Origin of the sequence: Paenibacillus sp. HW567 (assembly GCF_000374185.1) — a bacterium.
Taxonomy (GTDB): domain Bacteria; phylum Bacillota; class Bacilli; order Paenibacillales; family Paenibacillaceae; genus Paenibacillus_AQ.
The window spans coordinates 5991005-6106347 of sequence record NZ_KB910518.1 but is presented as its reverse complement, the minus strand read 5'-3'; the positions used below and the strand labels follow the sequence as shown (position 1 = coordinate 6106347).

At 49.4% G+C, this 115343-nt stretch carries 103 protein-coding genes, 9 tRNA genes, 2 rRNA genes, 2 other RNA genes and 3 riboswitches (1 of these 119 cut by a window edge); of the genes, 87 read left to right on the top strand and 29 right to left on the bottom strand.

Annotation, left to right across the window (positions count from 1 at the left end; genetic code table 11):
* From B212_RS0127140 to B212_RS0127120, 5 genes are all read right to left on the bottom strand, one after another.
* Positions 1–242 carry the beginning of a GNAT family N-acetyltransferase gene (locus B212_RS0127140; RefSeq protein ID WP_019914426.1) on the bottom strand. 244 nt of this gene lie to the left of the window's left edge, so only the first 242 of its 486 coding nucleotides appear in the window; its start codon is at positions 240–242; its stop codon lies off the left edge, out of view.
* 190 nt (positions 243–432) lie between these two features.
* Positions 433–924: a C40 family peptidase gene (locus tag B212_RS0127135; RefSeq protein WP_019914425.1), complete on the bottom strand. Its 492-nt coding sequence runs from the start codon at positions 922–924 to the stop codon at positions 433–435.
* 5 nt (positions 925–929) lie between these two features.
* Positions 930–1072: riboswitch (cyclic di-AMP (ydaO/yuaA leader) on the bottom strand.
* 390 nt (positions 1073–1462) lie between these two features.
* Positions 1463–1891, bottom strand: a complete 429-nt coding sequence (locus B212_RS0127130; protein WP_051128341.1) for a C40 family peptidase — start codon at positions 1889–1891, stop codon at positions 1463–1465.
* 56 nt (positions 1892–1947) lie between these two features.
* A riboswitch (cyclic di-AMP (ydaO/yuaA leader) is annotated at positions 1948–2087 on the bottom strand.
* A 231-nt stretch (positions 2088–2318) separates the two neighbouring features.
* On the bottom strand, positions 2319–3149 hold the full coding sequence (locus B212_RS0127125) for a hypothetical protein (RefSeq protein ID WP_019914423.1): 831 nt from the start codon (positions 3147–3149) through the stop codon (positions 2319–2321).
* Between the two features lie 11 nt (positions 3150–3160).
* The gene (locus tag B212_RS0127120) at positions 3161–5164 is read right to left on the bottom strand and encodes a M1 family metallopeptidase (RefSeq protein WP_019914422.1); all 2004 of its coding nucleotides are present in this window, start codon (positions 5162–5164) and stop codon (positions 3161–3163) included.
* Between the two features lie 153 nt (positions 5165–5317).
* On the opposite strand from B212_RS0127120, the gene B212_RS0127115 reads away from it, so the two are divergent.
* Entirely contained in the window at positions 5318–5821 is a 504-nt protein-coding gene (locus B212_RS0127115; RefSeq protein ID WP_019914421.1) for a YwhD family protein, read from the top strand.
* A 99-nt stretch (positions 5822–5920) separates the two neighbouring features.
* Here the strand turns inward: B212_RS0127115 and B212_RS0127110 are convergent, their stop codons facing one another.
* Together B212_RS0127110 and B212_RS0127105 are read right to left on the bottom strand one after the other, a co-directional pair.
* Positions 5921–6385 carry an AbrB/MazE/SpoVT family DNA-binding domain-containing protein gene (locus B212_RS0127110; RefSeq protein ID WP_019914420.1) on the bottom strand — a complete coding sequence of 155 codons (465 nt, stop codon included), beginning with the start codon at positions 6383–6385 and terminating at the stop codon, positions 5921–5923.
* Between the two features lie 327 nt (positions 6386–6712).
* The gene (locus B212_RS0127105) at positions 6713–8785 is read right to left on the bottom strand and encodes a transglycosylase domain-containing protein (protein ID WP_019914419.1); all 2073 of its coding nucleotides are present in this window, start codon (positions 8783–8785) and stop codon (positions 6713–6715) included.
* A 209-nt stretch (positions 8786–8994) separates the two neighbouring features.
* Between B212_RS0127105 and B212_RS32570 the strand changes: the two genes are divergently transcribed.
* The 3 genes from B212_RS32570 (at position 8995) to B212_RS0127090 (ending at position 11117) form a co-directional block, all read left to right on the top strand.
* On the top strand, positions 8995–10173 hold the full coding sequence (locus tag B212_RS32570; protein ID WP_019914418.1) for a hypothetical protein: 1179 nt from the start codon (positions 8995–8997) through the stop codon (positions 10171–10173).
* A 262-nt stretch (positions 10174–10435) separates the two neighbouring features.
* Positions 10436–10840, top strand: a complete 405-nt coding sequence (locus tag B212_RS32565) for an RNA polymerase sigma factor (protein WP_019914416.1) — start codon at positions 10436–10438, stop codon at positions 10838–10840.
* Between the two features lie 52 nt (positions 10841–10892).
* Entirely contained in the window at positions 10893–11117 is a 225-nt protein-coding gene (locus B212_RS0127090; RefSeq protein WP_019914415.1) for a hypothetical protein, read from the top strand.
* A 518-nt stretch (positions 11118–11635) separates the two neighbouring features.
* On the opposite strand, the gene B212_RS0127085 is transcribed toward B212_RS0127090, so the two are convergent.
* Positions 11636–12046 carry a YjdF family protein gene (locus tag B212_RS0127085; RefSeq protein WP_019914414.1) on the bottom strand — a complete coding sequence of 137 codons (411 nt, stop codon included), beginning with the start codon at positions 12044–12046 and terminating at the stop codon, positions 11636–11638.
* 297 nt (positions 12047–12343) lie between these two features.
* Here B212_RS0127085 and B212_RS0127080 point away from each other — a divergent pair, with 297 nt between their 5' ends.
* From B212_RS0127080 to argS, 5 genes are all read left to right on the top strand, one after another.
* On the top strand, positions 12344–13201 hold the full coding sequence (locus B212_RS0127080; protein ID WP_019914413.1) for a carbon-nitrogen hydrolase family protein: 858 nt from the start codon (positions 12344–12346) through the stop codon (positions 13199–13201).
* A 15-nt stretch (positions 13202–13216) separates the two neighbouring features.
* The gene (locus tag B212_RS0127075) at positions 13217–13885 is read left to right on the top strand and encodes a GNAT family N-acetyltransferase (protein ID WP_019914412.1); all 669 of its coding nucleotides are present in this window, start codon (positions 13217–13219) and stop codon (positions 13883–13885) included.
* A gap of 40 nt (positions 13886–13925) precedes the next feature.
* The gene (locus B212_RS0127070) at positions 13926–14594 is read left to right on the top strand and encodes a hypothetical protein (RefSeq protein WP_019914411.1); all 669 of its coding nucleotides are present in this window, start codon (positions 13926–13928) and stop codon (positions 14592–14594) included.
* A gap of 104 nt (positions 14595–14698) precedes the next feature.
* Positions 14699–15142 (top strand): DUF1934 domain-containing protein, encoded by a 444-nt coding sequence (locus B212_RS0127065; protein WP_019914410.1) that lies wholly within the window; start codon positions 14699–14701, stop codon positions 15140–15142.
* Positions 15139–16824 carry an arginine--tRNA ligase gene (gene argS / locus B212_RS0127060; protein ID WP_019914409.1) on the top strand — a complete coding sequence of 562 codons (1686 nt, stop codon included), beginning with the start codon at positions 15139–15141 and terminating at the stop codon, positions 16822–16824. Before B212_RS0127065 ends, argS begins: the two co-directional genes overlap by 4 nt.
* 134 nt (positions 16825–16958) lie before the next feature.
* Here argS and B212_RS0127055 read toward each other — a convergent pair whose 3' ends face one another.
* Positions 16959–18122: a S8 family peptidase gene (locus tag B212_RS0127055; protein WP_019914408.1), complete on the bottom strand. Its 1164-nt coding sequence runs from the start codon at positions 18120–18122 to the stop codon at positions 16959–16961.
* A gap of 458 nt (positions 18123–18580) precedes the next feature.
* Between B212_RS0127055 and rpoE the strand changes: the two genes are divergently transcribed.
* The 31 genes from rpoE to B212_RS0126905 all read left to right on the top strand — a co-directional run bounded on the left by rpoE (position 18581) and on the right by B212_RS0126905 (position 44882).
* The gene (gene rpoE, locus B212_RS0127050; RefSeq protein ID WP_019914407.1) at positions 18581–19144 is read left to right on the top strand and encodes a DNA-directed RNA polymerase subunit delta; all 564 of its coding nucleotides are present in this window, start codon (positions 18581–18583) and stop codon (positions 19142–19144) included.
* Between the two features lie 271 nt (positions 19145–19415).
* Positions 19416–21023 (top strand): CTP synthase, encoded by a 1608-nt coding sequence (locus B212_RS0127045; RefSeq protein WP_019914406.1) that lies wholly within the window; start codon positions 19416–19418, stop codon positions 21021–21023.
* A gap of 292 nt (positions 21024–21315) precedes the next feature.
* A complete protein-coding gene (locus B212_RS0127040) occupies positions 21316–21702 on the top strand; it encodes a response regulator (protein WP_019914405.1) in 387 nt (128 codons plus the stop codon).
* Between the two features lie 206 nt (positions 21703–21908).
* The gene (fba, locus tag B212_RS0127035; RefSeq protein WP_019914404.1) at positions 21909–22763 is read left to right on the top strand and encodes a class II fructose-1,6-bisphosphate aldolase; all 855 of its coding nucleotides are present in this window, start codon (positions 21909–21911) and stop codon (positions 22761–22763) included.
* A 280-nt stretch (positions 22764–23043) separates the two neighbouring features.
* Complete coding sequence (locus B212_RS0127030) at positions 23044–24297, top strand: UDP-N-acetylglucosamine 1-carboxyvinyltransferase (RefSeq protein WP_019914402.1); 1254 nt, start codon at positions 23044–23046, stop codon at positions 24295–24297.
* 163 nt (positions 24298–24460) lie between these two features.
* Positions 24461–25819 carry a transcription termination factor Rho gene (rho, locus tag B212_RS0127025; protein WP_019914401.1) on the top strand — a complete coding sequence of 453 codons (1359 nt, stop codon included), beginning with the start codon at positions 24461–24463 and terminating at the stop codon, positions 25817–25819.
* 25 nt (positions 25820–25844) lie between these two features.
* Complete coding sequence (locus B212_RS0127020; RefSeq protein WP_019914400.1) at positions 25845–27122, top strand: radical SAM protein; 1278 nt, start codon at positions 25845–25847, stop codon at positions 27120–27122.
* A 117-nt stretch (positions 27123–27239) separates the two neighbouring features.
* Positions 27240–27437, top strand: coding sequence for a 50S ribosomal protein L31 (gene rpmE / locus B212_RS0127015; RefSeq protein WP_028531059.1), 198 nt, complete (start codon positions 27240–27242; stop codon positions 27435–27437).
* Between the two features lie 115 nt (positions 27438–27552).
* Positions 27553–27821, top strand: an RNA gene (gene ffs, locus B212_RS34110) — signal recognition particle sRNA large type.
* A gap of 134 nt (positions 27822–27955) precedes the next feature.
* Positions 27956–29737 carry a DNA polymerase III subunit gamma/tau gene (gene dnaX, locus B212_RS0127010; protein WP_019914398.1) on the top strand — a complete coding sequence of 594 codons (1782 nt, stop codon included), beginning with the start codon at positions 27956–27958 and terminating at the stop codon, positions 29735–29737.
* A gap of 49 nt (positions 29738–29786) precedes the next feature.
* Positions 29787–30098, top strand: coding sequence for a YbaB/EbfC family nucleoid-associated protein (locus tag B212_RS0127005; protein WP_019914397.1), 312 nt, complete (start codon positions 29787–29789; stop codon positions 30096–30098).
* Between the two features lie 36 nt (positions 30099–30134).
* Entirely contained in the window at positions 30135–30734 is a 600-nt protein-coding gene (recR, locus tag B212_RS0127000; protein WP_019914395.1) for a recombination mediator RecR, read from the top strand.
* Between the two features lie 186 nt (positions 30735–30920).
* Positions 30921–31178, top strand: coding sequence for a DUF2508 family protein (locus B212_RS0126995; RefSeq protein ID WP_019914394.1), 258 nt, complete (start codon positions 30921–30923; stop codon positions 31176–31178).
* Between the two features lie 31 nt (positions 31179–31209).
* Positions 31210–31476, top strand: coding sequence for a pro-sigmaK processing inhibitor BofA family protein (locus tag B212_RS0126990; RefSeq protein WP_019914393.1), 267 nt, complete (start codon positions 31210–31212; stop codon positions 31474–31476).
* A gap of 302 nt (positions 31477–31778) precedes the next feature.
* Positions 31779–33329: ribosomal RNA gene (locus tag B212_RS0126985) — 16S ribosomal RNA — on the top strand.
* A 336-nt stretch (positions 33330–33665) separates the two neighbouring features.
* Positions 33666–36591, top strand: a 23S ribosomal RNA gene (locus B212_RS0126980).
* Together the 16S and 23S rRNA genes with 8 tRNA genes alongside form the textbook arrangement of a ribosomal RNA operon.
* Positions 36592–36671: 80 nt before the next feature.
* Positions 36672–36763, top strand: a tRNA-Ser gene (locus B212_RS0126975).
* 31 nt (positions 36764–36794) lie between these two features.
* A tRNA-Met gene (locus tag B212_RS0126970) sits at positions 36795–36871 on the top strand.
* 7 nt (positions 36872–36878) lie between these two features.
* Positions 36879–36954: transfer RNA gene (locus tag B212_RS0126965), tRNA-Val, on the top strand.
* 32 nt (positions 36955–36986) lie between these two features.
* Positions 36987–37062 (top strand) — tRNA-Thr (locus B212_RS0126960).
* 15 nt (positions 37063–37077) lie between these two features.
* Positions 37078–37155: transfer RNA gene (locus tag B212_RS0126955), tRNA-Asp, on the top strand.
* Positions 37156–37294: 139 nt separating this feature from the next.
* Positions 37295–37370, top strand: a tRNA-Phe gene (locus tag B212_RS0126950).
* A gap of 3 nt (positions 37371–37373) precedes the next feature.
* A tRNA-Tyr gene (locus B212_RS0126945) sits at positions 37374–37459 on the top strand.
* A gap of 7 nt (positions 37460–37466) precedes the next feature.
* Positions 37467–37539 (top strand) — tRNA-Lys (locus B212_RS0126940).
* A 297-nt stretch (positions 37540–37836) separates the two neighbouring features.
* The gene (locus B212_RS0126935) at positions 37837–38781 is read left to right on the top strand and encodes a PucR family transcriptional regulator (RefSeq protein ID WP_198015896.1); all 945 of its coding nucleotides are present in this window, start codon (positions 37837–37839) and stop codon (positions 38779–38781) included.
* A gap of 108 nt (positions 38782–38889) precedes the next feature.
* Positions 38890–40011: an ABC transporter ATP-binding protein gene (locus tag B212_RS0126930; RefSeq protein ID WP_019914391.1), complete on the top strand. Its 1122-nt coding sequence runs from the start codon at positions 38890–38892 to the stop codon at positions 40009–40011.
* A 309-nt stretch (positions 40012–40320) separates the two neighbouring features.
* On the top strand, positions 40321–41259 hold the full coding sequence (gene hprK / locus B212_RS0126925; protein WP_028531056.1) for an HPr(Ser) kinase/phosphatase: 939 nt from the start codon (positions 40321–40323) through the stop codon (positions 41257–41259).
* A 12-nt stretch (positions 41260–41271) separates the two neighbouring features.
* Entirely contained in the window at positions 41272–42315 is a 1044-nt protein-coding gene (gene lgt / locus B212_RS0126920; protein ID WP_019914389.1) for a prolipoprotein diacylglyceryl transferase, read from the top strand.
* 8 nt (positions 42316–42323) lie between these two features.
* On the top strand, positions 42324–42977 hold the full coding sequence (gene ppaX, locus B212_RS0126915) for a pyrophosphatase PpaX (protein WP_019914387.1): 654 nt from the start codon (positions 42324–42326) through the stop codon (positions 42975–42977).
* Positions 42974–43486, top strand: a complete 513-nt coding sequence (locus B212_RS0126910) for an acyltransferase (RefSeq protein ID WP_019914385.1) — start codon at positions 42974–42976, stop codon at positions 43484–43486. Before ppaX ends, B212_RS0126910 begins: the two co-directional genes overlap by 4 nt.
* Before the next feature lie 244 nt (positions 43487–43730).
* A complete protein-coding gene (locus tag B212_RS0126905; RefSeq protein WP_019914383.1) occupies positions 43731–44882 on the top strand; it encodes an acyltransferase in 1152 nt (383 codons plus the stop codon).
* Positions 44883–44981: 99 nt separating this feature from the next.
* Here B212_RS0126905 and gntK read toward each other — a convergent pair whose 3' ends face one another.
* On the bottom strand, positions 44982–46511 hold the full coding sequence (gntK, locus tag B212_RS0126900; RefSeq protein WP_036670191.1) for a gluconokinase: 1530 nt from the start codon (positions 46509–46511) through the stop codon (positions 44982–44984).
* A 324-nt stretch (positions 46512–46835) separates the two neighbouring features.
* On the opposite strand from gntK, the gene B212_RS0126895 reads away from it, so the two are divergent.
* The 6 genes from B212_RS0126895 (at position 46836) to hisA (ending at position 52268) form a co-directional block, all read left to right on the top strand.
* The gene (locus tag B212_RS0126895) at positions 46836–48053 is read left to right on the top strand and encodes an ATP phosphoribosyltransferase regulatory subunit (RefSeq protein WP_019914381.1); all 1218 of its coding nucleotides are present in this window, start codon (positions 46836–46838) and stop codon (positions 48051–48053) included.
* A gap of 90 nt (positions 48054–48143) precedes the next feature.
* Positions 48144–48800, top strand: a complete 657-nt coding sequence (hisG, locus tag B212_RS0126890; protein WP_019914380.1) for an ATP phosphoribosyltransferase — start codon at positions 48144–48146, stop codon at positions 48798–48800.
* Between the two features lie 21 nt (positions 48801–48821).
* Positions 48822–50129 carry a histidinol dehydrogenase gene (gene hisD, locus B212_RS0126885; protein WP_019914378.1) on the top strand — a complete coding sequence of 436 codons (1308 nt, stop codon included), beginning with the start codon at positions 48822–48824 and terminating at the stop codon, positions 50127–50129.
* The gene (hisB, locus tag B212_RS0126880; RefSeq protein ID WP_019914377.1) at positions 50119–50730 is read left to right on the top strand and encodes an imidazoleglycerol-phosphate dehydratase HisB; all 612 of its coding nucleotides are present in this window, start codon (positions 50119–50121) and stop codon (positions 50728–50730) included. Before hisD ends, hisB begins: the two co-directional genes overlap by 11 nt.
* A gap of 1 nt (position 50731) precedes the next feature.
* Positions 50732–51340, top strand: a complete 609-nt coding sequence (gene hisH, locus B212_RS0126875) for an imidazole glycerol phosphate synthase subunit HisH (protein WP_019914376.1) — start codon at positions 50732–50734, stop codon at positions 51338–51340.
* 190 nt (positions 51341–51530) lie between these two features.
* Entirely contained in the window at positions 51531–52268 is a 738-nt protein-coding gene (hisA, locus tag B212_RS0126870; protein ID WP_019914375.1) for a 1-(5-phosphoribosyl)-5-[(5-phosphoribosylamino)methylideneamino]imidazole-4-carboxamide isomerase, read from the top strand.
* A 643-nt stretch (positions 52269–52911) separates the two neighbouring features.
* Here the strand turns inward: hisA and B212_RS0126865 are convergent.
* Positions 52912–54357 carry an IS1182 family transposase gene (locus B212_RS0126865; RefSeq protein ID WP_019914374.1) on the bottom strand — a complete coding sequence of 482 codons (1446 nt, stop codon included), beginning with the start codon at positions 54355–54357 and terminating at the stop codon, positions 52912–52914.
* An 860-nt stretch (positions 54358–55217) separates the two neighbouring features.
* Here B212_RS0126865 and hisF point away from each other — a divergent pair.
* The 19 genes from hisF (at position 55218) to ltrA (B212_RS0126770) (ending at position 76735) form a co-directional block, all read left to right on the top strand.
* A complete protein-coding gene (gene hisF / locus B212_RS0126860; protein WP_019914373.1) occupies positions 55218–55976 on the top strand; it encodes an imidazole glycerol phosphate synthase subunit HisF in 759 nt (252 codons plus the stop codon).
* Positions 55973–56683: a bifunctional phosphoribosyl-AMP cyclohydrolase/phosphoribosyl-ATP diphosphatase HisIE gene (hisIE, locus tag B212_RS0126855; RefSeq protein WP_019914372.1), complete on the top strand. Its 711-nt coding sequence runs from the start codon at positions 55973–55975 to the stop codon at positions 56681–56683. Before hisF ends, hisIE begins: the two co-directional genes overlap by 4 nt.
* A 14-nt stretch (positions 56684–56697) precedes the next feature.
* Positions 56698–57525 (top strand): histidinol-phosphatase HisJ, encoded by an 828-nt coding sequence (hisJ, locus tag B212_RS0126850; RefSeq protein WP_019914370.1) that lies wholly within the window; start codon positions 56698–56700, stop codon positions 57523–57525.
* Positions 57526–57549: 24 nt separating this feature from the next.
* Complete coding sequence (locus tag B212_RS0126845) at positions 57550–58500, top strand: ribose-phosphate diphosphokinase (protein WP_019914369.1); 951 nt, start codon at positions 57550–57552, stop codon at positions 58498–58500.
* A gap of 327 nt (positions 58501–58827) precedes the next feature.
* Positions 58828–60561: a tetratricopeptide repeat protein gene (locus B212_RS0126840; protein WP_019914368.1), complete on the top strand. Its 1734-nt coding sequence runs from the start codon at positions 58828–58830 to the stop codon at positions 60559–60561.
* A 97-nt stretch (positions 60562–60658) separates the two neighbouring features.
* The gene (gene trxB / locus B212_RS0126835; protein WP_019914367.1) at positions 60659–61612 is read left to right on the top strand and encodes a thioredoxin-disulfide reductase; all 954 of its coding nucleotides are present in this window, start codon (positions 60659–60661) and stop codon (positions 61610–61612) included.
* 64 nt (positions 61613–61676) lie between these two features.
* A riboswitch (TPP riboswitch) is annotated at positions 61677–61783 on the top strand.
* A gap of 117 nt (positions 61784–61900) precedes the next feature.
* Positions 61901–63580 carry a phosphomethylpyrimidine synthase ThiC gene (gene thiC, locus B212_RS32560; RefSeq protein ID WP_019914366.1) on the top strand — a complete coding sequence of 560 codons (1680 nt, stop codon included), beginning with the start codon at positions 61901–61903 and terminating at the stop codon, positions 63578–63580.
* A gap of 256 nt (positions 63581–63836) precedes the next feature.
* The gene (locus B212_RS0126825) at positions 63837–64064 is read left to right on the top strand and encodes a DUF1858 domain-containing protein (RefSeq protein ID WP_019914365.1); all 228 of its coding nucleotides are present in this window, start codon (positions 63837–63839) and stop codon (positions 64062–64064) included.
* A 39-nt stretch (positions 64065–64103) separates the two neighbouring features.
* The gene (locus B212_RS0126820) at positions 64104–65363 is read left to right on the top strand and encodes a DUF438 domain-containing protein (RefSeq protein WP_019914363.1); all 1260 of its coding nucleotides are present in this window, start codon (positions 64104–64106) and stop codon (positions 65361–65363) included.
* 212 nt (positions 65364–65575) lie between these two features.
* Complete coding sequence (locus B212_RS0126815; RefSeq protein WP_019914362.1) at positions 65576–66526, top strand: ROK family glucokinase; 951 nt, start codon at positions 65576–65578, stop codon at positions 66524–66526.
* Between the two features lie 46 nt (positions 66527–66572).
* On the top strand, positions 66573–67472 hold the full coding sequence (gene rapZ / locus B212_RS0126810; RefSeq protein ID WP_019914361.1) for an RNase adapter RapZ: 900 nt from the start codon (positions 66573–66575) through the stop codon (positions 67470–67472).
* A 56-nt stretch (positions 67473–67528) separates the two neighbouring features.
* The gene (locus B212_RS0126805) at positions 67529–68464 is read left to right on the top strand and encodes a gluconeogenesis factor YvcK family protein (protein ID WP_156830399.1); all 936 of its coding nucleotides are present in this window, start codon (positions 67529–67531) and stop codon (positions 68462–68464) included.
* A gap of 60 nt (positions 68465–68524) precedes the next feature.
* Positions 68525–69454 carry a DNA-binding protein WhiA gene (whiA, locus tag B212_RS0126800; protein ID WP_019914359.1) on the top strand — a complete coding sequence of 310 codons (930 nt, stop codon included), beginning with the start codon at positions 68525–68527 and terminating at the stop codon, positions 69452–69454.
* Positions 69455–69551: 97 nt separating this feature from the next.
* Positions 69552–69821, top strand: a complete 270-nt coding sequence (locus B212_RS0126795) for an HPr family phosphocarrier protein (protein WP_019914358.1) — start codon at positions 69552–69554, stop codon at positions 69819–69821.
* 151 nt (positions 69822–69972) lie between these two features.
* Positions 69973–70728 (top strand): SIMPL domain-containing protein, encoded by a 756-nt coding sequence (locus tag B212_RS0126790; protein ID WP_019914357.1) that lies wholly within the window; start codon positions 69973–69975, stop codon positions 70726–70728.
* A 215-nt stretch (positions 70729–70943) separates the two neighbouring features.
* On the top strand, positions 70944–72044 hold the full coding sequence (locus B212_RS0126785) for a PdaC/SigV domain-containing protein (protein WP_019914356.1): 1101 nt from the start codon (positions 70944–70946) through the stop codon (positions 72042–72044).
* Between the two features lie 103 nt (positions 72045–72147).
* Positions 72148–72786 carry a GDSL-type esterase/lipase family protein gene (locus B212_RS0126780; RefSeq protein ID WP_019914355.1) on the top strand — a complete coding sequence of 213 codons (639 nt, stop codon included), beginning with the start codon at positions 72148–72150 and terminating at the stop codon, positions 72784–72786.
* Between the two features lie 1128 nt (positions 72787–73914).
* On the top strand, positions 73915–75171 hold the full coding sequence (gene ltrA / locus B212_RS0126775) for a group II intron reverse transcriptase/maturase (protein ID WP_019910324.1): 1257 nt from the start codon (positions 73915–73917) through the stop codon (positions 75169–75171).
* A 163-nt stretch (positions 75172–75334) separates the two neighbouring features.
* Positions 75335–76735 carry a group II intron reverse transcriptase/maturase gene (gene ltrA / locus B212_RS0126770; RefSeq protein WP_019914354.1) on the top strand — a complete coding sequence of 467 codons (1401 nt, stop codon included), beginning with the start codon at positions 75335–75337 and terminating at the stop codon, positions 76733–76735.
* 90 nt (positions 76736–76825) lie between these two features.
* On the opposite strand, the gene clpP is transcribed toward ltrA (B212_RS0126770), so the two are convergent.
* Together clpP and B212_RS0126760 are read right to left on the bottom strand one after the other, a co-directional pair.
* Positions 76826–77422, bottom strand: a complete 597-nt coding sequence (gene clpP, locus B212_RS0126765) for an ATP-dependent Clp endopeptidase proteolytic subunit ClpP (protein WP_019914353.1) — start codon at positions 77420–77422, stop codon at positions 76826–76828.
* 160 nt (positions 77423–77582) lie between these two features.
* A tRNA-Arg gene (locus B212_RS0126760) sits at positions 77583–77657 on the bottom strand.
* 267 nt (positions 77658–77924) lie between these two features.
* On the opposite strand from B212_RS0126760, the gene B212_RS0126755 reads away from it, so the two are divergent.
* The 10 genes from B212_RS0126755 (at position 77925) to ssrA (ending at position 89787) form a co-directional block, all read left to right on the top strand.
* Entirely contained in the window at positions 77925–78977 is a 1053-nt protein-coding gene (locus B212_RS0126755) for a sugar-binding transcriptional regulator (RefSeq protein WP_019914352.1), read from the top strand.
* A 116-nt stretch (positions 78978–79093) separates the two neighbouring features.
* On the top strand, positions 79094–80104 hold the full coding sequence (gene gap / locus B212_RS0126750; RefSeq protein ID WP_019914351.1) for a type I glyceraldehyde-3-phosphate dehydrogenase: 1011 nt from the start codon (positions 79094–79096) through the stop codon (positions 80102–80104).
* A gap of 112 nt (positions 80105–80216) precedes the next feature.
* Positions 80217–81398: a phosphoglycerate kinase gene (locus tag B212_RS0126745; protein ID WP_019914350.1), complete on the top strand. Its 1182-nt coding sequence runs from the start codon at positions 80217–80219 to the stop codon at positions 81396–81398.
* A gap of 32 nt (positions 81399–81430) precedes the next feature.
* Positions 81431–82186: a triose-phosphate isomerase gene (gene tpiA, locus B212_RS0126740; RefSeq protein WP_019914349.1), complete on the top strand. Its 756-nt coding sequence runs from the start codon at positions 81431–81433 to the stop codon at positions 82184–82186.
* Position 82187: 1 nt separating this feature from the next.
* Complete coding sequence (gene gpmI, locus B212_RS0126735) at positions 82188–83732, top strand: 2,3-bisphosphoglycerate-independent phosphoglycerate mutase (protein ID WP_019914348.1); 1545 nt, start codon at positions 82188–82190, stop codon at positions 83730–83732.
* A gap of 59 nt (positions 83733–83791) precedes the next feature.
* Positions 83792–85078 (top strand): phosphopyruvate hydratase, encoded by a 1287-nt coding sequence (gene eno / locus B212_RS0126730; RefSeq protein ID WP_019914347.1) that lies wholly within the window; start codon positions 83792–83794, stop codon positions 85076–85078.
* A 197-nt stretch (positions 85079–85275) separates the two neighbouring features.
* A complete protein-coding gene (gene secG, locus B212_RS0126725; RefSeq protein ID WP_019914346.1) occupies positions 85276–85509 on the top strand; it encodes a preprotein translocase subunit SecG in 234 nt (77 codons plus the stop codon).
* Between the two features lie 230 nt (positions 85510–85739).
* Positions 85740–88550, top strand: coding sequence for a ribonuclease R (gene rnr / locus B212_RS0126720; RefSeq protein WP_036670187.1), 2811 nt, complete (start codon positions 85740–85742; stop codon positions 88548–88550).
* Positions 88551–88755: 205 nt separating this feature from the next.
* Positions 88756–89235 carry an SsrA-binding protein SmpB gene (gene smpB, locus B212_RS0126715; RefSeq protein ID WP_019914343.1) on the top strand — a complete coding sequence of 160 codons (480 nt, stop codon included), beginning with the start codon at positions 88756–88758 and terminating at the stop codon, positions 89233–89235.
* Positions 89236–89422: 187 nt separating this feature from the next.
* Positions 89423–89787, top strand: a transfer-messenger RNA (tmRNA) gene (ssrA, locus tag B212_RS34105).
* On the opposite strand, the gene B212_RS34815 is transcribed toward ssrA, so the two are convergent.
* From B212_RS34815 to B212_RS0126665, 9 genes are all read right to left on the bottom strand, one after another.
* Positions 89748–91307, bottom strand: a complete 1560-nt coding sequence (locus B212_RS34815; protein ID WP_019914342.1) for a recombinase family protein — start codon at positions 91305–91307, stop codon at positions 89748–89750. The two genes, ssrA and B212_RS34815, sit on opposite strands and share 40 nt — an antisense overlap.
* Before the next feature lie 328 nt (positions 91308–91635).
* Entirely contained in the window at positions 91636–92097 is a 462-nt protein-coding gene (locus B212_RS0126700; RefSeq protein WP_019914340.1) for a JAB domain-containing protein, read from the bottom strand.
* The gene (locus tag B212_RS0126695) at positions 92090–92467 is read right to left on the bottom strand and encodes a hypothetical protein (RefSeq protein ID WP_019914339.1); all 378 of its coding nucleotides are present in this window, start codon (positions 92465–92467) and stop codon (positions 92090–92092) included. The genes B212_RS0126700 and B212_RS0126695 overlap by 8 nt, the downstream gene beginning before the upstream one ends.
* 115 nt (positions 92468–92582) lie before the next feature.
* Positions 92583–93221: a hypothetical protein gene (locus B212_RS0126690; protein ID WP_156830231.1), complete on the bottom strand. Its 639-nt coding sequence runs from the start codon at positions 93219–93221 to the stop codon at positions 92583–92585.
* A 167-nt stretch (positions 93222–93388) separates the two neighbouring features.
* Entirely contained in the window at positions 93389–95020 is a 1632-nt protein-coding gene (locus B212_RS0126685; RefSeq protein ID WP_019914337.1) for a DUF927 domain-containing protein, read from the bottom strand.
* 81 nt (positions 95021–95101) lie between these two features.
* A complete protein-coding gene (locus tag B212_RS0126680; protein ID WP_156830230.1) occupies positions 95102–95686 on the bottom strand; it encodes a hypothetical protein in 585 nt (194 codons plus the stop codon).
* A gap of 638 nt (positions 95687–96324) precedes the next feature.
* Positions 96325–97347, bottom strand: a complete 1023-nt coding sequence (locus tag B212_RS0126675) for a helix-turn-helix domain-containing protein (protein WP_019914335.1) — start codon at positions 97345–97347, stop codon at positions 96325–96327.
* Between the two features lie 124 nt (positions 97348–97471).
* Entirely contained in the window at positions 97472–98575 is a 1104-nt protein-coding gene (locus B212_RS0126670; RefSeq protein WP_019914334.1) for a copper amine oxidase N-terminal domain-containing protein, read from the bottom strand.
* Between the two features lie 63 nt (positions 98576–98638).
* On the bottom strand, positions 98639–99628 hold the full coding sequence (locus B212_RS0126665) for a TcaA NTF2-like domain-containing protein (RefSeq protein ID WP_019914333.1): 990 nt from the start codon (positions 99626–99628) through the stop codon (positions 98639–98641).
* Positions 99629–100333: 705 nt separating this feature from the next.
* On the opposite strand from B212_RS0126665, the gene B212_RS0126660 reads away from it, so the two are divergent.
* Positions 100334–100696 (top strand): helix-turn-helix domain-containing protein, encoded by a 363-nt coding sequence (locus B212_RS0126660; RefSeq protein WP_019914332.1) that lies wholly within the window; start codon positions 100334–100336, stop codon positions 100694–100696.
* A 44-nt stretch (positions 100697–100740) separates the two neighbouring features.
* On the opposite strand, the gene B212_RS0126655 is transcribed toward B212_RS0126660, so the two are convergent.
* From B212_RS0126655 to B212_RS0126635, 4 genes are all read right to left on the bottom strand, one after another.
* The gene (locus B212_RS0126655; RefSeq protein WP_019914331.1) at positions 100741–101772 is read right to left on the bottom strand and encodes a hypothetical protein; all 1032 of its coding nucleotides are present in this window, start codon (positions 101770–101772) and stop codon (positions 100741–100743) included.
* Between the two features lie 46 nt (positions 101773–101818).
* Positions 101819–102271, bottom strand: coding sequence for a hypothetical protein (locus tag B212_RS0126650; protein ID WP_019914330.1), 453 nt, complete (start codon positions 102269–102271; stop codon positions 101819–101821).
* A 483-nt stretch (positions 102272–102754) separates the two neighbouring features.
* Complete coding sequence (locus B212_RS0126640; RefSeq protein ID WP_019914328.1) at positions 102755–103813, bottom strand: hypothetical protein; 1059 nt, start codon at positions 103811–103813, stop codon at positions 102755–102757.
* 138 nt (positions 103814–103951) lie between these two features.
* Positions 103952–104872, bottom strand: coding sequence for a restriction endonuclease (locus B212_RS0126635; protein WP_019914327.1), 921 nt, complete (start codon positions 104870–104872; stop codon positions 103952–103954).
* 173 nt (positions 104873–105045) lie between these two features.
* On the opposite strand from B212_RS0126635, the gene B212_RS0126630 reads away from it, so the two are divergent.
* Positions 105046–106125 carry a BsuBI/PstI family type II restriction endonuclease gene (locus B212_RS0126630; protein ID WP_019914325.1) on the top strand — a complete coding sequence of 360 codons (1080 nt, stop codon included), beginning with the start codon at positions 105046–105048 and terminating at the stop codon, positions 106123–106125.
* A gap of 62 nt (positions 106126–106187) precedes the next feature.
* Here the strand turns inward: B212_RS0126630 and B212_RS0126625 are convergent, their stop codons facing one another.
* Together B212_RS0126625 and B212_RS32550 are read right to left on the bottom strand one after the other, a co-directional pair.
* A complete protein-coding gene (locus B212_RS0126625; RefSeq protein ID WP_019914324.1) occupies positions 106188–107720 on the bottom strand; it encodes an Eco57I restriction-modification methylase domain-containing protein in 1533 nt (510 codons plus the stop codon).
* A gap of 165 nt (positions 107721–107885) precedes the next feature.
* Positions 107886–108194 (bottom strand): DUF3850 domain-containing protein, encoded by a 309-nt coding sequence (locus B212_RS32550; protein ID WP_019914323.1) that lies wholly within the window; start codon positions 108192–108194, stop codon positions 107886–107888.
* 152 nt (positions 108195–108346) lie between these two features.
* Here B212_RS32550 and B212_RS0126615 point away from each other — a divergent pair, with 152 nt between their 5' ends.
* The 7 genes from B212_RS0126615 to B212_RS0126585 are packed head-to-tail and all read left to right on the top strand — an operon-like array spanning position 108347 to position 113648.
* Positions 108347–108799: a DUF6932 family protein gene (locus B212_RS0126615; protein ID WP_019914321.1), complete on the top strand. Its 453-nt coding sequence runs from the start codon at positions 108347–108349 to the stop codon at positions 108797–108799.
* Positions 108796–110223 carry an XRE family transcriptional regulator gene (locus B212_RS0126610; protein WP_019914320.1) on the top strand — a complete coding sequence of 476 codons (1428 nt, stop codon included), beginning with the start codon at positions 108796–108798 and terminating at the stop codon, positions 110221–110223. The genes B212_RS0126615 and B212_RS0126610 overlap by 4 nt, the downstream gene beginning before the upstream one ends.
* A complete protein-coding gene (locus tag B212_RS0126605) occupies positions 110223–110810 on the top strand; it encodes a DUF4186 family protein (protein WP_019914319.1) in 588 nt (195 codons plus the stop codon). The genes B212_RS0126610 and B212_RS0126605 overlap by 1 nt, the downstream gene beginning before the upstream one ends.
* Entirely contained in the window at positions 110807–111811 is a 1005-nt protein-coding gene (locus tag B212_RS0126600; protein WP_019914318.1) for a radical SAM protein, read from the top strand. The genes B212_RS0126605 and B212_RS0126600 overlap by 4 nt, the downstream gene beginning before the upstream one ends.
* On the top strand, positions 111812–112345 hold the full coding sequence (locus B212_RS0126595) for an AAA family ATPase (protein WP_019914317.1): 534 nt from the start codon (positions 111812–111814) through the stop codon (positions 112343–112345). It begins immediately after the preceding gene.
* A gap of 28 nt (positions 112346–112373) precedes the next feature.
* Positions 112374–112784, top strand: coding sequence for a hypothetical protein (locus tag B212_RS0126590; protein ID WP_019914316.1), 411 nt, complete (start codon positions 112374–112376; stop codon positions 112782–112784).
* 42 nt (positions 112785–112826) lie between these two features.
* Entirely contained in the window at positions 112827–113648 is an 822-nt protein-coding gene (locus B212_RS0126585; protein WP_019914315.1) for a hypothetical protein, read from the top strand.
* A 230-nt stretch (positions 113649–113878) separates the two neighbouring features.
* Here B212_RS0126585 and B212_RS0126580 read toward each other — a convergent pair whose 3' ends face one another.
* A complete protein-coding gene (locus B212_RS0126580) occupies positions 113879–114061 on the bottom strand; it encodes a hypothetical protein (protein ID WP_019914314.1) in 183 nt (60 codons plus the stop codon).
* Positions 114062–114258: 197 nt separating this feature from the next.
* Here B212_RS0126580 and B212_RS0126575 point away from each other — a divergent pair, with 197 nt between their 5' ends.
* Genes B212_RS0126575 through B212_RS0126565 form a run of 3 tightly spaced genes read left to right on the top strand, consistent with a single transcriptional unit; the run spans position 114259 to position 115336 of the window.
* The gene (locus B212_RS0126575; protein WP_156830228.1) at positions 114259–114639 is read left to right on the top strand and encodes a DUF6809 family protein; all 381 of its coding nucleotides are present in this window, start codon (positions 114259–114261) and stop codon (positions 114637–114639) included.
* Between the two features lie 56 nt (positions 114640–114695).
* Complete coding sequence (locus B212_RS0126570) at positions 114696–114953, top strand: hypothetical protein (RefSeq protein WP_019914311.1); 258 nt, start codon at positions 114696–114698, stop codon at positions 114951–114953.
* Positions 114950–115336 (top strand): retropepsin-like aspartic protease, encoded by a 387-nt coding sequence (locus B212_RS0126565; RefSeq protein WP_019914310.1) that lies wholly within the window; start codon positions 114950–114952, stop codon positions 115334–115336. The genes B212_RS0126570 and B212_RS0126565 overlap by 4 nt, the downstream gene beginning before the upstream one ends.
* Positions 115337–115343: the final 7 nt, after the last annotated feature.

Below are 115343 nucleotides of genomic sequence, written 5' to 3'. Positions count from 1 at the left end.
ACTACACCTTCCATAGGGAATAGCTGTGCAAATCCGCAAAGGGAGCCTTGCCCATTTACTATGGACACGTATTGTTCGCTTCGCAGCCGCGGATCACCGAATTCAATGCCCAAAGCCTGCATTTGCTCCCAGGGCATCCATCCGTAGATATTGTACGGGGGATTGTAATTCCATTCGCTGATTTCTGCGGCGTGTGTGACTTCCATAGGCACAACGTGAAAAGTTACCGGGGAACTCATCATAAGGCCACCGACCTCCTTTCAAGTCAACAAAACCTTGTTTATCTAATTATATACAATACAGTCTCTTTTCGATGCACAAACTTTAAGGGGGAGTTAATATATTGAAGGTAAGTATTTAATGTAGACAAAAAAACAAGCCCTCCTCCAAGATTTCGATAAAATCCTGGAGAAGAGCTTGCTTTATGACATTTTATTGTACATCGTCATTGTCTTGGGAATCGGAAGCTACGGCCTGATAAGCATCTGTGCTCATGATTCGTTTGGCGCCAACGTAGCGGTTAACGTAGTAGCTGTCATTCAGAGAACTAACAGTTACGCCGCGTTTGGACGATGCGTGTGCGAATTTGCCGTCACCGACATAAATGCCAACGTGGGATACGCCTCTTCCGTTTGTATTGAAGAATACAAGATCTCCCGGTCTGATATTGTCACGGGAAACGGTTGTGCCCATCTGATATTGGGAGCCGGACTGGTGTGGAAGGTTGATGCCGATCTTATCAAAAACGTACATTGTAAATCCGGAGCAATCAAAACCGTTTGTCGAGATACCGCCGGATACATATTTGGTTCCGATGGCCTTGTCGATAACTTGATCCATTTTGGAGTCCGCGAAAGCGCTTCCTGCTCCGATAGTAAGAACAATGGAAAAGCTCAGTAGTGCTGCTGCTAGCTTCTTCTTCAAAAGTAAATACCCCTTCCAAATGCCTACGAGGTTAGCTTAAGGGTTCGGTTGAAGGTCCCCTATGACCCCTCTGTGAATAGGAGGTCAATTCACCCAAAATCGGTTCCCCCGTTCCCCCAATGATTAGGGAACTCGGCACGACTGTTGATTAGGATTAGCTTACGGATCTATACATGACAAAACTTTTGTAAACTGTTTTGAATAATTACAAAAATGTTACTATCAACTCACTGCGATAATTGTAGCAAAGACGGAAGCAGTTGGCAATCACTAATAACATATTCTCGCATATTTTTTGCGATTTTTATGAGTTTAATTAATTATAAAGGGCTTACAATAACATATTAAGTTAGATTTACGCTAGATTTATTAACATACATAGCAAAAAGGTGATTCAAGGACCCTGGATACGTGTAAAAGGAATAATAAGGAAAGATAAAAGGGAAAAACCCGAAAGCCTGATTACGGCAATAATCAGCTTCCGGGTTCGTATAAGTTACATTTAGTTGTTAGAGGTTGTAATTGCCAGCGGGGGTATTCAATCGTAAGCGACAGCCTGATAAGATGTTGTGCTCATCACGCGTTTGGCGCCAACATAGCGGTTGGCCCAGTAGGCTTGGCTCATCGAAGTTATGGTCACACCGCGTGAACTGGAGGACTGTGCGAATTTTCCGTTGCCGACATAAATCCCGACATGGGAAATCCCACTGCCCAAAGTGTTGAAGAACACCAAGTCGCCCGAACGCAAATTGTCGCGGGAGACGGCAGTTCCGACCTTAAACTGCGCTTTCGATGTGCGGGGCAACGTAAGACCAATGCTTTTGAACACATAAGAGGTGAATCCGGAACAATCGAAGCCGGCAGTGCTGGTGCCTCCGGTTTTATATGTAGTTCCCAGTGTTTTTGTGATCACATTGTCCATTTTGGAATCGGCGAAAGCGCTGCCAGCTCCCAGTGTGAATACCATTGCCAGTCCTAGTACTGCTGCGGTGCATTTTTTCTTAAAATTGTGACTTTTCAAAGATGTACTCCTTCCAAGGCCGGCGAGGTTAGCTTAAGGATTCGGTAGAAGGTTCCCCTATGACCCCTCTAAAGCGAGATCAATTCACCCAAAAAAATGGTTCCCCCACTTCCCGGTGCAGGGAATTTGGCGTATTATGCACCGAACAGTGACAAATCGACAATCTGAAATGCTGTGAAGTCAAAATCAGATGTGACAAACATTTCTGCAAAGATTACAAAATTGTTACTAGTGGTACAGGCATCATTTTACCAGAGGGAATACCAATTTGCAAATAGGTAATATTTTCTGAACGCATAGATACACAAGAAAAGAGTCACGCTCTCCCTGAAGAAGCGGTGACTCTTGTTATTATGCCGGTCCGGCGGTGTAATTATTGTGGAAATGTTTTACTGCACCAGAGATGATATTGAGCGGCGGTCCCCCACATTTTGAACAGAATGGTTGGGAGGGGGGAGAGCTGCTTAAGCAAAAATGCAGGCAGTCCGGGGCTGAATATCGCTGACAATCCGCAAATTAACAGCACCGCCAGTCCTCCCGCACCCATCACCACGGATACGCCTACGGATGGCAGCAGTACTCTCAGGCAAACCAGCAGTGAGGACAAGATGCCTGTACCGGCGGTATAACCGAACAACATGTACAGCAGCAGCTTGCGAATAAAGAAAAGATAAATCAGCCAGGCAAGAATATAGGGAACGAGCTTGAACAGCATTTGATAATCAAGGATGCCATTTAGCAGAAGGCCGTACATTCTGGGGAGCAGCCAGTACAGAGGCAGGACCGAAAGCACCCATTCCGCCACGCTGAACAGCAGGACCGGGAGCCCGTACCTTCTCATACCCGGGAAAAAGAACAGTCCACGCTCCCCTTTGCGTTCCTGGTGCAGCTCATGCAGCAGTCCCGCGCGGATAAAGGGTGATACCAGCAGCCGCACTGCGCTAAGCAGGAGAAGCATCCACAGCCAGCGCCGCACATCAGGATCGTTGCCCAGAGCAAGCTGTCCCTCGATATAATACAGGAGTCTGCCTATTGCGCTGCCGCCCGCATTTTGATCGGGATAACGCAGCAGCACCGAGATGACAGCATCCTTGATGAACTTGTACATGAAATAGCTCCAGAACAGCCGGTAGATAAATAACAGAATCAGAATATAAAATTGCTCCTTCATGCTGTGCCAGCCGCGGGTTATCGCTCTCTTCACTATCCTTCACCTCACCAGACAAGAGTTCCGAGCAGGTTTTCAAGCAGATTAGTTATGCTAAGCGTCCAACGTGAGAGTGTAGCTGGCCGCAGCTCCGACAGTCTAAAGTTATTAAGATGCTTGCTCTCAAGCAGAATGGAATGTGCCGGATCAGTCTCTGCCGAGATAAGCGGTGCTTTGTAGGATAGCTGAATTGTAGTGTTCTTGGCTTCCCCGCTCCAATATTTTTGAACGGTGTATCCGTCCGAGAACATGAACTTTATGGGAACCTCCCCATAATGGCTGCCTTTGTTGCTGACTTCCACCGAAGACTCATAGCGAGGGGGTTCTGTTCCTGTTTTTTTCATGGCAATTGTGATGTTATCTACGGCAAAGTCAGGCGCACCGCCGCTGTAAATATATTGATCGAAGTAGGCTTGCCATGATTTTTTGGTCACCTTTTCTACAATTTTCTGAAAATCGGCGGTGGAAGGATGATGGAAACGGTATTTACGCGCGTAGGCGGACAGAATGCTGTCCATGGTTTTGGTGCCCACCTGCTTCTCCATATCCTTCAGCACCAGCTTGCCCCGGATATACACGTTGCGGGTGTAGGAATCATCTCCGGCATATTTCCAGGTCTCCAGATTAAGCGGCTGGGGCGAGGTCACCAGGCTGGTCTGCAGCGGAAGATTCGAGATTACTCCGTATTCTTGCTCCATCAGCCGGTCTTCCGCATAAGAGGTGAAGCTCTCGTCCAGCCAGGCTTCCTCAAATTCATTGTTCGCTACCATACCGTAAAAGAACTGATGCCCGATTTCATGGATAACCGTACGTTCAAGCTGGGTGCCCGGGTCATCGTCACCTGCAGCGGCAGCGGTGATAAGCGTGGGGTATTCCATCCCTCCGGCCCCATTCCCCCCTCTGGGAGGAACAACGATGCTGAGCGTCGAGTAAGGATAAGGGCCATACCATTTACTGAAGGTGCTCAGAGCAGCCTTGGCGGCCTGGAAATAACGCTCCTTCAGGTCTTTGTGCAACGGGTCCAGATAGAGCTTGATCCTTACACCAGGCACCTCAGCGGTGGAGAAGGCTTCTTCTGAGACCACAAAGTCGGGGGAGGCTGCCCAAGCGAAATCATGGACATCGTCGGCGTAGAACTGGTAGATCTTCCGATCCTGCTTCAGCCTGGGGTTTTTTACCGGAAAGCCTGTTGCGGCAACCGTATAGTTGGAGGGAACGGACAGAGTTACATTATAAATGCCAAAGTCGCTGTAGAACTCAGAGGTGCCGTGATATTGATGCAAATTCCAGCCCTCCTGCTTCACGCCGCGGGTACCGGCAGGCTCGTACACGCTGATTTTGGGGAACCATTGCCCTGCCATTACAAAATTGCCGGATACCCCCATGCGGGCGAATATTTTGGGCAACCGGACGTCAAATTTCAGCTTGAGTGTGACACTTTCTCCGCCGTTAACCGGCTGCGGGAGGTGTACTTTTACCAGCGTTTTGTCATCCACATTGCCGTCATCCGGCTGAACATATTGCAGCCGCTGCATGAGCGAGATGCCCTCTGAGGTCCGCAGGTCGGTTAAGGTCATACTGCCATAGCCGTTTGCGGGCATGGCATCTCCGCGAAGCTTCCCTCCGGACTCCTTCATGAACGTGGTATCTTTAGATGCGAAGGCATTGGGGTACAAGTGAAAGTAAAGGTCTTGTACCGGTTTTTGACCGGGGTGGGTCCAGGTTATCGTCTCAGACGCCTGCAGCAGCCCCGAGTCCGGAATAAGCTGCGCCTCGATATGATACTCTGCTATCCGCTCGCTTAAGGCCTCCGAGACAGGGAGCGGCTTACTTTCGGGGAGAATGGGCTGTAGCGTTTTGGTCTGTGCGGCTGCGGGGGACTTGGCCTCTTTTGGAACAGCGGCTGATACGGCAGGGCTGTGCCCTGAGAGAGCCCAGATTGCGCTGCCCAGCAGGATGAGGGCGGCCAGGGCTGCGAAGATGAGGGTGTACCTTAATGACAGTGGCTTCATACTGTGATTCCTCCCGTGACAAGCATCTACGGGATGTATATGTTTGCATTCGCCGCATTATTAGCTAAAATTAAATTATATAAGATGAACTTGAGTTTGAGCCTGACATTCTCAAATTCACGTTCTATTAGTGAAAGGGAAGGAAGTGCACTTGTGGATAACAACCAACCGGAGGGCAAGAAGCCGATAGCTCTAAATATCGTGAATGCCAAGAGCAAGCATAAAGGCTTCGGCGCAGGCTCCATTGACTTGAATAATGTTTCGCCGGTTATTATTGACGGTGGTGAAGCTGTTATTGATATCGGTGCCATGCATGCCAAGAGCAAGGTAGAGAAAGGAATTAAGTTCAGTGCGAACCGGGAGGATGTTCCGGATGGCAGACAGGTCTGGGTTGTATGGGTAGCGGTGGACCGTACACCGGAAGGACAATCCTATGGAGGAATTACCGCCTGCGAAATGTGGATTGACACTGAGGCCCGGCGCGGCTGGAAAATTCTTGCGGATCATGTGAATAAGCTGGATTCAGCCCTGAAGCGGAGAATCATTCTGGAGGGACTGGGAACCGCAGAGAAAGCTGCGCTGAAGTCGCTGCTGATCGCTCACAATGAAGATTGGTGGAACGGCTCGTCAGAAGAACTGAAGGCGGCTTTGTCTTAAGGAATGAATTTCACACTATGAATTTAAAAACGGCCAAGTTCTCCTGCAAGCTGGAGGGACTGGCCGTTTGGTATGAAGGTAACAGTGTGCCTGACCTGTCTAGGATCTGCTGAGTTTGCGTTTTAGCTGGCTAACCCGGGCCTGGCTGATGCCAAGAACCTCGGCGAGCTCCTTCTGGTTGGCGTAGGGATGCTCCTCGATGGCCTTCTCCAGACGTTGGCTCATTTCTTCTGTCTTTGTCCGCCGGCCTCCACGGCCGGGTTCGGGACGGTCTTCTGCGGCAATCAGCGGCTGCGTGATCTCTTCGTTAGTACGATCCGGGTTGCCAAGCTCCTTCAGACAGTTGTTACAGATGAACTGCTCCTTATAGTAGGTCACGTGATCAAGGCTTCTGCAAAACGTACATTCGGTTGAGGTGTACTTTCTGAGCACAATAATTTCGTCATCCAAAATAAAAAATTCGATAGGATCCCCAATGTCGATATTTCGTGTCATGCGGATTTCTACGGGAACCACAATTCTACCAAGACTGTCTAAACTCCGGATCATGCCTGTATCCTTCATCCCATGTCCCTCATTTACATCTTTATATTTTTTGTGGATATCTATGATTATAGCAGTAATTGTAAGTCAAGAGAACGGGTAAGCGCATTCAAATATTGAGTTTTTTTGTCAAAAAAGGAAAAACATGACGTAATTTAAAACCTCTCCGTTCAGGAAGTCCGAATGGAGAGGTTAATTAGGGTTCTCTTGTCTTTACCCAATATAGGGCCTCCGAAACAGCGGAGGCCCTTTTATGTCAGCCCGGATGACACCTCTGTGTCTGAAACGGCACCTGATTGTGTCCTCATTATTCATAGCAGCGCAAGGAGGCCAGCAGAGCAACCGGGATCAGTTCAGCCACCAGCGCTTGATCTCGCTCCACAGAGAACGGTTCTCCTTGGAGGCAGCGGGTTCGCCGCCAGTGCCTTCCTTGGCAGGTTGGGCAGGGCTGCCCGCACCGTGCTGGTCGCAATATTCGGTAGGCTCTGTTCCGCTAATAAAGGTTTCCAGTTCTTTGTCAGGACAAGCCGCGGTTGCCAGCTTCCCGGACTCCGGGTTGATATAGACGCTAATAACATCATCAGGAATCGGGAAAATTTTTGGCGGAACGTTCTCCAGCGCTTTCTCCGTGAACTGGGCGAAGATGGGCGCAGCGCGGCGTCCATCCGCCGTGGCGATATCCCGGCCCTTGTCATAGCCGACCCAGACGGCTGTTGACAGCTCAGGAGTGAACCCGACCATCCAGCCATCGGTATCGGTAGTGCCGGTCTTGCCGGCCACCGGCCGTTTGATAATTGAAGCTACACGGTTGCCCGTTCCGCCGCTCTCGAAGACCCCTTCCATCAGCCGGGTCAGCACATAGGCCGCCGCCGGTTCTACAACCTTCTCCCCTTGCGTCTCAGGGGCTTCATATAGAAGCCGTCCCTTGGCATCGGTAATTTTCAGGATGGCTGTAACCGGCTGTTTCATGCCGCTGCCGCCAATGACGGCGAAGGCTGAGGCCATCTCCAGCGGACTGACCGGGGAGGTGCCTAAGGCCAGGGAGGGCACACGCTGCAGCGGGCTGCCGATCCCCATCTTGGCTGCCATCTCGGCGACCTTGTCCGCACCTATTTTCATAATCGTGTTCACGGCATAAATGTTGTCGGAGGCGGCAATCGCCTGCCGCATATTAATCTCTCCGAGATACTTGTCGCCGAAATTCCGGGGCTGATAGGTTTTGCGGTCATTATCATAATGGAACAGCGTCGGCTGGCTGTTGAAGACGGACAATCCGGTCATGCTCTTGGAGGACAGCGCCGTCAAGTACATAATGGGCTTGAAGGACGACCCCGGCTGGCGCGTGGTGGCCAGCGCATGGTTGAACTGGTTGTTGCGGTAGTTTTTACCCCCCACCATAGCTTTGATATAGCCTGTGCGGGGATCTATCGAGACGAGAGCGGTCTCCAGCTCACTGCCAGGGTCCATCCCTTTGTTGACGGCATCCTCGGCTGCCTGCTGCATATCGGGGTCCAGAGTTGTATACACGCTCAGTCCGCCCTGGTCCAGCTCATCCGCGCTGATGTGCAGGGAATCAATAACCAGACTGCGCACATAATCGCGGAAATAGGGTGCGGTAACGGTGGCGTTCTTTTCCCCCTGGGGTTTGAAGCTCAGGTTCTCTTGCAGGGCAGCGTTCGACTGTGCCGGCGTAATATCGCCTATTTCCGTCATTGCCGACAGAATGATCTTCTGCCGTTTCTTGGCATTGTCCATATGGGTGTAAGGGGAATAATAGGTCGGCCCCTTGGGGATTCCGGCAAGCATGGCGCTCTCGGCCAGATCCAAATCGGCAGCCGTTTTGCCAAAATACATTTGAGAGGCGGCTTCTATGCCATAGGCTCCGTGACCGTAATAAATTTCATTTAAATACATATTCAGAATGTCGTCCTTGCTGTATTTCATCTCAAGCTGCATCGTATAGAGAGCTTCCTTGGCCTTGCGCGTCCATGTCTTCTCATGGGTCAGATACAGATTGCGCGCAAGCTGCTGGGTTAAGGTGCTGGCCCCCTGGGTGCGGTCTCCCGCCTCCAGATTGGCTAGTACGGCCCGGCCCATGCCCTTCAAATCGAAGCCTGAATGTTCGTAGAATTTCCGGTCCTCTACTGCAAGTGTAGCTTGTATGAGCAGCGGTGAAATTTGCTTGAGGGTTACGGGAGTGCGGCTGCGTCCGTCCGTGGTGAAGGTGGTCAGTACGTTCCCTCTGGAATCGAGCAGCTTGGAGCGGATGGCATCGGCGATTGGGGGAAGGTCTTTCTGGTATAAGTAGCCGAGCAGCGCCCCTGCCCCCAGCACAGCAAGCAGTACCATAGCAGCAAGCAGCCGGAACAGCCGGCGGAGGCGGCGTTTGGGTTGTGGAGATTTAACAGAATCGCGCGGCATGGCATCAGGCTCCCTTTCGTTGTACTTGTCCATTCTCATTATGGGGAAGGAAAAGGGCAGATATTCATGTTAGGCGCATGCGCCGGGCGGGCGGTAACCAAATTGTTTTCTTTTTGTGACCTTATCCGGGTAGATAGAAGGGCAGATGGGGCAGTATAACAGAGTAGTGTCTATAGAAAAGGGTATATATAATCCAGGAGGTGTTCATCATGAATTGGACAAAAAAACTGCACCATCGGACGTTAACGCTCCTGTCAGCCGGGCTTCTGGCGGTTTCCGCCTGGGGAGCGGCAGCGCTGCCTGCCCAAGCAGCGGCGAAGGCAGCGCCATGCGGCACCGGTGATCATGGATTGCTGCAGCAGCTTCAAGCGCAGCACTCTGCAACTGAATCAGCACCGCTTAGCTTTTCTGACATTCAATTTCTAAATGCCGATATAGGCCGTGCCGCCGGCAATGGATTTATGATTGGAACCTCGGATGGCGGCTGCCATTTTCAAGAGATCTATCAAGGGCCGTGGAGCTTCAAGCAGATTGATTTTCCCGATAACGTAAGGGGCTGGGCGCTGGCTTCAGCACAGGATACAGGTCAGAACTCTCTTATTGCCACCACAGACGGCGGCTCGACCTGGAAGCGGCTGCCCGGTACGGTGCCGGCTTTTGAACGGATTGACTTTAAGGATAGTAAGCAAGGCTTCGGGTATAGCCGGACCTCTGCGTACTACACCAAGGATGGCGGGCTTAGCTGGAGCCAGATCCCGACTCCGAAGAATACTCGCGGGGCCGAGTTCACCAGCCGCAGCAGCGGCTGGGCGGTTGTGGTTGCACCGGGAGCCGGATACCAGGTCATGAAAACGACAGACGGAGGGGCCAAATGGCAGCTTTCGCTGAAATCCTCTTTTGCCGAGCCTGAAAGTGGACGGATATATGCAAGCGGCGATCAAGTGTATGCCCTGCTGTACGGGGGAACGGGGATGTCGCAGACCTCCTATTCGCTCTATGCCAGCAGCAATAAAGGCAGAAGCTGGAGCCGCGTCATCGCCCAGGATACCGCAGGCGGCGGCCCTGCGCCGGGCAGCGGTCCGGCGCAGCTCAAGAGCGGTCCGGCCTCCGGCAAACCAGGCAATATGGTGCTGGTCGGAAGCAAAGCTGCCTTCCTGGCAGGCTTCTCTCCCGCAGCAGAAAAGGTAGCGGTTGGCCGCTCCTATAACGCCGGTAAGCAGTGGACCAACCTCCCGTCCATTCCGGGGTATGACAACATCATCTCCTTCACGAGTGTCAAAGAAGGCTGGATGGCCGTTAGAGGACAGAACACCTCCTCCCTATATGCTACGGAGGATGGCGGCTCGACCTGGAAGCTGAAATTTGCTTTTAAGGGAACGGAGCAATAGGCAGCACAATCTTCGATTGAATATTCTTTAGGCAGAAGCGGCTCCATGCAGAGGAGCCGCTTTTTGGCGTGTTGCCATTGGAGTACTCCTCTCTGGAAATAAAAGGCGAACCTGGAGCCTGTATAGAAAGTCTTATTTACATCCGCCATGTATGGAGGGGTGGGCCACGTTTCTTGAGAGGTGAGTATATGGGGGATAAAGAGCTATGTGAGACTTATAAAGAGAGTGTCTATAGAGTCTGCCGCTACCTGCTGCACAATGTGTGTCCGATGCGGAGGACGTCTGCCAGGAGGTTTTTGTTAAGGCGCTGCTTGCTGACCGGTCCGGGGTGAAGAACATGAAGGCCTGGCTTATACGGATTGCCGTTAATGAGAGCAAGTCCCTGCTTAGCAGGAGGGCTAAAGGCCGGGATAAGGAGCGGAGTCTTTTTTTGAGTGAGCGGACGGTGCTAGAGAATCCTGTAGAGACTGCGGCAGAACAGCATGAGCTGTCGCGGCAGTTCGATATTATGTTCGGCCGGCTTCCCTTGAAAATAAGGCAGGTCATGACGCGCGGCCGGGATCTGGCGTTGTATCTGTCCGGCGCAGTGAGGGGGGAGCGTAACCTGATCTTGAACTGGTCCAGGCTGCCTAATCCGGCGAAGGAGAAGCAGCGGGCTTGCCCTTAAGCTGAGTAACGGCAATGTGATAGAGTACACGTATTTTCAGGAAGGGAACGATTTGTATATTCAAACAAAAGCTCCTCAAACCATCCATATTATGTATGGAACAGTGTTAAAGGTAAACGGGCAGCTTGTCCATCCTGATCCCGGCGACTCCTGGTTCTCAGCGGAATACAATCGCCGGACGGGTCATTATACAGGAATACCGGCAAAGGCCGTGATTGAAATTAATCCGGGTTCTTACGGAGTGCTCGATCCTTCCGGAGATGTGTCAAGCTGCTGAATGGCACAGCATCAGGTCTAAATCGGTGGCTTAGGACGGAGCCTCTGTGGTTTGGGGAGAGGGGAATTCGTTGTATCCATCCTCCTGTTCCTTGCGGACCGTAAGGCCCTTATGCTCCCGAAAGGATACATTTGCCCGTTCTAGCGGACCGTAAGGTCCTTATCGCCTCTTCGGCAGATATATTTAGGATGAATGGCCGCCCATAACGGCGCTGGAGTCCGTTCACTTGCGGAAAAAGGACTTTCAGTATAGATAAGAGCGGCTCAGTCCGTAACAAACGGGCAGACTCTTCCGATCAGGAGATGACGCTATTCGCGGGGCCGGATACGCCTGCAGCGCGATCTCTAAGCCATAATTCATTTGGCGGCGAACCATTTGAACTCTAACATTTAGACGCTGATGATTTACTAGTGAGCCACAAGAGAGGCACTTTGAGAAAAAAGTGACCTCCTGTGGGTCCTTTGTGTTTCTTAACCAAGGCAACGGAATAGGAGCGGATACGGTTGTCCTGGCGTTAATTATCGTCCGCGATGCTTGTCCTTCGCTTTCTGCCGGGCGATTTCCCGCTTCTTCAGGGCAAGCTCCTCCCGGGCAGCCTTGTTTCGCCGGACCGACGCTGCCCCGCGTTTTTCCTGCTCCAGCTTGATAGCCTGCTGGCTGAATGTGCTGCCGCCTGAGCCGCGCGATTCTTTGGCCGCTGCGCGCGCCCTGCGCTTGGGATTGCGGATTACCGCGGCCGCCTTGCCTGTGGCAACGCCACAGCTTAACCCTTCGGCGACCTCCAGCAGCCGGAACCGGACAAAATCCATAATCTCCTCCTGTGACGGTTCGCTTCCAAACACATAACGCCCGGCCTTGACTACACCATCTTCCGTTAGCTCAACAATTCCCACCCAAAAAGGCTCTTCGAAAAATACCGTTAACTTCACCGGTATTCCCCCTCTCAATAGTAATTAAGAAACGAGGGACATCCCGAGGGGGAAGGCTACTGACACGGAATACTCAAGAGAACGCGTGACCTCATTCGCACCGCTACTGAACGTTTTCTCCGTGTGTCCGGACTACCGACCGGAGCTGTGTTTTTACGTTTCCCCATTATTTTACCTTAAGTTTCCATAAAAGGGTATATGGCAGTTCCTCCATATGTGAATTTGTGGTCTGTTATGGTAAAATTTTAGGTACTTTATTATTAGAACGCCTATATCACGCTTAGGAGGACTGCTGAAATGGCCTTTCGTGTATCCGCAGTACAATATCATTTGCATACCATCGCCTCCTTCGGGGAGTTTGCCGCCCAGTGCGAGCATTATATAAAAACTGCCGGGGAGTTCGGCACCGATTTTATCCTCTTTCCTGAATTTTTGACGACACAGCTCATGTCTATTGGCAATGAACAGGGCAAAGCGCTCAGCATCGAAGACCTGCCGCAGTTTACAGACCGTTACCGCGAAATGTTCTCCGATTTTGCCAAGAAATATGCCGTGCACATTATCGGCGGGACCCATGTGCTGCGCAGAAACGATAAGCTGTATAATGTAGCGCATCTGTTCTATCCGGACGGCAGGATTGCCGAGCAGGCCAAGCTGCACATTACACCGGCTGAAGTGGAAGGCTGGAACATGGGCGGGGGAGAGGGGCTGGAGGTGTTCCAGACGGACAAAGGGACCATCGCCATGCTGACCTGCTATGATATCGAGTTTCCTGAGATTGTGCGCATGGCCCGGGCCAAGGGAGCGGATGTGATTTTCTGCCCTTCGTGTACGGATGACCGCCACGGCTTCCACCGCGTAAGATACACAAGCCATGCCCGTGCCATTGAAAATCAAATCTACGTTGTGCTGACAGGAACCGTAGGCTCACTGCCAACCGTCGATCTGATGCGGGCCAACTTCGGGCAGGCGGCAGTCATTACACCTAATGATATTCCCTTTCCGCCGCAGGGACTGCTGGCTGAGGGCGAGATCAACGATGATATGATTATTACCGCCGATCTCGATCTGGAGCTGCTGTACCGTGTCCGCGAACGCGGGTCGGTAACCACATGGCGGGACCGCAGAACGGATTTGTATACCGACTGGGCGTAAGGAGGCCGAAGAGGCATGTATTACAAGATATTTTATGCTTTTGACGGAAAAATTCCGGTGCCTGCGGTCATCCGCGGCTATACGGAGGCTGACTTTGCAGAACTGATTACGATTCAGTCTGAGGCATTTCCGCCCCCATATCCTGCTGAATTGTGGTGGAACCGGGAACAGCTAGGCAATCATGTGGCGCTTTTTCCGGAAGGGGCATTATGTGTGGAAGTGAACGGGGAACTGGCCGGGTCGGTAACCGGGCTGAAGATCCATTTTGACCCTGAGGCCCCGGCTTCACATCATACCTGGTCTGAGGTTACGGCGGACGGATATCTCACGACGCACCAGCCGGACGGGAACACGCTGTATATTGCCGATTTGTGCGTTCGTCCCAAGCACCGCAAGCTGGGGCTGGGTAAAGAGCTGGTGCAGTCGCTCTACCACGCTGTGGTGGAGCAGAGGCTGGAGCGGCTGCTGGGTGCGGGCCGAATGCCCGGGTATCACCTCCAAGCCTCCCGCATGACGGCGGAAGAATATCTGGCTGGCGTGACCGCCGGCAAATGGTCCGATCCGGTGATTACCTTCCTCCTGCGCTGCGGACGGACGCCGCTCGGGGTGGTGGCCGGTTATCTGGAAGACGAGGAGTCGGGCAATTACGCTGCGCTGATGGAGTGGCGGAATCCTTTTCTATAAGTAAAGAATTCAATTTCGGAACCGGAGGAGATCCTTGATTATGGAATATAGAAGAATTACCAGTGTCGCTGATCCTTTGTTCAGACAAGTACATAACCTGCTGTCGGAGGTGTTTCCCCCGGAGGAGGTGCTGGAATTCAGTCTGTGGAAGGAGCCGCTGGAAGATCCGGGCATCCGCGTATTTGCCGCTGTGCATGAGGGCGATGTTGTGGGCACCACGGAATACCGTTACTATGCCGACTGGAATGTGGCGATGACCGACTTCACCATAATTGGCCGGGAGGGGCTTGGTGTAGGCCGCTTTCTGGCGCAGAGCCGCCTTAAGGACTTGTGGAAGCTCGCGGCTGAGAACGGTAAGGAGCTGTATGGCATGTTCGCTGAAATTTATGATCCATACCGGGTGGAGTATGCTTTTGGAGGCATTAAGCCGATGGACCCGTTTGTCCGCCGCGAGGTGCTGTCGCATCTGGGCTACAAGCGTCTTGATATTCCTTATGTTCATCCTTCATGGCAAGGTGACGGCGAGGCGGTATCCGGTCTTGATCTTTGTTTTATGCCCGGGAATGAGGACTTGGAGCAGGTGGATGCTGCTCTGGTGGCCGACTTTCTTACCCGCTATTACACCGTGCTGGCGGATAAGCCGGACGCTTGGACGTCTATGGTAGAGGAGCTGCGGAGCAAGGACACGGTTGCGCTGCTGCCGCTGTAACTTGATAACTATTGAATTGCTCTGCCGATCTGGATATAGTGTACAATGGGAAAGCGAATAAGCCGCTTAGTTAAATAGAAGCAAGAATAAGTGAGGAACGATTGATGACTGAGGATCAGCAAGGCAAATACGGCGCCTCTATAACCCTGGAGAGCGTGCAGGGCGGGGAGCGGAATGTAGTACAAGCCGCAGGAGAGGTCATTGCCAAAGGAAGTCTGCTGTATATCCGTTACGAAGAGATCGAACGGGGGCCGAAGGGCGAGGAGGTTTCTGTCCGCACCACCCTGAAGATTTCGGACAGCGGCTTGAAGCTGATGCGCCACGGCGGCATTCAGTCGGAGCAGTCTTTTGAGCGGGGACAACGTCTGCCGGGTTTCTACCGTTCTTCTTATACACAGTTTAATCTCTCTACAGATACCCGCAAGCTGGATATTAAGCGTGCCGGAAGGTCGCTTACGGTTTCTTGGGAATATGATCTCTACGTATACGAAGAGCTATCGGGTCAGTTCGCTATAAGTTTGCATATACAGGAGGAAACACAATTATGACACAAAATCAAAATCCGCTTCAGCTAGCCAACGAACGGGTGAGGGAAGCGATTTCGGGTGCAATAGTGGCCGCAGGCCTGGTCACCAGAGAGGAGCTACCGGCCATCACGCTGGAAGTGCCGAAGGATAAAGCCCACGGCGACCTGGCGACCAATGCTGCGATGCAGCTCACTAAGATTGCTAAGCGCAATCCACGGCAAATTGCCGAAGCGATTATTGAGCATTTGGATACCAAAAGCGCTTCTATCGAGAAAGCGGAGATCGCCGGACCGGGCTTTATCAACTTTACCTTGTCCAAGAGCTACCTGTATCCGGTGATTGCCCTTGTAGCCGAACAGGGAGAGAACTATGGCCGCATCAACGCAGGCCAGGGCCGTAAAGTCGAAATGGAATTTGTAAGCGCGAATCCTACAGGCAGTCTGCATCTGGGTCATGCCCGCGGGGCTGCTGTTGGCGATGCGCTCTGCAACGTGCTGGACTTTGCCGGCCACGAGGTGACCCGCGAGTATTACATCAATGATGCCGGGAACCAAGTGGCGAATCTGTGCAAATCTATTGAAGCCCGCTACCTTCAGGAGCTGGGCCAGGATGCAGAAATGCCGGAGGACGGTTATCATGGCGAAGATATCAAGGGTTTTGCCAAAGAGCTTGTGGCTGAAAAAGGCGACGCTCTGCTGTCCATGACTCCGGGCGACCGCGCGGCATTCTTCCGTACCTACGGTCTCGCTAAAGAGCTGGACAAAATCAAACGCGACCTTGCCCGGTTCCGCGTCAATTTCGATATCTGGTTCAGCGAAACCTCGCTGTATGAGAGCGGGGAAGTGCTGCGTTCACTGGACGGTCTGCGCGACCGCGGCGAAGTGTACGAGCAGGATGGGGCAACCTGGCTGCAGACGACCAAATACGGCGATGACAAGGACCGCGTGCTGATTAAGAACGACGGCACCTACACCTACCTGACCCCGGATATTGCGTATCACAACGATAAGTACAGCCGGGGCTACGATACAATGATCAACATTTGGGGGGCCGACCACCACGGCTATATCCCCCGGATGAAAGCGGCCATGTCGGCGCTTGGCAATGATCCCGAGAAGCTTGTCGTGCTGATCGCCCAGATGGTCAGCCTTTTCCAGAACGGCGAGAAAGTCAAAATGTCCAAGCGCACAGGTAAAGCGGTAACGATGGAAGACCTGATGGACGAGGTGGGCATTGACGCCATCCGTTATTTCTTCACGATGCGCAGCATGGATTCGCATCTGGATTTCGACATGGATCTTGCCGTTTCGACTTCCAATGAGAACCCTGTGTTCTATGTTCAATATGCTCATGCGCGGATCTGCAGCATTTTCCGCCAGGCAGAGGAGCAGGGAATCTCCTTGCCGGATGCTGCCCAAATTGATTATTCCAAGCTGACGGCCGCCCATGAATACGAGCTGCTGCGCAAAATCGGCGAATTGCCGGCAGAAATCGCGGTTGCCGCCGAGAGCTATGCGCCGCACCGCCTGATCCGCTATGTGTATGATCTGGCTTCGCTGTTCCACAGCTATTACAAAGCGGAGCGCGTCATCACCGAGGATGCCGCCCAGACCGTAGCCCGCCTCGCCCTCCTGGGCGCGGCGCGGACCACGATCGCCAACGTGCTGCGCCTCGTTGGCGTTACCGCGCCGGACCGGATGTAACGGTCCGGCTCCAACGCAAAAGCACCGCCCCCGCAAGCCCGGGGGCGGTGCTTTTGCTTTTGTGCAAGCGGCGCAGCCCCGCTTGCAGCAGTGCCCGGCCCCCCGCAGCGCCGGGGGCCGGGGCAGTCCCGCCGCTATGGCTTAGCGGCGGTCTTGCGCCTTGCGCCTGTGCGCAGCAGGCGCAGGGCATCGGCTGCGCCGCCGCCCAGGGCGGCGCGGCGCTGGCCCTTGCGCAGCCGCACCGGCGAGGCTGTGCGGCGCAGGAGCAGCTTCAGCTCCCGGGGCGAGAGGCCCGGCCGCAGCGCGAGCAGCAGGGCGGCGGCTCCCGTGACATGGGAGGTCGCCATGGAGGTGCCGCTCATCTCCTTGTAGCCCTCCCTCAGCCAGCAGGAGGGCACCCCTTCACCGGGACCGTATACATCAATATACGGACCGCGGTTGCTGAAGGCCGCTACGCGGTGTCTTTTATCAAGCGCGCCGACGGCGATCGTTTCGGGGTAGCGGGCGGGATAATCACCGCCGCGTTTGCCGTCGTTTCCGGAGGAGGCGATGATGGCGATCCCGGACCGGTAGGCCTTGATCACCACATCATGAAGCGCTTTGCTTCTGGTTTTCATCCCGAAGCTCATATTGATGATATCGACCTTGTTCTGCACACACCAGTCGATGCCAAGCACAATATCCGACACATAGGCAGAGCCGCTGTGGTCAAAAGCCTTTACCGGATACAGCAGTGCCCTCGGGGCGACGCCCATCATTCCCCGTGTGCCGCCCGCTGCCGCCAGCGTGCCGGCAATATGGGTGCCGTGCCCGTTGTCATCCAGCGGCAGCATGCCGCGGTGCAGCAGGTTAACACCTGTTGCCAGCGAATGCTTGAGATCGGGGTGGCGATAATCGGCTCCCGTATCAATAACGCCGATCTTTACCTGTACCCCGGTGGATCTGGACCAGGCCTGCGGAGCATGAATCGCTTTCACGCCCCATGGCAGCATAGCTGAGCCGCTTTTTTCAGCGGCAAGAGAGTGGACCTGTATCCGGTGGTCTTCTTCTACACTTAGTGCATCGGCGAATTTACCCGGCAGTCTGATTGCTCCGGCAGCAGGCACAAAAAACGCACGGATCAGCGGAGAAATCCGTACTTGCGCAAGCCCGGGAATTTTTGCCTTCAGCGATTTCCACTGCGACAGTGCTCCGGCATACTGGCGTGGATCATTGAAGGTAACAATGCGCCGTTCAGCATTTTTGGGGGCAGCCGATATCTCATCAAGCAGCATCTGCCAAAATCCGTAGTAATTCATAGGTTATGCCGTCCCCTCCTCGGTGCCGTGCTGCCATATTGTATGAAAGGAGGCGGGCGTCCGAATGGGAACTTGCCCTTTTTTAGCGAAATGGGCTGCCCATCGTGTCAAAAGGCGGCGCTTTACATAAAATAAATAGAAGAGAGGTTAAGCTCTCTTTGCAACATCCCGTAAGGAGCCGATCCTTGGCGTGGGTACAGTCATGCGCGGAGGGATTTCCTCCGCCTTTGTATTGCAGAAATTAATTTTGTGCTGGAGCCGTAGACTACATAATTCAACATGCAAGCCGTGTTCTTTTCCCGGAAGCTTTTCTTTTAGGACGAAGGCGGACAAGCAGATACCGGGATAAGAACCTGAAGCCGGCTTCTTCCGGCGGCCCTGCCGCATTTCACTTGCAATTTGCTGCCAAATAGGTTTTACTTAGTTTTGTTAATATGCGTGAGAGGAAGTGTCCTTTAGTGAGTACGCCACTCAATTTAAAGCTGGACCCTGAGAAAGTTAAAGAAATGCCGATGGTGGACCTGGCTTTCCTGGTGCTCAAAGCGGCCAATACACCTTATTATTACCGTGACCTGATGGTCGAAGTGGCCAAGCTGCGCGGTATGACAGACGAACAAACCAACGATACTATTGCCCAGTTATATACTGAGATCAACATTGACGGGCGTTTTGCCTGTGTCGGAACCAATCTGTGGGGCCTCAAGCGCTGGTATCCTCTGGAACGCTCCGATGACCCTGTCGGCAACTCCAAACGTCCCCGTATCATCAACGACGAGGATGACGATTTGGAAGACGACGATTTCACCGAGGAAGAAGACAACTATGCTGCGGAAGAGGAAGATTTCGACGCCATCGACGAAGACCGCGACGATCTCTATTCCGACGACGACAGCGAAGACGAAGTTGACGAAGATGTTGTGATTGATGAAGATGACATCGACGAAGATGATGCGGAAGATGAGGAATCCGAAGACAGTGATTCTGATGATGCCGATGATGAGGACGAAGACGATAAATATTAGAAGAGCGTACTCGGCATAATTCCTCCCTTGACACGGGTGGGACCGTCAGAGTAAACTATTGCATGGGCTTCTGATGGAAGTTAATATTTTTTCTAAAATAAAAAGTGCCCCGGCTCTACGGGTGTCACTTTTTTGTTTTTTTTAAATGGTTTTTTCCCGGATAGAGTGGAAAAGTAACATTTGGGTTCCCTGTTTTGATAATGGAAAAAAGGGTTACGATAAACAGCAAGCGTCGCCTGAATTTCTGGACTTTATTTAGGAGGGTTTTACAGTGACAAAGTATATTTTTGTAACGGGTGGTGTGGTGTCTTCCCTGGGCAAAGGCATTACCGCCGCTTCTCTGGGCAGGCTGCTTAAGAACAGAGGTTTGAAGGTGACAATCCAGAAATTCGATCCCTACATTAACGTAGACCCCGGAACCATGAGTCCTTACCAGCATGGCGAGGTGTTTGTAACCGACGATGGCGCGGAAACGGACCTGGACCTTGGGCACTATGAACGGTTTATTGATATTAATCTTTCGAAGAACAGCAACGTGACAACAGGCAAGATTTATTCCTCCGTCATCAGCAAGGAGCGGCGCGGGGAGTACCTGGGCGGTACGGTTCAGGTTATCCCGCATATCACGAACGAGATCAAGGAGCGCGTATTCCGTGCAGGCCGTGAGACAGGCTCTGACGTGGTAATTACGGAAATCGGCGGTACTGTGGGCGATATCGAGAGTCTGCCGTTTCTGGAAGCGATCCGTCAGATCAAAAGCGACATCGGCCGTGAAAATGTGATGTACATCCACGTAACCCTGATCCCTTACATCAAGGCTGCGGGTGAAGTGAAGACCAAACCGACACAGCATAGCGTGAAAGAGCTGCGCAGCATTGGAATTCAGCCGAATGTCATTGTCTGCCGCACAGAATATCCGCTTTCTGAAGATATGAAGGGCAAAATTGCCTTGTTCTGCGATATTGACGCCAACGCTGTTGTAGAATGCCGGGATGCTTCAACACTGTATGAAGTTCCGCTTAATCTGCGCGATGAAGGCTTGGATGAAATCGTAGTTAACCATTTGAAGCTGACTACCCCTGCACCGGATATGCGTGAATGGGAGAGTATGCTGGCGCGGATTCAGAAGCTGGAACGCACTGTTGAGATTGCCATTGTCGGCAAATATGTAGCGCTGCATGACGCTTATTTGAGCGTAGTTGAATCTCTTTCCCATGCCGGCTTTGCAGCTAACGCGGAAGTTAAAATCCGCTGGGTGGACGCTGAACTGGTAACTGACGAGAATGTGGACGAGCTGCTGGGCGGAATAGGCGGTATTCTGGTTCCAGGCGGCTTCGGCGACCGGGGAATCGAAGGTAAAATCTCTGCCATCCGCTATGCGCGTGAGCAATCCATTCCTTTCTTCGGCATTTGCCTGGGGATGCAGGTATCCGTAATCGAATATGGCCGCTCCATTCTGGGACTGGCCGGCGCGAACAGCTCCGAGATTAATCCATCTACACCGTATCCGCTGATCGACCTGCTGCCGGAGCAGAAGGATATCGAGGATATGGGCGGAACGATGCGTCTGGGTCTGTACCCGTGCAAGCTTCTTCCTGAATCGCTGGCTATGTCTTGCTATGACGATGAATTGGTATATGAACGTCACCGTCACCGTTATGAATTCAACAATGCCTACCGCGATGAGATTGAAAAAGCGGGTCTCGTGATCTCCGGAACCTCCCCGGATGGCCGCTTGGTGGAAATTGTCGAACTTCCGGGCCACCCTTGGTTCCTTTCCGTACAGTTCCATCCGGAGTTTACCTCCCGTCCGAACCGTCCGCAGCCGCTTTTCCGTGAATTTGTCAAGGCTTCGCTGACTCATTCCGAACAACTGTAAAATACAGATAATTCAGGCCCTACAGGCCTTTGAGAGCCTCCGTCAGGAGGCTTTCTTTTTAGAAATAGAACTCTACCTGCCGAGCACGAAGCTTCAGCCCTCAAATCCCTGTTCTCATCCGCTTTATTCCGGTCCATTATATGACATAGTTTTACGCATTTTAACCTTTTAGCAGGATTTTGACTGTAAAGCACGAATAATAGGTTTCGTATAGACTATGCTGTCAAGGGGTCGTTAGCTGTGATGAGTGCGCGGAATGGACAATCTGCTTTAAATTCTGGGAGGGTATGGTATGGAAAAGAAAAAAGTGTTAATAGTCGATGATCAGAACGGTATCCGGATTCTCCTCATGGAAGTATTTAATAGTGAAGGGTATGCCACATTTCAAGCAGCTAACGGAAAATTGGCCTTAGACATTGTCCGCAGCGAGTCGCCCGATTTGGTCTTGCTCGATATGAAGATTCCGGGAATGGACGGACTTGAAATCCTGAAGCATTTGAAGGATATCAACCCGGCGATCAAGGTTATCATGATGACTGCTTACGGAGAGCTGGATATGATTAAAGAAGCGACAAAGCTAGGGGCATTAATGCATTTCACTAAGCCGTTTGATATTGATGAGATGCGGGTAGCGGTTAATATGCATCTTAATAGTAAGTCGATTGAAGAGTGCAGTTGAACTTAGTGACAGGCAGTTTGAGTATGTCCTGTTATGGATACTCTAAGGAGGAAGAATTTGCTTTAGGCATGGCTGGGTGAATATCGTCCCACCGGGACATTTTTTTGTTTGTCCTATTTAGTATTTGACACAGGATGTGCTATAATAGGCCTGTATGTGATGTCGGCTTTTATAGGCAACCCAACATTCTTAGGAGGATTGAAACCATGCCATTAGTATCTATGACAGACATGTTAAGCAAAGCACTTGAAGGAAAATACGCTGTTGGTCAGTACAACATCAACAACCTGGAGTGGACTCAAGCGATTCTTGGTGCAGCAGAAGAAGAGAAATCACCGGTAATCCTTGGCGTATCCGAAGGCGCAGCTCGTCACATGGGCGGCTTCTACACCGTTGTTAAGATGGTTGAAGGCCTTGTTCATGACATGAAAATCACTGTTCCTGTTGCTATCCACCTGGACCACGGTTCCAGCTTTGAGAAATGTAAAGAAGCTATTGACGCCGGATTTACATCCGTAATGATCGACGGCTCCCACCACCCTATCGACGAGAACATCGAAATGACTAAAAAAGTCGTTGAGTACGCTCATGCTAAGGGTGTTTCTGTAGAAGCTGAAGTGGGTACTGTCGGCGGACAGGAAGACGACGTTATCGGCGGTATCCAATATGCTGACCTGAACGAATGTGTACGCATCGTCAAAGAAGCAGGCATCGACACTTTGGCTCCTGCTCTTGGTTCTGTACATGGCCCTTACCATGGCGAGCCTAACCTTGGATTCAAAGAAATGGAAGAAATCCGCGATGCAGTTAAACTTCCGCTGGTTCTTCATGGCGGTACAGGTATTCCTGAGCATGACATCAAGAAATCCATCTCCCTGGGTACTTCCAAAATCAACGTGAACACCGAGAACCAAATTGCATTTGCTAAGGTTGTTCGCGAAGTTCTCGCTGCTAAACCGGATGCTTACGATCCTCGTACATTCATCGCACCAGGCCGCGAAGCCATCAAACAAACCGTTATCGGTAAAATCCGTGAGTTCGGTTCCAGCAACAAAGCTTAATTTATTCATGCCGTGAGCGGACAGGCATCTTTATGCTGCCTATGAATATAAGTATTTGAACTGAATATCTAAGATAAGGAGAGCACACCGCCTAGCCGGTGTCTTTCCATAATATAAGGAGTCAATGACTGCATTAGCCAGCCGGCCCTTATATTTGTTGCAGAAACGGGTGCCGTCCTTGATGCAAGGGCGGCGCAGCCGTTTCTACTTGTCATTCTTAAGCCACAGCAGGTATTGCCTGGGCAAGCTGCAATACACGTAGGGGGAACCAGATAAATTTATGGAAAAATTAATGATTGGCGGTGGACGTCCATTAGAGGGCGTTGTAACCATCAGTGGTGCGAAGAATAGCGCGATTGCGCTTATTCCTGCGGCGATTTTGGCCGAATCTGAAGTTGTTCTGGATAACTTGCCAGCCCTTAGTGATGTAGCTGTTTACTCCGAAATTCTTGAAGAGCTTGGTGCGACTGTCTCCTGGACAGGCAACCAAATGAGAATTAATCCCTCCCGTATCGTATCCATCCCAATGCCTAACGGACCGGTCAAGAAGCTCCGGGCTTCCTATTATTTGATGGGGGCGCTCCTTGGAAGATTTAAGGAAGCGACAATCGGTCTTCCCGGCGGCTGCAACTTTGAGCCCCGTCCGATTGACCAGCATATTAAAGGCTTTGAGGCACTGGGTGCGACTGTGACCAATGATCATGGCTCTATTCACTTATACGCCAAAGAACTGCGCGGTGCAAAAATTTACCTGGACGTTTCGAGCGTGGGGGCCACCATTAACATTATGCTGGCTGCTTCACGGGCTAAAGGCTCAACAATTATTGAAAACGCGGCTAAAGAGCCTGAGATTATAGATGTTGCTACCCTGTTGAACTCTATGGGCGCTGTTATTAAAGGCGCTGGTACCGAAACCATCCGGATCGAAGGTGTTGCGGAAATGCACGGCTGCCGCCACTCCATTATTCCTGACCGGATTCAAGCTGGAACTTACATGATTGCGGCAGCGGCTACGCGCGGCAATGTGTTGATAGATAATGTGATTCCGAAGCATTTGGAGGCGCTGACCGCCAAGCTGCTGGAGATGGGCGTGGATATTGAGGAGCTGGATGAGAGCATCCGGGTCATCGGTAGAGCCAAATACCAGCATGCGGATGTTAAGGCATTGATCTACCCCGGTTTTGCCACCGATTTGCAATCTCCGATGACAAGTCTGCTCACTCAGGCAGAAGGTGTTAGCGTACTCAGTGATTTTGTATACAGTAACCGGTTTAAGCATGTGCCGGAGCTTGTTCGCATGGGAGCCAAAATCCGTGTCGAAGGACGTTCAGCTATTATTGAAGGCAGCAAGCTTAATGCTGCAAAGGTGAAGGCCTCCGATCTGCGTGCCGGTGCGGCGCTTGTAATTGCCGGACTAACGGTAGAGGATGGGATTACAGAAGTTACGGGTGTGGAGTATATAGATCGCGGTTATGACAATCTGGTCATCAACCTGCGTAATCTGGGAGCCGAAGTATGGCGTGAGAACGAATAGAGTAGAATTATCCGCTCGACTGGAGGGGGATTTCTGCCTCGGAATTGCATATCCTCTTCCAGTTTGGGTAATGATATCCTAATGGGCGGATTTAATAGATTCCTATTTTCCCGGATGACATGCTAGATGAACTCATTATAAAAATTGAATAGGTGGTTATTACATGGATCTTCAAATTTCCGATTTGGAAGAAATGAAGCTGACCGATCTGTATAAACTGGCTAAGAAGTACCAGATTCCATACTACGGGACGCTCAAGAAACGGGAGCTGATCTTTGCAATTCTTCGGGCACAGGCAGAGCAGAGCGGCCTTATGTTTATGGAAGGCGTGCTCGAAATTTTGCCGGAAGGATATGGTTTCCTAAGGCCGATCAACTACTTGCCCAGTGCAGAGGATATTTATATCTCGGCTTCACAGATTCGTAAGTTTGATCTCAGAAGCGGAGATCTTGTATCCGGCAAATGCCGGACACCCAAAGAAAACGAACGTTACTTCGGTTTGCTTCAAGTCAACGCCGTCAACGGCGAGAATCCTGCCAGTGCAGCGGAGCGTTTGCATTTTCCGGCGCTAACACCTCTTTATCCGCAAGATAAGCTGCCGCTTGAAACATCCCCTACCCATTTATCTACCCGAATAATGGATTTGCTTGCTCCTGTTGGTCTGGGGCAGCGCGGTTTGATTGTAGCACCTCCCAAAGCAGGGAAAACGCTCCTCCTAAAAGAAATTGCCAACAGTATTTCCACTAACAATCCTGAAATTTCCTTATTCGTACTGCTGATCGACGAGCGTCCCGAGGAAGTAACCGATATGCAGCGTTCTGTGAAAGGTGAGGTAGTGGCATCTACATTTGATGAGCTTCCCGAGAACCACATCAAGGTTGCCGAACTGGTGCTGCAACGTGCTTTGCGTTTAGTTGAGCATAAAAAGGATGTTGTGATACTGCTGGACAGCATTACCCGTCTGGCCCGTGCCTATAACCTCGTCGTTCCACCGTCCGGTCGGACACTCAGCGGGGGGATTGATCCGGCGGCGTTCCACCGTCCTAAGCGGTTCTTCGGTTCTGCGCGGAATGTGGAAGAGGGCGGAAGCTTGACCATACTTGCGACAGCGCTTATTGATACGGGTTCACGTATGGATGATATTATTTATGAAGAATTTAAAGGCACGGGCAACATGGAGCTTCATCTCGACCGCAAGCTGGCGGAACGGCGCATTTTCCCGGCCATCGACATCCGCCGCTCTGGCACACGCCGCGAAGAGGTGCTGCTGAGCAAGGAAGAGCTGGACACCATTTGGGCGATCCGCAAAAATATGAACGAGTCCTACGACTTTGTGGAGGGCTTCCTCAAAAAACTTCGCGACTCCAAGACCAATGCCGAATTCCTGGCATCCTTTGATGTTGCAGGGAACAAAGAAGCCTCATCTCCGAGCAGTACGGCCAGTAATGGGGGAACCTCGAACAGCGGTTCATCCGCCCGCCGGACAACGCGTCCGAAGACACCCTCTGTTCCTACAACCTGAGAATAGATAATAAGAGGAGACTAACATGTATTTGGTATATGCCGATGAGCAAGGAAATGTATATGATCATCCCGAGCTGTACGGGCTGGCCCGCAGCGGAGATATGATTGTTGAGATACTGGAGGAAGAATTAATTCCGCTGCCCGAGGGAGCTACCTTAGTCGGTCTGCCGAACACGCGGGCAGTAGGCATGAACCCTGAGACGGGTGAAATGAAGTCATTGCCGGAAGGGTCCCAGGCAGTGGGGGCATTGCTGCCGCAGGGCTTTACCCGTCTATGTCTTCCCGGTTATGTCAAGACAGACAAGTCGTATAAGCTTCCACTCTTTGGCTATTCCGCAGTAGTGTGGAAGGATGGCGGCTTCTACGTGGCTGCTGATCTTACCGATGATCCGGAGCAGTGGAATCCTTTAAATTGTGACCGGGATGAGGTAAAAGCGGGTGTCGGCAGCTTGACCGCCAAGTACCCGGAGAACCGTTTGTACGACCATCTCTCCAACTGTGCGCTTGGCTATGAATGCCTGACCTCTTCCAATACCTTTTTAGGCCGCTGGGAGGGAGCTGTTCCTGTATCCTATTCCTGCAATGCGGGCTGCTTTGGCTGCATTTCTGAACAGCCTGACGACAGCGGTTTTGTATCTCCGCAGACGCGGATGAACTTCCGCCCTACAGTGAATGAAATTTTCCAGGTGATGCTGGAGCATCTCAAGACACCGCAGTCCATTGTAAGCTTCGGCCAGGGCTGCGAAGGCGAGCCATCCACCCAGGCCAAGCTAATTATTGAGTCTATCCGGGAAGTCCGTTCCATCACAGATATCGGGTACATCAATATCAATACGAATGCCGGCCTGAGTGATCATATCCGGGGAATTGTTGACGCCGGCCTGGATTTAATGCGGGTGAGCACGATCAGTGCACTGGATGAGCATTACAACGCTTACTACAAGCCGCGCGGCTACACGCTGGCTAATGTGGAGAAATCTCTGAAGTATGCCGCCTCACAGGGAGTGTACACCTCAATCAACTATCTGATCTTCCCGGGAGTAACGGATCGTGAGGAAGAGATTGAGGCGATGGTGGAATTCGTCAGACGTACGGATTTGAAGCTGATTCAGATGCGCAACCTTAATATTGATCCGGAGAGCTATCTGGAATTGATTCCGCCGGCTCAAGGGGAGATTCTCGGGATGAAGACGATGCTTGAGATCTTCCGCGAAGAGCTTCCGAGTGTTGTTATAGGCTCCTATACGCATGTTCCGCCTGCAGACCTGGCCCGCGCCAAGCAGCGGCGTGTACACATGTAGCGATATAAATGGAATTTCAACATATTGCGGAATCCCTCTTTTCGTGCTAGAATACCGTTGTGTATTTTAATAACTCTAGGTCCGCATGAGGCTTAGGGCATGAGAGGTGAAATTCAAATGCAAGAAGCAATTCAACCAAAGTACCATCTGACTAAGGTGACCTGCGCATGTGGCAATTCCTTCGAGACGGGCTCCGTTAAACCTGAGCTGAAAGTCGAAATTTGCTCCAGCTGCCATCCGTTCTACACTGGCAAGCAGAAATTCCTGGATGCCGGCGGACGTGTTGATAAATTCAAGAAGAAATATGGTATCTAATCATTTAGCCGCTTAGCGGCTTAAGGATTACATTGGCTCCCGGTGCAATACCCGGGAGCCTCTCCTTTATCCGGAGCCTTGATTTTTGTCCAGCCGTAAGCTATACTTATCTTCGCTGCGCTAGACGGGGAGGTAGCGGTGCCCTGTAACTCGCAATCCGCTGTAGCGAGGTTGAATTCCTGTTAGAGGTGCTGTCGATGTGAGGCCTTGGTCCCTACGGGCTGTGTTGACGGTTGGGTCCTCCGCAATGAGTGCTTATGAACCTGGTCAGGTCCGGAAGGAAGCAGCCATAAGTAAGTCTACTCTTGTGCCGGAGGGTGGCCTAGCCCGAGCAGTGTTGTAGGGTTGCCGCTTGGATCGCAGCCATCAATAACAGGTGCGCGGTTTACATATTGCCATGAATAGCATCTTTGCCACAAGCGAAGATGCTTTTTGTTTTTGGTCAAAGTCTGGTGGATATAGTATAATAAGTTAGCGACAAATGCCGAAAGCGGCAGCTTAAGAGAGGGTAATGCATAGTGGAACATATCGCGCTGTACCGTGCCTGGCGGCCGCAGTCGTTTCATGACATGGTAGGGCAACAGCACATTATTCAAACGCTGCAGAATGCGATTCGTGAACAGCGGGTTTCGCATGCCTACCTGTTCAGCGGCCCTCGGGGAACCGGCAAGACAACTGCTGCCAAAGTGCTCGCCAAAGCCGTCAATTGCGAGCGGGGTGCGGGGCCGGAGCCATGTAATGAATGTCCCTCCTGCTTGCGGATCACTGCGGGCAATGTAATGGATGTACAGGAAATTGATGCGGCGTCTAACCGGGGCGTTGAAGAGATTCGCGACCTGCGGGATAAGGTGAAATATGCGCCTACCGAGGTTCGCCGCAAAGTGTATATTATTGATGAAGTGCATATGCTGACAACAGAAGCGTTTAATGCGCTGTTGAAGACGCTGGAAGAGCCGCCTCCCCATGTAATGTTCATCCTGGCGACGACGGAGCCCCACAAATTGCCGGCGACAATTATATCCCGCTGCCAGCGTTTTGATTTTCGCAGGGTTTCGCTGGAAGAACAGACGGGCCTCTTAACCGAGATTTGTGAGAAGGAAGGAATTGCAGCAGATGCGGATGCGCTGCAGTACATTGCCCGTCTGTCCGATGGCGGAATGCGCGATGCGCTCAGCATACTGGACCAGATATCTTCCTTTACAGACGGACATGTAACGTATCAGCAGGTGTTGGGGATGACCGGGGGGATTCCCTCCGAGCAGTTCGCGCGCCTGGCTACCGCCATTCTGGAAGGGGATATGGGACTGCTTCTGGAGCTTGTCGAGCAGCTTATGCATGAAGGCAAGAGTGCGGATAAGTGTCTGGAGAACCTGCTGTACTATTTCCGGGATCTACTGATGATCAAAATGGTGCCGGGAGCCGATCATTTAACGGACCGTGTCTTAAATCCGGCGGATTTCCGCGATATGGCGGCCGCATTTTCCAGGGATCGTTTATTTACAATTGTTGAAACACTGACGCGCTATCTGAGTGAGATGAAATATGCCACTCATCCGCAGACCTTGTTTGAAGTGGCCTTGATGAAGCTGTGCAGCCTGCAGCAGGAGGAGGCTACCGTTCAGGAAGCCGCGCCTAATTTTGCAGCGACTGCTTCCAGTCACTCCGGCGGCCAGCCTCAGACGGCAGATTCCGGTGAGCTGGAGCTGCTCAGAAGGCAGATTACCGCTTTGGAGAAGAAGCTGGAGCAGGCCTTGCAGTCGGGGGCGGTTTCTGGTGGAGGACGTGATCAGGGGGCTGCGAAGAAGCAAGCAACCGCACAGAGCCAGGCTCCGCGGGTATCCTCTCACTCCAAGCTGCCTCCGCAACTGGATAAATTTATTGCCGGCAAAGACAGTGCCGATTTTGCCGATGTGTATAAGCAATGGAGCCTCGTCCTGCAGGGAGTGAAGGAGGAGAAGGTAACGGTTCATGCGTGGTTTGTGGATGGCGAGCCGGTCTCCGTTATGGAGGATGCAGTACTGGTTGCTTTTAAGAACACGATCCATCGCGACACAACCGAGAAGCCGGCCAATAGGCAGGTTATCGAGAATGTGTTTGCTGCCCGCCTGGGTAAGCCTTACCGTCTGGTAACGATGATGCAGCGTGACTGGAATGAGGCTGCTGTGAAGTCTGTTGCACAGACCGGTACAGAGGAGCTGCGGCTGGAGCATGAGCATGAAGCTGCTGATGCACAGACTGAACCATGGATTGACGAGGCGATCCAGCTCTTTGGGGAAGACCTTGTTGTCATAAAAGAGTAGTATTTTAGCCTATCAGCGCCTAGTAGCGCATCCAAAGGAGAGACGATGTATGAATAATATGAACCAAATGATGAAGCAGGTTAAAAAAATGCAGGAACAAATGCTTAAAGCTCAGGAAGAGCTGGGCAGCAAAACTATTGAAGGAACATCCGGCGGCGGTGTGGTTACCGTTCAAGTCAACGGCCACAAGAAAGTGCTCGCCATCCAGATTAAGCCTGAGGCTGTTGATCCCGAGGATATCGAAATGCTGCAGGATCTTGTACTGACTGCCGTAAATGATGCCCTTACCCAAGCCGAAGAGCTAGCCAATAATGACATGGGTAAATTTACAGGCGGCATGAAGATTCCTGGTTTGTTCTAGGCCGTACTTTATCCAGTCCAAAGGAGAACCATCACCTTGTATTATCCAGAACCGCTTGCCAAGCTGATCGAAGCTTTTACGCGTTTGCCCGGAATCGGGCCGAAGTCGGCCGCCCGGCTGGCTTTTCATGCACTGAACATGAAAGAGGACGAGGTAATTGATTTTGCCAAAGCGTTGGTCAGCGTTAAGCGCAATCTTCATTATTGCTCGGTATGCTGTAATATCACCGACACAGATCCATGCCGCATTTGCCAGGACAAAACCCGCGATGCTTCCGTAATCTGCGTGGTCCAAGACTCCAAAGATCTTGTGGCTATTGAGCGGACCAAGGAGTTCGACGGCTATTATCATGTTCTGCAGGGGGCAATCTCACCGATGGAGGGGATCGGCCCGGATGACATCCGTCTGAAGGAGCTGTTGACCCGTCTGAGCGACGAGCGGGTGAAGGAGCTTATCATGGCAACCAACCCCAATATTGAAGGCGAGGCCACGGCTATGTACATCTCCCGTCTTGTCCGCCCCTTCGAGATCAAAATCACCAGGATAGCCCACGGTCTGCCTGTAGGCGGCGATCTTGAGTATGCGGATGAGGTCACCTTGTCCAAGGCTCTTGAGGGCCGTCGTGAGCTGTTCTAGGCAGTGCTGACGTTATGTTTGATGCAGGAAGCCCGCAAGGGCTTCTTTTTTTACTCTTGCATGAATCCAAAATCAACTTTGTCTGCCGTTTTTAGTTCTAAGTTTGTCCCCCTTTCGATATGAATGAGAATACACGAGGGTGAATTGCTGTATGGCGCCCTGAAGTTATTCTTAGGAGGGATGGGTATGGCTTGGTGGAGAGCGTTGCAGAAAAAGGCTGCCGGAGAAGAGGAATACATCGGGGGGAAGGAAGAGAAGTGGAATGTGTTTCTTGAGGTTCGCAAGGCGCAATCAGAGTGGGAAAGAGCGCACCTGATGTTCAATGAAGCCCTGGGTCAGGATCAGATTGATTATGCGATATACATTTTGGAGGCTGCGGAGCGTAAATATCAGATCCATTTGAAGCATGCCAAAAGTCTGGGGCTCAACCGCAGTCGGCTCTAATATAGTAGACCAAAAACAAAGGAGGAGCATCATGCTGAGAACGGCGGCTCTTGCTGTATTGGTGATATCGGGCATTTTACTGGTTATGATCGTTATGAGAAGAAAATTGGGCTGGGCTTGGGTCAGCCTGTTTGGCACTCATCTTCTACTGGCGGCACTTGGCATTTATGTAGTGAATTTTTCCGGACTAATCACTGAGATTTATATTCCTATGAATCCTGCGACTATAGGCGCTGTAACGGTTCTGGGACTTCCAGGAGTACTTATGCTTATAGGCTTGAAAATAACTTTGTTTTAAAGGTTGACGTGGGTTCTTAATTTATGATACATTAAGTCTCGGCCCTTTGGACAAGCTATTCTTTGATAGCCTGCCAATAAGCAAAGCGAAAAAATAAAATAAAAAAACGCTTGACTGAAACAAGGGTGCTGTGATATATTATAAAGGTCGCTGCTGACAAGCAACGACGAAGAAAAACGAGAACTTGATCTTTGAAAACTGAACAACGAGTGAGTGGGATTTCGCGAAAGTGAAGTCCAAAAATGAGAATTTTAATTCTCGTCAGATGTTTCAAAATGAGCGAATCGCTCTTTCTAAATACCAATTTGGAGAGTTTGATCCTGGCTCAGGACGAACGCTGGCGGCGTGCCTAATACATGCAAGTCGAGCGGAGCTTATCCTTCGGGGGAAGCTTAGCGGCGGACGGGTGAGTAACACGTAGGCAACCTACCCTGTAGACTGGGATAACTACCGGAAACGGTAGCTAATACCGGATAATTCCTTTCTTCTCCTGAAGGAAGGATGAAAGGCGGANCAATCTGCTACTAGAGGATGGGCCTGCGGCGCATTAGCTAGTTGGTGGGGTAACGGCCCACCAAGGCGACGATGCGTAGCCGACCTGAGAGGGTGAACGGCCACACTGGGACTGAGACACGGCCCAGACTCCTACGGGAGGCAGCAGTAGGGAATCTTCCGCAATGGGCGAAAGCCTGACGGAGCAACGCCGCGTGAGTGATGAAGGTTTTCGGATCGTAAAGCTCTGTTGCCAGGGAAGAACGTCCGGTAGAGTAACTGCTACCGGAGTGACGGTACCTGAGAAGAAAGCCCCGGCTAACTACGTGCCAGCAGCCGCGGTAATACGTAGGGGGCAAGCGTTGTCCGGAATTATTGGGCGTAAAGCGCGCGCAGGCGGCTATTTAAGTCTGGTGTTTAAACCTTGGGCTCAACCTGGGGTCGCACTGGAAACTGGATGGCTTGAGTACAGAAGAGGAAAGTGGAATTCCACGTGTAGCGGTGAAATGCGTAGAGATGTGGAGGAACACCAGTGGCGAAGGCGACTTTCTGGGCTGTAACTGACGCTGAGGCGCGAAAGCGTGGGGAGCAAACAGGATTAGATACCCTGGTAGTCCACGCCGTAAACGATGAGTGCTAGGTGTTAGGGGTTTCGATACCCTTGGTGCCGAAGTTAACACAGTAAGCACTCCGCCTGGGGAGTACGGTCGCAAGACTGAAACTCAAAGGAATTGACGGGGACCCGCACAAGCAGTGGAGTATGTGGTTTAATTCGAAGCAACGCGAAGAACCTTACCAGGTCTTGACATCCAACTAACGAAGCAGAGATGCATCAGGTGCCCTTCGGGGAAAGTTGAGACAGGTGGTGCATGGTTGTCGTCAGCTCGTGTCGTGAGATGTTGGGTTAAGTCCCGCAACGAGCGCAACCCTTGACTTTAGTTGCCAGCAGGTAAGGCTGGGCACTCTAGAGTGACTGCCGGTGACAAACCGGAGGAAGGTGGGGATGACGTCAAATCATCATGCCCCTTATGACCTGGGCTACACACGTACTACAATGGCCGGTACAACGGGAAGCGAAGCCGCGAGGTGGAGCGAATCCCAGCAAAGCCGGTCTCAGTTCGGATTGCAGGCTGCAACTCGCCTGCATGAAGTCGGAATTGCTAGTAATCGCGGATCAGCATGCCGCGGTGAATACGTTCCCGGGTCTTGTACACACCGCCCGTCACACCACGAGAGTTTACAACACCCGAAGTCGGTGGGGTAACCCGCAAGGGAGCCAGCCGCCGAAGGTGGGGTAGATGATTGGGGTGAAGTCGTAACAAGGTAGCCGTATCGGAAGGTGCGGCTGGATCACCTCCTTTCTATGGAGAATCGTTCTCTGCGATGAGAACATTCAAATCTAAAGCTAAGCTTCCACAACTCAGGTTTAGGCCTGTTACTCACTCGTTGGTCAGTTTTGAGAGTTGAAGCTCTCAATTGTAAGAAACTTGATCCTTGAAAACTGGATACCGAAACGAAAATGCGTTTTAGAACATTCCTTTAAGCTGAACTTGTGTAAGCAAGTTTAAATTATAGCGATGCGAAGTGAAGGTTTTCGATTGTGAAGCGACCTTTGGCTTTGAATGATCTAGCGGACGGAGTCATCCGGGCGCGCCATTCAAAACAAGATGAGCGAACAAGCGAAACACCGGAACGTTGGTTAAGCTACTAAGAGCACACGGAGGATGCCTAGGCGCCAGGAGCCGACGAAGGACGTGGCGAACAACGAAACTGCCTCGGGGAGCTGTAAGCAAGCTTTGATCCGGGGGTGTCCGAATGGGGAAACCCAACTGTGGTAATTCGCAGTTACTCACATCTGAATACATAGGGTGTGCAGAGGCAGACCAGGGGAACTGAAACATCTAAGTACCCTGAGGAAGAGAAAACAATAGTGATTCCGTCAGTAGCGGCGAGCGAACGCGGAACAGCCTAAACCAAGGGGCTTGCTCCTTGGGGTTGTGGGACGTCTCACATGGAGTTACAAAGGAAGATGGTAGGTGAAGAGGTCTGGAAAGGCCCGCGATAGAGGTAAAAGCCCTGTAACCTAAACTGTATTCCCTCCGAGACGGATCCCGAGTAGTGCGGGGCACGTGAAACCCCGTATGAATCCGGCAGGACCATCTGTCAAGGCTAAATACTACCTGGCGACCGATAGTGAAACAGTACCGTGAGGGAAAGGTGAAAAGCACCCCGGAAGGGGAGTGAAATAGAACCTGAAACCGTGTGCTTACAAAAAGTCAGAGTCCTGTTTATGGATGATGGCGTGCCTTTTGTAGAATGAACCGGCGAGTTACGTTTAACATGCAAGGTTAAGGTGAGAAGCCGGAGCCGCAGCGAAAGCGAGTCTGAATAGGGCGACTAAGTATGTGGACGTAGACCCGAAACCGTGTGATCTACCCCTGTCCAGGGTGAAGGTGCGGTAACACGCACTGGAGGCCCGAACCCACGTACGTTGAAAAGTACGGGGATGAGGTGGGGGTAGCGGAGAAATTCCAATCGAACTCGGAGATAGCTGGTTCTCCCCGAAATAGCTTTAGGGCTAGCCTCGGTGAATGGAGTGGTGGAGGTAGAGCACTGATTGGGTGCGGGGCCCGCAAGGGTTACCAAGCTCAGTCAAACTCCGAATGCCATTAACTTCTTGCCGGGAGTCAGACAGTGAGTGCTAAGATCCATTGTCAAAAGGGAAACAGCCCAGACCATCAGCTAAGGTCCCCAAGTGTGTGTTAAGTGGGAAAGGATGTGGAGTTGCACAGACAACCAGGATGTTGGCTTAGAAGCAGCCACCATTGAAAGAGTGCGTAATAGCTCACTGGTCGAGTGACTCTGCGCCGAAAATGTAACGGGGCTAAACACACCACCGAAGCTATGGCTTGATGCTTTGCATCAGGGGTAGGGGAGCGTTGTGTATACGTTGAAGGTGTACCGTAAGGAGCGCTGGAGCGTACACAAGTGAGAATGCCGGTATGAGTAACGAAAAGATCAGTGAGAATCTGATCCGCCGAAAGCCCAAGGTTTCCTGAGGAAGGCTCGTCCGCTCAGGGTAAGTCGGGACCTAAGGCGAGGCCGACAGGCGTAGTCGAAGGACAACAGTTTGAAATTACTGTACCACCGTAATCCGCTATGAGCGATGGGGTGACGCAGGAGGGTAGTGACGCGGACTGATGGATGTCCGTCCAAGCAGTGAGGCTGGTGTGTAGGCAAATCCGCACATCGTAAGGCTGGGCTGTGATGGGGAGCGAAAATTACAGTAGCGAAGGTCATGATCTCACACTGCCAAGAAAAGCCTCTAGCCAGGAGAAGGTGCCCGTACCGCAAACCGACACAGGTAGGCGAGAAGAGAATTCTAAGGCGCGCGGAAGAACTCTCGTTAAGGAACTCGGCAAAATGACCCCGTAACTTCGGGAGAAGGGGTGCCTCGGTAGGGTGAATAGCCCGAGGGGGCCGCAGTGAAAAGGCCCAAGCGACTGTTTAGCAAAAACACAGGTCTGTGCGAAGCCGCAAGGCGAAGTATACGGGCTGACGCCTGCCCGGTGCTGGAAGGTTAAGGGGAGTGGTTAGGGGCAACCCGAAGCTATGAACCGAAGCCCCAGTAAACGGCGGCCGTAACTATAACGGTCCTAAGGTAGCGAAATTCCTTGTCAGGTAAATTCTGACCCGCACGAATGGCGTAACGACTTGGGCGCTGTCTCAACGAGAGATCCGGTGAAATTTTAATACCTGTGAAGATGCAGGTTACCCGCGACAAGACGGAAAGACCCCATGGAGCTTTACTGCAGCTTGATATTGAATTTGGGTACGATCTGTACAGGATAGGTGGGAGCCGGTGAAGGTGGAGCGCAAGCTTCGCTGGAGGCGCCGTTGGGATACCACCCTGATCGTATCTAGGTTCTAACCTGGTACCCTAAGCGGGTACGGGGACCGTGTCAGGCGGGCAGTTTGACTGGGGCGGTCGCCTCCTAAAGAGTAACGGAGGCGTTCAAAGGTTCCCTCAGAATGGTTGGAAATCATTCGCAGAGTGCAAAGGCAAAAGGGAGCTTGACTGCGAGACCTACAAGTCGAGCAGGGACGAAAGTCGGACTTAGTGATCCGGTGGTACCGCATGGAAGGGCCATCGCTCAACGGATAAAAGCTACCCTGGGGATAACAGGCTTATCTCCCCCAAGAGTCCACATCGACGGGGAGGTTTGGCACCTCGATGTCGGCTCATCGCATCCTGGGGCTGAAGTAGGTCCCAAGGGTTGGGCTGTTCGCCCATTAAAGCGGTACGCGAGCTGGGTTCAGAACGTCGTGAGACAGTTCGGTCCCTATCTGTCGTGGGCGTAGGAAATTTGAGAGGAGCTGTCCTTAGTACGAGAGGACCGGGATGGACGTACCGCTGGTGCACCAGTTGTTCCGCCAGGAGCATGGCTGGGTAGCTACGTACGGACGGGATAAGCGCTGAAAGCATCTAAGCGTGAAGCCCCCCTCAAGATGAGATTTCCCAGCAAGTAAGACCCCTTGAAGACGACGAGGTAGATAGGTTGGAGGTGGAAGCACGGCAACGTGTGGAGCTGACCAATACTAATCGGTCGAGGGCTTATCCAAAAAACTAAAACGCAGGTTTCGTTTCGGATTCAGTTTTCAGGAATTAAGTTCCTGTCTGGATTTACATGGCTAGATCTATTGGAGAGATACCCAAGTGGCTATAAGGGGACCCTCTGCTAAGGGGTTAGACTGCGTAAGCGGTGCGAGGGTTCGAATCCCTCTCTCTCCGCCATTCTAAATTCAATGTATTTCCTTATTAATGTGGCGGCGTAGCTCAGCTGGCTAGAGCGTACGGTTCATACCCGTGAGGTCGGGGGTTCGATCCCCTCTGCCGCTACCATACATACGGAGGCTTAGCTCAGCTGGGAGAGCATCTGCCTTACAAGCAGAGGGTCGGGGGTTCGAACCCCTCAGCCTCCACCATATGTATTTTTAAGAATGATCTTTTACACTGTGCCGGTGTAGCTCAATTGGTAGAGCAACTGACTTGTAATCAGTAGGTTGGGGGTTCAAGTCCTCTCGCCGGCACCATTTTTCACAAAATGCGGAACCGTGGTGTAGTTGGCCTAACATGCCTGCCTGTCACGCAGGAGATCGCGGGTTCGAATCCCGTCGGTTCCGCCATTTTTTATTGCTTCAGGGATGAGAATCCATTTGGGTTCGTTGGAGCATAAGCTTCGTTAGCATTACATCGCAATCTCGTAGCGAAGCGAAGAGTATCCCGTCGGTTCCGCCATTTTTAATTTTACGGCTTGTTTTTTATGGCTCGGTAGCTCAGTCGGTAGAGCAAAGGACTGAAAATCCTTGTGTCGGGGGTTCGATTCCCTCCCGCGCCACCATATGGAGGCTTAGCGAAGTGGCCAAACGCATCAGACTGTAAATCTGCTCACGTACGTGTTCGGTGGTTCGAATCCATCAGCCTCCACCATTTTTATGAGCCATTAGCTCAGTTGGTAGAGCACCTGACTTTTAATCAGGGTGTCGAAGGTTCGAGTCCTTCATGGCTCATTTCAATCAGAAAGTCATTACCTTCGGGTGGTGGCTTTTTTGTATTTTCAGGAAAGTCCGTTATTGCCTTAGGGAGTGCAAGACGCATATTGCGTAGAAATATGATAGAATAGGCAAAAAGAGCAAAAGTGGTGGAGTATGGTGACAATGGATAGTGAGTTTTTACGTCAAAAATTGGAACAGCTCACCGGAAAGAGAACCGGAATCAAACAGCTTGGGAGGCAGCATTCAGCTTCCCTTTTTGGTATAGGAGTGGAAGAACAGGAACAGCCGGTATTCCACGAGGGGCATCTATGGGTGCCTTTGTATGAAAATGATGGACGGATAACGGCAGTCTGGTTGGAGATTGAAGGCTTGTCCTCAATGGAGGTACAGTTAGTCGATTACGCAGCGCGAAATTTCTCCGTTGCTCTCAGAGCGACAGGACTTAAGGAAGAAGGAGAAATTGAGGCTCGTCAACTTAGCACTTGGCTGAATGCGCAATTAGAGCAGGACAAGAATGATGCGGAAATCCCTGATGAAATAACCTTGAAGGGCCGCTTGGTGGGGGAAATGATTCCTTTCCTCCTGGTCAGCGAAAATGTCCATAATCCACAGGTAACGTACCGTTCTTTAATGAAGCTATTGCGCAGTTATTTTGAGAATGAAATACTGTTAATCCCCCTGCAGGAGAAGGAATGGTTAATTTTGGCCCGTAAGGAGTTGCTGACCGGGGGGGATGATAAGGAAGATGAGGAAGAGAGTGCTGATGATCTGCTGGCGCAGACCTGCATGGGACTTCATGAACTGATTGCCAGCGAGTGGGTTGGCGTATTCCATCTGGCGGTAGCGCCGGCAATTATTCCTGTGAAGGGCTTAACAGGTTCGGTGGCTCTGCTGCGGGAAACGATTATTCTGGGCCGGGTTTTCCAGGTGGGAGACTACATTCATTTGCCTTGGGAACTCCATATGGAGCGTCTGGTTAACAGCATACCCGATGATCGCCGCAGACAGTTGCTTGCGCAGATTGGGGACTATACTTCTGTGCTGGCGGATAAAGAAATGCTTATGACGCTGGAGACATTTTTTGAGATGGACTGCAATGTCAGTGAGACGGCCAAGAAGCTGTATATCCATCGGAACACGCTGCTATACAGGTTGGACAAGATTAAACAGGAGACGGGAGCGGACGTTCGGAGCTTCGGAGATGCCGCCATTGTGAAGTTAGCTATGTTATTGTATAAAGTGACGAAAAGAAAATAGGTTTTTTGTGAACGTTACAAATAGCCAGCATGGCATCTCTGGGGTAAGATAAATGTATAAGAAAGCGATTTATTTTTAATCCAATAATTGACTCGAGGGGGAAATACAATGGCAGGCGTACGTTTAGAGCACATTTTCAAAAAATACCCGGGTTCCGATAAAGCGACAGTAATTGATATCAATCTTGATATTAAAGATAAGGAATTCTTGGTACTGGTTGGACCTTCCGGTTGCGGTAAATCCACAACCCTGCGTATGATCGCCGGTCTGGAAGAAATCTCTGAAGGTAAAATGTACATTGGTGACCGTGTAGTCAACGACGTAGCTCCTAAAGACCGTGATATCGCGATGGTATTCCAATCCTACGCCCTGTATCCGCACATGAGCGTATACCAAAATATGGCGTTCGGTTTGAAACTGCGTAAAGTGAAAAAAGAAGAAATCGACAAAAAAGTTCGCGAAGCTGCAAAGATTCTCGATATTGAGCACTTGCTGGAGCGCAAACCTAAAGCACTGTCCGGTGGTCAACGTCAACGTGTCGCTCTGGGCCGCGCTATTGTCCGTGATCCTCAAGTCTTCCTGATGGATGAACCGCTGTCCAACTTGGATGCTAAACTTCGTGGTCAAATGCGTGCGGAAATCACTAAACTGGTTAAGCGCCTTGAAACCACTTGTATCTATGTAACACATGACCAGACAGAAGCTATGACAATGGGTGACCGTATCGTAGTTATGTATGATGGTATCATTCAACAGGCTGCTTCTCCAGAAGAGCTGTACAATGAGCCTACTAACCTGTTCGTAGCCGGATTTATCGGTTCCCCTACAATGAACTTTATCAATGGTACTCTTACTGAAGTTGGCGGGGCCGTACGCTTCCGCGCAGATAACCTTGATGTTGAAGTTCCAGGCGGTAAAGCTACACTTCTGCGCAGCAAAGGTTATATCGGTAAAGAAGTAGTGATGGGCGTTCGTCCGGAAGATATTCACGAAGAGCCAGTATTCCTGGAAGCTTCGCCGAACACAATCTTCACTTCGATGGTTGATGTTACTGAAAACCTGGGTCATGAAATGCTCCTCTACTTGAGCGGCGTTGGCAACAGCACTGTAATTGCCCGTGTAGACGGACGTTCTACTACCCGCGAAGGCAGCAAGCCAAGATTGGCTATTGATATGAATAAAATTCACATCTTCGATAAAGAGTCCGAACTTAACGTTCTGCTTGGATAAGATCGTAACATTTGATGAAGTTGAACCGGCTACCGTCCTTTTAAAGATGGTAGCCGATTCAATGAGAATAGATAGCGTGAAACATAATTCGTATATTTTGAAGAGGGCCGCCTGAGAAGGCGGTTTTTTTCATAACATAAATTAATTATTTCGGTGTACTTACTGGACAAAGAACGGGTATTAAGATTGCATTCATAGGCGTTATCCATTAAGATAGCAGGAGAATTACCTGCAGATGGAATGGAAATAGTTGTTAACCAAATGCGGGCAAGCGGACAGAAACCGCAGGTTACGAAAGGACGGACACACATGGCTAAGAAGGTAAAGGTATCAGAATTGGTACAACATTTTCAATTAGAGGTTGTTTCCGGACATGAGGGCTTGAAACGTCCAATTACAGTGGATGACCTGAATCGCCCCGGACTGGAAATGGCCGGTTATTTCGAATATTACCCCGAAGAGCGTGTTCAACTGCTGGGCAAAACTGAGCTGGCCTTTTTCTCCATGCTTCCGGACGGAGAGCGCAAGAGCCGGATACGCGGGATCTGTAATGACAATACACCGTGTATCGTTATTACAAGAGCCCTGGAGGTGCCGCAGGAGCTTATTGATATAAGCAACGAAAAAGGGCTGCCTGTGCTGCGCAGTTCGATGGCTACGACGATATTTTCCAGCAGATTGACCAGTTTTCTGGAAGGACGGCTAGCGCCTACAGCGACGATTCACGGCGTCCTCTGTGATGTGTATGGTGTAGGCATGCTGATTACAGGCAGCAGCGGCATCGGGAAAAGTGAAACTGCGCTTGAGCTTGTTAAACGCGGACACCGTCTGATTGCTGATGATGCGGTGGAAATCCGTCAGACCTCGGATAATCAGTTGCATGGTACTGCGCCGGAGCTGATCCGCCACCTGCTGGAAATCCGCGGTGTCGGGATCATTAATGTAATGACGCTGTTTGGTGCAGGCGCTATCCGTAATCATAAGCGGATTACGCTGGTGGTAAGACTGGAAGCCTGGCAGCAGGACAAGCAATATGACCGGCTTGGACTGGATGAGGAAACAACGCGGATTATTGATACGGATGTGCCGCTTGTAACGATTCCTGTACGGCCTGGACGTAACCTTGCAGTAATTATTGAGGTTGCAGCGATGAACTACCGCTTGAAGCAAATGGGCTTCAACGCCGCTTTGCAGTTTACTAATAAGCTTACTGCTACCATATCTGAAGACATGGATGATTTAGACTAGGAGTGTGAGAACATGTTTTTTTCATTAGCCATTAATCCGATTGTCTTCTCGATCGGGTCATTGCCGGTACATTGGTATGGCTTAATTCTGGGCGTTGGCGCACTGGCCGGATTATTTCTGGCGATCCAAGAGGGTAAACGCTTCAACATTCCGCAGGAATTCTTCATGGATATGCTGCTGCTTGGCGTACCGTCCGCTATTATTGGCGCGCGGATTTATTTTGTAGCTTTTAAATGGGAAGATTACAAGGATAACTTCATAGATGTATTTAAGATCTGGAATGGCGGGATTGCCATCTATGGAGCTCTAATTGGGGCGATTATTTGCGGGATTATCTATTTCCGTTATAAAGGATATTCGTTCTGGCGGATAGCCGATATTTGCGGACCTGGATTGCTTGCAGGACAAATGATTGGACGCTGGGGAAACTTTATTAACCAGGAGGCTTACGGCGGCGTTGTCGAGGAATCATTCCTGCGTGACAAGCTGCATCTTCCTGATTTCATTGTGAACCAGATGTACATAGGCGATGCTTTTCATCATCCAACCTTCCTGTATGAATCACTCTGGAGTCTTCTGGGCATTGCGCTGCTCATGATTCTGCGACGCCAGAAGTTTGTTCGTTCGGGTGAGATATTCCTATCCTATTTCATCTGGTATTCCATCGGCCGATTCTTTATTGAAGCGCTGCGTACAGACAGTCTGGCCTTTAAAGGAAACAGCGGATTAGCTTCGTTCCTGAACGGGTTATGGAGTCCGATGAAATGGCTGGGCTTCGAGCAAGGTTATCTCGATCCGGCTTACGGCAATGTTCGCAGCTCACAACTGCTTGCGCTGCTGCTGATCTTAGCCGCTATTCTGCTGATCATCATCCGCCGGGTGACCGGTCAATCGAAGGCTCATTATTCGGACCCTATTGTCAGCACCAAAGCTGCGGCTGCGGACTCTGTAGTACCGGAAAGTGCGGCGAATACACCGCAGGCAGCTCCAAAGACTGCCCCTCAGGTTAGACAACCAGAGCCTGAGAAGACCGAGGATGAAGTACCAAAGGAGTAGCAGAACCAATGATAGAATGTGTGCTGTTTGATCTTGATGGAACAATCGTGAATACCAATGAGCTAATCATCCACTCGTTCATGCATGCACTGCAGGAGAATAATCTGCCCCCGTTAACCCGGGAGCAGATTATTCCCCTTATGGGGACAACGCTTCAGCAGCAGATGAGCGCGTTCTCCGGTCTTGAGGATACCAGCGTACTTGAGCAGTCCTACCGCTCCTATAATTATGCGCATCATGATGAGCTGATTGCTTCTTTTCCCCATGTGAATGAGACGATGGAGGAGCTATTGCGCCGCGGGATCAGGCTGGGTATTGTGACGACCAAGATCCGCCCGACGACGGTCAAGGCGCTGGAGATGTTCGATCTGCTGAAGTATATGGAGACGATTGTAACGGTAAATGATGTAGTTCAGCCGAAGCCTCACCCGGAGCCGGTTCTAACGGCAATCCGTAATTTGGGTGTTGATCCTAATAAAACGCTGATGGTCGGTGACAGCATCGTTGATATTCAATCAGCCAAAGCAGCCGGTGTGCGTGTGGCAGCAGTTGCATGGTCGCTCAAAGGTGAAGAAACACTTCGTAAATATGAGCCGGACTATATCATCCACGATATGATGGATTTGTATGAGATTGTGGAGCAAGGGACGAATCAGCCGTGAGAAAAGTAACCCGCTATCCGGTGGAAGGGCATAACTCGCTCTGGTACATTTACCGTACGGTCAGCCCGTGGAAGGGTGTACGTAATTTTATTTTTATTCAGATTGCCCGGTATTGTCCGGTCCTGCCGCTGAAGAACTGGATTTACCGCCGGGTCCTTGGCATGAAGGTTGGGAAGCATACGGCCTTTGGATTGATGGCGATGGTCGATGTATTTTTTCCGGAGAAGATTACAGTCGGTGAAAACTCTGTGATTGGCTACAATACGACGATTCTCGCCCATGAATACCTGATCAAAGAGTACCGTCTTGGTGAAGTAGTGATTGGTGAAAATGTGCTGATTGGCGCCAATACGACGATTCTCCCCGGTGTGACGATAGGAGATGGGGCAGTTGTAGCGGCCGGTTCGGTAGTGCATAAGGATGTGGCGGCCGGTTCCTTTGTCGGGGGCAACCCGCTGCGGGAGCTGCGTCCGTCTTCAGTGGAAAATGAAGGACAAATGGAACAATAATGATCAGCATGTGCTTACCCTGCAGTTCCATGTTGCGCGTTTTGGCGCAGGAGCTGCGGGGTTTTTTTGAAATCATAGCTTGGTTCCGGGGCTCAGGATTAGGTGAGTTTTCAGAAAGTTTTAAGTGTTCAGCAAGGGTAAGGAAGCTATATACTAGATAATAGGTGTGAGCCTGTGCAAGACAATGTCGGCAAATATCAGAATACAAGCACCTCTGCTATGGAGCATAACAGGAGGAATTTGAATGGGACAAAAGGAAAGAATTCCGCAGCTTGATATATTTCGGGCGATTGCGATTTTTGCGGTGATTGCTATTCATGCCACTTCCCGCACACTCTCAGAAACACTGGACACCTCGATGTTCCATCCGTTTCTGTTCATTAACAAGTTCAGCCAATTCGCTGTGCCTTCCTTCGTATTCTTGAGCGGCTTTGTGCTGTTCTACAACTATATTGACCGTCCGCTAAGCGGAAAAACACTGGGGAAGTTCTATAGCAAAAGAATGCTCTACATTCTGGTGCCTTATGTTGTTTTTTCAATACTGTATTTTATTCTGAAGATGACCTCGGGCCATACTTGGGGAATGCCTGCGGAGGAGATGGCTCGCAAGCTTGGAAAGTATCTGCTGACCGGCACGGCGTATACGCATCTCTACTATATCATTATTATTATCCAGTTCTATGTGCTGTTCCCGCTTATATTGTGGTGCCTGCAAAAGGTTCGGCGTCTTGCCGCATGGGCCCCGGTGATTGGACTTCTGCTGCAATGGGGCTTCGTGGTCCTGAATAAATATATGACCAATCATGGCTATTGGCAGTTGAACAAGGGGAGTCTGGCCATTACTTATTTCTCTTATTTCCTGCTTGGGGCGGCGATTGCTGCCTATTACGGCTCCTTGAAGAAGTGGCTGGTTCCTTCCCGCGAAGGCTGGCGTTCGGGCAAAGGAACCGGGTGGATTGCGCTGTGGCTGTTATGGGCTGCTGCGGGAATTGTTCATGTTGAGCTGTGGTTTAACAGTCATACCAAAAAAGCTGTCATCAACAGTCTGTGGTACGAAGGCTTCTCCAATCTTCATGCGCTGCTCTCCTGTCTTGTGCTGCTGCAGATGTCCTTCCTGCTGTACGGTGCCGGACGCAGCCTGCTGACGAGAATGCTGCTCTCCGTAGGCGCCTGTTCATTCGGCATTTATCTGCTGCATCCGGCAGTGCTTTTCTTCTATAGAAAGCTGCCTTTTCACGGGGGCTCCCTCGCATATACGGCTGCAATTGCCGGCGGGTGGCTGGCGGCAACGCTGGTCTCATGGCTCGTAGTTGCGCTGTTCTTCCGCTATATGAAGCCGGCGTGGGTTCTGTTCGGCTCTGCACCGCAGAAGCCGCCGGTGAAAGCATCCATGTAGTGTACAGTTGATAATTAAAAAAAAGCGCCGAACGGCCCGCAAGGTGGGGACGGTCGGCGTTTTGTGCTGCAACTGGCTTCGGATATGCTGGAATGCGGCCTATTCGTCTGCCTGTCCACGCTGAAACCCGGCGATGGCTTGATACTGGTCCTCCAGACTGCGGTATACGGAAATGTATATCGGCAGCAGTTGTTTGTAGACCTTGGCATGCTCCTTGACCGGATGATGCTGATGGGTAGAGCCAATCATCTGGAACACAATATCCAAGGAATCCGTCAGTCCGGTTGCATATAGCCCCAGTACAACCGCACCGAGACAGGAGCTTTCGAAGCTCTCCGGGATAACAACCTCCTGGCCGAAAATATCGGCCATCATCTGCCGCCACAGCGCGGAGCGGGCGAAGCCGCCGGTGGCGAGGATTCTGCTCGGTTGTCCAATCTGCTCCTCCATAGCCAGCAGCACTGTGTACATGTTGAAAATGACACCTTCCAGCACGGAACGGATCATATGCTCCTTATGATGGTTCATTGTAAGCCCGAAAAAAGAGCCCCGGGCGTCGGGATTCCACAGCGGTGCGCGTTCTCCGGTCAGGTAGGGGTGAAACAGCAGACCGCCGCTTCCAGGCGGCACCTGCTCGGCAATGCGTGTCAGCACCTCATAGGGATCAATGCCAAGGCGCTTGGCAGTCTCCACCTCGGAAGCGGCAAACTCGTCCCGTACCCAGCGGAAGAGCATTCCTCCGTTGTTGACCGGGCCACCGATCACCCAGTGCTTCTCTGTCAGGGCATAGCAGAAGATCCGGCCTTTCGGATCGGTAAGCGGCCGGTCAACTACTGTACGGATGGCTCCGCTGGTTCCAATGGTGGCGGCGATAACACCCGGCTGAATGGCTCCAACGCCGAGATTGGACAGGACACCATCGCTGGCTCCGACGATAAAAGGGGTTGTTGGCAGTACTTTTAGTTTCTCTGCCAGCCCGGGAAGCAGTCCCTGCATCATCCGGGTGGTAGGAACAGGCTTTGAGAGCCGATCCGGAGTAATGCCTGCTATGCGCAGAGCTTCCATATCCCAATCGAGATTCTCCAGGTTGAACATGCCTGTGGAAGAGGCGATGGAGTGGTCAATGACATATTCCCCGAACAGCTTGGCAAAAATATATTCTTTAATAGAGATGAATTTATAGGTCTGACGGAAAAGCTCAGGCTGCTCCTCCCCCAGCCACATCAGCTTGGTAATCGGGGACATAGGGTGAATGGGCGTCCCTGTCCGCAGGTACAGCTCATGGCCGCCCAGCTCATCCTTTAACCGGGTGGCGCTGGCAGCGCTGCGGTTATCGGCCCAGGTAATACATGCGGTAAGGGGGCTGCCAGCACTGTCAACAGCAATCACACTGTGCATGGCCGAGCTGAACGAAAGAAAGAGCAGCGCTTCCGGGGGGATTGCGCTGTCCTGCATCACCTTTGCGATGGTATATATCACGGCCTGCAGGATTTGTTCCGGGTCCTGTTCTGCTACTGACGGTGATGGGGTGTGCAGCGGGTAACCCTGATTTGCTTGGGCGGCGATTTTTCCATTTTTCTCAAAGAGGACGGCCTTCGTGCTGGTTGTGCCAATATCAACGCCGATCATATAGGATGCAGTCAATATCCAGACCTTCTTTCTATTTGGAAAGTTCACAGGCAATCTTACCCCTTCAATAAGGAATTAGTAAAGAGTAGTATGCAAGCGGTTTATAATTGTATGGGAGCGCTGTACGTTGGCAATGGAGAAAGGTATATTTAATCTTATATATATTATATTTCAAACTGGAGTTTACTCAATGTAACAATGGTTTGTTGACGTAAAAGGATAGTCCGTGATACGATATTGCCATTACTTTAATTTGCTACCACTTTACCATAGTAAAGCATTTATTCATAATATTGATGATATCTGACGAGGTGACCAATAAAGATGTCCAAACCTAAGGGATTCGAGAAGCCGGCCGGCGTGCGTGACTATCTTCCGCGTGCAGTAGCCAAGCTGCGCAAGATCGAGAATGATGTGCTGCATTGCATGAGCCGCTGGGGATACCGGCAGATGATTACACCTACATTGGAATATTACGATACGGTCGGCGTGGCCAGCTCCACATCGGACCAGAAGCTCTATAAATTGCTTAACAACCGCGGCCAGGCGCTGGTGCTGCGCTCGGAAATGACGGCGCCGGTGGCGCGCGTGGTTTCTTCTCTGTTAAAAGATGAGCCGCTGCCGCTCCGCCTGTCCTATCACGCCAACGTGTTCCGGGCGATTGAAGAGGAGGCAGGCCGGGAAGCGGAGTTCTTCCAGACCGGGGTCGAGCTGGTCGGTGACGATTCACCGGAGGCGGATGCCGAAGTTGTAGCCTTGGCGATTTCTTCGCTGCAGGCCGCAGGTGTGAAGTCTTTCAAAATCGCCATGGGTCATGTCGGCTTCCTCGACGGGCTGTTCCAAGAGGCAGTAGCCGGTCTTCCTGAAGCGCAGGAGGAGCTCAAGAGCCATCTGCTGGGCCGGGATTATGTCGCTTTTCGCGAGACCCTGCGGCGGCTTGAGCTGTCCGAGGCGCAGAAGAATGAGTTAGACGGTCTGCTGCGGTTGCGGGGGGGCAAGGAAATCTGCGGCCAGGCGCTGGAGCTCAGCAGCCATCCGCTCGCCCGTGCCTCCATTGAGCATTTGTGCAAGGTGTGGGAAGTGCTGGTGTCGTATGGGGTCTCCCGGCATGTGCTGATTGATCTGACGATGATCGGTGATTTTTCCTATTATACAGGCATGACTTTTGAAGGCTACGCTTCGGAGCTTGGGTTCCCGGTATGCAGCGGCGGGCGGTACGATAATCTGCTTCAGCAGTTCGGGCGGGCTGTTCCTTCTACGGGCTTCTCTTTGAAGACAAACCGCATTCTGGACGGTGTATCCGGTGTGCCGGAAGAGGAAGAGCTGCCGGTTCTGATCCAGTATGATGCCACGAGGCGTACAGAAGGCCTTGAAGAGGCCTTACGGCTGCGGGCTGAAGGCCGTGCTGTTGTGACCCGGCTGGCGGCGGAGCCGGGTGATCTTAAGGCGGTGGAGCGGCTTAGCGCAGATAAGTTAGAAGCCGACGGCGTCCAGTACGCGGAGATTTATACGTTTGTATCTTTTGTAAGCGAGCATGGCTGAGAAGCCGGCGAAGAATGTACGGCGTGAACTGAAAGAGTATCGGGTTCGATTCATATAAAGGCAAGGATACGGAAACGGAGGTCAATGACTATGGCGCAGATACTGAAGGTGGCCATGCCGAAAGGGCGGATCTATAATAAAGCGGCGGAGCTGTTCCGCAAGGCGGGGCTGCCGATTCCGCCGGACGGTGAAGAGTCGCGGAAGCTGGTGATCTCGCTGCCGGAAGCGGGGATGGAATTTATTCTGGCGAAGCCGGTCGATGTGCCCACCTATGTGGAGTATGGCGTGGCGGATATCGGCATCGTCGGCAAGGATGTGCTGCTGGAAGAAAACCGCGATGTCTACGAGCTATTGGATCTGGGAATCGCGCGCTGCCGGATGTCGATAATCGGCCTGCCGAACTGGCAGCCGGGTATTCAGCAGCGGGTAGCGACGAAATACCCGAATGTAGCGTCGCGGTATTTCCGTGAACAGGGCCAGCAGGTGGAGGTTGTGAAGCTGAACGGCTCCATCGAGCTTGCGCCTCTGATTGGCCTTGCTGACCGGATCGTAGATATGGTGGAGACCGGGCAGACGCTCAAAGACAACGGGCTGGTAGAGATGAAGAGCATCTTCGAGATCACGAGCCGCCTTGTGGCGAACCGTGTGAGCTACCGGATGAAGAATGAGGAGATTCAGCAGCTATGCGACCGCCTGCAGGCGGTTATTATGGAACCGGGACTGGAAGCAGGCGGAATCAAACGCTAAAGATATAAGGGGGAAGCAGCGGTGAAGGTGCAATCGAGCAAGGAGTTTAAGCTGCAGCGGGAAGTGGAGTACGGAACGCCGGAGCAGAATAAGGCCGTGAAGGAAATTGTGGCCGATATCAAAAAAGAAGGCGACGCGGCACTTCTCCGCTATACTGAGCGCTTCGACGGCGCTGTGCTTACGGCAGCGCAGCTTCGGGTGACGGAGGATGAGCTTCAGGCCGCCTATGGGCGGGTAGAGGAATCCTTCGTTACCGCGATCCGCGCCGCTGCGGCCAATATCCGGGCGTTCCATGCCCGGCAGAAACGCAATTCCTGGATGGATCTGCAGCCGGACGGCACGATCCTCGGCCAGATCATCCGCCCGCTGAAGCGAGTGGGCGTCTATGTTCCCGGCGGCAAGGCGGCCTACCCGTCCTCGGTGCTGATGAATGTTATTCCGGCTCAGATCGCCGGAGTGCCGGAGATCGTGATGGTCACTCCGCCGTCGACCGGCGGCACGGAGGGCATTGATCCTTACATTCTCGTTGCCGCCGCCGAAGCCGGTGTAAACGAGATTTACCGCGTGGGCGGCGCGCAGGCGGTCGCCGCACTGGCCTTCGGCACGGCGACCATCGCGCCGGTCGATAAGATCTGCGGGCCAGGGAACATCTACGTGGCCCTGGCTAAGCGCGAGGTCTACGGCGCTGTCGATATCGACAGCATCGCCGGACCGAGCGAGATCGTCGTGCTCGCCGACGATACCGCTGAGGCCGCCAGCGTCGCGGCCGACCTGCTCTCGCAGGCCGAGCACGACGAGATGGCCTCGGCGATCCTGGTTACGCCATCGCAGCGCCTCGCGGAGGCTGTTGCTGCCGAAGTAGAGCGGCAGCTACGGGAGCTTCCGCGCGAGGCTATCGCGCGCGTGTCCGTGGACAACTACGGCGCGATCATCGTCGTCGAGTCGCTGGAGGAAGGGGTCAGCGTTGTGAACCGGCTGGCGCCGGAGCATCTGGAGATTGTAACAGCGGACCCGATGGGACTGCTCGGCAGCATTGAGAATGCCGGGGCGATCTTCCTCGGGCCGTACAGCTCGGAGCCGGTCGGCGATTATTTTGCCGGACCGAATCATATTATTCCAACCAACGGCACAGCGCGTTTCTCATCGCCGGTGGATGTGGATGATTTCATCAAGAAATCAAGCCTGATCTATTACAGCAAAGAAGCGCTGCTGAAGGATGGGCCAACGATTATCGAGCTGGCCCGCCGTGAAGGGCTGGAGGGCCATGCCCGGGCGATAGAGATCAGACTGGAGAATGAAGCGAAGGGTGGAGACGGGAATGGAAAATAACAACGAGGCTCAGGCAGTCCGCCAGGCCGGACTCAGCCGTAAAACCAACGAAACGGACATTAAGCTCTCCCTGGCCGTGGATGGCAGTGGGGTTTCCGAACTGGAGACGGATGTACCTTTTCTGAATCATATGCTGGACTTGTTCACCAAGCACGGCCAGTTCGATTTATCCGTGCAGGCGCGGGGCGACATCGAGATTGACGACCACCATACGGTGGAGGACATCGGGATCTGTCTCGGACAGGCATTGCTTGAAGCGCTTGGTGACAAAAAAGGCATCAAACGCTACGCGAATGTCTTCATTCCGATGGACGAGGCGCTGGCTCAGGTTGTGATCGACATCAGCAACCGGCCGCATTTTGAATACCGGGCTGCGTATCCATCGCAGCAGGTGGGTAGCTTTTCAACGGAGCTGGTTCATGAATTTCTCTGGAAATTTGCGCTCGAAGCCCGGATTACGCTGCATGTGATCGTACATTATGGCTCGAATACGCACCACATGATTGAAGCGATATTCAAGGCCCTGGGACGGGCGCTGGACGAAGCAACTCTGATTGACCCGCGGGTGAAGGGTGTGCCTTCCACGAAGGGAGTGCTGTAGGATGACCGTTGCAATCGTCGATTACGGCATGGGCAATCTGCATAGTGTCAGCAAGGCGGTGGAACGACTTGGTTATAAGAGTCTTGTGACGGGTGATGCCGGGGAGATTCTGTCGGCCGATAGCGTCATTTTGCCGGGAGTCGGTGCGTTTGGCGATGCAATGGAGCATCTGCGGAGCAGCGGGCTGGATGCTGTGGTCAAAAAAGCCGCCGCCTCAGGTAAGCCGCTGCTCGGCATATGCCTTGGGATGCAACTGCTGTTCAGCAGCAGTGAAGAGTACGGCACCCATGAGGGCTTGAATCTTTTGCCCGGCTCGGTCGCGCGTTTTGAACCCCGTGAGGGCTACAAGGTGCCGCATATGGGCTGGAACAGGCTGGAGTTCCTCCAGCCGCAGAGTCCACTGTTTGCTGGGCTTGAAGAGGGACATGTCTATTTCGTCCATTCCTTCCATGCCACTGTGGCGGAAGAGAGCGATCTGCTGGCTGTCACGGATTACGGGCATCCGGTAACGTCGATTGTTGGCCGGGGGAAGGTATTCGGCATGCAGTTTCACCCGGAGAAAAGCGGGGAGCTGGGAATCAAACTGCTGGGCAATTTTTTGAAAATATAGGAGAGTATAAGCTTCACGCTATACTTTATCCTTATATTTCTCGCTGAAACGATACTTGAAAGCGATACGGAGTATCACTGCTTCGGAAGCTAGCTTCTTGTATGGACGGCGCAGCGTTGCTATTTGAGCTGACGGGAGAGCGGGCGTACGCCCGCTATCACTATATTGTAACGAAAGCGGGGAGCGTCACATGTCTTCTTTTATTGTATATCCGGCGATTGATATCCGGGATGGAAAATGCGTCAGACTGCAGCAAGGGGACTACAATCAGGAAACCATCTATAACGATAGCCCGCTAACGGTAGCCAAATCGTGGGAGGAGCAGGGCGGGCAATTTATTCACCTCGTGGACCTGGACGGAGCCAAGGCCGGCCATCCTGTGAACGACGCCATCATAGGTGCTATCGCCAAAAATGCAGGTGTTCCCGTTCAGGTAGGAGGCGGGCTGCGCACGCTTGCTGATGTGGAGAAGCTGCTGGGCCTTGGGGTCAGCCGGGTGATTATCGGGACAGCCGCGATTAACGACCATGCTTTTACGGAGGCGGTTCTAGCTAAATATGGCGATAAGGTCGCCATTGGTATTGATGCCCGTAACGGATACGTGGCTACACACGGCTGGCTGAACACCTCCGAGGTGCGTGCCGAGGATCTGGCCAAGGAACTTGCGGCAAAAGGTGCGGAAACGTTCATTTACACCGATATTTCCCGCGATGGTATGATGCAGGGGCCTAATATCGAGGGTATCCTGTCCATGGCTGCTACCAGCGGCAAAACCGTCATTGCCTCAGGCGGTGTCACCAGTCTGGATGATCTGCTGCGGCTGAATGTGCATAGTGGCAGCGGCGTTGGCGGCGCGATAGTCGGTAAAGCGCTGTACACCGGCAATATTGATCTTGCGGAAGCGCTGCGGGCGCTGGGCGGGGAGTAGGAAGACGCGTTATGTCTGTGTATAGCGGCGGGACCCTGACGAGCGCTGGCTGGGAGTAGATTAACATTGGTGCATGGCTGCATGGCTGATGGAGTCTTTTGAAGGTTATGACCATTCACTAATCCGGCATTGGACGTTGAAGGTTTGCACAGATGTCTTCAATGAACCGCTCTGTTTGATATGGATAGCTGTGATTACCGTCCGAATGTAACAGATAACGGTCTAGTGGGGAGTATATTGGGGTGAAAACTTATCCAGCAGATGCTTAACTGTACTTCGTACAATTATTCTTTGCCTAAAGCGCAGGATATGATTTTTAAATGTATTTCTTACAGTTATAAATGGTGATTTCGCCCTTTAACACAAAAACGCCCGAGTTTAGTTGTGCGAAGTACATTTAAACATCTCGATTGCTAAAAAAATGAGTAAATAGCTGCACGTAATGCAATTAGAGCTTCAAGTCATGTTGATTAACTGTAAGGCGCTTTATAAAGTGATTGCACTTTCTACAATAGAAAGCTAATTGTTATGTGCTGAATCGGCTTCTGCTGTATTTCGTGCAATAGATTTCTGGAATTCTGGTCAAAAGTGTCTTTTATGTTGGATTCTACTGTAGAGGATCAGATCGTCGAGAAAAGCGTTTTCATTGTGGATGCAGCGGGATGAGAGTTAGGAAAACCCGCCAAAAAAAGGTCTGAATTTGCTGCATTCCCAACGAGCCCAGCGAATCCTCTCTCTTCGCCAGTACCCTGACTATCCGTTTGAGGTTCTGTGCCATGCTGGTCATCAACGCTTGTTCTTGGACCCCTTCGCGAGTCCGCAACCGGCAACGGCGAAGTCCGTAGAGTTCTTTGGACTCTGCAAAACTCCGCTCTATCGTTTCTTTACGTTTGGCATAGATTTGTCGGCCCATCTCACTTCGAGTGTACGCCATCACCCGTTCCTTAAAGTGTTCCCAGATATGCCGGGACACGGTGCGCTGTTTTCGCTGGGTACTTGTGCACTGGTCAAGCAACGCGCAGTTCTGGCAAACGGAAGCCTTCGACGTGTAGATCTGATCCCCGTCGCGGCTCGTTGTGGTATAGGGCAGCAGTTCTCCCGCAGGGCAGCGGTAGGCTTGTAGGTCGGCTTCATACGTAAAATCGGTTTTGGCAAACATCCCGGGGAGTACGGGGATTCGGCGCGAAGCGATGGCAGCTTTAATCGTTCGTTCCTCCAGGCTCTTGCAGATATAATTGCCGAAATAGCCCGAATCCAGGACGACTCCTTCTATCGTGCCAGACCACCCGAAGGTTTGACACTGCCGATCCAGCCGATCGATGTAGACCGTGGAATCATTCACATTGCCCGCCGTGACGAAGGAGTCCGTGATGATGCCATATTTTGCATCCATCGTCCGGTGCTCCAGGTAAAAAAAGCCCTCCGGCTTGCCTTTTCGGGTCATGTACCCGCTGTCTGGATCGGTCGTACTGACCTTGTTCATCTCGTGGATGGCTTTGGGCTTCTGCGGCGGCAGCGCGGGCTTTCCATGGGCCTTACGGTCTTCATTGACCGCTGCTTCCAGTTCCTCCAGATAGGCCGAAGGGGTCTTCAGTTGTTCTTTCATCTGAAACTTATGGTTGTTCGCATTCGCCTGCATATGAGTGGAATCCGTATACTGCAAGCGCCCCCCGACCATCCCGTGAGACATCGCCACACGGACGACGTCATCGAAGAGATCTTGGAACACTGACGTGCCTTTAAACCGGTGGTGCCGATTCCAACTGATGGTGGAATGATGGGGAACCGTGTCCGTGAACGAGAGTCCCAAAAACCAGCGGTAGGCAATATTCACCCGAATCTCTTGCTCCAGTTGCCGCTCGGAGCGTATGCCAAACAGATAGCCCACCAACAGCATTTTAAAGAAGCGAATGGGGTCAATGGAAGGCCGTCCATGCGTGGGGTGATAGTATTCTTGGACCCGGTCGGTAATAAAAGAAAAGTCCATATGGCGTTTCAAATGACGCAGCACATGATCTTCAGGCACAAGAGCCTCCATGCAAACTAATTCATATTCGAGTTGAGGATTTTCCTGATCGCTGTGCAGCAAACGAACCACCACTTTCTTTTATTTTCACTCCATATTATACCACGACAACGCGGTAATGTTTTGAATTAGGGTCGGACTTTCTCGACAGTCTGAGAGGATACAATAGATTCGGGTTTTCGGTTGATTTGGAGGTCATCTGTTGTAAAAAGTGCAGTCATGTTGAAATTGCGACTGAAGCCGCAGATATGGCTAATGTACTGGCTACACAGGTAGCCCGCGCATGGTTTAACTACTATTATACAGGCAGCTTATGCACGGTTTAACTACTGCCACACAGGCAGCCCGTGCAGATTTGTTTAGTGCTGAGCCTGTGTACGGTTCAGCTACTGCCGCACAGGCAGCCCGTGCGGATTTATCCACTGCTGAGTCCATGTACGGTTCAGCTACTGCCGCACAGGCAGCCCGTGCGGATTTATCCACTGCTGAGTCCATGTACGGTTCAGCTACTGCCGCACAGGCAGCCCGTACAGATTTATCTACTGCTGAGTCCATGCACCGTTCAGCTACTGCCACACAAACGGCCCGTGCAAATCTATCTACTGCTGAGTCCACCTACTGCTACACAGGTAGTCCATATGCGGCTTATCCTCTTGCAGGCGGTGCGAAGCCGCCGTCCCGCGGGGGCAACCGTGGAACACGAAGGTCGGGGTGTTGCCCTTGCTGGCGCTCTACCGTAGAAGCCGCCCCGCAGGGGTTGGCGCTCCTGGCACACAGTAGCCCAGGAGCATACATCCCCCCGCGCCCACGTCTGCCATCCGGGTGTCCAGAGGGCCGGGGCCCCTGGGGTCCCCCTTGGCTAAGGGGGATCTAGGACGATCGAAAAAGGTGTTCACTCGAAAACTCATGGAAGGGGTTATCTCATGTTAGCCAAACGAATCATTCCCTGTCTGGATGTGAAGGACGGAAGAGTAGTTAAAGGCGTGAATTTTGTGAACCTGCGCGATGCCGGCGATCCGGTGGAGCTGGCGGCGTTGTATGACCGGGAAGGCGCGGACGAGCTTGTGTTCCTGGACATTTCCGCTTCCGTGGAAGGCCGGGCTACAATGGTTGAGGTGGTGCGGCAGACCGCAGGCGAAATCGCCATCCCCTTCACGGTGGGCGGCGGCATCTCCACGCCAGAGGATATGAAGCGAATTCTGCGCGCCGGTGCCGATAAAATCGGCATCAATACAGCGGCTGTCAACAATCCGCAGCTTATTCTGGAAGGTGCGCGGCGTTTCGGCGCCCAGTGCATTGTGGTTGCGATGGATGCCAAATATAATGAGGCGTGGGGCGAGTGGGAGGTATACACGCACGGCGGGCGCAAGCCTACCGGTATCCGTGCGCTGGCCTGGGCCAAGGAAGCCGAGAGACTGGGCGCGGGCGAGATTCTGCTGACCAGTATGGATGCCGACGGCACCAAGGACGGCTTCGATTTGAAGCTGACCGCAGCGGTCGCTGACCTGCTCACCATTCCTGTGATTGCTTCCGGGGGAGCGGGGAAGACGGAGCATTTTTACGATGTGTTCACCGAAGGTAAGGCCGATGCAGGACTGGCGGCAACGATTTTTCACTATAAAGAGATTGCAATTCATGATTTGAAGGCCGATTTGAAGCAAAAAGGGGTGGAGATCCGATGAGTGAAAATGAGCAAAGTAATGCTTTGAGCCAGCAAGAAGTGCTGGAGGGCATCCGTTGGAATGAAGCCGGACTGCTGCCTGCCGTGGTGCAGGATGCGGACAGTCTGGAAGTCTTGATGTTTGCTTATATGAACAAGGAGTCGCTGAAGCTCTCGCTGGAGAGCGGACAGACCTGGTTCTGGAGCCGCTCGCGCGGCGAGCTATGGCATAAAGGCGGAACCTCGGGCAACACCCAGGCGATTGCTTCGATTCACTATGATTGTGACAGTGATACGCTGCTGGTCAAGGTTGTGCCGGAAGGACCGGCTTGCCATACAGGAGAAACCTCCTGCTTCTTCCGCGAGCTTCCGCTGAGCACCCCGCCAGCAGCGGGCGGAGCAAAGACCCGGCAAGAAGCCGCAGACAGTGACCGTTTTGCCGTATTGGGCGAGCTGGAGCTGGTTATTGCCGAGCGTGAAACTGAGCGTCCGGAAGGTGCATATACGACCTATCTGTTCGACAAAGGCGTTGATAAGATCCTCAAGAAGGTGGGCGAAGAGGCTTCCGAAACGATCATCGCCGCCAAAAATAAAGATAATGCCGAGCTGCGCCTTGAGGTCAGTGATCTGATCTACCATTTGCTTGTGCTGCTGCAGGAGCGCAAGCTTCCGCTGGATGAGATTATGGATGAGCTTAGCGCCCGCCATGAACGGCCGCGCCGCGATTAGGAGGGACCCTCAGCATGCGAATTGATTACCATACCCATCATGAACGCTGCGGCCATGCGGTAGGCAAGCTTGAGGAATATGTGCAGCGCGGCATTGAGCTTGGACTGCAGCAGCTTGGACTGTCGGACCACCTGCCGCTCATTCACGTGGACCCGGAGAGCTACTACCCGGAGATGGCCATGCCGCTCTCCGAGCTTCCCCGCTATGTGGAGGAATGCTTGACGCTGAAGGAGCGCTATCGCGGAAGCATTGAGCTGCGCGTGGGACTGGAAGCCGATTATATCGAAGGCTATGAGGAGCAGATTCGCGGGCTTTTGTCACCGTATCCCTGGGACTATCTGATCGGCTCCGTGCATTTTCTGGGGGAATGGGACATTACGGACCACCGGCAGATTCATGGCTGGGAAGGCCAGGATGTGATGGAGGTTTATCGGCGTTATTATGATGCAGTACGGAAGTCGGCGTTATCGGGATTATATGATATTATAGGACATATGGATGTTATCAAGCGGTTCGGCTACGGTCCGCAGACACCGGAAGACAGAGCCGAGGTGAGAGAGCTGGAACTGGATGCGCTGAAAGCCATAGCAAGCAGCGGGATTGCCATGGAGCTTAATGCTTCGGGGCTAACGAAGCCCTGTGCCGAGATGTTTCCGGCGGAGCATGTGCTGCAGCAGGCACTGGCGCTGAATATTCCGCTCACCTTGGGGTCTGACGCCCATGACCCAATGAAGCTGGGAGACGGCCTCAAGGAAGCGCGAAGCTTACTGTGGCGCATAGGCTTCCGTGAATTGGCGGTGTTTGAGGGCCGTCTTCGTACAACTGTTCCGTTTAAACTATAAATTTTGATCCTCAGGAGGGTACTAATGCATCATCATCAATTGCGTATTTTTTCCGGTTCGTCGAATCCGAAGCTGGCCGCAGATATTGCGGAGCGTCTGGGTGCCCCGCTGGGCCAGATTAAGCTGACCCGCTTCAAGAGCGGCGAGATTTATGTGCATTATGAAGAAAGCATCCGGAACTGTGACGTATTTTTGGTGCAATCCCTCGCGCATCCCATTAATGAGTTGTTCGTTGAGCTGCTGGTTATGATTGATGCTGCCAAACGCGCATCGGCGAGAACTGTAAATATTATTGTTCCTTATTACGGCTATGCCCGGCAGGAACGCAAATCCGCGCCGCGTGAGCCGATATCGGCCAAGATGGTTGCCGATGTGCTTACCACTGCGGGAGCTTCCCGTGTGATTACAATTGATCTGCACGCAGCAGCCATTCAAGGTTTTTTTAACATTCCGGTCGATCATCTGACGGCGCTGGATCTGATCAGCGGATATCTGAAGGTGAAAGGGCTGACAGATCTGGTCGTTGTTTCTCCCGATGCCGGGCGCGCCTCTATGGCGGAGAAGCTGGCCAGCCGCCTCGATTCCCCGTTCGCGATTATGATCAAGAAACGTCCGGCGCACAACGAATCGGTGATCACGCATGTGATTGGTGATGTAGAGGGACGGACACCCATCATCATCGAGGATCTGATTGATACGGGAACCACAATTGTAAATGTGGTTGAAGGCTTGAAGGAGCGGGGGGCTAAGAACAGCATTGTTTGCGCCACGCACGGATTATTTTCCGGGGAGGCTATCATCCGTATGGATCATCCCAATATAGAAGAAGTGATTGTTACCGACTCTATCGCGCTGCCCGATGACCATTCCAGCCGTTTCACCGTATTGTCCGTAGCCCCTATGCTGGCAGAGGCCACACGCATTATTATTGAAGGCGGTTCTATAGATAAGCTGTTCAGAGACGCGGAAATTTAATTTCCGCGTTTTTTTTGCCGGAAATATAAGGATTTATATGTTTTACGCCATCAATCATCCTGATATTTCTCGCTGAAACGGATACCGTCTCTTTATGGACGGCGTAGCCGTTTCTGCTTGAAGCCGGCTCTTTGAAGCTTTTTCCTCCCGAAGAGTTGCCTCTGACCTTGAGAATCCCCCTGGAACATGTGGTATACTGTGTGAAGACAGTCGGGACCAGAAATGGAAACGAAGGGGCGTGGATGGGAGCCTGGGGCGGCTGTTTGCCGCTGCTCTCCTATTTTTCGTGAGAATTAGGAAGCTTATAAAGGGAGGTGCCTTGCTTCCATGATAGAGAGAACTTCAGAGAATGATGCGGGGAACGGAAATGTTATTCCCGTCACTCTGGATGCCAATTTTTTCTTTGAGAGAGCTGTACGGTCATTGGACCGCTTTCAATATGATAAGGCATTAAAGAATTTTCGCAAAGCTGTTGAATATGAACCGGAGAATCCGGTGAATCATTGCAATATGGCGGGTATATTATCTGAGATGGGGAATTATGAGGCGTCTAACGACATTTTGACCCATGTGCTGGAAAAGATTGATCCTGCAATGACAGAATGCCATTTCTACATGGCTAATAACTTCGCTAATATGGAAAGCTTTGAAGAGGCGGAACGCAGTCTTATGACATATCTGGAGGAGGATGCCCGCGGGGAGTTCATGGCAGAGTCCGAAGAGCTGATGGAGCTGCTGCAGTATGAGCTGAACCGTCCTGCACCGCTTGTCCGTATCCGCAGCCGGGAAGGCTTGGTGGAGCATGACCGGGCCCGGAGCCTTCTGGAAGAAGGGAAGTTTCCGCAAGCAGTTAAGCTGCTTGAAGAAATCGTTAAGAATACCCCGGATTTTCTGGCGGCACATAACAATCTGGCACTTGCCTATTTTTATATGGGCAGGTTTGCCAGAGCGAAGGAATGTCTGTCTGAGGTGCTGGAGCAGGACCCGGGCAATCTGCATGCGCTCTGCAATATGGCGATTTTTCTGCAGTATGCAGGGGATAAGGACCAGCTCGCCGCTCTGCTGCGCATGCTTGAAGCCACAGTGCCTTTTCATCAGGAGCATGTGTTTAAAATGGCTACAACGATGGGGATTCTGGGTAAGCATAGAACGGCCTACGGTCATTTCCGCCGCCTGCTGAAGGACGAGGAGGTTGGCGGAGATGCCGGCCTGTATCATTACTGCGCGGCGGCGGCCAGCAACAGCGGCCTGTACAGTGAAGCTGTACGCTGCTGGCGGCAGGCTGCCAAGCTGGACCCGGAGTCGGCTGTACCGAAATTCTTCCTGTCACAGTTGCAGTTGGCACAGGCTGAAGGCCGGCCTATGGCTCCTGTCAGCTACAATTATCAGTTGCCTTTTCAGGAGCAGCTTAAGCAGTGGAAGGACAACACGGACAGATTCACAGAGGAAGTACGCAATAATCCTCTGCTGCGCGCTTCGTTCTTCTGGGCGCTGCGCTACGGCGATGCGCACACGAAGCTCCAAGTAACGGAGGCGCTCCGCTGGATCGAGGACGAAGAAATCTCCGGGGCTCTGCAGGGCGGGCCTCAGCAAGAGCCGCTCCAGGAGGAAGCGCTCCTGAACCTACAGCGGCTGATTGGCGGCAGCCCGGATGAAAAACCGGCACCTAAGGGAGTGCAGCAAACTGCTGCACCAAGCCATAAAGGACCGCCGGAGTGGAAAGAGGACTGGCAGCGGATTATTGATCATACGGTAGGCACGATGGACCGGAGATATGATGCTGTTCAGAAGAAGGCTGCCGAGCTCCTTTGGCGGCAGTTCATAGGCAGCTTGTACCCGGACGTGCCTTTGTTCCGGCATGACGGAGGCTGGTGCGCAGCATTGGAATATCTGATTGCCAAGCTGCACGGCCATCCTGTCACCTATCGCGAGGCCGCCCAGCGTTACGGTGTTTCCGTCTCTATGGTAAGCCGCTATGCGCGGCGGATCCAAAGCGAATGCGGCGTCGGGGATAATGGAGCGGAGGCGGGGATTTTGCCCCCTTTTACCGAAAATATCTGAGAGCAGTCCAGTTGCTTGCAAAGGGTGCACCCGCTTCGGTGGAGCCAGTAAGACCATTGCTTGTTAAATTAAATCCGCTTGTGAGGAGGCCATACTAATGTACAAAACAATTGTAATCGGAACAGGTCCTGCCGGTCTGACTGCCGCGATTTATCTGGCGCGTGCGAATCTGAGCCCGCTGGTTATCGAAGGTTTGCAGCCGGGAGGACAACTGACAACGACGACAGAGGTGGAGAACTTTCCGGGCTTTCCTGAAGGGATTATGGGTCCCGATCTGATGGACAATATGCGCAAGCAGGCGGAGCGTTTCGGTGCTGAATTTAAGAACGGCTGGGTGGAATCGGTCGATTTCTCGCAGCGTCCCTTCAAAATCACCGTGGATGGCCTGGGCGTACTGGAGGCGGAATCGGTTATTATTTCGACCGGTGCGTCGGCCAGATATTTAGGCATACCGGGGGAACAAGAGAATGTCGGACGCGGAGTCAGCACCTGTGCAACCTGTGACGGCTTCTTCTTCCGCGGCAAAAAGATTATCGTAGTCGGCGGCGGCGACTCTGCGATGGAGGAAGCCAGCTTCCTCACGCGTTTCGCTTCCAGTGTAACGCTGGTTCACCGCCGTTCGGAGCTGCGTGCTTCGAAGATTATGCAGGAACGGGCGCGCGGGAACAGCAAGGTTGCCTGGGCGCTCGACCGGACTCCGCTTGAAGTAACCCTCGGCGATTCCGGTGTTAAGGGACTGACGGTCCGCAACAACGAGACAGGTCTTGAGGAGCTTGTGGAAGCGGACGGCGTATTCGTCGCTATCGGACATACACCGAATACGGCTTTTCTGGGCGGTCAGATTACTACAGATGAGAACGGCTATATCGTGGTGAATCCTGGAACAACGGAAACTAATATTCCGGGCGTGTTCGCTTGCGGCGACGTGCAGGATACCCGCTACCGCCAAGCGATCTCGGCAGCGGGAACCGGCTGTATGGCAGCGATGGATGCGGAGAAGTATCTGGAAGGCACGATGGTGCATGACTGGAGCGAAACACTGGATAAATAATAGCCGGGCAACGCCGAGGTTGACAAAAAGTACCACGGAAAGTAGATTGAATGTAATCAGATAAGATACCCACTAGGGGAGCCTGAATGGGCTGAGACGGGAAAATTGAATTCCCGGACCCTTGAACCTGATCTGGATCATACCAGCGTAGGAAAGTGGAGCCGGACCTTTTATTGAGTCAGTCTTTTTTGGCTGTTCATAAATAAAGCAGCCGCTCCAGGTGGAGCGGCTTTTTGCTGCGTTTTCTTGTCTGCAACTTGGCTCCCAGAGCCTGGAGGAGGAGAAGAGATGTCACAAACAGTGAAGAAGGAAGAAGTCAATCTTTTGGGGTTTCCTGCAAGCCGTAAAGTCTATGTGGAGGGCTCACGCCCAGACATTCAGGTCCCGATGCGCGAGATCAGCCTGAGCCGAACCGAGGGGGTGGCCGGTGATGAGGATAATGCACCGCTGCGTGTCTATGACACGAGTGGGATCTATACCGATGATGCTGAAGAAACTGATGTCCGCAGAGGACTGCCGCCGCACCGTCTATGCTGGATTGCAGAGCGCGGGGATTCGGAGGAATACGCAGGGAGAATGAAGCAGGCCGGTGATGACGGAAATACGGTGGATTTTTTGGAGGCAGAAGGCTTCTCCGGTTTGCTGCGGTGTCCCTTAAGAGCGCGTAAAGGCAGAAATGTAACCCAACTGCATTATGCGCGGAAGGGCATCATTACACCGGAAATGGAATTCATTGCAATCCGTGAGAACACAACGCCTGAATATGTAAGGGATGAGGTGGCCGCCGGAAGGGCGATTATTCCTTCGAACATTAACCACCCGGAGAGTGAACCGATGATCATCGGCCGTAATTTTCTGGTGAAGATTAACGCGAACATCGGGAATTCCGCCGTTACTTCTTCTATTGAGGAAGAGGTGGAGAAAATGAGATGGGCCACCCGCTGGGGGGCAGACACCATTATGGATCTCTCTACTGGCAAGCAGATTCATGCTACCCGTGAATGGATTATCCGCAACTCCCCTGTGCCCATTGGCACTGTGCCGATTTATCAGGCGTTGGAGAAGGTGGGCGGTATAGCCGAGGATTTGACGTGGGAACTGTACCGGGACACACTTATCGAACAGGCGGAGCAGGGTGTGGATTATTTCACCATTCATGCCGGGGTGCTGCTGCGTTATATTCCGCTAACTGCCGGGCGAATGACAGGGATTGTTTCGCGCGGAGGGGCGATTATGGCGGCATGGTGTCTTGCTCATCAGCAGGAGAATTTCCTGTATACGCATTTTGAAGAGATATGCGGGATCATGAAGACATACGACGTGGCCTTTTCCCTGGGGGATGGTCTGCGCCCCGGTTCCATTGCCGATGCCAATGACGAAGCCCAGTTTGCTGAACTGGAGACGCTTGGTGAACTGACAGCCCTGGCTTGGAAGCATGATGTTCAGGTAATGGTAGAAGGTCCGGGCCATGTGCCGATGCATAAGATCAAGGAGAACATGGACAAGCAGCTAGAACTTTGCCGGGAAGCCCCTTTTTACACACTCGGTCCGCTGACCACAGACATTGCCCCTGGCTATGACCATATTACCTCTGCCATCGGTGCCGCGATGATCGGCTGGTTCGGAACAGCCATGCTCTGCTACGTTACGCCCAAGGAGCACTTGGGACTGCCGAGCAAGAATGATGTGCGCGAGGGTGTCATTACCTACAAAATCGCAGCACATGCCGCCGACCTGGCCAAAGGGCACCCAGGGGCGCAAGAACGGGACAACGCGCTGTCCAAGGCGCGGTTCGAGTTCCGCTGGCGTGACCAGTTCCATCTGTCGCTGGACCCGGAGCGGGCACTGGAATATCATGATGAGACTCTGCCTGCGGAAGGGGCTAAGCTTGCGCATTTTTGTTCCATGTGCGGTCCTCAATTTTGCAGTATGCGCATTTCGCACGGTATTCGAAATTCCATGAAATAAAGTTAAGCTTCTAGTATTGCACAAGCTGTCTCCCATGAGCCGTAAAAGGCGGATGGAGGCAGCTTTTTTTATAAATATAAAAAAGTATAAGTTTCACCCAAACTTTATCCTTATATGGACGGCGTAGCCGTTTCTACTTGGGTCCAGCTCTTTTTTTAACTTAGTGATTACAATCACTATTGGCCTGTATACCCTGTGCTAAGCTGTTGCTGAGAAAGATTATCAATTAGTGGGCTGCAAAGCTGAAGGAGGGCACATGAGCAAAAAGCTGAGCCTGGAGGAATCCGTATTCGAGCTGGTGAACCGGCATCCGGAGGTCATAGACATTATGGTGGAGCTGGGTTTCCACGATATTACGAAGCCGGGAATGCTGCAGACGGCAGGCAGGTTCATGACCCTATCCAAAGGAGTCAAATTAAAGAGAATGGATCTTGAAACCGTCCGGCAGGCTTTTTGGCGCCACGGCTTCGAGTTCCTTGAATAGAGTGCAGCTTAATTCCAAAGTTGAAAAGGAGAGAGAACAATGAGCGAACTCATTAACAATCGTGAAGCGAATATTCCTGAGCAGACACGCCGCCAGACCATGCTTAAGGAGATCATTAAGGAGCTGCACGCCGGGAAAAGTGTGGAGGAGGTCAAAGCGCGCTTCGCCGAGGCAGTCGGCGACGTCACGGTAGCGGAAATTTCTGCGATGGAACATTCGCTGATGACGGAGGAGGGAATCCCCGTATCGGAGGTACAGCGTCTGTGCTCTGTGCACACGGCTATTTTCAAGGGCTCCATCGAGGAAATTCACCGTCCCAGCAAACCTGAAGAGCAGCCTGGCCATCCGGTGCATACCTTCAAGCTGGAGAACCGCGAGATCGAACGGCTGGTCAACTTCCGTCTGGAGCTGCATGCCGGCAAATTTCAGAAGAAGGCCAGTGAAGAAATCATCTTCAAGCTGCTGGAGGATTTGAGCCTGCTGCTTGATCTCGACAAGCACTATAGCCGCAAGGAGAATCTGCTGTTTCCTTATCTTGAGAGATACGGCATCTACGGTCCGACGAAGGTTATGTGGGGCGTGGATGACGGCATCCGGAATATGATCAAAGCAGCCAAGGCGGCGCTCAGCCCGTATAACGGTCAACCTGAGGAGATCGGCGCAATGCTGGCGAACATTATTCGGGAAGTCAATGAGATGATATTTAAGGAAGAAAATATTCTGCTGCCGATGGCCCTTGAGAAGCTGACAGAAGACGAATGGCTCAAAATCGCCCGCGAGAGTGATGAAATCGGTTTTTGCCTGGCTGCGCCGGAGCAGGAATGGATTCCCGAGCGTGCGGCTGAGCCGGAAGGAGCTGTAGAACGGCCGGAAGAGGCGGGAGTTTCGCCGCAGGGCTTTATCCGTTTCGAGACAGGTATGTTGTCGCTGCAGCAGCTTGAAACGGTGCTGAACCATCTGCCGGTAGACCTGACGTTTATTGATGAAAATGATGTAGTCCGCTACTTCTCCCACGGGAAAGAACGGATCTTCGCCCGCACCAAAGCCGTGATTGGACGCACAGTGCAGAACTGCCATCCGCCGCAAAGTGTGCATGTGGTAGAAAAGCTGCTGGAGGATTTCAAGGCAGGCCGCAAGGACGCCGAGGATTTTTGGATTAATATTAAGGATAAATTTATCTATATTCGTTACTTTGCGGTCCGTGATGAATCTGGAGGTTATATGGGGACGCTCGAATTCACTCAGAATATTGCTCCGATCCGCGCGCTGGAGGGGCAAAAACGGATTTTATCGGAGTAACAGCAAGAATCATAAGCTCTGCCGCACCCGGCCTCCTTGCCTGACACGCGAGGGGGCTTTTTGGCGAATTCAAGAAGGTTCCTGCTATTGTAAAAGATGCCCCTGTATTCATATAGCCGGGTGTATCGCCTTTCCTTGACCGCGGAGAAGCCTTCTATTATAGTGGGTACGTAGGAATAACTATTTTAGCATAGAAAAAGGTGGCTTGTTACATGTCTGAAAGTATCTACGTTGGCGTGGATTTAGGTGGAACCACGATTAAGGTTGGAATCTGCAATGCCGAGGGGAACCTGCTTCATACCTATGAGGGGCCTACGGGGACTGCGGATGGCGTCGATGCCGTCATCGATAATATCGAAAAGTATGTGCGTCAGATTGTGGAAGACTCCCCGTATTCTTGGGATCAGCTTGCGGGTGTAGGAGCGGGCCTGGCCGGGTTTACGAATATCCGTGAAGGAATCATCGTCCTTGCGCCTAACATTGGTTTCAGAGATGTGCCGATCCGTTCCATTCTGGAGGATCGTTTGAACAAGCCGGTCAAAATAGACAATGATGCTAATGTGGCTGCGCTGGGCGAGGCTTGGAGCGGTGCGGGACGCGGTGTAGAGAATTGTGTATGCTACACACTGGGCACTGGTGTCGGCGGCGGTATAATTGTTAACGGCAAGGTGTATCAAGGGTTTGCCGGTCTAGCCGGTGAACTGGGTCATATTTCTGTAGTGCCTGATCTGGAAGCCATCCAGTGCGGCTGCGGCAATATGGGTTGCTTGGAAACCGTTTCCTCGGCTACAGGCATCATTCGTATGGCTAATGATGCTGTAGCGCGCGGCGACCGTACGTCTCTCTCCCTGGTTGAAAAAATTGCCGCCAAAGAGGTTTTTGATGCCGCCAAAGCCGGTGACGAAGTGGCCTTGCGTATCGTGAACCGTGCTGCGTTCTATCTGGGCAAATCCATGGCAGCCGTGGCAGCCGTGCTTAACCCTGAGGTGTTTATTGTTGGCGGCGGGGTCTCCAAAGCCGGTGATATTCTGTTTGACGAGGTTCGCCGGGTATTCGCCAAGCTGACGCCTGCCCCGCTGCAGACCGGCGTGACCATTGTGCCTGCCGAGCTTGGAAATGATGCGGGTATTATTGGTGCGGCAGGTCTTTTGCTGCGTTCTTAAGAAGCGGGAATTATTCATATACTATTGATAGGGAGGGGGCGCTTCGATGACCGAACTGGAACAATTACCGACCGGTGGTGCCACCCTGATTATTATTACCGGCATGTCGGGTGCAGGCAAGACGATTGCTGTGCAGAGCCTGGAGGATCTTGGATTTTTCTGTGTCGATAATTTGCCGCCGGTGCTGATTCCCAAATTCGCTGAGCTGATCGAGCAGTCGAAAGGCAAAATCGCCAAAGTGGCGCTCGTTATTGATTTGCGCGGCCGGGAGTTTTTCACAGCTTTGTCAGAATCGCTAGCCTATATCAAAGACGAGTCTACAATCGGTTTCGAAATTCTGTTCCTGGATGCGACGGATTCCGTGCTTGTACAGCGTTACAAGGAGAGCCGGCGGCATCATCCGCTGGCGCCGCAAGGCATGCCGCTGGACGGCATCCGCCTGGAGCGCCAGATGCTGGAGGAGCTGAAGAATTCGGCTACCTTGTGTCTGGACACCAGCAGCATGAAGCCGGCACAACTGAAGGAGAAGATTGTATCGCGCTTTTCCCACTTAGGGAAAAGCACGCTCTCCGTCAATATAACTTCGTTCGGCTTCAAATATGGCATTCCGATAGATGCAGACCTCGTATTTGATGTCCGCTTCTTGCCGAATCCCCACTATGTGGATCATTTACGGCCAAAGACGGGCCAGGACAACGAAGTCTATGATTATGTAATGAAGTGGCCTGAGACGCAGACATTTCTGACCAAGCTGCTGGATATGCTTCATTTCCTGATTCCGCAATACCGGAAGGAAGGCAAATCGCAGATCATTATCGGCATCGGCTGTACGGGCGGCAAACACCGCTCAGTGGCCATCGCTGAATATCTGGGCAAAATGCTGGGGGTTAGCGAGACGGAATCGGTAGCGGTCAGCCACCGGGATTCCGAGCGTGATCGGCATTAAGAGAGAAGGGATCAATAGTGGCTGAAGAACAAGGACAGCGCCCGCGTATCGTCGTTATGGGCGGGGGTACGGGGTTGTCTGTTATGCTTCGCGGTTTGAAGGAAAAGCCGCTTGATATTACAGCGATAGTCACTGTGGCCGATGACGGGGGCAGCTCCGGAATTCTGCGCAGTGAGCTGCAAATGCCGCCCCCCGGCGATATCCGCAATGTACTGACTGCGATGGCTGATGTAGAACCGCTTATGGCCCAGATCATGAGATACCGCTTCAGCAGCGGTGAAGGCTTGGCCGGGCACAGCCTCGGCAATTTAATTCTGGCGGCGCTTACGGATATCTCCGGTGATTTTGTCACTGCGGTCCGGGAGCTGAGCCGGTTATTCGCCGTGCGCGGCCGTGTGCTGCCTGCGGCCGGTGACGCTGTGGTGCTGCATGCCGAGATGTCGGACGGCACCATTATTACCGGTGAGTCCAAAATTCCGGAAGCTGGCGGTGTTATCAAACGCGTCTTCCTGGAGCCCGCCGATGTGGAACCGCTGCCGGAGGCTCTGGAAGCTATCCGCAACGCCGATGCTATCCTGTGCGGTCCGGGCAGTCTGTACACCAGTATTCTGCCGAACCTGCTGGTGCCGAAGCTTGCTGAGGCGGTTGTGGCTTCGAATGCCATCAAAATTTTTGTCTGCAATGTGATGACCCAGCCCGGTGAGACAGACAACTATACGGTCAGTGACCACCTTCAGGCGGTATACGATCACATCGGATTGCATCTATTTGATTACGTGATCGTGAATGACGGTGAAATTCCCGAGCAGGTCCAGGTGAAGTATGCGGAGAAGGGTGCCCGTCCGGTGCAGCTTGACCGTGATGCCGTAGACGGCAACGGCTATAAGGTTATTGCCGACAAGCTGGTATTATTCAAGACCTATCTGAGGCATGATACAGATAAGCTCAGTCATCACATTTACCAGCTTGTACAGAATTGGATTTCCAGATAAGGCTATTCTAAGGGCGGCTAAGCCGTTTCTGCTTGTAAGAACATGAAAGAGGTGAGTTCCTTGTCTTTTGCGGCCCTTACCAAAAAAGAGCTGACGATGGTGGAGAGCCAGCCTTGCTGCGAGAAAGCAGAGATGTCCGCGCTAATTCGGATGAACGGCTCGGTGCAGCTTTCCAGCAAAAAGGTAGTTCTCGACATTTCGACAGAGAACGCCGCGATTGCAAGGCGGGTATATTCTTTGCTTAAGAAATATTACCAGGTCCATATCGAGCTGCTCGTGCGTAAAAAAATGCGTTTGAAGAAGAATAACGTCTATATTGTACGTATCCCAAGCCACGTTCAGGAAATTCTGAAGGATCTGCGGATTGTCTCCGAGGGCTTCATCTTCACGGATGGGATTGATCCCGAAATTGTCGGCAAAAACTGCTGCAAACGCGCGTACCTGCGGGGGGCATTCATGGCCGGTGGATCAGTTAACAATCCCGAAGGATCTTCGTACCATCTGGAGATCGCTTCGATGTATGAGGAGCATTGCAAAGCGCTGGTGGATCTGGCTGGTGAATTTCACCTGAATGCCCGCTGCATCGAGCGTAAGAAAGGCTTCATCCTCTACATCAAGGAAGGCGAGAAGATTATCGAGTTCCTGAGTCTGATCGGTGCGCATCAAGCGTTGTTCAAGTTCGAGGATGTGCGGATTATGCGCGATATGCGCAATTCCGTGAACCGGATTGTCAATTGCGAGACAGCCAACCTCAACAAGACCATAAGTGCGGCGGTGCGGCAGATCGAGAACATCAAGCTGCTGCAGCGTGAGGTGGGTCTTGAAAGCTTGCCGGATAAGCTGCGCGAGGTTGCCGAGATCAGATTGGCACACCCCGATATTAACCTTAAGGAAGTCGGCGAGATGCTGAAGGGTACGGTCAGTAAATCAGGGGTTAATCACCGTTTACGCAAAATTGATGAGATGGCGGACAAGGTTCGGGGCGGCTGATTATTTTTTTTCTAGTGCGGTTGAGGTTATAATGATATAATATTATAAAATTAATGTGAAATATTTGGGCAGATCTTAAATAGGGGGTAAGCGTTTCATGACAAAGCACCCGGTAGTTGTACGGTTGAAGACGGGGCTTCACGCTCGGCCGGCAGCATTGTTCGTGCAGGAAGCTAACAAATTTTCGTCGGAGATTTTCGTGGAAAAAGACGATAAAAAAGTGAACGCTAAAAGCATCATGGGTATTATGAGCCTGGCGATCAGTTCCGGCACGGAGATTTATATTAGCGCGGACGGCGCCGATGCGGATCAAGCTGTAACCGCTTTGACTAGTCTCGTCAGCAAAGAAGAGCTTGAGAACCAGTAATTGTTGCAAGGCCTTACTTACATTTATGTATGACAAAAAGCCCCCCGCGGGCTTTTTTTGATTTCTTTTTTTAAAAGGTATGCAACTTTTGCCAAGCTGCTCCGTCTAGTGGATACCAACACTTAATGAACAATGAAAGGGGATGGCAAACGTGAAAGCATGGGGTAAAACACTTGGAACAGTGCTGCTGGCGGGAAGCTTGATGATTGGAGGTTCTGCACTCAGTGGAGCGTTTCAAGCTCCTGAGAAGGCTTACGCCGAGGATGTGCAGAGAAATATCGTAAGTGTAACAGGCAAAGGAGAACTCGCGATTAAGCCGGACGTTGTTTATCTGTCCATCGGTGTCACTACCTCGGCTGCTACAGCAGAAGAGGCGCAGAAAACGAACGGAGCCAAGATTGCGAAGATTACCGCGCTGCTGAAAGGCACATGGGGCATTGCCGATAAGGACATTCAGAGCACCCAGTTTAGCGTACAGCCGAACTACAGCTACAGTGAAAAAGACGGCCAGCAGGTTAAAGGGTACAATGCCCATCATACGCTGCAGGTAACCTACCGCGACCTGACTAAGGTTGGCGCATTGCTGGATGCCGCGTCCGCCGCGGGAGCGAACAACATTGGCAATGCTCAATTTGCCATTGAAGATCCTTCGGCATTTGAAACACAGGTCATCGAGAAAGCGATGGCTAATGCCGATGTAAAGGCAGCGGCTATTGCCAAAGCAGCCAAACGCAGCCTGGGCCAGGTAGTCACGGTTACACAGAATGATGACGGTAATAACCCGGTGGTCTACATGGAGAATGCAGCCATGTCCAAAGTCGCAGCAGATGCCGCTGGCGGCACCTCTGTTGAACCGGGAGAAGTCAAAGTATCGACACAGCTCAGCGTGGTGTATGAACTGAAATAGGCAACAGAGCTTGAGAGGCGCTTCTCCTGCTGTACGCGGCGGAGGGAGTGTCTCTCTTTTTTGCGGAGTGAAATCTCTCATTATGTTTAAAGAAATGTAATAAGGAGCCCGAGAATCATCCAAAAAGCTTAAGAAACTGTAAAGTGCATTGTAACGACCGCAGTTCCGGATTTCTCTATAATAGTAAGAGTGAATCCAATGGAAGGGGAATAATTATGAATTACATATCGAAGCAACAGGCGCGTAAATGGGGGGCAGGCATTTTGGCGGCAGGTATTCTGCTAAGCGGAGGGCTGTTGCCGGCAGAAACAAGTCAGGCTGCAGCATCCACAGCTCAATCAAAAACTGCAAATTCTCAGGTTGTATTGAAGGTGAACGGGAAAATCGCCCAGCAGACCGGCATTGTCCGCGAAGGCAAAGTATGGGTTCCGGTAACTTTTATGCGTGATGCTCTGGGCATGCCGCTGACCTATGATAAGGCCGAGAAGACCTATACAATTGGCAAAGGAACGACTCAGGTTAAGCTTTCGGTATACGATTATGAAATTTCCATCTCGGTCAATGATTTCTATATGAGCGAGTATGCGGCGAAGAGCATCAATAACCGGCTTTTTGTGCCGTTTGATCTGCTCAGCGATTTCCTGGGATATAAGGGGGACTGGAGTGCGGCCACTGGCCGGCTGAATGTCGTAAGCAAACCTCAGAATGCAATTACCATCAAGACGGAGAGTATTATCAATGACCGGAAGGACGCTCCGATCAAGCTGAATTACCCGCAGATTAGCGGGCTGGCGAATGAAGAGGCGCAGCAGAAGATCAATAACACAATCAAACAGATCTTTACCCAGTTCGCAGCCGATGCTGAAAAAGAAATTGCAGATAAAATAGAGAATGACCGCCCGTATGAGTTCGACGGAGGGTATGTGATTACCTACAACCAAGATGGCATCCTCAGTCTGATCACGGACCAGTACAGCTATCTTGGCGGTGCTCACGGGTCAACTGACCGCAATGCTCTTACTTTCTCTCTGAAGGACGGGAAACGCCTCCTGATTGGTGATCTGCTGAAGGCGAACCCTAATTATAAAAAAGAGCTCAACGCTAAGCTGTCCAAGCTGATTAAGGCAGAGGGCGGCTATCTCGGCGGGTTCACCGGACTTAACACCGAGAAGAACTTTTATGTGAAGGATGGAAAATTGGTAGTTTTCTTTCAGCTCTACGAATATACTACCTACGTTACCGGGTTTCCCACTTATGAATTCACCTTCAAAGAACTGCTGCCGGATGGAAGCAGCCCGTTTGCCGCGCTGAAATAGGTACTCTCTGCGAGTGCCCTGTATGGACACCTCTCCGTTGCCTGACCGCTCCGTCATTCATAAGCTAAAGAAGGAACTAGCTTATATGCGGGGAGGGAGAGTTATGAGCTATCAGTACACAGCAATCGGCGACTCTTTGACTACCGGGTTCGGGGCGCTTCCGGGCAACGGATTCGTTCCAGTCTACCGGAGGTTGGCGGAGGGGCGGCTGCATGTGCCAATCAGTGCGGTGAATTTAGGTATCAATGGTCTGACAACAGAGGGGATGGAGGGGCGGCTGCGTAGTGATTCCATATTTCGTCAGAATATCCGGAATGCTGATATTATCACCTTGTCCATCGGTGGCAACGATTTAATTAAGGCAGCCAAATCAACAGCGCTTCGCCCGGGCAATCTGTCTCCTGTCCTGCAAAGGGCCCTTCGCGAATGTAAAAGAAATTTCAGCGATATTATGGGCTTACTTTGGCAGTTGAAGGCAAGAAGTCCTAACCCTTATATCATTCGGGTCGTTGGGTTATATAACCCTTATCCCCAGCTAATGGAGGCTACGGACTGGGTGCGGCACTTCAACCGCTATGCTGCAGGATACAGCAGCAGTGTATGCGGCTTTGCTTCTATTTACTATGAGTTTGCCGGCAACGAGCGGGGACTGCTGTCACTAGATCATCTGCATCCTAACGGAAAAGGCTACCGTGTTATCGCCGGGAAGCTGGATGCTCTGGGTTACGGAAGGCTTAGGTAATCAACTCTGCTGCTGTTACGCCAAAAAAGAGGAGGCTTCGAACCCGTTAGGGTCTGAAGCCTCCTCTTTTTTTATTGGTGCGCCCGGCATGGGCGATAACTCGGTGGTGAGAGTCCACTACAGGCTTGGCAGTAGGAACTGTTAGCTGAAGGCAAGGGTGTCCGCCGCGAGGCGGAATCTGAAGGAAGCCGGAGGCAAACCCTCGGTCTGACGAACAGAAATCACATACAAGGCATGGTGGGACGGACGAGCTTGCCTAACAAAGCGAAGTCCAATACTGCCCGAATCCCATGATGTAGATGTGGCAGATAGATGAGGGGAAGGTTATCGCTCTTACCCGGGGAGATCTCACAGACGTCAAGTAGACCCTTCGAAAGACGGAGTAAAGCTTGCTGTGAGAAGTCAGCAGAGGCCATAGTGCGTGCGTGGCAGCACGATCATCAGGTGGGTTAAAGTCCCGCTGAGCACCGGACTAGGGGGCTCATATCCAAACTCGGGGGTAACGCCTCGGGGGCCGGTAATTTTTTTTTTACCGGAGGGCAGGGCGTCTGCCGCGAGGCAGAGTCTGAAGGGCTTGAGGAGAAGTACCAGGCCGTAGTGAAACGGGGCTACCCGAACTCGCGAACCGGTCGGCCAAAGATGGGGCAAGGTCGAGTCTGCACTATGGAGACGAAGGCGTTCTAGTCCACCCATCGCACCAAGGTGTGTGCGGGCGGCATGGTACTGAAGATGACGATGTGACCCACGGAGATCTCGTCGTGTCTGAAACGAATGCACTTGCAGGACGAGTGGTTAAACAAAGTCGAAGCGGTCGCGCCGCGCCCGCCGCTTCAGAGAATGCGCGGCAGTTTCGGTAACGGGTACTATAAGGAAACCCCGAAATGTACACCGGACGCACGGCGAGAAGTCGGAGAGCCGCGTACTACTTAAGAACGGACGAACAACAGAAACGTCCGGATCAGTCACCTTGGTGTGACTGGCTTCTGTTCACTCAAAAGGTGAATTAGAAGGGGAAGGCGGCTCGCTTTATGGAGACCGGAACTGGCATGAGTTTCGCGAGTAAGCGGCAAGGGAGGAATATTCCCTAAGTGAAAGACCCAAAACTTGCAGGCGGAGGATACGAAGCGTATGAAAGCAGAAGGCACAGGACGAAAGGTTCATTCATTAATCGACAAGGTGTATCACCGAACAAATCTGGAAATGGCATGGGAAACAGTGAGGGCAAACGGAGGCAGTGGTGGAACTGACAAGGTCACCATCCCGGCCTTCCAAGCCGTAGCCGAGGCGGAGCTAGAACAACTGCACGAAGAACTGAAGCAAGGGATGTACCGACCGATGCCGGTCAAACGAATTCACATTTCCAAGAAGGGGAAGCCAAACGAGAAGCGTCCGCTCGGCATCCCGGCGATAAGGGACAGAGTCTGCCAGCAAGCGCTGAAAAACAGGCTGGAACCTATCTTTGAACCCTTGTTCAGTGAATGCAGTTTCGGATACCGTCCGGGTAGGTCAACGCACCAAGCGATGCGGAAGATTTACCGCGAGATGATGGACGGGTGCGAATGGATTGTGGACGCAGACCTGCGGGATTTCTTTGGGACGGTTCATCACGAACCGCTGGTCGACAGGATTGCGGAGCAAGTAAGCGATGGTAGAATTCTCAAATTGGTCAGACAAATGCTCGAAGCCGGGTACATGGAAGGTGGGAAGAAATACGCGACACCGAGCGGCACGCCGCAAGGTAGTGTAGTGAGTCCGCTGTTTAGTAACATTTACCTGAATCGGTTCGACCATGAAATGACGGACAGAGGGTACCGACTGACGCGCTTCGCTGACGATTGGGTGGTGCTCTGCAAGACGCAAGCGGAAGCTGCGCGGGCGCTCCGGGACGCAAGAATCATTCTGGAATCGCTCGGGCTGACCCTTCACCCGGATAAAACAAAGATCACCCACATCAAGTGGGGATTCGAGTTTCTGGGCTACAAGCTCAAACGGGGAAAAGGCTTGTCGCTGCAACGGGAAAAGGTAAAGAAGCAATCGAAGATGAATATCTACGCCTACCCCAAAGACAAGTCCATCCAATCGTTCATGGACACCATTCGAGCTCGAACGCATAGACGCATCCCGATAACCGTTTTTGAACTCATCGACTCCATAAACCCCGTCATACGAGGGTGGGGCAATTATTTCCGGAAAGCCCACGTGAGAAAGCTTTTCAACCGACTCCAACGCTGGATCATAAGGCGGATATGGAGTCATCGGTTCAAACGCTGGCGCAACGCGGGGTGGAAAAGACTGCCGGAATCCATTCTCTACTCCAAGTACAGATTGGTAAATCTCTTGTCATTAATCCCGGATTTGAACCTACGAACTGCACCCAAAGGGTGACATGAAGGAAAGCGGATTGCGGGAAAACTGCACGATCCGTTTGATCGAGCGGACGGAGGAAGGCGCAAGCCGACCTCCTTCGACTCTACACCGGGAATTTTTTTTTCGGGAAGGGCTGAACAATCGTAAGTCTTGAGTACATACGGAAAGGAGAATCGGCGCAATGAAAGCAGAATACCGAGAGGGCTGCCCGCAAAGGGATAGCGTGGAGCGCGAAGAGTATGCGGGAGCGCGGAGTGCCGACATTCGGGAACGTAGAGAAAGGGACGGTGCAAACGACCTGATGGAAGCGATACTGGACAGGGACAACCTGAACCGCGCCTACAAGCAGGTCAAACGCAACCACGGAGCACCGGGAATCGACGGGATGACCGTGGAGGAAGCGCTGCCTTGGCTGCGTGAAAACAGAGACGAGTTTTTGCAAAGCATCCGGGATGGAAGGTACAAACCAAGCCCGGTGCGACGCAAGGAAATCCCCAAACCAGATGGAAGTGGAGTCCGAAAACTCGGTATTCCCACGGTGGTAGACCGAATCATCCAGCAAGCGATTGCCCAGCAACTGCAACCGCTATTTGAACCGCTCTTCTCAGAGGGAAGCTACGGCTACCGCCCAGGGAGGAGCGCGCAGCAAGCCATCCGCAAAGTAAAAGCTGATGTGGAGCAGGGATATGGCCAAGCCGTAGAAATCGACCTCTCGAAATATTTCGACACGTTGAACCATGAGCTGCTGATGAATCTCCTGCGTAAACAAATCCAAGATAAACGCGTAACGGAGCTGATTAAAAAGTACCTGAAAAGCGGAGTCATGGAAAACGGAGTACGCCGCGAAACGAAAGAAGGCTCGCCTCAGGGCGGGCCGCTGTCGCCCCTACTCGCGAACATCTATCTGAACGAATTCGACCAGGAGATGGAAAGACGAGGCGTGAAGGTCATCCGCTATGCGGATGACATCGTGCTGCTTGCGAAGAGCAAACGGGCGGCGATGCGGCTTTTGGAATCCAGCCGGAGAGTTCTGGAAAACCGGCTAAAGCTCCAGATGAATGCGCAGAAGAGCAAGGTGGTCAGCGCTGTGGCACAAAAGCATTTCAAATTTCTCGGCTTTGCGCTCGGAAAGAATGGAAACGGCGTATACATTCGCGTACACCGTCAATCGCTCGCCAAGGCAAAGAAGAAGCTGAAAGAGCTAACGAGCCGAAACCAGGGCAGGAATGCGCGGCAGGTCATGGAGAACGTGAAGGCCTACATTCGCGGTTGGATCGGCTATTTCTACGTAGCGGACATGAAGCGAAACGTGCAAAGCTGGAATGAATGGCTGCGAAGGCGGATACGGATGTACATCTGGAAACAGTGGAAGAAGCCAAGAACGAAGGTGCAGAACCTGCGAAAGCTGGGGATACCGGAGTGGCAAGCGTACCAATGGGGAAATACACGTCTGGGCTACTGGCGAATAGCAGGAAGCGCAGTACTGAGTCGCTCTGTAACAAATGAAAGGCTCGCACAGGCAGGGTATTATGACTTCCCTGCCCAGTACGAGCGTTTACGTCAATTGCACTCAAGCGGTTGAACCGCCGTATACCGAACGGTACGTACGGTGGTGTGGAAGGTCGGCTATCCAACTAATGGATAGCCTCCTATCCGATTATGTCTGTCCCGATTACACGCCTGCAGGAAGTGTCTTCTCGATCACTTTATCAACAAGACCGTATTCAGCCGCTTCGGTGGCGCTCATGAAGTAGTCGCGGTCTGTGTCCTTCTCGATCTTCTCCAGCGGTTGCCCTGTACGGTCAGCCAGAATGTGGTTCAGCTTGTCGCGCAGCTTAAGGATGCGGCGGGCACGGATTTCGATGTCCGTTGCCTGTCCTTGAGCACCGCCCAGCGGCTGGTGAATCATAATTTCGCTGTTTGGCAGCGCAAAACGTTTGCCTTTGGCACCGGCGTTCAGCAGGAACGCTCCCATGGAAGCGGCCATGCCCACACAGATGGTGGAAACATCCGGTTTAATGTATTGCATTGTATCAAATATAGCCATTCCGGCTGTAATTGAACCGCCAGGACTGTTTACATACAGGTGAATATCCTTTTCCGGGTCTTCGGCAGCCAGGAACAGCATTTGTGCGATGATGGAATTGGCTACCACGTCATTAACCTCCGTTCCGAGGAAAATGATGCGGTCCTTCAGCAGGCGGGAATAGATGTCATAAGCGCGCTCACCGCGGTTGCTCTGTTCTACTACCATAGGAATATAACTCACGTGGACAACCTCCTTGAATTGGTTCTTCGAATGTGTTCATTTTTTACTGTTACCGTATTAACCACATGATAAACAAATTCAAACAAAAAGTCAAAGAAAGTCAAACTTAGTTTATAAAAAAAGAGCCGGCAAGCGGCTCTTTGGTTAATTACTATAAGAATGGCGCGCCCGCCAAGAATCGAACTTGGATCTCAGGCTTCGGAGGCCTACGTCATATCCATTGGACCACGGGCGCAACAGAAATTATTATAATATATTTATTGTTTAAATGCAACGGAAAATCACAGCGCTCTCAAAACTTCTTCATCGGCCTGGTTTTAATGACCTTCCATAGCCCGTGAGATGTATAAGATGAAAAGAGGTTGAGAATTATACTCTGCGAAGACTTGCACTCCGCGTGAGTTTTGGGTAGAATATGGGTGGGACTTAAAAAGTTAACCCGGGACGTTTTGAGACCATGAACAAGGGAATAAGAGAAAGACAAAGTTGCAGGAGTGAAGGCATGCGTAATTTATTAGAAATCCAAAAGCAGCTTTTGCCTGATCTCATGGATACCCTTAAGAGACGTTACACGATTCTACATCAGATCATGCTGTCCGACATTATTGGGCGTAGAACACTTGCGGCTTCGCTTGATATGACGGAGCGGGTGCTCCGCGCAGAGACGGATCTTCTGAAATCGCAAGGGCTCATTGAGATCGAGAGCGTAGGTATGCGCATAAGCGATGCCGGGCGCAGACTGCTTGACTTGCTGGAGCCGATCGCCAAGAGCCTGTTCGGTCTGGATGATCTGGAGGAGAAAATTCGTACAACGTATGGTCTGAACAAAGTGATTGTTGTACCTGGAGATTGCGAAACGTCACCGTTCACGAAGCGTGAGCTGGGGCGTGCAGGAGCCAAGGCATTGCTCGGTGTGCTCCATTGCGATGATACCATTGCCGTCACTGGCGGTTCAACACTGGCTGAGATGGCCGATCAGTTGCCGACCCCAGTATCCCTTTCCTATAAGAACGCTTGGTTTGTACCGGCGCGCGGAGGGCTGGGTGAGAGCATGGAGATTCAGGCTAATACCATCGCTTCAACGATGGCCAAGCGGATTGGAGCCAATTACCGTCTGCTGCATGTGCCCGATCTGCTTAGCGAAGATGCTTATCAGTCGCTGGCACTCGACGCAAATATTGGAGAGATCGTGCAAATCATCCGCAGATCGCGTATTATTGTGCATGGAATTGGCGATGCCATTGAAATGACCCGCCGCCGCAAGCTGGATGAGGCTACCGTCTCGGAAATTCAGGGCGAGGGAGCAGTTGCCGAATCGTTCGGCTATTATTTCAATGAAGATGGCCAGGTTGTCCACACCATGCTGACGATGGGACTGCGCCTGGAGGATATCATCCGTACAGAAGTTGTAGTAGGCATAGCTGGCGGCAAACGCAAGGCTAAGGCAATACATGCGATGCTTCGGTTCGGGCAAGAGGATATTCTCGTTACAGATGAGGCTGCTGCTACTGAAATCGGCAAAGAAATCGACAAACAAATGCAGCCGGTGGGGTAATTCCCGAAATATGGGAGGCATGCGAAGCTATTTTGCATTATACTTAACATTGTTGTCTTGACGAGCTTCACGGCTTGTCTTGAATAAATAAAATGAAATCTAGGAGGAACTATTCAATGAGTGTAAAAGTTGGTATTAACGGTTTTGGACGTATTGGACGCCTTGCATTCCGCCGTATTCAAAATGTAGAAGGTATCGAAGTGGTAGCAATCAACGACTTGACTGATGCTAAGATGCTTGCTCATTTGCTTAAATATGATACAACTCAAGGTAAATTCCAAGGAGACGTTGAAGTACATGACGGCTTCTTCAAAGTGAACGGCAAAGACGTTAAGGTTCTGGCGAACCGCAACCCTGAAGAACTTCCTTGGGGCGAGCTCGGCGTTGACATCGTTCTGGAATGCACAGGCTTCTTCACAACTAAAGAAGCTGCTGAGAAGCACCTTAAAGGCGGAGCTAAAAAAGTAGTAATCTCCGCTCCAGCTACTGGCGACATGAAGACTGTTGTATACAACGTTAACCATGATATTCTGGATGGTACTGAAACTGTAATCTCCGGCGCATCTTGCACAACTAACTGCCTGGCTCCAATGGCAAAAGTTCTGAACGACAAGTTCGGAATCGTTGAAGGCCTGATGACTACTATCCACGCTTACACTGGCGACCAGAACACACTTGATGCTCCACATGCTAAAGGCGACTTCAGACGCGCCCGCGCTGCTGCTGAGAACATCGTTCCTAACACTACTGGTGCTGCTAAAGCTATCGGCCTGGTAATTCCAGCACTGAAAGGCAAACTGGACGGCGCAGCACAACGTGTGCCTGTAGCTACTGGTTCCCTGACTGAGCTGGTTACTGTTCTTGATAAGAAAGTTACTGTTGAAGAGCTGAACGCAGCTATGAAAGCAGCTTCCGACCCAGAAACTTACGGCTACACTGAAGATGAAATCGTATCTTCCGACATCAAGGGTATGACTTTCGGTTCCCTGTTCGATGCTACGCAGACTAAAGTTATGACTGTTGGCGACAAACAACTGGTTAAAACAGTTGCTTGGTACGACAACGAAATGTCTTACACTGCACAGCTCGTTCGCACTTTGGAACACTTCGCTAAGCTTGCTAAGTAAGACCCGATTAATATAAGCGGCATCTATAGAGCGGAAACAGAAGTTCCTTGTTTCCGCTCTTTCTAAATGGATTCGTGATGGAACCAATTTTGGGTGTGGAGGAAAAATAATCATGAACAAAAAAAGTGTCCGTGATGTAGAAGTAACAGGCAAACGCGTATTTGTACGCGTCGATTTCAACGTGCCAGTGGAAGACGGCAAGATTACTGATGATACCCGTATCCGCGAAACCCTTCCAACGATTAAATACCTGATTGAGAACGGTGCAAAGGTCATTCTGGCCAGCCATATGGGCCGTCCTAAAGGTCAATTTGTTGATTCCATGCGTCTTACCGGTGCTGCTGTCCGTCTGTCCGAGCTGCTCGGCAAGCCGGTAGCCAAAGCTGATGAAGCTGTCGGCGATGCAGTCAAAGCGAAAATTGCTGAACTGAACAACGGTGATGTGCTTGTGCTTGAGAATGTCCGTTTCTATCCGGGCGAAGAAAAGAACGATTCTGAACTGGCTAAACAGTTCGCTGAACTGGCTGACCTGTTCGTCAACGACGCATTTGGCGCGGCTCACCGTGCACATGCTTCGACAGAAGGTATCGCTCACTTCCTGCCGGCTGTATCCGGTCTTTTGATGGAGAAAGAATTGTCCGTACTGGGCAAAGCGCTGTCGAACCCTGAGCGTCCTTTCACTGCCATCATCGGCGGTTCCAAAGTTAAAGATAAAATTGACGTTATCGACAACCTCTTGAATCTGGCTGACAATGTACTGATCGGCGGCGGCCTTTCCTATACATTCACCAAAGCTCAAGGCTACGAAATCGGCAACTCGCTGGTAGACAACGATAAAATCGACGCTGCTCTCGGATTCATCGAGAAAGCTAAAGCTCTGGGCAAAAACTTCGTACTTCCGGTTGACGTCGTTGTCGCTGACAAGTTCGGCGCAGATGCCAACACCAAAATTGTAGATGTAACTGATATTCCTGCCGGTTGGGAAGGTCTGGACATTGGTCCTAAAACTCGTGAAATCTATGCCGACATCATCAAGAACTCCAAGCTGGTTGTCTGGAACGGTCCTATGGGCGTGTTCGAAATTGACATCTTTGCTGAAGGTACAATTGCAGTGGCCCAGGCATGTGCAACAACTGAAGGCTACACTGTAATCGGCGGCGGCGATTCCGCGGCTGCGGCAGAAAAATTCCACCTGGCTGACCAAATGGACCACATCTCCACTGGCGGCGGCGCATCCCTTGAGTTCATGGAAGGCAAGGCGCTTCCCGGCGTAGAAGCACTGAACGACAAGTAAGACGTAGAAGTAGAAGGAGGCAATCCATTACTATGAGCAGAACACCTATTATTGCCGGCAACTGGAAGATGTTCAAAACCGTTCCGGAAGCTGAAAGCTTCATCGCTGAAGTTAAAGGCAAAGCAGAGGTGGAAGGCGTAGAAACTGTTGTCTGCGCTCCATTCACGAATCTGCCTGCCCTGGTTGCAGCGGTTAAAGGCACCAGCATCAAAATCGGTGCACAAAACCTGCACTTTGAAGATAACGGTGCTTACACAGGCGAAATCAGCGGCGTAATGCTGAAGGATCTTGGTGTAGACTATGTTATCATCGGACACTCCGAGCGCCGTGCTTACTTTGGCGAAACGGACGAAATCGTGAACAAAAAGATGCATGCGGCATTCCGCCACGGCATCACTCCAATTGTCTGCGTTGGCGAAAAGCTCGAAGAGCGTGAAGCAGACCAGACAAAAGCTGTGTGCAAGGTTCAAACTGAAGGCGCATTTGCCGGCCTTAGCGCTGAGCAGGCAGCAAGTGTAGTCATTGCGTATGAGCCCATCTGGGCTATCGGCACAGGCAAATCCTCCACTTCACAGGATGCCAATGAAGTTATCGCCTACATCCGTACTCTTGTAAAAGATCTGTACGATGGAGCGACTGCTGAAGCTGTACGCATCCAATACGGCGGCAGCGTGAAGCCAGAGAATGTAACGGAGTACATGAGTCAAAGCGACATCGACGGCGCTCTTGTCGGCGGTGCGAGCCTGCAGCCTGCTTCCTTCGTTTCATTGGTTGAGGGGGCGAAGTAAGATGTCGGCTCCAAAACCTTTAGCACTAATCATCATGGACGGCTTCGGTTTGCGCAATACGACTGAAGGCAACGCTGTTGCCCAAGCCAACAAACCAAACTATGACCGTTACCTGAAACAGTATCCGAACACTACGCTTACCGCTTGCGGTGAAGCTGTGGGTCTGCCGGAAGGCCAGATGGGGAACTCCGAAGTGGGTCACCTTAACATCGGCGCCGGCCGGATTGTATATCAGGACCTGACCCGTATCGACAAGTCGATTCGTGACGGGGAATTTTTCGAGAACGAAACGCTGGTTGCTGCTGTAAGAAGCGCCAAATCAACCGGCAAGAAGCTTCACCTGTATGCGCTGGTATCCGACGGAGGGGTACACAGCCATATCAATCACCTGTTCGCCATGCTTGATCTGGCCAAGAAAGAAGATCTGCATGAAGTGTATATCCATGCTTTCATGGATGGACGCGACGTACCTCCCGACAGCGGACAAAAATTCGTTCGGGATCTGATCGCCAAGATTGAGGAAGTAGGCGTAGGCAAGATCGCTACGGTATCCGGCCGTTATTTCGCCATGGACCGTGACAAGCGCTGGGAACGTGTAGAGAAGGCTTACCGCGCTATGGTCTACGGTGAAGGCCCGAAATATACCGATGCGCTGCAAGCGATCACTGAATCCTACAAGAATTCCGTGTATGATGAATTTGTTGAGCCTAGCGTCATTGTGGACAGCGAAGGCAAACCGACAGCGACAGTAGAGAGCGGCGATTCCGTCGTGTTCCTCAACTTCCGCCCGGACCGTGCTATCCAGTTGTCGCAAGTGTTCACCAACTCGGATTTCCGCGGCTTCGACCGTGGTCCTTTGTTCCCGCAGGGCCTGCATTTCGTATGTCTGACTACCTTCAGCGAAACGGTTCAAGGTTATGTAGCTTATTCACCGAAGAACCTGGACAATACGCTGGGTGAAGTGCTTGTACAGCAGAACAAGAAACAACTGCGTATCGCGGAAACCGAAAAGTATCCGCACGTAACCTTCTTCTTCAGCGGCGGACGCGATGAAGAGCTTCCAGGCGAAACCCGCATCCTGATCAACTCGCCAAAAGTGGCAACCTACGATCTTAAACCTGAGATGAGCGCATACGAAGTGGCGGCGGCCTGCGTAGCGGAAATCGAAGCGGACAGACAGGATGCCATTATCCTTAACTTTGCGAACCCTGACATGGTAGGACACTCCGGTATGCTGGAGCCAACCATCAAGGCCGTAGAAGTTACAGATGAATGTGTGGGCAAGGTTGTGGATGCAGTAGTTGCCAAAGGCGGCGTTGCAATCATCATTGCCGACCACGGCAATGCGGACATGGTGTTTGATGAGAATGGACGTCCGTTCACGGCTCATACCACCAACCCGGTTCCTTTCATTGTAACGACTGAAAATGTTGTACTGCGCGAATCCGGTATTCTTGCCGATGTGGCTCCGACATTCTTAGATCTCATGGGACTTCCGCAGCCAGCGGAAATGACCGGACAATCCATGATTGCCAGCCGCAAATAGGCAGAACTCCTGCAATACCTGCAAGACAAAAACCAATGTTAAAAAGGAGATTAACTTACATGACTATTATTTCTGATGTGTACGCTCGCGAAGTCCTCGACTCCCGCGGTAACCCTACTGTAGAGGTTGATGTTTATCTTGAATCCGGCGCTAAAGGCCGCGCTATCGTTCCTTCCGGCGCTTCCACTGGCGCACATGAAGCCGTAGAGCTTCGTGACGAAGACAAAAACCGTTACCTGGGCAAAGGCGTTCTGAAGGCTGTTGAGAACGTGAACGAAATTATTGCACCAGAAGTTATCGGTATGGACGCTCTTGACCAACTGGGTATCGACAAAGCGATGATCGCGCTGGACGGAACTCACAACAAAGGCAAACTCGGCGCTAACGCAATCCTGGCTGTGTCGATGGCCGTAGCCCGCGCAGCAGCAGCAGCACTGGATATTCCTTTGTATGTATACCTGGGCGGATTCAACGCGAAACAACTTCCAGTTCCAATGATGAACATCGTTAACGGCGGCGCACATGCCGACAACAACGTTGACGTACAAGAATTCATGGTTCTGCCAGTTGGCGCACCTAGCTTCAAAGAAGCTCTGCGTACAGGCGCGGAAATCTTCCACGCTCTGAAATCCGTACTTAAAGGTAAAGGCCTGAACACTGCAGTTGGCGACGAAGGCGGATTCGCTCCTAACTTCACTTCCAACGAAGATGCATTGTCCTCCATCATGGAAGCTATCGAAAAAGCCGGTTACAAACCAGGCGTTGACGTATTCCTGGGTATGGACGTTGCTTCCACTGAGTTCTTCAAAGACGGCAAATACCACCTGGAAGGCGAAGGCAAATCCTTCACTCCTGCTGAGTTCGTTGACCTGCTTACTTCTTGGGCTGACAAATACCCAATCATCACCATCGAAGATGGCTGCTCCGAAGACGACTGGGAAGGTTGGAAACTGCTCACTGAAAAATTGGGCAACAAAATCCAACTCGTTGGTGACGACCTGTTCGTAACCAACACTGAGCGCTTGAACAAAGGGATCGAAGAAGGCATTGCTAACTCCATTCTGATCAAAGTTAACCAAATCGGTACTTTGACTGAAACCTTCGACGCTATCGAAATGGCAAAACGCGCAGGCTACACTGCGGTTATCTCCCACCGTTCCGGTGAATCCGAAGACAGCACCATCGCTGACATCGCTGTGGCAACCAATGCCGGCCAGATCAAAACAGGTGCTCCTTCCCGTACAGACCGTATCGCCAAATACAACCAATTGCTTCGCATCGAAGACGAACTGGGTGAACTGGCTCAATACAACGGCCTGAAATCCTTCTACAACCTCAAAAGATAATTGCTTTTGAGATAAGCTGCATGAGGCCTGCCGGATTCGGCAGGCTTTTTTTTGCATATTGGCTTAAGAAAGCTCTATTCTACCAGGTGGAAGGTTGTATTCGTACCAGGGCTATGATAAAATAAAAATGCTGTTTATGAAACGTGAAACCTAATTTAGCATAGATAGTGATGCTTGGACGTAGGAGGTGGAAGTGAATGGATATCTTTTTGAAAATAGTGCTCCTGATTTTTTCCGTCGGTCTGATTGCGGTCGTTCTTCTGCAAAAAGGGAAAAGCGCAGGTCTCTCCGGTGCCATCTCCGGCGGTGCTGAGCATCTCTTTGGTAAAACTAAGGCACGCGGTATGGAGCTCGTACTGCAGCGTGTAACGGTTGGACTAGCGGCAGGATTCTTTATTATGTCGATTCTAGTGGCTGTTCTGGTTGACTAAATTGCTTACAGTAAGCCTTTGCTCTATTCTGAATGGAATGGGGCAGGGGCTTTTTTGTTATAACCTGAGGTCCTTGATCATAACAGGGATGCTTGAGATTAATTTCGTGTATACTAGGGTATGTGGTATATAGAGGTAAAATTTACTTGAATGATTACAGGCAGTACAAGACAAGACATACATACATGCCAGCGGCATGAAAAATGCTGCGGAGGGCCGAGGTGACGAAGTTGATAACACAAGAGCAATTACTGGAGTTCATGCGGGAGACCGCTTATAAACCGCTCACATACGATGAACTGGTGAGCCATTTCGCGATAGAGGATAGTGAATCGTTCAAAGCCTTTGAGGAACTGCTGCTGGGGCTGGAGCAGGACGGCAAGATGATATTGACGCGCAATGGCCGTTATGGTGTGCCGGAGCGGATGGATATGCTGCGAGGGCGCTTGCAGGCACATGCGAAGGGTTTTGCTTTTCTGATACCTGATGACCGCGATCATCCCGATATCTACATTAATGCCAATGATCTGAAGGGGGCAATGAACGGCGATATTGTGCTGGTGCGCATAACGTCGAGAAGCTCGTCCGGCGGGCGTATGGAAGGCGAAGTTGTACGAATTGTCAAAAGAGGGGTGCTGCAGACAGTCGGCGTGTTCCAAAGCCTGGAGACTTACGGCTTTGTGCTGCCGGACGACAAGCGGATTAACCGCGATATTTTTATCCCTAAGATGTCCTTCAAAGGCGCGGTTGACGGCGAGAAGGTTGTGGTACGGATTGTGAGCTACCCGGAAGGCCGGGCAGCAGCGGAAGGGGAGATTATCGAGATCCTCGGGCATAAGGATGATCCCGGTGTGGACATACTGTCGGTGATCCGCAAGCATCAATTGCCGGAGGCTTTTCCGGCTGAGGTTATGCGTGAAGCGGAGCAGGCGCCGGATTCGATTACGGAGGAAGAAATCATCCAGCAGGGACGCCGGGATTTGCGCGGACTGAATATCGTCACAATTGACGGTGCGGATGCCAAGGACCTGGATGATGCGGTAAATGTCGCGCGTCTGGAGAACGGGCACTACAAGCTGGGCGTTCATATCGCGGACGTTGGTTATTACGTGCGTGAAGGCTCTGAGCTGGATAAGGAAGCTTATGACCGGGGCTGCAGCGTATATCTGGTGGACCGGGTTATCCCGATGCTGCCGCACCGCCTCTCGAACGGCATCTGCAGCTTGAACCCTAAGGTAGATCGGCTCACGATGTCCTGTGAAATGGAATTCGACGAGCATATGAAGGTCGTGAAGCATGATGTTTTTACGAGTGTGATTCGTACCAAAGAAAGAATGACCTACTCCGATGTCCGCAAAATCGTTGAAGATGAAGATCCCGGGCTGCTGGAACGCTACAGCCCTCTGATTGAAGACTTCCGTCTGATGAAAGAGCTTGCTATGAAGCTGCGGGATGCGCGGATGCGGCGCGGGGCGGTTGATTTTGACTTTGAGGAGAGCAAAATCATTGTCGATGAGACCGGCAAAGCAGTTGATATCGTGAAGCGTGAACGCTCGGTGGCAGAGCAGATTATCGAGGAATTTATGCTGGCGGCCAATGAGACGGTGGCGGAGCATTTCCACTGGCTGAAGGTACCGTTCCTGTACCGGATTCACGAAGATCCGGACCCGGAGAAGCTGCAGAACTTCATGGCCTTCGCGGCTAACTTTGGCTACCATGTCAAGGGCCGGGGCAACTCGGTGCATCCGCGTGCCTTGCAGGATTTGCTTGAGCAGATTCAAGGCACGAAGGAACAGACGGTAATCAGCACGATGATGCTGCGCTCCATGAAGCAGGCGAAATATGATGCAGAGAGTACGGGCCACTTCGGGTTGGCAGCGGAATTCTACTCTCACTTCACCTCGCCGATCCGCCGTTACCCTGATCTGGTCATTCATCGCGTAATGCGTGAGGTCATGGAGAGCGGTGGAGCACTGACGGAGAAACGTCATGAATATCTCGCCACCCGGATGCCTGACATTGCCCAGCAGTCCTCGGAGCGTGAGCGTGTAGCTGTTGAGGCTGAGCGTGATACGGAGCAACTGAAGAAAGCTGAGTTCATGCAGGACAAGGTAGGCGAGGAATTCGACGCCATGGTCAGCAGTGTAACCAGCTTTGGCATGTTCATTGAGCTGGACAATACCGTCGAAGGCCTGATCCGCCTCAGCGCGCTGACCGATGATTATTATCACTTCGACGAAGCCCATATGGCGCTCATTGGCGAGCGCACCTCCAAGGTGTTCCGCATCGGCGACGAGGTGAAGATCCGCGTCGCCAAGGTCAACATGGACGACCACACGATTGACTTCGAGCTGGTCGACATGAAGCCGCGCGCGGCGGGCGAGCACCGCAGCTACGGCGGCCGCCCCGGCAAGGGCGGCCGTGGGGGTAACGGCGGCTTCGCGGGGCCGTTCGGCAAAGCCGGCGGCAAGAACCGCGCCGGCGGTAAGGGCAAGCCCGGCAGCGCAGCAGCGGGCAAAGGCAAGTCCGGCGCGGGGGCACGCGCCTGGGAAGAGCCGCGCGCAGCGGCAGAGGCCAGCGGCGGTGCGCCGGCTGGCGGGCGCGGCAAGCGCGCGGGCGGCGGCCCGGCAGAGGCAGCGCGCCGGGCCTTCGCGGCCGTGGAGCGCGGCGGCGGCAGCGCGCGCGACCGGGACCGCAGCGGCGGGCGAAGCCGCGGCGGTGAGGCCGGAGGCGGTGCCGGGGGACGCGGCATCAGCTTCGGCTTTGGCTCCGGCAAGGGCGGCTATGGCGCCCCCACCGGCGGAGCAGAGCAGGGCAGCGAGCTGCGCGGCGTAGACGCCAGCACGCGGTTCCGCAGCCGCGAGGATCTCGGCAGCGGGGGAGCAGCCGGCGGCGAAGGCAAGAGCCGCCGCAAAAAGAAGAAGAAGGGCGGCGTCTTCATCAGCCCTTCCGTGACTCCGGGCAACGCTGAGCGGAGCGACAAGAGCGGCAAGCCTGAAGGCAGCGGCCGCCGCAAAAAGAAGAAAAAAACGAAAGAATAAGCGGAATGTGATAAGCGCGCTGTTTCCTTTGTAAGGGAGCAGCGTTTTTTTGAGAAAGAGTAACAAAGCATTTGCCATCGTAGTCTAAGCTGCACATTGCGGGGAGGATCATCCTTCCTTGCGTTCCCGCGCCCGCTTTTGATACAATATAGATCTGACGTTTGACTCTGTTCAAACGGGAAATCCGATTCAAGGAGTGACTCTCATGGGTAAAAAAGCAGACGGGAAAGTGCTCGCCCAGAACAAAAAAGCTTCCCATGATTATTTCATCGAGGACACGTATGAAGCCGGCTTGGTGCTGACCGGTACGGAAATCAAGTCGCTGCGTAATGGTCGCGCTAACATTGGCGACGCATTTGCCACCATTCGGAACGGCGAGATTCATGTGCACAACATGCACATCAGCCCTTTTGAACAGGGCAACCGCAGCAATCCTTCGGACCCGACACGCACACGCAAGCTGTTGATGCATAAGGTCCAGATTCACAAGCTGCTCGGACAGTCCAAGCAGGAAGGCTACTCGATTGTGCCGCTGAAGGTGTATGTGCGCAATGGCTACGCGAAGCTGCTGATCGGCCTGGGTAAAGGAAAGAAGCAGTACGACAAGCGCGATACCGCCGCCAAAAAAGACGCTCAACGCGATATCCAGCGTGCGCTGCGCGAGAAACAAAAGATCGCCAGATAGTCGTATCCCGGCTCTTCCTGCCGTTCCAGATCTACCCTTCAATTCCTTTAACCTACGTGTTAAAGTGTTGATAAATGTGCTATACTGTGTAAGTAAGATTTTTGCTTCGTGACAGTCCTCTATGACAGAGGCTCTGGATCTCTCTTGCTGGAAGATCCGCTCAATCCGAAGCGCCCTTTTCTAATGAGGGGCCGTTCTTGGATTCGACGGGGGTAGTTCGAGCATGAGCAGCGAGTAGTGGGGACGCGTCCGCTTCATCAACGCTAAAGCCTATTAAACGGCAAACAAAACAACAACTACGCTTTCGCAGCTTAATAACCTGTGTGCGTGCTTCTACCCTGCATCGCCCATGTGACAGGGATAGGGGCTAACAAGTAGTGGGATACGCTGTCTGGTCTCCGCCTGGGGTCAGCAGAAGAAGATAATCAGGCTGACCCAACGTATAGCCGGTTACGGGGCGATACTCGGGTGACATCAAAACTGTAACTACACTCGTAGAAACTTATGTGCCGTTATCTTCGGACAGGGGTTCGACTCCCCTCGGCTCCATCCTGTAAATCCACAACATTCAGTTTAAAGATGACATCTACATGTTCTTTGTAGATGACGACCTTCTTCACGTAACTGCCGATGAACTTCTTGATCTCCGGTATGTTGCGGTCAGCAATTTCATCTTTGAACCGGGAAAGCAGTTGTCGCAGAGTATCCTCTGTGATGGCTGCTTTTTCTTTTATAGGAGGTTTGATCTTCGAGAGTTGCTGCTCTATTTCTTCCCGTTGTTCCTCCAAAGAATTCATTTTCTCCAGAAGGGCGGAATTCGCAAAGCCGTCCGCCACCGCCTTAATGATGTTCTCCACTTGCCGGGTAATCCCATCCAAAGCTTTGGTCAAACGTACTTGCTCGCCTTTTTGCTTTTGATCTTTCGAGGCTTGGAAATCATTTAGCTGCTTTACGAGAATCGGAATCGCCTGATCGTTGAATATTTTCTCCTCGAGTTGCGCCAAGACGTAGTTTTCAATGTATTCTCTTCTTAGTTCCGGGTTTTTGCATTCCTTGGTCCGATCTCTGTTGCCGCAGCGATACGTTACATACTTGAGCTTATTCCTCCCGCTGTACTTGACGTTTCCGGCCATTGAATACAAAGTGCCGAGTTGTTTAAGGCACTCTCCGCAATAGCACAATCCGCTCAGCAAATACATTTCTTTTGCCTTATAGGAACCAGGACGCCCTTGATTATTTTTTATTTTTTCCTGAGCGGCCCAGAAGTCTTCTTTGGATATAATCACAGGCATACCACCCTCAATCCGAATGACGTCTTCATCCTCCTTTTTGCGGTTGCTATTTCGTTTGCCAGCGGCATCCTTGCTGTCTGTCAGGTTGTAGATATATACTCCAGTATACTTTTCATTGTTAAGAATGACGGGAAGACTGCCTTTGCTAATAGGCCGTCCATAGCGGGAGCGGTATCCTTTCTCTGCAAGCTCCCTGACAATCTGATTGTAGCCGTGTCCAGCCAAAAACATGGAGAACGTCGTCTCTACAATCCCCCGCTCCTCTTCATTAATAAGATAACGCTTCGTTACTGGGTCAACAGAGTATCCTATAGGAGGAAGTCCGCCTGTATGCTTACATTGATATGCCGTTTCCTTCATGCCTTTCATTACTTCACGGGCAAGGTTTCTGGAGTAATACTCAGCCATTCCCTCAATCACTGATTCCAGGATACCACTCTCGGGGGAATCGTCCAGGTTCTCGGTGACACTGAGGAGTCTTACTCCGTTCAAATTTAATTTTCGTTTATAAAAGGCGCTGTCATAACGATTTCTGCTGAAACGATCTAGCTTGTGCACAATAATATAATCGAACTTGTTATTCCCGCTGTCGGCTATCATTCTCTGAAATTCGGGGCGCTTATCTGATGTGGCAGATTTGGCTCTGTCAATATAAGTCTCTACTATGACATATCCTTTCTGCTTGCAATAAGCTTCAATAGCCCGCAGTTGCGCGTCAATAGATTCCTCCCGCTGGTTATCTCCAGAGAACCGTCCGTAGCTGCCTACTTTTTTAATCATTGCTTTCTCTCCCCTTGAGGTATGATTTGCAACAGTTCCCTTTCGGGAACCATTGCAATAGTAAGGAATTTAACGAGGGCGCTTTAAGATTTTATCCAGTAACTCAATTGCAGGTTCGTAATAATTTTCGGGTGTCTCCCGGGTTTTATCGGACTTCTTCCAGGAGAAGGAGTCAGGTTGTGTGGCATATTGATTCAAATTCTGACGCGAGACGCGAGTAGTGTATAACATATGCCTATCACCTCTTATTCTTTTTGTTTGCGATGGTCAATAATTTCAAAGACAAGCTGAGTAACGGCGGTTATGAGAGCGAGGATCGCTTTCTTCATTACATCAGCCCCCGTTCTTTCAAGCTGACAAAACTGCCGTCACTGCCGATGATGATGTGGTCAAGGAGCTCCACGCCCAACAGTCTACCTGACTGGCAAAGCCGGTCATTTACAATTAAATCCTCTTGACTGGGTGTAGGATCGCCCGATGGATGGTTGTGAAAACACATTAGGGATGCAGCGTTAGTGAGCATACAGACTTTGAACACTTCACGTGGATGCACCAGAGAGGCATTTAAGGTTCCCACTGAAATAATTTGAAAAGCGTTCGGTTGGTTTTTGGTGTCTAGCGTCATAATGCAGAACACTTCCCGGTCCCAGTTCTCCATGAACTGGCGGAATAATTTAGCGGCATCGTCAGGCTTACGGATAATACGTTGTGGGTAAAGTAATGATGTTTTCTCACGCACCATGCGAAGGGAGACAAACTCAATTCTTTTGGAAGCATTATTCTTACTCATGAACTGGCCCACCCTCGCAGAGTTTTGTAAGCCAGTCTTGCGATTTCTCGTCTAGTACAGCCATTGGGATGACGTAATGAGCCAACCAATCGTTGTCCAGCAAAACCCCAGCTCTAAAGGCGATAGCGCCAGAGAAATCAAAACGTTCTACGTATTCTAAACTCATGGGATGCCCGTTCAACAGCGACAGTACGTGGTCCCCTGGTTCACACAAAATGAGTGGGTGGGAGAGCAGATGCTCCAACTCCTCACCCGGTTCAGCCTCTGCTTGCAGTCCCTCTAAAAGGTCGGAAATGAAACGTCTCAGCATCTGGGGAAATACTTCGTGGTCCAACTCAGCCAGGTCTTCCTGCGATTGAATGATAATCATGAACTTGCTCCTTTCTAGTGATAGATATGGATTCAAGATCATGATATTTGGTCCAAAATGTCGTTAATTCAGTTTCGTAGCTAGGGGAGGTTGCGTTCTCTGGCTACTCAAAGCATCAATCATCTATATCATCCCAGTCGTATTGTGTGGGCGGCCAGTACCTTCCGTGGTCCTCATTGAGGGGCGGTTCCTCATCATCTTCGAATTTATAGCCATTGGAGCCATCATCAAAAAAATCTGGCTCGATGTCGTCGTTATCGTCTGGAATCGGATGAAAATATTCGTCCGATTCATTGCTGATTTCATCGAAAGGGTCGCCCAACAATTCAATGATCTCGTCCTCGTCTGGATCAGAAGGATCTACGAAGGGTATCACTGCCGCGACCCCAGCCCACATCCCCCCATTTCTCAGAGGACGATGCTCAATGCGGATATGGCATTCTTTGTCGATGATATCAACAGGGTCAAACTCCCTAGGTACAGCACCCAGTAATGCTTGAATGGCCCGGCCAGCTTTATTCGTCGTAGAGTAAGGAAGAATGTAGTTTTCCTGTACTCTTTTTGTATTGGACTGATGTTGAATTTCAAACTTGATTACAAGTTGATCGAACACGCCGAAAGGGGTTCTTACCCTTGTATCTACATAGGCCGAATCTACATAGGCGAAGAAGACTTTTTCGGGCAAATATACGTTTGGGGCATCGTTTCTACGCAGTGTCATTGTATTGACATCTCCTTTGTTTTGAGTGTCCACCCTCTTCACCCTCCGAAATTTGAATGAAGACCCGTAATGAAATTGGAATGTGAATGTTTTTATGATTCTTACCTTTTCAAAGGGTGAAAGGGTGGATTGAACAAATTTGCTTGGCTTACATCAACTCTTGCCCCACCCTGTATTCCTATTCAAAAAGGGTAGAAGGGTTAGACTGGATCAGAATCAGCGGATTCAACTATCCGAATGACATGGACCCGAGAACTGGAAGAGGCAGAGATAACCTTTTTTCGGGTGAACTTGTCGTTCTCATGGTCGATCAGGCCATCGGTCTTCCAAAGCTGTAGAATAGTTGAAGGATTTTCGAATCCACCCTTTTCCATAAGCGATTGAAATACAGTAGGGAAGATGTATATTTCCTTCAATATTTGGTCTTTCACAACCCATTTGCCCCAGACCGGTTCAATGGACGGAGTAACATCATTTACATAGAAATGGTTCTCCTGCATGTGAATGCACTCCATTAGATATTGGTAGGCATGCTTGCCTATATCTCTATGCCCGCTGGCTTGAGCGGTGGCGGAGATTAGCAGCCTGGACATGGCCTGTACATCTAAACCCCAATCAAACGCCTCGTTCGCCAGTTCGGCGGTCATCAAGAGGATGGCGATCTTGTCGGATAGACGCTGGGTAAACGTATCAGCATTAGAGAACTCAGCCTCAATACGCTTGCTCCAACTCTTCCAACGCATGTCTAACTGATCGAGGCCCTGTGCGAGCAGGTATTCGACAAACCGGGGACCCGCGTGTCCGTGATGTTTCAAGAGCCCTTCCTTGAGACGATTCGCGTTCTCCGCTGATTGGGTCCAATGAATATTGGACAATTCGGTAATACGGATTTGGCTCCCCGCATTTTTTGAACTGCTGCTGCTCAGCGAACGCTCCCCGTTGGAGATAATCGAGCCGCTCCATTGTCCGGAACGGCGAAGTGTTCCTTCGCTGTCGAGACGGCTTTTGTCCTTACCGGATGCCAATTGGTAAATCAGGTTGCCATAGTCGCCCTCCTGCATGGAAGCTTCGTCAAAGGCGACGGGAAGGCCCTGTATATCCCTCAACTGGGCAAGAACCGCATTACGGGTTCCGTTCCAATCCTTGAGCAGGCTGGAGTGGCCGACAATTGGTGTGCCGAATGTGGAGATGCTGAGCATGACTGCCGTCGTCTTCCCTTGCGTGCTATTTCCGCACAGGTGGAACAGCAATACTTCCCCGCCCGAAATATGATTGATACATGAGGCGACGGGGGCGCACAGTCCCAAGACGAGTGCCAATTCCAAAGGCGGGTGGCCCATTACCTCTTCCTTGACTAGACGATGCCAGTCTTCGTAGGTCCCTTTGGGATGAATCTGCAGCGGACCGGCGTATTGAGAATCCATTCCGATGGCCTGGTCATGCTTAAACACGGGCGGACTCTGTGAGAAATCAAAGCCGACGGTGGAATGAACCCGCTCAATTGGAAGTTGTTCCTCCTGATAACCAAGCCACTCTACAATAGCCGCAGCCTTCTGATCGGACACATCGACCCCGTACACTAAAAGCTCTGAGATTTTTCGCCGGGTAAGCAGGCCTCTTGAAATCTCTATCGTGTGACTGGAGCCTGCGTAATCAAACGACAGTTCTAAGGTGATTTTGCCCGTGTCATCATTAAGTAGCCGACGTATGATTTCAACCCTTCTTGAAATGGGAGTAGAGGAGGCATCTTCATTTCTTTTATATAAGGTATCCCCATCAATAAAGTATGGGGCGCTTGGGTTTGCTAGATTGTTGTTATTGGTGCTAACCATCTGCCGTCGCTCCTTCTGCCTATCATGCAAAAGTGATAATTGGTTAGGCAGGAGTCCCCGGAGGGACTCTGCCTAGGGCTCCTAGCAGTACAGAACGTCGATGTGGAAGCAGATGGAGGCCCCGATTATGCCTTGGTGAGCAAGCCGGAGGCGAATGTCAGGCCCATACATCTTATCTACGATGTACACAACATCCAGCACGGTGCTCACGTATTGTCCCTCCTCAGCCGCGCAGTAAAACCGCATTTGGTCGCCGACAGTCTCTGAACTGAGGACGTCAAATTCTTGGGAGATCCTGCTGCTGAAATCTTCCAAACCTACCGTCTGGCTTTGTACACGCAGCAGAATTTCATAGTGGGGCATGAACAGCAGTTGCTTCAGGGGCCAAGGGGTTTCTTTTTTTGCGTTCATGCTTACCGAATAGGCGGGCGACAGGTGAGATTGAATCTTGGCTTCAATTTCACCGGGCTCAAACCTTTCGATGAGTTCGAACAGGGAGTCATCATCGTCTATGGACTGCTCGAAAGCTGCTGCAAGCATTTCCGGATGGGAACGATTAATCAGCACATCCCGGTCGTACAGGTCCGACAGACTAATCGATCCGACCGCAACGATATTTCCTGGTTCCACGCCGTGATCTTTCTCCAGTTGGGACACGTAATTCATTGTGTCCTCCATAGAAACGGGGTTGTACGGCACGGGCAGAGCGACCTCTGTCTTTAGATACTGTAGAGCCGACATTGGGGAGGGATTTGCTTGGATGAAAAGATAGGAATGGATAGTTAACGAACCAGATTGAATCTGATTGACGATGATTGCTTTTTCTGACGGTTGTGCTGCACGAGCTTTAAAGGATACGTTTAACATTGTGAATTCCTCCCAGTAAAGTTTTTGGTGGTGGGTACGGCAGAGCGGCCCGAACATGGGTGAGCGAATGAAATACATATCATGTATCTCTTTTCGTGACTGTTGGGACGGGGCGAAGGAGCCCTAACCTTGTATTTGTTTTTGTCAAAGAGCTTGTTGAATCCTGTGTGACGGAGCAGCAGTATGTCCGCAGTGAGGGCAAAGTCAAGAATCCTTGTTCTGGTTTGATTCTTGAATTTAATTTAGGGTTCACCAGAAGCATGTCGATTTAGCATTAGCAACAATCTCCTTTCAGGGAAGTCTTACTTACTGCTACAGATTAACACTAGGATAGCTTTGGCTTCTTAGGTGTCATTGAAGTTTCTCTGCCCGAAATTCCACGCTAAAAAGCAGTAAGGCCTCAAGGGACTTACTGCAGCAGGGTCTCAAAAACTATATTATGATTTCCAAAAATGTGTCGTAATTTTTGGGATTGTTTTATTAATATTTTTATCGATCATTTCCTTATGCTTTTTGATGCTCTCTGTATCTGTTCTCCTTATCTTAGAGAATGCTATTTTCATTCTTTTCTCAAAACTTTGAATGGCATAGAAACCAGTTGTAGGTCGATTTTTCAAAAGGTAGGCCTTTACGTCTGATTTTTGGATTGATGTTTGTTTTTGGTCTCTTTGGAAATGAAAAAGAGCTGATTGATTACTTGGGGTCGTATACATTAGAAGATGTATGGGAGCTTCAACATTGTCATGAATATAATCTATTGTATTTTGAATAAACAGGTGATACTTTTTCCTGAACTCATCTTGGAATTTTCCTCTTATCCGTAATGACCGAGAGAACGATTTGACGGAAGAAATGTGCAGCGGTAAATGGGATAATGAGGGATCAACCCTGTCGTTGGATGAGCAACCTATATTGATTGCTATAAAGCAATAAAAATCCTTGGTATATCTGACAGTTTTAAATTCAACTTTGCCTTCGTCATTACCTAACTTGAAGACATGTATAAGCCAAATCTCTGAAGTTATCTCGTCTGCATCCTCCAAGTAATTTTGAAGATCTCTTGAATTTATTGAGGCGGCCGTTTCTTTTCTCGTAAAAGCGGATTGTTCAAGTATTCTCCTGCATGTAGAGTAAGAGGCCTTAGTCTCTATCTGTAACATATGGGGATACCAAGTATCCAATAAAAAACCGTGTTTTAAAGGGCTCTCTTTTAATAAGTCTTGAATAATGGAATGAGCAACAATTTTCTTCCTGCCTCTTGTTTCCTCTGTGATGGAGTTAATTCCTGCTTTATGATAATTCTTAATGTATCGTTGGACAGTGCGCTGGCTGATGCCCATAATACTGGAGATTTCCGCTGTTGAGAGCGCATCTTTTAAGTGTAGCAAAATGCAAGTTGCCCTTTGGCTAACCCTTTTGTTTTTATGTTGAATTAAATCTAAGATTTCTTTAAAGTCCATCTGTTAACTCCTCATTTTTATTTTTATTATAACGTCTGTTCTATTCGGATTAACAAAAAAAGTATCACCCCAAGTAGAGGCGATACTTTTCTAATTAACAAGAGAAAATAAAGGTATTGGCAAATCAAAAACTCCAGCTAAACTCCCCATAATTAGTGACAATCGTGACCTTATACGGTTGGCGCCAGCCCGTTTCCGCCTTGAAATTCTCCCCTAATGTGTTCTTGAACTGGGTGAGAGGCAAACTGAACGTCTGGTTCTGCCCATCAATGGTGATTGGGGACACAGGAGTGTAGGTGTAGTTGTCCTCGACCTTGATTTGGGTGATCATGAACGCAGGCTTCGGCGAGAAATCACCCACTAAGTTGTCACCCTCCAGGGCGATGGGACTGCCCATGTAACCGTACTTAATGTCGTCAACGGCGGCTTCGTCGGCTTTAGTAGGCGTACTTGCCTGATATGTCTCGGAGCGTACGATAGAGCCTGCATCGGTAACGAGGTTAATGAAATACATTTCCCCGTCAACGGGATTAAGTGGCTTGCCGCTGACGTCCAAAAAGGAGTCAAGGTCAATCGTGATGCCTACGTATCCCGGGGAAATGGGCAGTGGGGTCATCATGATTTTGCTGTAGTCCATGATCTGAATTTTTTGAATGTTCAAGTTACCCGACCAAGCGTCGATGATTTCCAACTTCCCATTTTTCAGTTTGACGGACAGCATGTCCAGCGCTTTTTGTTTGTAGCTGGGCTGACTCTCCAGATCGGAAGTGCTGATTTCGGGGCTGATGCTTGTGTTTGAAGTCGATGATCCGCTGGTAAGCACAACGGTGCTTGTCTTACTGTCGTACATTACGGCATAATCAAAGGCTTCGGCTACAGCTCTAGCTGGAAGGTACACCTTATTTTGAATGGATTGGGCGGGCACCTCCAATTGCTTGAACAGCTTACCGTTAAGAGTGACCTGTTTCTTGCCAACTGTTACGGTCACAGTCTTGTCTCCCTTAATTGCGGTGACGGTCTGCGTCTTGGCATCCCATTTGATCTGACCCACACCCAGAGCGGTGAGTAGTTCTCGCAGGCCGAAGAAAGTAGTGCCTTGTTGGATGAAGGAAGGGCTTGTGACTGCCGTCCCGTTGACGCTGAGCTTGACCGAAGCGGCGGAGGCTGTGCCGCTAAGAAGTATTAGGGCGGCGATGGAGGCGATAAACAATGATTTGAGTTTTTTCATGAATTGGAGTGCTCCTTTGGGAATAGATATGGTTGAACCAAAAGCTGAGTGAAACGTGAACTACTATTCAGCCTTGGCTATCGAACTGAACTGAAAGACTCCCTGACCGACCTGGAGGGCAGTGTAAGTCCAAACATTATCGGTCATTTTCTCTTTACCATCTGCAGAAACAACCATTATCTGCTCCCGTACTTTCATCGTGAGTTCGCCGCTCTCCTCGTTGTAAGAAGTTAATTGTATCTCGTAGCCGATTAACTCCTCGCGGGTGCCGTTGGTACTGAGTGTGTGGACCAGCTTTTGCTGCTGGGCGTAGAGATCACTGTCGTACAGTAGGTGAATTTCTACCAGCGAAAAGTCGCCATTGTTGATCGCTTCGATCAGGGAGCTCAGGTATCCAGTGTAGTTGTCCTCAAAAATAAAATCGTCAGAATTAGCGTTTCCGCCCTCAATGGCGGGGGAGTTTTCGGCGTTTGGAGATACTTCAAGCGCGGCGGATGAATCTTCAGTGGAAGACAGCCCACCGTCAAATGAGGTGATGCGGTACACAGCGTTGGGACCAACATTAAAGATCAGTTCGCTTACATCCTGGGGGTGGGTAACAAAGCCGACTCGGAGTGATCGCTGTCCGCCTGACAGGACAGTTGTTGTCTGGTTATCGGCAGTGTCTACTGTTTCAGCCGTAGGATCGTACTGCAGAAGCTCCTTGTTAATAGTGAGCAAGGTAAAGTCCCTACCGGAGACGTCAAGATCGTGTTCAGTGCCATTTTGCACCATGAGGTCAAAAACCAGAAACTCGTGGTCAAACACATCCTTGGTCATTTCGGCACTGTTGATTTGAATTAGCAAGCCCTTGTATTCTGTTTTCCAGAGATGTCCCGTCGGAGGCTGATTGACGGTTTCTTGATCGCTGGTAATAGTGATTGCGCTTCCTGCCGGAGTGGGTTCCGGGTTGTTTGTGCTGGAAGAGTGATTTGTTCCTACCATTTGGTTAGACCCGCAACCGGCAACAAAAAGCATGGAACTGAAAATCATAGCAAATATTATACGTTTCATATGAATCTCCTTATCTGTCGAAGTGTTGTTTTGAAAGTTTGGTCTGCCGCTGAGTTAATCCGCAAACAGCTTGCAGGCAGTGTTGCCGACGATTTGAGGGAGACGCCTTCGAAGATCGCACCGGTCAACCGCTTATCAGAGGTATCATTTTAGAACAAAATGTATGTGATTCCGTTCCCGCAGAGGCAAAGTTAAGCCATCGTGCGAACCTTATCCTCCTTTACGTCTTGCCCTGACATGATTGCAATGGTATCGATCATCCTGAATTGAATGTAGAGAACAGGAGATAGGTTTGCTGGGATTGCTGCTGGCAGGGTGATAATGCCACTTAGTTCGGTCAAGAAGCCGTTTGTTGCTTTTGGCGTTCTGCCTGCGGATCAGAATGCTAATTTGATCGTTCAAATCCCCTTTCTTCTACATAAAATTATTCGCCAGATCGTGGGCACCTCTTGTTCCCGGAATGCCCCCTGTTACTGCTCTTTCACAAACTTAGTCTAACGCTTTGGTTATCTCCTGTTCATCAAGTGCCAATCCGCGCTCCTTCTTCCTGCTGATAGATACAGCCATTTGTGAACTTAAAACTTGTAGTCTATGGCTCATTATACTGAATATATAAGTATATATACAATGATAAATGAATATATAATATACTTTAGGTTTATTCAATCCTTCTCTAGCATGATACATAGAAGGATTGGTGATCGGATGACAGAGTTGAAGGTTCTAGTTGGTAAGCGTCTTCGTCAAATGCGAAGCGAGAAAGGGCTAACTCAAGCGGCACTTGCAGAACGGGCGGATATGATTGATACATATTTAGCGGGGATTGAGCGTGGGGAGCGGAATATTGCACTTGAAACGCTTCAAAAAATTGTAACTGCTCTTGAAGTAGAGCCGATTGATGCTTTTCGCTTTGGTGAACTGGAATTGGATGAAGGGCTTGAGGAGAAGAGAGATTCAATTCGTTTGCTGGCGGCATTTTTAGAAGAAAGAAGTCTGGAAGAAATCAAGCTTGTGCGAAAGATAGCTCAAGATATAATGAAAACAATTGATTTAGAAAAATACAGTTAGTTAAATTAGCTGGCCTCATTGGGTGTATTTGCAAATGTGGTTTTCTAATTTTCAGAGATAAGATACTTAGAATTAACCTGTAACTTCTCTCCCGCATGAAGTTGGTAAAAGCGCATATCTCTTGTGGATTGGTTGGCCTGTTCCGTAAAGGCGCGGCTAATCTCAGGCTTATCAAACACCCAAAAGTCTCTTTGCCGCTGCTGGCTAAAGAGGCTTATGAGCGCGTAGTTAAAGCTAGCCTCGTTGCAGATCCCGGCGGTTCCCACAGGCAGCAGGCCGACAATCTCTCCCACAGTGAACTCTGTTGAGGAATTGCTCTGTGCCTCCAACGAAAGAAGGAAGCAGGCAAATAGTACGTCGCAGTTGGCGCGCCCGATTATATGTTCCATCCTGAATCGCTCAGAAGTAAGTCCATCCCATGTAAAAGTGCGAATGGTGGGTTCAATGGTCCTGAAGTCCGGTGACACCAACTTGTAGGCGTGCCTGTTCCCGTAGGCCTTCAAGAAACGATCAAGCTTTATTCTAGAATATCCTTTATAAGGAAGTTTGGGCAGGATTGATCGAAAAAAGACTTTGTAATCCTCTAGATTGGTATATTCCAGCCCCGTACTTACCGTTTGTTCGGAATGACCGATTTCATGTAGTAATTCCCGCATTGCTTCCATTCGGTGGCGATCTACAAGTTCAAAATCTTCCGGACGTTGAAGGTGAAATAAAAATGCTGCTGCAGAAAAGCCAGTGTTCCAATCTGGAAGATGAACCTGCCAGAAGCGAAATATCTCCTGTGGCTCTGCCGAAGCTAGTGGTATGAACTCCTCCCAGGTTTTAAGAATTGCAGAGATTGTACGCGACACGGAAGAAGGTAAACTCTGGCGCTGCCAGCATCCGAAATGCCATCCTAGCGCTTTTTTGAGAAGGGGAAGCGGCACAGTGTCCGGATCAGAGAAAATTGGGTACCAGTCCAAAATCGGCTCTACAGGATACCTAGCGTAGGGGAAACGTAATAAGTGTTCGTCAATACGATCTTGAATGAGGGTCAGTAAGGACCGTTTTTCTTTTTCGTTTAGCGTGTTCATATCTTGCTCCTTTCAAATATGCTGCGGTTCAGATAATCATCATCCCTCATTGTTCAAAAGGATCCTCTGTACTCTTTAGCTGCGTAACTTCCATAGCTTTGAGTAACTCCAATTCTTCAAGTGCAGCCTCCTTGACTTCATTCGAAATCCACAAAGGAGTGGCTAAAGCTGAAACCCATTCTAAAGCTAACTCATTCGGACTTCCCTCAATCATGGGCGGTTCGTCAGCTAGAGTTTGCTCATTAAGAAGGTACGGATGTTCCCCCTTTAGAATAATGTCGATTTCGGTTCCATCCCAGTACGGATTGATAGATTTCCCCTCTCGGTAGGTCATTGCCACTCTCAATCTTAGGATTGTTTCCTCAGTAAAGGCTCCATCTGCCACCTTTCGTATAGCAACGGCCAGCAAATGAGTGGCCCCGTCGTAATCGAAAGTCTTGTTTAGAAGCTCTAAAATCTTTTGTCTTAGTGATTCGTTGATGCAGACATCTTCGTTCATACTCTTCTCCTCCAAACATTTTGGTTTCAAAGATATGATATTTATTTATAGATTGAGACTCTACAAAAACAGACATGTATTAATCTTTTTAGATTTACGACTTATTAGCCCAGACAGCCTTAATAAATTTTCGCTACACGCTAATTTTGTTTTTGAGGAGGTTTTTAAAAAAAATGTATTGGCGGAAACTATATGTATCTACTGGAGAAAGGCCTGTTGAAAATGCAATAACGTTTAAAAATCCAGTTAAAGGCTTGAAAAAATTAGTGAGCAAGATATTTAAGTAGACAATACGTGAGCTGAAAATTAACAAAAATGAGCAACCCCTGAAGGGTTGCTCATTCATAAAACATACAACATTGATTCCTCTCCCTACAGACCTAGGAACTGGAATGGTGAGATGAAGGGAAAGAAAAAGTAATAATTATTTTTGTGGAATAGAGTCTGTACAGTTTGGGTGTTTGAGATCATTCAAGCTAGGATTTATGTTAGGTCATGCTCTTTTAGTATGAAACGAAATTCTTTGAATTTTCCAGGGATTTTATCTGAGGTTGACAGTACGTCATTTGTAATTTCTCCTAAATAACGATAATACATATAGACTCCTTTTCTAACTTGCACTCTGAAAGTTTTGGAAATATATTGGCTAAAATCATCTACAGTACAATTTATATTCTCTGTAAAGTATTTCGTCGTAACTTCCTCGATATCTATGGATATTTTCTTTTTTTGAGATCTATATACTAGTTCTTGATAAAGTATTTTAAAAGCATTATTATTAATATTCTTCTTTTCCATAAGTCTCTTTAGGTCTTCCAAGAGTTTTCTTAATGTTATTTCGCTGCTGTTTAAACTAGGTAATGAGTAGGAAGGGAAGAGTTCATTCATATATTTCAGAATGGTTTTTGAGTCTCCATTCACTACCGCGTGATTGTATTGAGAAAATATTTGATATAAATGCGATATTAAATCGTAGTGTTTATCAGTTAATAGGCTCGAAATATATCCGTAATTTTCTCTCCATTTATCATTTGTGTTTAACTTAGGTAATTCTTTAGGAAAAGTCTTATTACTAAAAATATTTTTTTTAGCTTCTGAAAGAATCTTCAAGGAACTTTTTATATCATTATGTAAAATTAGGCTCTGTTTTGATATTTCCCTTTTTTCAATGATTTTTCTGTGATAGGTAGGAGCTACAAAAGCTACAAAAAGTGAAATAACTAATCCGTAATATGAACTTAAATTAGGAATATTTAGCTTAAATAACATTTCATGATTGAAATATAACAAGCCGGAGATTGCCCATATTAAACTAATCAGTAATAATGTTTTCTTGAAATTTAGAACTGAATTTAAACAGTCTTTGATTTTTTCATAGAGTATGGGATCCCTTTTTTTTAATATTGATTGTAAGATGTCTGATAAGATATCTATTATACTTTTTAAAAGTATAACTACACTTAAAGGGAAAAAGGTAACTATAAGTGGTATACAAGCAATGAATATTTCTAAATCGCTACCTGTAGTGGGGATATTGAACATAATAAGGCCTCCTTATTTTGTATATATTTACTATACCATAGACTATGGATCTAGATATTGTTTTTTTGAATGAATAGATTACTATATATTGATAAAATTTTTGATTCTGTTTGCCTTGCGTTTTAATGAGATATTTTATTAGATTTTACTCATTTGCGTTAAAGGGTCTATGTAAATTAAACCCTTCGTTTGAGCTGCGCGAATTTTAACATCAAGCATTTCTGTAAATAAGAGTCTACCTTCAAATACGGCGCTTAAATCTCCCCCATCAATAAGAATAGTTTTTATGGATTTACCTTGAATTAGCATGGTAACTGCATCTTTTGAGAAACCATTAACAGAAATAAAAAAACCACGTCCATACATTTTACCTTCAACTTTATATGCAAATTGATAAAGCGCATCATTAGCACTTAATGTGTCTTGCCATTTTGCCTCAATAAGATAATGCTCTCCATCATATTTTAATGCCCCATCAATTTGCTCTCCCATTATCTTAAAAGAGTCTGATGAGTTGATTTTTTCTAAACGACTTAAATCGTTAAGTAATTTTTCAAATTGATAACCCCTTTGTTGAGAATTAAAGATTTTATCCTTATATAGATTTATGAATTGAGTATTTAGTTGAGCTAAAGTTGGACCAGTCTGATTGGAAGTTCTGGCCGCTTCATATCTTCTTCTTTCTTCATGGATTTTGGCATCTCGAATTTCTTGTAATTGTTTTAGATGATTGATTTGTCGCTGTGCCTCTAATTTATCTAGTTTTTTTAAAGTTTCGAAATAGTACGGGTCAAAATTACTCCATTGTATTAAGGAAAATAGCATTGCTCTAAACTGTCCAATCCCGCCATCATCACGAGAATGCAAAGCTTCAAAGACTCTATCTATAATATGGGCTCGTGGTAATTTTTCTGATTCGTAATTCTTAACAGAGGCTAAATCCCGATTAGTACAACTATTATTCTTAAAGAAATCAATAATCTGAGTTTTAGGCCAAAATATTGCAAGTATACAGGTTCTCATAGAATCTGTGATATCCTTAGGGAATTTTGTGGACATAAGAGTTGAGCATCTCCTTAAAAGTGATTTGAAAATAAATTATTCTTTTAACAAAAAAACATCTGGTGCTTAATTTATTTGTCTGTAGGTTATTTTTTTGACTTGCAGATGTGAATTGCTTTATAATACTTTATATTAATCAATTTGTAAATAACCGTATGAGGAGGATTCTTATGAAATGGTATGAATATATTTTACCTGATGTCGAAGCTATTAAAGAGCGGCTTCAAGTACTTATTCCTGAAAATGTAGAGGAAGCAAATTATGCACGTAATATTGTTGCGTCTCGAACAATTTTTGTAATGCTTTATAGCTTTGCTATCGAAGGAGAAGAAGGGAGAATCCGTCCCTCAACAGTAACAATTATGACTGATGAGCAAGCAGAAATATTATCACCAGAAGAGAGAAGGAGATGGCTTAAACAGATGCAAAGCCCCAAAAAGCCTTTTTTAGAGAAGAGGTGGTACAGTGAAAACACTCGAGAATCAATTCGCGATGATACCATTTCTACTTTAAAAAGACTTGGCGCTGTGAAGGAACAAGAGGGAATCCCTACAACCTCTTCTAAGCCAAGATACTACTTATCAAAAGAATTCGTTGAACTACTGAATCCAGAGCTTGATCTAGCACAGCTTACAGAGTCATTTCTAAACTGGCAAAAAAAGAACTTGCATAAGGGTGCAATAATTATTCAAGAACTTCGTGAGCTAGAGAAACGTAGTGTCATTGAGGTTATCCATGGTAATAGTAAGACATTTCTGGCACCAGGAAAGAGCTCTGTCCTTACAAAATTAGCAGTTGAAAGCTTTGCGAAAAATTTTTTTAATAAGCCAGAGGTACTGTTGATAAGCGAATCAGCAGAAAAAATTCATTGGCAATTTGGAAAGCTCTTGGACAGATTGAAATTGACAGTAAATCCAAAAAAATTACTACCAGATCTAATTATTGTTGAAACAGCAACAAAGGAAGATGAAGATCAGTTTCTTTTCGTATTTATTGAAATTGTTCATACTGATGGCCCTATTACAGGCGAGCGGAAAGAAGAGCTGACTTTACTTGCAAAAAACAGTGGAATTCGTGAGGAGTATTGTATCTTTGTTACCGTTTTTGCTTCGCGTTCCGATTCTGCATATCGTAAAGTTCAAAGCAGTTTAGCATGGGGATCATTTGCGTGGTTTGCTGATGAGCCAGAGCGGCTCATCCATTTAATTGATCCAATTGGAAAGCAACTAAAGTTATCAGAAATGATTTAAATAAAAAAGTCCATCTTGTTTAAGTAACAAGATGGACTAATATAAAGGGGGGGTTGACAATATTAAAGAAAAATATGGAGTATATCTTCAATCAGTTGATCCACTTCTTCTTGAGAAGGGAAGCTTTCTCCAATCATTGAACCGAGTTGTATAACCTGGTCGTAAGTTGGGTAAGGTATATTTTTTAAATCCCCAACGTTTACCTGTGTATGACCGTTGAACTGCCGAAAGAAACCATCAACAACTGTAGAACTTAAATACACGGCTAAGCCTTTAGCAAAAACTAGTGATAAACCTTGTCCATTAATATGAAAATAATTAACATGATTTTCAAATCCTATATACTCTGCATCCAAGAAATTCTCTTTATAGATAGATGGGACAATTCGTTTAGGCTCTTCTTTAGACGAGAATCTCTTTACTAATACATAATTGCCTTTAGGCACAAGCATTTTTTGAGTAAATTCATTCTGCAAAATTGCATTAGGTTTGGGAGCAGGATTTACTGGCCAATTAACGTATCCTGAGTTGAAGTGGAACGGATAAATTAAAGGTACAGTACCCTTCTCAGGTTGATCTCTAAGATTAGCCTTCGTTCTAAAATCAACAACCTTCCCAGTTGAAACTTTGATGCCGAGCTCATCTAAAGTGCATTTAGCGCCCTCCATTGAGAGTTTGATTTTTAGATCTGACTCATCTCGTAAGATTCTAATAAATTTTTCCGTATCTAGCGGTTCAATGAGACGATCATAATCAAGCATGTGAGATGTAGTTTTACCTTCTATATTGAAAGAAGAAGAGATTTCAACTGGTTGTCTGTCAGTGGTTTTTACAGCATGGTATATTATGTTCTCTTGTAATACTTCATCGTCTTTAAAGGAGGCATCTCTTGAATCAAAAATATGGATTTTTCTAAAACGCATGTCAGATAAAAAATCTATTCTAAACGATTTGAAATAAGTTCCGTTACAAAAACTTCTTGGTGTAATAGCAATCAGTTCACCGTTCTTTTGTAAAAGTCTTTTTGATAGGGCTACAAATGCTGTGTAATAGTTAGTGGTCTCTATTCCAACTTCATTTAATAACCTACGAGTTAATGATTTACTATATATTTTTTTGTAGGGTGGGTTAAGTATTACTTTGGTAAATTGATAGTTACTTTTAGATTTTATTAAATTTGCAGCATAATCAACGAAGTCATTTGTTATAATTTCATAATTAAAAAGAATTTCGTTATCTTCACATAGAGACTTACAGTTTTCTAAGGATTGCTCAAGATAACTAATTAATTTAGAATCAATTTCTACAGCAATTAACTCGATACTCTTTGGTCTATTCTTTAAATTGCAAAAATGAATCACTGATGCAGTCGCTAAAATTCCGATGCCTGCACCAGGATCTAAGAGCTTGACGTGCTCTTCCTCATTTCCAAACATCTTGCTCATAAATGATGCTATACGAGGTTCAGTGAAAAACTGACCTAAGACTAATTTCTCTTCTCTATCAGTTGTAGCACTTATCTCAAGTCTGGTTTTATTTACATTATTGAAAAGTGATTCCATTATAACTGAATCGTTATTAATATTATTCGTCATCGTATACCTCCATTGTAAGGAACGTGCGTTCGCAATAACTATGTTAACTATTGTATATCAACTATATTCAAGGGTCTATAGACTTATAGAATTAATCACTGGTAATAAAAAGAAATTCAGGATGGATGCCTGAATTTCTTTTTTTTAAACAGTTTCTTTTGAGTTTTAATACTCAGTAATTGACATGGCTATATAACCTGTAGGCACCCAAGGGGACTCACATATAACATGAGTTACAATTCTCAAGGCCTCTCTTCCTGAATATCCTGTATCCACATTATACTCTTTTAAAACAAGGATATCACCAATTGTGAAATTCCGATCATTTTTCCTGATTTCCACAGTTTTTCGATAAAGAGGGTCTTTATGAATTATCGAATCAAAATATTGTGGCCAGGTTTTGAGATAATGAATTTTACCAGAGCAGGAATGTAAAAAATTATCCATAGCTAGTAGATTTACCGAAGTGTTCATAATATTTTACCTCCACAAAGCATTAGTATATCTTATAATTCGACAGCTTTTGCATAATTCCTGCATTATTATATAGTAAGAATGAATTACGAACGAGTGTTTGTTACAATCGTTTTAAGGATTTCTAATTTTGAAAGAACGGGTGGTTTTATATGAATGTTTCTAAAGGCCCTGTCTTCAATTTAACAGGAAACTTAGAACCTGGCTTACACTGGATGGAATGGTCAGATTTCGTGCACCAATTCGGCTTTTCACAGAAAAGGGTGGAGCTAATATCTGGACTTCAAAGTGCATTGAATTTGTTAAAGATTGCAGGTTGCAAGACAGTTTATATCGACGGTAGCTTTGCGTCTACAAAAGAAATTCCAGGTGACTTTGATGCTTGCTGGGAAGAAGCAGACACTGACTTGGCTATACTTGATCCGGTTTTTTTTGATTTCAATTCTGGTAGAGCTGCTCAAAAGGCAAAATTCAAAGGGGAGTTTTTTCCTGGTGAATTAATGGAAGGCGGAAGTAAGCTTACTTTTTTAAACTTCTTTCAACGAGACAAGCGAACTGGGGAAGCTAAAGGTATTATAGCAATTGATTTAAGGAGGTTGCCATGATTAAAAATGAAAAAGAGTATGAGGTAACCAAGAGGGAAGTATCTAATTTCATTGAATCATTGGATAAGTTAGAGCTGGACAGGGAGGGTATGCACCCTAAGTTATATCAGCTTTATAAAGATGCCATGATTAGTCAACTTAATGATCTTGAAGATGAGGTGAGAGAGTATGAGTCATTAAAAGACTCACACCTTTATTTTAGAATAAATTCTCTTACAGAACTTCCAAGAATAATTACCAAAGCGAGGATATCAGAGGGATATAGCCAAGAAACTTTTGCGGCCTTTCTTGGTCTTCCTTATGAGGAGTTATACAAATTAGAAAATAATGATTATGTTTATGCTGACATAAATTTACTAATAGATATAGCAGAAAAATTAAAAGTTGATTTTCCTGAGGAAAAAGTAAAAATTTACGAGAATGTTTCAGTGACCAGTACTATTAAAAAGCTTCTTGCTTTAGGAATGAATTCGAAGTTTGTTTTTGAAAGAATAATTCCTACTAAGTTTTTGCTTAAAGGTTCTAATGTTGCTCATTTGGGGATAGTTGCAATGCTGGAATACTTACAGAAAATATTCCAGTGGGATCCTAAGGATATTTTGGAGGGGACCCAAATGGAAACAAGTTTACTACCTGTGAGTATGGCTAGATTTAAAATGCCAAAAAACGCCAAGGAGTCTTGGGCAAATGTTTATACAAACTATGCCTACTACATTGCTGAATTATTAAGTAAATCTATAGAGGATAAACCTGTGAAATATATTCCAAGCGATTGGAAAATCGTAAACTCTGAGATCTTAGAAAGATATGGAGAAGTTAGCTTCACCTCAGTTCTATCCTTTGTATGGGATCTAGGAATTGCAGTTATACCTCTAAAGGATACAGGTGCTTTTCATGGTGCATTCTGGAGAATGAGTGGAAGAAATATTATTCTTCTAAAACAAAAATCATCTAGCTCCTCAAGATGGGCTTTTGATCTCCTTCATGAATTATTTCACGCTTTACAAGAACCAGAGGCATCAGAGAGAACAATAATTGAAGAAAATGGAGATTTAGATAATGAGGAGAAGCATGCTAATCAGTTTGCTGGTAATGTGTTGCTAAATGGCAGGGCTAATGAACTAGCCCAGAAATGTGTTGTGATTTCCAAAGGATCACTAGAAAGATTAAAGGGGACAGTGGTAAAGGTCGCCAAAGATGAAAAAGTTTCAGCAAGTAGTTTGGCAAATTATTTAGCATTTCGGCTCTCATTACAAGGGCAAGACTGGTGGGGGGCAGCAAGTAATTTACAATTGAATGATTCAAACGAGCCATTTAAAATTGCTAAAGAAGTGTTATTAAATAATATCGATTTTAAAAAATTAGACGAAGCCGAAACGGAGATTGTACTACAGGCTTTGTCAGAAAACGAGGTTATTGTATAATGGATGATTTTGATCTCCCTCCGTTGAATATTAAGTGCACTGATTCAGACTGTGAAAATGATTTGCACTGCTTTTTGTCTACAAAGAAAATGGCTAAAGAGGGTAAAACAGGATCATGTAGAAATTGTGGCGTAGATTTGGTTGACTGGGATAGAACTCATATGAATGAAGTTAATGACGTAGATTATAAGTTCCATATTATGAAAAAAGAAATGATACGGCACCATTTTTGGCACGTAACAATAGATCAAAAGGCAATAAACTATGCAAAAAGGAAAGGGCGTATAAAATTAACTGAAAGCGTGAAAAGTCGACTGAAAAGTTCGGTTGGATCAGCTAGTCCATATAGAGACGGTCAACAAACACCTTTTAAGGGGAACCCTATTTACTACGCACAACATGCGACTGCTACTTGTTGTAGAAGGTGCATAGAGGAATGGCATGATATACCCAAGGGGCGTGAATTGACCGAAAGTGAATTAGAATATATGTGTACTCTGGTAAACAAGTATTTAAGTGAAAGAATTCCTAGTATTACTGAAGGTGGAGAAAAAGTACCTGTAATAAGAAGAGGAGGGGTGAATTGATAAATACCTCCGTGATTTCTGAGGAATTAAGATTAAAGTCAGTAGACTTGATTAACCAAAGGGTATTAATTACAAATTTTAATAATTCTACTCAGAAAAATGATTTTACCCTACCACCTAATTGTGAGGGTTACGGAAGAATAAGGCATTTTAAGAGGGGGATTACAAATGAAAAATGGATCGCTAATCCTCTTCCAATCGATCCAGTCAGTAAGGCCCTTTCTTTAGACTCGGCAGATTTAATTAAAGCACAAGTTTTTCAACTAGCTTCGTGCAATTGGAGATGCTGGTATTGTTTTGTCCCATATAATTTATTATCGGCCAATCCTCAGTATGCGGGATGGCTTTCCGCAGAGGAAATGATAGATTTCTATATGAATCTAGAGGAAAGACCAAAGGTTATAGATTTAACAGGGGGGCAACCAGATTTAGCTCCAGAATGGGTTCTTTGGCTAATTAAAGAGCTTGAAATAAGGAACCTAGCAGACGAAGTTTATTTATGGTCGGATGATAACTTAAGTAATGACTACTTTTTTAGATATTTAACTGAAGCTGATCGAGATTATATATCAAAATACAAAAATTATTCACGTGTCTGCTGTTTCAAAGGATTTAACGAAGAATCATTTGAATTTAATACTAGCGCTTCTCGAGATTTATTTAAAAGTCAATTTTACCACTTTGAGAGGCTGTTTTCTATCGGTTTGGATTTATACTGTTATACAACGTTTACATCTCCTAACGTAAAGGGCATAGGAAGGGATATAGCATTTTTCATGGATGAACTACAAAAAATTCATGAAAACTTACCACTTCGAACCATACCGCTAGAAGTTCAGATTTTCTCTACTGTATCTCCAAGAATTAAAAGCATCCATGAAGAAGCAATAAAAGTACAGTATACTGCAATGGAAAAGTGGAGGGAAGAATTGCAGAGGAGATTCTCTTCTACAATGTTAGAAAAGAATATAGCTGATGTACCAATGAGGAGAATAAACTAAATGCATGAGGATTCTTTTGTTATCGGCATAAGTGGGAAGATTGCCAGTGGAAAAACCACTCTGTCACAGCAACTTGCAGAGACCTTTATCTGTCCAAGAGTTGGTTTTGGAGAATATGTAAGATTAATTGCTGCGCAAAGAGGGCTAACAGTAGCTGACAGAACCGTGTTACAAGAAATCGGTCAGGACTTAGTTGAACAAAATCCTGAAGATTTTTGCCGTCAGGTGATTAAGTTGGCCAATTGGGAAAACGGTCCTTTGGTGGTTGAAGGCATTAGGCATGTTAATATTTGTGAAAAACTTAAAGAAGTAGTTTCTCCTGCTCAATTTGTATTAATTTTTGTAGATACTGATGAGAATGAAAGACAAAATAGATTAAATACTAGAGGAGATATCAATGGCTCATTAGTAGAGAAGCACATCACAGAGAATGATGTAGAATTGTTAAAAACAAATGCAGATATCATTGTAAATGAAGAAACAGAATTGTATTCTCTAATTGAAATAATAAAACTAAAGATACAGCATGATTAATTTATTTACTTAAGGAGTGTGACTATAAATGGATCGATTAAACGAGGTTCAAGTCGCAATATATGAATTTACAAAAGACAGAGATGGCTATCATTCTATTAGTCAAATTGCTCAAGGAATTAATAAAGAAGAGGCTGAAGTAGAAAAAGAAATTAACAAGCTAGTGGAAATAAAGATAGTTCTTCAGACTAAGGGCAAAGCCGATAAAGAATCTCTAACATTTTACACTTTTGATGTTGAAAGTGAAGTGAAAAATATTATTAATTGCTCATACATAAATCTACTCAGACCGGAGGACTACTTTTTTTTGAAGAAGCACAAAGATTTAGCAATTAATGATCTAACCAGCCTAATAAAAGAAAATGAGCATACAACAGATGTAGTCACAATTAGTCATGTAAACCATTTAAAAAGTTTATTGGAGAAAATACAAAGCTAATTTCCTACTGGATACTTTTTAAGCTTAGGTATGGGGGAAGCGATGAACGGTAGGCCTACTTCTATTATTTTTTATCATCCCGGTGCAGAATTTCGTCCCAATTTCTCTGAAATTAAAAATAATGCAACAGATTGGAGTACTATAAAGCATTCCAGGAAATTTGTAGAAAGTAAAGGCTCTTACCTATCATCCTTAAATGCCTCCCCTAAAGTAGATGTACTAGGTTTGTGGGCAGAATGGGAAGCGCCCTCAAAAATTAGAAAAATGTTTACCTCTGTGTCTGGTTTACCAAAATATATTCACACACCGATAAGGCCAACACAACCAATTTTTCGAAATTTTTTAAATACAGATCCATGTGTTTTTGGTGACTATTTTTTGTATTCAAATTGTCAGCAGTACACTTGTCAAGGCAGGCAAACGACTATTCTGCAAAATCTTGAGCCTGGGGATGCGATCTTTTTTGGTTCCAATAGTAGAAACTATTTTGTTTTAGATACCGTGTTTGTGATAAGAGAAGTTTTAAGCATTGATAGACGACAGATTAGAAACAAAACAATACCTCAGGTGCCATTATGGTACTATGATCTTACATTAGATTTTTTAATGTTAAAATACAAATTATACATTGGTGCATCTATCACTCAGCCCATTAACGGTATGTTTAGCTTTTTTCCTTCTTTAATTATGCAACAATCGCCGATGGGATTTTCTCGGCCTTCTGTGTTTAATCAATACAATAAAGGACAAAGCAGAGGGTTTAGATATAAAGGATTAGATGCCCCGCAATTCTTATGGAATCAGGTTGTTCAAGAGACTCTTAAAGCAAGGTTGATGCTCGGTGTAAAAGCCGAGGCACCCTGAATATTTTAGGCCACCTCCCCAAACATCCTCAACATCACACTTCTCTGAATTGTGGCTCTGCACGTCCACGCCTCAGTTTCTAAAATCCCTTTCCCATCAAGGGTTTAAGGCCCTTTTTGGGAAAGGGGTTCTACACGGGTTAATAGAAGAAAGATTTAGCCATTCATAAAATGAACCCGTAATCTCAAACCATGTGGTTTAGAGATACGGGTTCATTTAATTTACATAGCTTACCCAGTATTCTTTTCTGGATAGCACCATTTACAGCCATTATAGCCTTGAGCAAAGTAAGGTTGGGCATTATTAGTATCAATTCTATGATATGGTTTAATTTCTTCAATTCTGCAGCGTGGCTCTACTTTAGCGGTTTTGTGAATTTCTTTTGTATTCGTATTCACTATATAAGTCGCCATAGTTCACCTCCCTTCAAATGTATTTTACTGTATATAAACATATAAAACAAGAACATTTGTTCTTTTTTATTGTTAGCTTTGTAATATATAATAATTAGCTACCTGTCACAGTTCGTTGTTTTAAATCTAGCAAATAGGAAATACTAGTATTATAGATTTGAAAGGGGGAGTAGGGAATGGGAGCTTGTCGTATATCAATGGTAAAGATGGACACGGTGGGAAAGCATTTTCCGAAGAAAAGAGAAACGTTGTCTGAATATGCAGCACTCGAAAATGCCTATCTTGATGGAATGAGAGAAATACTGAGCGAGGTAGCTGCTAGAAGGCATCTTGAAATTTGGGGAATCCGTTCTAACAATCCTCATATCAGAAAAGCTAGCGAAGAATCATCTTATGCAATCGAACGCCTACACAGTAGTTTGAACGAGATTCAACGTGAACTATATGGACTCATGGAGGAGGCCACAAGCGCAGAACAGGGACTTGAAGAGGAGGAAGCCTTTGTAGTCGGATTTCTGGAGGGATACCGCTTTATAAAAGAGCTCCAAAGATCGGGTGGAGGTCTGACTCTGGTTTAGAACATACCACCTGATATGCTATAATAATAGTAATTATATAACCGGAGGTGTTCAAGATGCGATGGGATGAAGTTCAGGAGCGTTTTCCGAATGAATGGGTCGTTCTTGAGGCGACCAAGGCGTATTCTAAGGAAGGCCAGCGTTTTATTGAAGAGATGTCCGTGATTAATTCTTATGAGGATTCTACCAAAGCATTGAAGCGTTACAGTGAGCTGCACCAGGAAGACCCTCACAGAGAGTATTGTTTTTTTCACACCTCCCGTCCTGAGGTTGTAGCGCGAGAACGATATATCGGGATCAGAGGGCCAAGATGAACATAACGGAAATCTATGGGCTTCCCTTTGTAAGCATGACAGTTGTGTTTAGGGGGAGAGAGTTAAGGCTTGAGAAGGTGCTGCTTGATACAGGTTCTGCCAGCACGCTTCTGAACGCGGATGTCGTACAGGAGATTGGCATGGTACCTGAAGGAAATGATATCGTTGATATTATACGGGGCGTAGGTGGCGTGGAGTATGTGTACACCAAATACCTGGACTCGATTATAGTCGAAGAAGCAATACTTAAGGATTTTCAAGTTGAAATTGGGAACATGGATTATGGCATGGAGATTGACGGAATCCTCGGTTTTAACTTCTTGAAACAAGCAGGAGCTGTGATTCACATTGTAGAAATGCAACTGGAAACCAACGTTTACTAAACGGCTA

Excerpts from the sequence above, each read along its gene's own strand:
- hisG (WP_019914380.1), top strand. The coding sequence starts at position 48,144 with ATGGCGCAGATACTGAAGGTGGCCATGCCGAAAGGGCGGATCTATAAT.
- B212_RS0126995 (WP_019914394.1), top strand. The coding sequence starts at position 30,921 with ATGGCTTGGTGGAGAGCGTTGCAGAAAAAGGCTGCCGGAGAAGAGGAA.
- B212_RS34815 (WP_019914342.1), bottom strand. The coding sequence starts at position 91,307 with ATGATTAAAAAAGTAGGCAGCTACGGACGGTTCTCTGGAGATAACCAG.
- gntK (WP_036670191.1), bottom strand. The coding sequence starts at position 46,511 with ATGATCGGCGTTGATATTGGCACAACCAGCACGAAGGCCGTCCTCTTT.
- B212_RS0127055 (WP_019914408.1), bottom strand. The coding sequence starts at position 18,122 with ATGAATTACTACGGATTTTGGCAGATGCTGCTTGATGAGATATCGGCT.
- B212_RS0127030 (WP_019914402.1), top strand. The coding sequence starts at position 23,044 with ATGGAAAAATTAATGATTGGCGGTGGACGTCCATTAGAGGGCGTTGTA.
- B212_RS0126650 (WP_019914330.1), bottom strand. The coding sequence starts at position 102,271 with ATGAACGAAGATGTCTGCATCAACGAATCACTAAGACAAAAGATTTTA.
- B212_RS0126595 (WP_019914317.1), top strand. The coding sequence starts at position 111,812 with ATGCATGAGGATTCTTTTGTTATCGGCATAAGTGGGAAGATTGCCAGT.
- B212_RS0126635 (WP_019914327.1), bottom strand. The coding sequence starts at position 104,872 with ATGTCCACAAAATTCCCTAAGGATATCACAGATTCTATGAGAACCTGT.
- gap (WP_019914351.1), top strand. The coding sequence starts at position 79,094 with ATGAGTGTAAAAGTTGGTATTAACGGTTTTGGACGTATTGGACGCCTT.
- B212_RS0126700 (WP_019914340.1), bottom strand. The coding sequence starts at position 92,097 with ATGAGTAAGAATAATGCTTCCAAAAGAATTGAGTTTGTCTCCCTTCGC.
- lgt (WP_019914389.1), top strand. The coding sequence starts at position 41,272 with ATGTTTTTTTCATTAGCCATTAATCCGATTGTCTTCTCGATCGGGTCA.
- B212_RS32550 (WP_019914323.1), bottom strand. The coding sequence starts at position 108,194 with ATGAACACTTCGGTAAATCTACTAGCTATGGATAATTTTTTACATTCC.
- B212_RS0127130 (WP_051128341.1), bottom strand. The coding sequence starts at position 1,891 with ATGGTATTCACACTGGGAGCTGGCAGCGCTTTCGCCGATTCCAAAATG.
- ltrA (WP_019914354.1), top strand. The coding sequence starts at position 75,335 with ATGAAAGCAGAATACCGAGAGGGCTGCCCGCAAAGGGATAGCGTGGAG.
- smpB (WP_019914343.1), top strand. The coding sequence starts at position 88,756 with ATGGGTAAAAAAGCAGACGGGAAAGTGCTCGCCCAGAACAAAAAAGCT.
- B212_RS0126745 (WP_019914350.1), top strand. The coding sequence starts at position 80,217 with ATGAACAAAAAAAGTGTCCGTGATGTAGAAGTAACAGGCAAACGCGTA.
- B212_RS0127020 (WP_019914400.1), top strand. The coding sequence starts at position 25,845 with ATGTATTTGGTATATGCCGATGAGCAAGGAAATGTATATGATCATCCC.
- rapZ (WP_019914361.1), top strand. The coding sequence starts at position 66,573 with ATGACCGAACTGGAACAATTACCGACCGGTGGTGCCACCCTGATTATT.
- B212_RS0126590 (WP_019914316.1), top strand. The coding sequence starts at position 112,374 with ATGGATCGATTAAACGAGGTTCAAGTCGCAATATATGAATTTACAAAA.
- B212_RS0127070 (WP_019914411.1), top strand. The coding sequence starts at position 13,926 with ATGGAATATAGAAGAATTACCAGTGTCGCTGATCCTTTGTTCAGACAA.
- B212_RS0127005 (WP_019914397.1), top strand. The coding sequence starts at position 29,787 with ATGAATAATATGAACCAAATGATGAAGCAGGTTAAAAAAATGCAGGAA.
- B212_RS0126615 (WP_019914321.1), top strand. The coding sequence starts at position 108,347 with ATGAATGTTTCTAAAGGCCCTGTCTTCAATTTAACAGGAAACTTAGAA.
- B212_RS0126780 (WP_019914355.1), top strand. The coding sequence starts at position 72,148 with ATGAGCTATCAGTACACAGCAATCGGCGACTCTTTGACTACCGGGTTC.
- rho (WP_019914401.1), top strand. The coding sequence starts at position 24,461 with ATGGATCTTCAAATTTCCGATTTGGAAGAAATGAAGCTGACCGATCTG.
- hisF (WP_019914373.1), top strand. The coding sequence starts at position 55,218 with ATGTTAGCCAAACGAATCATTCCCTGTCTGGATGTGAAGGACGGAAGA.
- B212_RS0126825 (WP_019914365.1), top strand. The coding sequence starts at position 63,837 with ATGAGCAAAAAGCTGAGCCTGGAGGAATCCGTATTCGAGCTGGTGAAC.
- B212_RS0126665 (WP_019914333.1), bottom strand. The coding sequence starts at position 99,628 with ATGAAACGTATAATATTTGCTATGATTTTCAGTTCCATGCTTTTTGTT.
- B212_RS0126845 (WP_019914369.1), top strand. The coding sequence starts at position 57,550 with ATGCATCATCATCAATTGCGTATTTTTTCCGGTTCGTCGAATCCGAAG.
- B212_RS0127075 (WP_019914412.1), top strand. The coding sequence starts at position 13,217 with ATGTATTACAAGATATTTTATGCTTTTGACGGAAAAATTCCGGTGCCT.
- tpiA (WP_019914349.1), top strand. The coding sequence starts at position 81,431 with ATGAGCAGAACACCTATTATTGCCGGCAACTGGAAGATGTTCAAAACC.
- B212_RS0127110 (WP_019914420.1), bottom strand. The coding sequence starts at position 6,385 with ATGAAGGATACAGGCATGATCCGGAGTTTAGACAGTCTTGGTAGAATT.
- B212_RS0126905 (WP_019914383.1), top strand. The coding sequence starts at position 43,731 with ATGGGACAAAAGGAAAGAATTCCGCAGCTTGATATATTTCGGGCGATT.
- B212_RS0126990 (WP_019914393.1), top strand. The coding sequence starts at position 31,210 with ATGCTGAGAACGGCGGCTCTTGCTGTATTGGTGATATCGGGCATTTTA.
- B212_RS0127065 (WP_019914410.1), top strand. The coding sequence starts at position 14,699 with ATGACTGAGGATCAGCAAGGCAAATACGGCGCCTCTATAACCCTGGAG.
- B212_RS0126685 (WP_019914337.1), bottom strand. The coding sequence starts at position 95,020 with ATGGTTAGCACCAATAACAACAATCTAGCAAACCCAAGCGCCCCATAC.
- ltrA (WP_019910324.1), top strand. The coding sequence starts at position 73,915 with ATGAAAGCAGAAGGCACAGGACGAAAGGTTCATTCATTAATCGACAAG.
- B212_RS0126565 (WP_019914310.1), top strand. The coding sequence starts at position 114,950 with ATGAACATAACGGAAATCTATGGGCTTCCCTTTGTAAGCATGACAGTT.
- B212_RS0126815 (WP_019914362.1), top strand. The coding sequence starts at position 65,576 with ATGTCTGAAAGTATCTACGTTGGCGTGGATTTAGGTGGAACCACGATT.
- B212_RS0126930 (WP_019914391.1), top strand. The coding sequence starts at position 38,890 with ATGGCAGGCGTACGTTTAGAGCACATTTTCAAAAAATACCCGGGTTCC.
- B212_RS0126795 (WP_019914358.1), top strand. The coding sequence starts at position 69,552 with ATGACAAAGCACCCGGTAGTTGTACGGTTGAAGACGGGGCTTCACGCT.
- hisIE (WP_019914372.1), top strand. The coding sequence starts at position 55,973 with ATGAGTGAAAATGAGCAAAGTAATGCTTTGAGCCAGCAAGAAGTGCTG.
- hisJ (WP_019914370.1), top strand. The coding sequence starts at position 56,698 with ATGCGAATTGATTACCATACCCATCATGAACGCTGCGGCCATGCGGTA.
- B212_RS0126605 (WP_019914319.1), top strand. The coding sequence starts at position 110,223 with ATGGATGATTTTGATCTCCCTCCGTTGAATATTAAGTGCACTGATTCA.
- B212_RS0126785 (WP_019914356.1), top strand. The coding sequence starts at position 70,944 with ATGAATTACATATCGAAGCAACAGGCGCGTAAATGGGGGGCAGGCATT.
- B212_RS0126695 (WP_019914339.1), bottom strand. The coding sequence starts at position 92,467 with ATGATTATCATTCAATCGCAGGAAGACCTGGCTGAGTTGGACCACGAA.
- B212_RS0126660 (WP_019914332.1), top strand. The coding sequence starts at position 100,334 with ATGACAGAGTTGAAGGTTCTAGTTGGTAAGCGTCTTCGTCAAATGCGA.
- B212_RS0127080 (WP_019914413.1), top strand. The coding sequence starts at position 12,344 with ATGGCCTTTCGTGTATCCGCAGTACAATATCATTTGCATACCATCGCC.
- gpmI (WP_019914348.1), top strand. The coding sequence starts at position 82,188 with ATGTCGGCTCCAAAACCTTTAGCACTAATCATCATGGACGGCTTCGGT.
- B212_RS0126675 (WP_019914335.1), bottom strand. The coding sequence starts at position 97,347 with ATGGACTTTAAAGAAATCTTAGATTTAATTCAACATAAAAACAAAAGG.
- B212_RS0126580 (WP_019914314.1), bottom strand. The coding sequence starts at position 114,061 with ATGGCGACTTATATAGTGAATACGAATACAAAAGAAATTCACAAAACC.
- eno (WP_019914347.1), top strand. The coding sequence starts at position 83,792 with ATGACTATTATTTCTGATGTGTACGCTCGCGAAGTCCTCGACTCCCGC.
- B212_RS0126755 (WP_019914352.1), top strand. The coding sequence starts at position 77,925 with ATGCGTAATTTATTAGAAATCCAAAAGCAGCTTTTGCCTGATCTCATG.
- B212_RS0126655 (WP_019914331.1), bottom strand. The coding sequence starts at position 101,772 with ATGAACACGCTAAACGAAAAAGAAAAACGGTCCTTACTGACCCTCATT.
- B212_RS0126575 (WP_156830228.1), top strand. The coding sequence starts at position 114,259 with ATGGTAAAGATGGACACGGTGGGAAAGCATTTTCCGAAGAAAAGAGAA.
- B212_RS0126610 (WP_019914320.1), top strand. The coding sequence starts at position 108,796 with ATGATTAAAAATGAAAAAGAGTATGAGGTAACCAAGAGGGAAGTATCT.
- B212_RS0126820 (WP_019914363.1), top strand. The coding sequence starts at position 64,104 with ATGAGCGAACTCATTAACAATCGTGAAGCGAATATTCCTGAGCAGACA.
- thiC (WP_019914366.1), top strand. The coding sequence starts at position 61,901 with ATGTCACAAACAGTGAAGAAGGAAGAAGTCAATCTTTTGGGGTTTCCT.
- fba (WP_019914404.1), top strand. The coding sequence starts at position 21,909 with ATGCCATTAGTATCTATGACAGACATGTTAAGCAAAGCACTTGAAGGA.
- B212_RS0127105 (WP_019914419.1), bottom strand. The coding sequence starts at position 8,785 with ATGCCGCGCGATTCTGTTAAATCTCCACAACCCAAACGCCGCCTCCGC.
- B212_RS0126680 (WP_156830230.1), bottom strand. The coding sequence starts at position 95,686 with ATGAATTACGTGTCCCAACTGGAGAAAGATCACGGCGTGGAACCAGGA.
- B212_RS0126895 (WP_019914381.1), top strand. The coding sequence starts at position 46,836 with ATGTCCAAACCTAAGGGATTCGAGAAGCCGGCCGGCGTGCGTGACTAT.
- B212_RS0126570 (WP_019914311.1), top strand. The coding sequence starts at position 114,696 with ATGCGATGGGATGAAGTTCAGGAGCGTTTTCCGAATGAATGGGTCGTT.
- argS (WP_019914409.1), top strand. The coding sequence starts at position 15,139 with ATGACACAAAATCAAAATCCGCTTCAGCTAGCCAACGAACGGGTGAGG.
- ppaX (WP_019914387.1), top strand. The coding sequence starts at position 42,324 with ATGATAGAATGTGTGCTGTTTGATCTTGATGGAACAATCGTGAATACC.
- hisA (WP_019914375.1), top strand. The coding sequence starts at position 51,531 with ATGTCTTCTTTTATTGTATATCCGGCGATTGATATCCGGGATGGAAAA.
- rpmE (WP_028531059.1), top strand. The coding sequence starts at position 27,240 with ATGCAAGAAGCAATTCAACCAAAGTACCATCTGACTAAGGTGACCTGC.
- B212_RS0126625 (WP_019914324.1), bottom strand. The coding sequence starts at position 107,720 with ATGACGAATAATATTAATAACGATTCAGTTATAATGGAATCACTTTTC.
- B212_RS0126585 (WP_019914315.1), top strand. The coding sequence starts at position 112,827 with ATGAACGGTAGGCCTACTTCTATTATTTTTTATCATCCCGGTGCAGAA.
- B212_RS0126670 (WP_019914334.1), bottom strand. The coding sequence starts at position 98,575 with ATGAAAAAACTCAAATCATTGTTTATCGCCTCCATCGCCGCCCTAATA.
- B212_RS0126805 (WP_156830399.1), top strand. The coding sequence starts at position 67,529 with ATGGGCGGGGGTACGGGGTTGTCTGTTATGCTTCGCGGTTTGAAGGAA.
- B212_RS32570 (WP_019914418.1), top strand. The coding sequence starts at position 8,995 with ATGAATTGGACAAAAAAACTGCACCATCGGACGTTAACGCTCCTGTCA.
- hprK (WP_028531056.1), top strand. The coding sequence starts at position 40,321 with ATGGCTAAGAAGGTAAAGGTATCAGAATTGGTACAACATTTTCAATTA.
- B212_RS0126840 (WP_019914368.1), top strand. The coding sequence starts at position 58,828 with ATGATAGAGAGAACTTCAGAGAATGATGCGGGGAACGGAAATGTTATT.
- B212_RS0127040 (WP_019914405.1), top strand. The coding sequence starts at position 21,316 with ATGGAAAAGAAAAAAGTGTTAATAGTCGATGATCAGAACGGTATCCGG.
- hisH (WP_019914376.1), top strand. The coding sequence starts at position 50,732 with ATGACCGTTGCAATCGTCGATTACGGCATGGGCAATCTGCATAGTGTC.
- B212_RS0126630 (WP_019914325.1), top strand. The coding sequence starts at position 105,046 with ATGAAATGGTATGAATATATTTTACCTGATGTCGAAGCTATTAAAGAG.
- B212_RS0126640 (WP_019914328.1), bottom strand. The coding sequence starts at position 103,813 with ATGTTCAATATCCCCACTACAGGTAGCGATTTAGAAATATTCATTGCT.
- trxB (WP_019914367.1), top strand. The coding sequence starts at position 60,659 with ATGTACAAAACAATTGTAATCGGAACAGGTCCTGCCGGTCTGACTGCC.
- secG (WP_019914346.1), top strand. The coding sequence starts at position 85,276 with ATGGATATCTTTTTGAAAATAGTGCTCCTGATTTTTTCCGTCGGTCTG.
- B212_RS0127120 (WP_019914422.1), bottom strand. The coding sequence starts at position 5,164 with ATGAAGCCACTGTCATTAAGGTACACCCTCATCTTCGCAGCCCTGGCC.
- hisB (WP_019914377.1), top strand. The coding sequence starts at position 50,119 with ATGGAAAATAACAACGAGGCTCAGGCAGTCCGCCAGGCCGGACTCAGC.